The sequence below is a fragment of the Enterobacter sp. CC120223-11 genome (assembly GCF_900215375.1).
GTDB lineage: Bacteria > Pseudomonadota > Gammaproteobacteria > Enterobacterales > Enterobacteriaceae > Scandinavium.
The window spans coordinates 1-112691 of record NZ_OBEF01000016.1 but is presented as its reverse complement, the minus strand read 5'-3'; the positions used below and the strand labels follow the sequence as shown (position 1 = coordinate 112691).

At 55.1% G+C, this 112691-nt stretch carries 112 protein-coding genes, 3 tRNA genes and 2 rRNA genes (1 of these 117 running past the window's edge); 54 read left to right on the top strand and 63 right to left on the bottom strand.

All coding sequences use genetic code 11. The features are described from left to right. Positions 1-175 carry the 3' portion of a DnaA initiator-associating protein DiaA gene (gene diaA / locus CRO87_RS17620; RefSeq protein WP_097164232.1) on the top strand. Its footprint begins 416 nt before the window's first position, so only the last 175 of its 591 coding nucleotides appear in the window; its start codon lies off the left edge, out of view; it ends in the stop codon at positions 173-175. Positions 176-184: 9 nt separating this feature from the next. Further along, positions 185-760: a division/outer membrane stress-associated lipid-binding lipoprotein gene (gene dolP / locus CRO87_RS17615; RefSeq protein ID WP_097164231.1), complete on the top strand. Its 576-nt coding sequence runs from the start codon at positions 185-187 to the stop codon at positions 758-760. A 31-nt stretch (positions 761-791) separates the two neighbouring features. Here the strand turns inward: dolP and CRO87_RS17610 are convergent, their stop codons facing one another. The 3 genes from CRO87_RS17610 to CRO87_RS17600 are packed head-to-tail and all read right to left on the bottom strand — an operon-like array spanning position 792 to position 2951. Continuing rightward, entirely contained in the window at positions 792-1832 is a 1041-nt protein-coding gene (locus tag CRO87_RS17610) for a permease (RefSeq protein WP_097164230.1), read from the bottom strand. A gap of 40 nt (positions 1833-1872) precedes the next feature. Then, complete coding sequence (locus CRO87_RS17605; protein ID WP_097164229.1) at positions 1873-2520, bottom strand: NAD(P)H-binding protein; 648 nt, start codon at positions 2518-2520, stop codon at positions 1873-1875. 2 nt (positions 2521-2522) lie between these two features. Then, positions 2523-2951: a YhbP family protein gene (locus tag CRO87_RS17600; protein ID WP_097164228.1), complete on the bottom strand. Its 429-nt coding sequence runs from the start codon at positions 2949-2951 to the stop codon at positions 2523-2525. Positions 2952-3003: 52 nt separating this feature from the next. Between CRO87_RS17600 and CRO87_RS17595 the strand changes: the two genes are divergently transcribed. Then, the gene (locus CRO87_RS17595; RefSeq protein WP_097164227.1) at positions 3004-3288 is read left to right on the top strand and encodes a GIY-YIG nuclease family protein; all 285 of its coding nucleotides are present in this window, start codon (positions 3004-3006) and stop codon (positions 3286-3288) included. Here CRO87_RS17595 and CRO87_RS17590 read toward each other — a convergent pair. Together CRO87_RS17590 and CRO87_RS17585 are read right to left on the bottom strand one after the other, a co-directional pair. Further along, positions 3275-3778 carry a GNAT family N-acetyltransferase gene (locus CRO87_RS17590; RefSeq protein WP_097164226.1) on the bottom strand — a complete coding sequence of 168 codons (504 nt, stop codon included), beginning with the start codon at positions 3776-3778 and terminating at the stop codon, positions 3275-3277. The genes CRO87_RS17595 and CRO87_RS17590 overlap by 14 nt on opposite strands. Next, a complete protein-coding gene (locus tag CRO87_RS17585; RefSeq protein WP_097164225.1) occupies positions 3772-4296 on the bottom strand; it encodes an SCP2 domain-containing protein in 525 nt (174 codons plus the stop codon). The genes CRO87_RS17590 and CRO87_RS17585 overlap by 7 nt, the downstream gene beginning before the upstream one ends. Positions 4297-4513: 217 nt before the next feature. On the opposite strand from CRO87_RS17585, the gene CRO87_RS17580 reads away from it, so the two are divergent. The 3 genes from CRO87_RS17580 to CRO87_RS17570 all read left to right on the top strand — a co-directional run bounded on the left by CRO87_RS17580 (position 4514) and on the right by CRO87_RS17570 (position 7546). Next, complete coding sequence (locus CRO87_RS17580; protein WP_097164224.1) at positions 4514-5509, top strand: peptidase U32 family protein; 996 nt, start codon at positions 4514-4516, stop codon at positions 5507-5509. Positions 5510-5517: 8 nt separating this feature from the next. Continuing rightward, positions 5518-6396, top strand: a complete 879-nt coding sequence (locus CRO87_RS17575) for a U32 family peptidase (protein WP_097164223.1) — start codon at positions 5518-5520, stop codon at positions 6394-6396. A gap of 142 nt (positions 6397-6538) precedes the next feature. Next, entirely contained in the window at positions 6539-7546 is a 1008-nt protein-coding gene (locus CRO87_RS17570) for a luciferase-like monooxygenase (RefSeq protein ID WP_097164222.1), read from the top strand. 105 nt (positions 7547-7651) lie between these two features. Here CRO87_RS17570 and mtr read toward each other — a convergent pair whose 3' ends face one another. From mtr to CRO87_RS17515, 12 genes are all read right to left on the bottom strand, one after another. Then, positions 7652-8896, bottom strand: a complete 1245-nt coding sequence (mtr, locus tag CRO87_RS17565) for a tryptophan permease (protein WP_097164221.1) — start codon at positions 8894-8896, stop codon at positions 7652-7654. 152 nt (positions 8897-9048) lie between these two features. Further along, positions 9049-10983: a DEAD/DEAH family ATP-dependent RNA helicase gene (locus CRO87_RS17560; protein WP_141398711.1), complete on the bottom strand. Its 1935-nt coding sequence runs from the start codon at positions 10981-10983 to the stop codon at positions 9049-9051. Continuing rightward, positions 10976-11053 carry a protein YrbN gene (gene yrbN, locus CRO87_RS22375; protein WP_099458804.1) on the bottom strand — a complete coding sequence of 26 codons (78 nt, stop codon included), beginning with the start codon at positions 11051-11053 and terminating at the stop codon, positions 10976-10978. Before yrbN ends, CRO87_RS17560 begins: the two co-directional genes overlap by 8 nt. A 106-nt stretch (positions 11054-11159) precedes the next feature. Continuing rightward, the gene (gene nlpI, locus CRO87_RS17555) at positions 11160-12044 is read right to left on the bottom strand and encodes a lipoprotein NlpI (protein WP_097164219.1); all 885 of its coding nucleotides are present in this window, start codon (positions 12042-12044) and stop codon (positions 11160-11162) included. 107 nt (positions 12045-12151) lie between these two features. Then, entirely contained in the window at positions 12152-14287 is a 2136-nt protein-coding gene (gene pnp / locus CRO87_RS17550; RefSeq protein ID WP_097164218.1) for a polyribonucleotide nucleotidyltransferase, read from the bottom strand. A 246-nt stretch (positions 14288-14533) separates the two neighbouring features. Further along, a complete protein-coding gene (rpsO, locus tag CRO87_RS17545) occupies positions 14534-14803 on the bottom strand; it encodes a 30S ribosomal protein S15 (RefSeq protein WP_097164217.1) in 270 nt (89 codons plus the stop codon). Between the two features lie 146 nt (positions 14804-14949). Further along, positions 14950-15894 (bottom strand): tRNA pseudouridine(55) synthase TruB, encoded by a 945-nt coding sequence (truB, locus tag CRO87_RS17540; RefSeq protein WP_097164216.1) that lies wholly within the window; start codon positions 15892-15894, stop codon positions 14950-14952. Beyond that, the gene (rbfA, locus tag CRO87_RS17535; RefSeq protein ID WP_097164215.1) at positions 15894-16295 is read right to left on the bottom strand and encodes a 30S ribosome-binding factor RbfA; all 402 of its coding nucleotides are present in this window, start codon (positions 16293-16295) and stop codon (positions 15894-15896) included. Before rbfA ends, truB begins: the two co-directional genes overlap by 1 nt. Positions 16296-16398: 103 nt before the next feature. Beyond that, positions 16399-19077 (bottom strand): translation initiation factor IF-2, encoded by a 2679-nt coding sequence (infB, locus tag CRO87_RS17530; protein ID WP_097164214.1) that lies wholly within the window; start codon positions 19075-19077, stop codon positions 16399-16401. A 24-nt stretch (positions 19078-19101) separates the two neighbouring features. Continuing rightward, positions 19102-20589, bottom strand: coding sequence for a transcription termination factor NusA (nusA, locus tag CRO87_RS17525; protein WP_097164213.1), 1488 nt, complete (start codon positions 20587-20589; stop codon positions 19102-19104). A 27-nt stretch (positions 20590-20616) separates the two neighbouring features. After that, positions 20617-21069, bottom strand: a complete 453-nt coding sequence (gene rimP, locus CRO87_RS17520; protein WP_141398710.1) for a ribosome maturation factor RimP — start codon at positions 21067-21069, stop codon at positions 20617-20619. A 196-nt stretch (positions 21070-21265) separates the two neighbouring features. Then, positions 21266-21342: transfer RNA gene (locus CRO87_RS17515), tRNA-Met, on the bottom strand. A gap of 333 nt (positions 21343-21675) precedes the next feature. Between CRO87_RS17515 and argG the strand changes: the two genes are divergently transcribed. The 4 genes from argG to CRO87_RS17495 all read left to right on the top strand — a co-directional run bounded on the left by argG (position 21676) and on the right by CRO87_RS17495 (position 25729). Continuing rightward, the gene (gene argG / locus CRO87_RS17510) at positions 21676-23022 is read left to right on the top strand and encodes an argininosuccinate synthase (RefSeq protein WP_097164211.1); all 1347 of its coding nucleotides are present in this window, start codon (positions 21676-21678) and stop codon (positions 23020-23022) included. Between the two features lie 192 nt (positions 23023-23214). Then, positions 23215-23844: a winged helix-turn-helix transcriptional regulator gene (locus tag CRO87_RS17505; RefSeq protein ID WP_097164210.1), complete on the top strand. Its 630-nt coding sequence runs from the start codon at positions 23215-23217 to the stop codon at positions 23842-23844. A 218-nt stretch (positions 23845-24062) separates the two neighbouring features. Beyond that, entirely contained in the window at positions 24063-25097 is a 1035-nt protein-coding gene (ompA, locus tag CRO87_RS17500) for a porin OmpA (protein ID WP_097164209.1), read from the top strand. Positions 25098-25177: 80 nt separating this feature from the next. Continuing rightward, on the top strand, positions 25178-25729 hold the full coding sequence (locus CRO87_RS17495; protein ID WP_097164208.1) for a YfaZ family outer membrane protein: 552 nt from the start codon (positions 25178-25180) through the stop codon (positions 25727-25729). A 52-nt stretch (positions 25730-25781) separates the two neighbouring features. On the opposite strand, the gene CRO87_RS17490 is transcribed toward CRO87_RS17495, so the two are convergent. The 7 genes from CRO87_RS17490 to rlmE form a co-directional block, all read right to left on the bottom strand. Continuing rightward, the gene (locus CRO87_RS17490; RefSeq protein WP_097164207.1) at positions 25782-26180 is read right to left on the bottom strand and encodes a hypothetical protein; all 399 of its coding nucleotides are present in this window, start codon (positions 26178-26180) and stop codon (positions 25782-25784) included. A gap of 161 nt (positions 26181-26341) precedes the next feature. Further along, a tRNA-Leu gene (locus tag CRO87_RS17485) sits at positions 26342-26428 on the bottom strand. Positions 26429-26436: 8 nt separating this feature from the next. Further along, entirely contained in the window at positions 26437-26766 is a 330-nt protein-coding gene (secG, locus tag CRO87_RS17480) for a preprotein translocase subunit SecG (RefSeq protein WP_097164206.1), read from the bottom strand. 228 nt (positions 26767-26994) lie between these two features. Next, entirely contained in the window at positions 26995-28332 is a 1338-nt protein-coding gene (glmM, locus tag CRO87_RS17475; protein WP_097164205.1) for a phosphoglucosamine mutase, read from the bottom strand. Then, positions 28325-29173, bottom strand: coding sequence for a dihydropteroate synthase (folP, locus tag CRO87_RS17470; RefSeq protein WP_097164204.1), 849 nt, complete (start codon positions 29171-29173; stop codon positions 28325-28327). The genes glmM and folP overlap by 8 nt, the downstream gene beginning before the upstream one ends. 100 nt (positions 29174-29273) lie before the next feature. Continuing rightward, positions 29274-31208 (bottom strand): ATP-dependent zinc metalloprotease FtsH, encoded by a 1935-nt coding sequence (gene ftsH / locus CRO87_RS17465; RefSeq protein WP_097164203.1) that lies wholly within the window; start codon positions 31206-31208, stop codon positions 29274-29276. Positions 31209-31322: 114 nt separating this feature from the next. Next, positions 31323-31952, bottom strand: a complete 630-nt coding sequence (gene rlmE, locus CRO87_RS17460; RefSeq protein WP_097164202.1) for a 23S rRNA (uridine(2552)-2'-O)-methyltransferase RlmE — start codon at positions 31950-31952, stop codon at positions 31323-31325. 125 nt (positions 31953-32077) lie between these two features. Between rlmE and yhbY the strand changes: the two genes are divergently transcribed. Beyond that, positions 32078-32371, top strand: coding sequence for a ribosome assembly RNA-binding protein YhbY (yhbY, locus tag CRO87_RS17450; protein ID WP_097164201.1), 294 nt, complete (start codon positions 32078-32080; stop codon positions 32369-32371). 140 nt (positions 32372-32511) lie between these two features. On the opposite strand, the gene greA is transcribed toward yhbY, so the two are convergent. After that, positions 32512-32988: a transcription elongation factor GreA gene (gene greA / locus CRO87_RS17445; RefSeq protein WP_097164200.1), complete on the bottom strand. Its 477-nt coding sequence runs from the start codon at positions 32986-32988 to the stop codon at positions 32512-32514. Positions 32989-33235: 247 nt separating this feature from the next. Here greA and dacB point away from each other — a divergent pair, with 247 nt between their 5' ends. Beyond that, positions 33236-34669, top strand: coding sequence for a serine-type D-Ala-D-Ala carboxypeptidase (dacB, locus tag CRO87_RS17440; RefSeq protein WP_097164199.1), 1434 nt, complete (start codon positions 33236-33238; stop codon positions 34667-34669). Between the two features lie 41 nt (positions 34670-34710). Here dacB and cgtA read toward each other — a convergent pair whose 3' ends face one another. The 4 genes from cgtA to rplU form a co-directional block, all read right to left on the bottom strand. Next, entirely contained in the window at positions 34711-35883 is a 1173-nt protein-coding gene (gene cgtA / locus CRO87_RS17435) for an Obg family GTPase CgtA (protein ID WP_097164198.1), read from the bottom strand. A 15-nt stretch (positions 35884-35898) separates the two neighbouring features. Continuing rightward, positions 35899-36864 carry a DMT family transporter gene (locus tag CRO87_RS17430; RefSeq protein WP_097164197.1) on the bottom strand — a complete coding sequence of 322 codons (966 nt, stop codon included), beginning with the start codon at positions 36862-36864 and terminating at the stop codon, positions 35899-35901. A gap of 94 nt (positions 36865-36958) precedes the next feature. After that, on the bottom strand, positions 36959-37216 hold the full coding sequence (gene rpmA / locus CRO87_RS17425; protein ID WP_097164196.1) for a 50S ribosomal protein L27: 258 nt from the start codon (positions 37214-37216) through the stop codon (positions 36959-36961). A 19-nt stretch (positions 37217-37235) separates the two neighbouring features. Continuing rightward, positions 37236-37547: a 50S ribosomal protein L21 gene (gene rplU / locus CRO87_RS17420; RefSeq protein ID WP_000271401.1), complete on the bottom strand. Its 312-nt coding sequence runs from the start codon at positions 37545-37547 to the stop codon at positions 37236-37238. 257 nt (positions 37548-37804) lie between these two features. Between rplU and ispB the strand changes: the two genes are divergently transcribed. Next, complete coding sequence (ispB, locus tag CRO87_RS17415) at positions 37805-38776, top strand: octaprenyl diphosphate synthase (protein WP_097164195.1); 972 nt, start codon at positions 37805-37807, stop codon at positions 38774-38776. Between the two features lie 178 nt (positions 38777-38954). Further along, positions 38955-39224: a DNA-binding transcriptional regulator SfsB gene (gene sfsB / locus CRO87_RS17410; protein WP_097164194.1), complete on the top strand. Its 270-nt coding sequence runs from the start codon at positions 38955-38957 to the stop codon at positions 39222-39224. 57 nt (positions 39225-39281) lie between these two features. On the opposite strand, the gene murA is transcribed toward sfsB, so the two are convergent. The 7 genes from murA to mlaF all read right to left on the bottom strand — a co-directional run bounded on the left by murA (position 39282) and on the right by mlaF (position 44073). After that, a complete protein-coding gene (gene murA / locus CRO87_RS17405) occupies positions 39282-40541 on the bottom strand; it encodes a UDP-N-acetylglucosamine 1-carboxyvinyltransferase (protein WP_097164193.1) in 1260 nt (419 codons plus the stop codon). A 51-nt stretch (positions 40542-40592) separates the two neighbouring features. Continuing rightward, the gene (gene ibaG / locus CRO87_RS17400; protein WP_097164192.1) at positions 40593-40847 is read right to left on the bottom strand and encodes a BolA family iron metabolism protein IbaG; all 255 of its coding nucleotides are present in this window, start codon (positions 40845-40847) and stop codon (positions 40593-40595) included. 124 nt (positions 40848-40971) lie between these two features. Beyond that, positions 40972-41262: a lipid asymmetry maintenance protein MlaB gene (gene mlaB, locus CRO87_RS17395; protein ID WP_097164191.1), complete on the bottom strand. Its 291-nt coding sequence runs from the start codon at positions 41260-41262 to the stop codon at positions 40972-40974. Beyond that, complete coding sequence (gene mlaC / locus CRO87_RS17390; protein WP_097164190.1) at positions 41262-41897, bottom strand: phospholipid-binding protein MlaC; 636 nt, start codon at positions 41895-41897, stop codon at positions 41262-41264. Before mlaC ends, mlaB begins: the two co-directional genes overlap by 1 nt. A gap of 17 nt (positions 41898-41914) precedes the next feature. After that, positions 41915-42466 carry an outer membrane lipid asymmetry maintenance protein MlaD gene (gene mlaD, locus CRO87_RS17385; RefSeq protein WP_097164189.1) on the bottom strand — a complete coding sequence of 184 codons (552 nt, stop codon included), beginning with the start codon at positions 42464-42466 and terminating at the stop codon, positions 41915-41917. Between the two features lie 4 nt (positions 42467-42470). Beyond that, positions 42471-43253, bottom strand: a complete 783-nt coding sequence (mlaE, locus tag CRO87_RS17380; protein ID WP_097164188.1) for a lipid asymmetry maintenance ABC transporter permease subunit MlaE — start codon at positions 43251-43253, stop codon at positions 42471-42473. A 7-nt stretch (positions 43254-43260) separates the two neighbouring features. Then, positions 43261-44073 carry a phospholipid ABC transporter ATP-binding protein MlaF gene (gene mlaF / locus CRO87_RS17375; protein ID WP_097164187.1) on the bottom strand — a complete coding sequence of 271 codons (813 nt, stop codon included), beginning with the start codon at positions 44071-44073 and terminating at the stop codon, positions 43261-43263. A gap of 208 nt (positions 44074-44281) precedes the next feature. On the opposite strand from mlaF, the gene CRO87_RS17370 reads away from it, so the two are divergent. The 11 genes from CRO87_RS17370 to npr are packed head-to-tail and all read left to right on the top strand — an operon-like array spanning position 44282 to position 52172. Then, a complete protein-coding gene (locus CRO87_RS17370; RefSeq protein ID WP_097164186.1) occupies positions 44282-45259 on the top strand; it encodes a calcium/sodium antiporter in 978 nt (325 codons plus the stop codon). A gap of 14 nt (positions 45260-45273) precedes the next feature. Then, positions 45274-46260: an arabinose-5-phosphate isomerase KdsD gene (gene kdsD / locus CRO87_RS17365; RefSeq protein WP_097164185.1), complete on the top strand. Its 987-nt coding sequence runs from the start codon at positions 45274-45276 to the stop codon at positions 46258-46260. 14 nt (positions 46261-46274) lie between these two features. Then, positions 46275-46841: a 3-deoxy-manno-octulosonate-8-phosphatase KdsC gene (kdsC, locus tag CRO87_RS17360; RefSeq protein WP_097164184.1), complete on the top strand. Its 567-nt coding sequence runs from the start codon at positions 46275-46277 to the stop codon at positions 46839-46841. Then, the gene (lptC, locus tag CRO87_RS17355) at positions 46838-47401 is read left to right on the top strand and encodes an LPS export ABC transporter periplasmic protein LptC (protein WP_097164183.1); all 564 of its coding nucleotides are present in this window, start codon (positions 46838-46840) and stop codon (positions 47399-47401) included. Before kdsC ends, lptC begins: the two co-directional genes overlap by 4 nt. Continuing rightward, positions 47382-47942 (top strand): lipopolysaccharide ABC transporter substrate-binding protein LptA, encoded by a 561-nt coding sequence (gene lptA, locus CRO87_RS17350; RefSeq protein ID WP_097164182.1) that lies wholly within the window; start codon positions 47382-47384, stop codon positions 47940-47942. The genes lptC and lptA overlap by 20 nt, the downstream gene beginning before the upstream one ends. A gap of 6 nt (positions 47943-47948) precedes the next feature. Further along, positions 47949-48674 (top strand): LPS export ABC transporter ATP-binding protein, encoded by a 726-nt coding sequence (lptB, locus tag CRO87_RS17345; RefSeq protein WP_097164181.1) that lies wholly within the window; start codon positions 47949-47951, stop codon positions 48672-48674. Positions 48675-48722: 48 nt separating this feature from the next. After that, positions 48723-50156 carry an RNA polymerase factor sigma-54 gene (gene rpoN, locus CRO87_RS17340; protein WP_097164180.1) on the top strand — a complete coding sequence of 478 codons (1434 nt, stop codon included), beginning with the start codon at positions 48723-48725 and terminating at the stop codon, positions 50154-50156. 22 nt (positions 50157-50178) lie between these two features. Next, entirely contained in the window at positions 50179-50466 is a 288-nt protein-coding gene (hpf, locus tag CRO87_RS17335; RefSeq protein WP_097164179.1) for a ribosome hibernation promoting factor, read from the top strand. Between the two features lie 57 nt (positions 50467-50523). After that, positions 50524-51015, top strand: coding sequence for a PTS IIA-like nitrogen regulatory protein PtsN (ptsN, locus tag CRO87_RS17330; protein WP_097164178.1), 492 nt, complete (start codon positions 50524-50526; stop codon positions 51013-51015). A gap of 33 nt (positions 51016-51048) precedes the next feature. Then, positions 51049-51903, top strand: a complete 855-nt coding sequence (gene rapZ, locus CRO87_RS17325; RefSeq protein ID WP_097164177.1) for an RNase adapter RapZ — start codon at positions 51049-51051, stop codon at positions 51901-51903. Then, a complete protein-coding gene (npr, locus tag CRO87_RS17320; RefSeq protein ID WP_097164176.1) occupies positions 51900-52172 on the top strand; it encodes a PTS phosphocarrier protein NPr in 273 nt (90 codons plus the stop codon). Before rapZ ends, npr begins: the two co-directional genes overlap by 4 nt. Positions 52173-52204: 32 nt before the next feature. Here the strand turns inward: npr and miaE are convergent, their stop codons facing one another. After that, positions 52205-52966: a tRNA isopentenyl-2-thiomethyl-A-37 hydroxylase MiaE gene (miaE, locus tag CRO87_RS17315; protein ID WP_097164175.1), complete on the bottom strand. Its 762-nt coding sequence runs from the start codon at positions 52964-52966 to the stop codon at positions 52205-52207. A 61-nt stretch (positions 52967-53027) separates the two neighbouring features. Continuing rightward, a complete protein-coding gene (gene rraB, locus CRO87_RS17310; RefSeq protein ID WP_097164174.1) occupies positions 53028-53453 on the bottom strand; it encodes a ribonuclease E inhibitor RraB in 426 nt (141 codons plus the stop codon). A 162-nt stretch (positions 53454-53615) separates the two neighbouring features. On the opposite strand from rraB, the gene argF reads away from it, so the two are divergent. Continuing rightward, on the top strand, positions 53616-54620 hold the full coding sequence (gene argF, locus CRO87_RS17305) for an ornithine carbamoyltransferase (RefSeq protein ID WP_097164173.1): 1005 nt from the start codon (positions 53616-53618) through the stop codon (positions 54618-54620). A gap of 44 nt (positions 54621-54664) precedes the next feature. Here the strand turns inward: argF and CRO87_RS17300 are convergent, their stop codons facing one another. Then, positions 54665-57058 (bottom strand): beta-N-acetylhexosaminidase, encoded by a 2394-nt coding sequence (locus CRO87_RS17300; protein WP_097164172.1) that lies wholly within the window; start codon positions 57056-57058, stop codon positions 54665-54667. A 171-nt stretch (positions 57059-57229) separates the two neighbouring features. Continuing rightward, positions 57230-58159, bottom strand: a complete 930-nt coding sequence (locus CRO87_RS17295; protein WP_097164171.1) for a TIGR01212 family radical SAM protein — start codon at positions 58157-58159, stop codon at positions 57230-57232. A 670-nt stretch (positions 58160-58829) separates the two neighbouring features. Between CRO87_RS17295 and gltB the strand changes: the two genes are divergently transcribed. Next, positions 58830-63290 carry a glutamate synthase large subunit gene (gltB, locus tag CRO87_RS17290; protein WP_097164170.1) on the top strand — a complete coding sequence of 1487 codons (4461 nt, stop codon included), beginning with the start codon at positions 58830-58832 and terminating at the stop codon, positions 63288-63290. Positions 63291-63299: 9 nt separating this feature from the next. Then, the gene (gltD, locus tag CRO87_RS17285) at positions 63300-64718 is read left to right on the top strand and encodes a glutamate synthase subunit GltD (protein ID WP_097164169.1); all 1419 of its coding nucleotides are present in this window, start codon (positions 63300-63302) and stop codon (positions 64716-64718) included. Positions 64719-64830: 112 nt separating this feature from the next. Here the strand turns inward: gltD and sspB are convergent, their stop codons facing one another. The 5 genes from sspB to zapE form a co-directional block, all read right to left on the bottom strand. Further along, positions 64831-65325, bottom strand: coding sequence for a ClpXP protease specificity-enhancing factor (gene sspB, locus CRO87_RS17280; protein WP_097164168.1), 495 nt, complete (start codon positions 65323-65325; stop codon positions 64831-64833). 4 nt (positions 65326-65329) lie between these two features. Then, positions 65330-65968 carry a stringent starvation protein SspA gene (gene sspA, locus CRO87_RS17275; protein WP_097164167.1) on the bottom strand — a complete coding sequence of 213 codons (639 nt, stop codon included), beginning with the start codon at positions 65966-65968 and terminating at the stop codon, positions 65330-65332. A 312-nt stretch (positions 65969-66280) separates the two neighbouring features. Further along, positions 66281-66673: a 30S ribosomal protein S9 gene (gene rpsI / locus CRO87_RS17265; protein WP_000829815.1), complete on the bottom strand. Its 393-nt coding sequence runs from the start codon at positions 66671-66673 to the stop codon at positions 66281-66283. A 15-nt stretch (positions 66674-66688) separates the two neighbouring features. Continuing rightward, entirely contained in the window at positions 66689-67117 is a 429-nt protein-coding gene (gene rplM, locus CRO87_RS17260; protein WP_097164166.1) for a 50S ribosomal protein L13, read from the bottom strand. Between the two features lie 219 nt (positions 67118-67336). After that, positions 67337-68464, bottom strand: a complete 1128-nt coding sequence (zapE, locus tag CRO87_RS17255) for a cell division protein ZapE (RefSeq protein ID WP_097164165.1) — start codon at positions 68462-68464, stop codon at positions 67337-67339. A 189-nt stretch (positions 68465-68653) separates the two neighbouring features. Between zapE and zapG the strand changes: the two genes are divergently transcribed. The 3 genes from zapG to degS all read left to right on the top strand — a co-directional run bounded on the left by zapG (position 68654) and on the right by degS (position 71739). Then, positions 68654-69052, top strand: coding sequence for a Z-ring associated protein ZapG (zapG, locus tag CRO87_RS17250; RefSeq protein ID WP_097164164.1), 399 nt, complete (start codon positions 68654-68656; stop codon positions 69050-69052). A gap of 164 nt (positions 69053-69216) precedes the next feature. Next, positions 69217-70590, top strand: coding sequence for a serine endoprotease DegQ (gene degQ / locus CRO87_RS17245; RefSeq protein WP_097164163.1), 1374 nt, complete (start codon positions 69217-69219; stop codon positions 70588-70590). A 90-nt stretch (positions 70591-70680) separates the two neighbouring features. Continuing rightward, complete coding sequence (gene degS / locus CRO87_RS17240; protein ID WP_097164162.1) at positions 70681-71739, top strand: outer membrane-stress sensor serine endopeptidase DegS; 1059 nt, start codon at positions 70681-70683, stop codon at positions 71737-71739. Between the two features lie 57 nt (positions 71740-71796). Here the strand turns inward: degS and mdh are convergent, their stop codons facing one another. After that, positions 71797-72735 carry a malate dehydrogenase gene (gene mdh / locus CRO87_RS17235; protein ID WP_097164161.1) on the bottom strand — a complete coding sequence of 313 codons (939 nt, stop codon included), beginning with the start codon at positions 72733-72735 and terminating at the stop codon, positions 71797-71799. A gap of 413 nt (positions 72736-73148) precedes the next feature. On the opposite strand from mdh, the gene argR reads away from it, so the two are divergent. The 3 genes from argR to yhcN (CRO87_RS17220) all read left to right on the top strand — a co-directional run bounded on the left by argR (position 73149) and on the right by yhcN (CRO87_RS17220) (position 74638). After that, positions 73149-73619, top strand: a complete 471-nt coding sequence (gene argR, locus CRO87_RS17230) for a transcriptional regulator ArgR (RefSeq protein ID WP_097164160.1) — start codon at positions 73149-73151, stop codon at positions 73617-73619. Positions 73620-73998: 379 nt separating this feature from the next. Beyond that, the gene (yhcN, locus tag CRO87_RS17225) at positions 73999-74262 is read left to right on the top strand and encodes a peroxide/acid stress response protein YhcN (RefSeq protein ID WP_097164159.1); all 264 of its coding nucleotides are present in this window, start codon (positions 73999-74001) and stop codon (positions 74260-74262) included. Between the two features lie 109 nt (positions 74263-74371). Next, on the top strand, positions 74372-74638 hold the full coding sequence (gene yhcN / locus CRO87_RS17220) for a peroxide/acid stress response protein YhcN (protein WP_097164158.1): 267 nt from the start codon (positions 74372-74374) through the stop codon (positions 74636-74638). A 49-nt stretch (positions 74639-74687) separates the two neighbouring features. On the opposite strand, the gene CRO87_RS17215 is transcribed toward yhcN (CRO87_RS17220), so the two are convergent. The 5 genes from CRO87_RS17215 to aaeX form a co-directional block, all read right to left on the bottom strand. Then, positions 74688-74963, bottom strand: coding sequence for a hypothetical protein (locus CRO87_RS17215; protein ID WP_097164157.1), 276 nt, complete (start codon positions 74961-74963; stop codon positions 74688-74690). Between the two features lie 51 nt (positions 74964-75014). Beyond that, positions 75015-76469 carry an NAD-dependent succinate-semialdehyde dehydrogenase gene (locus tag CRO87_RS17210; RefSeq protein WP_097164156.1) on the bottom strand — a complete coding sequence of 485 codons (1455 nt, stop codon included), beginning with the start codon at positions 76467-76469 and terminating at the stop codon, positions 75015-75017. Positions 76470-76566: 97 nt separating this feature from the next. Further along, positions 76567-78534: a p-hydroxybenzoic acid efflux pump subunit AaeB gene (aaeB, locus tag CRO87_RS17205; RefSeq protein WP_097164155.1), complete on the bottom strand. Its 1968-nt coding sequence runs from the start codon at positions 78532-78534 to the stop codon at positions 76567-76569. Between the two features lie 5 nt (positions 78535-78539). Next, positions 78540-79472 (bottom strand): p-hydroxybenzoic acid efflux pump subunit AaeA, encoded by a 933-nt coding sequence (gene aaeA, locus CRO87_RS17200; protein ID WP_097164154.1) that lies wholly within the window; start codon positions 79470-79472, stop codon positions 78540-78542. A gap of 7 nt (positions 79473-79479) precedes the next feature. Beyond that, positions 79480-79683 carry a p-hydroxybenzoic acid efflux pump operon protein AaeX gene (gene aaeX, locus CRO87_RS17195; RefSeq protein WP_097164153.1) on the bottom strand — a complete coding sequence of 68 codons (204 nt, stop codon included), beginning with the start codon at positions 79681-79683 and terminating at the stop codon, positions 79480-79482. 131 nt (positions 79684-79814) lie between these two features. Between aaeX and aaeR the strand changes: the two genes are divergently transcribed. Continuing rightward, complete coding sequence (aaeR, locus tag CRO87_RS17190) at positions 79815-80741, top strand: HTH-type transcriptional activator AaeR (protein WP_097164152.1); 927 nt, start codon at positions 79815-79817, stop codon at positions 80739-80741. Here aaeR and fucR read toward each other — a convergent pair. The 9 genes from fucR to csrD form a co-directional block, all read right to left on the bottom strand. Next, positions 80738-81457, bottom strand: coding sequence for an L-fucose operon activator (gene fucR / locus CRO87_RS17185; protein WP_097164151.1), 720 nt, complete (start codon positions 81455-81457; stop codon positions 80738-80740). The two genes, aaeR and fucR, sit on opposite strands and share 4 nt — an antisense overlap. Positions 81458-81545: 88 nt before the next feature. Then, positions 81546-82991, bottom strand: a complete 1446-nt coding sequence (gene tldD, locus CRO87_RS17180; RefSeq protein ID WP_097164150.1) for a metalloprotease TldD — start codon at positions 82989-82991, stop codon at positions 81546-81548. 86 nt (positions 82992-83077) lie between these two features. After that, the gene (gene yhdP / locus CRO87_RS17175) at positions 83078-86875 is read right to left on the bottom strand and encodes an AsmA2 domain-containing protein YhdP (protein WP_097164149.1); all 3798 of its coding nucleotides are present in this window, start codon (positions 86873-86875) and stop codon (positions 83078-83080) included. A gap of 27 nt (positions 86876-86902) precedes the next feature. After that, positions 86903-88372: a ribonuclease G gene (gene rng, locus CRO87_RS17170; protein ID WP_097164148.1), complete on the bottom strand. Its 1470-nt coding sequence runs from the start codon at positions 88370-88372 to the stop codon at positions 86903-86905. Continuing rightward, a complete protein-coding gene (locus CRO87_RS17165; RefSeq protein WP_097164147.1) occupies positions 88362-88955 on the bottom strand; it encodes a nucleoside triphosphate pyrophosphatase in 594 nt (197 codons plus the stop codon). The genes rng and CRO87_RS17165 overlap by 11 nt, the downstream gene beginning before the upstream one ends. Positions 88956-88962: 7 nt before the next feature. Beyond that, positions 88963-89451: a rod shape-determining protein MreD gene (gene mreD, locus CRO87_RS17160; protein WP_097164146.1), complete on the bottom strand. Its 489-nt coding sequence runs from the start codon at positions 89449-89451 to the stop codon at positions 88963-88965. Further along, the gene (mreC, locus tag CRO87_RS17155; protein WP_097164145.1) at positions 89451-90464 is read right to left on the bottom strand and encodes a rod shape-determining protein MreC; all 1014 of its coding nucleotides are present in this window, start codon (positions 90462-90464) and stop codon (positions 89451-89453) included. The genes mreD and mreC overlap by 1 nt, the downstream gene beginning before the upstream one ends. Before the next feature lie 68 nt (positions 90465-90532). Then, positions 90533-91576, bottom strand: a complete 1044-nt coding sequence (mreB, locus tag CRO87_RS17150) for a rod shape-determining protein MreB (protein ID WP_000913396.1) — start codon at positions 91574-91576, stop codon at positions 90533-90535. A gap of 295 nt (positions 91577-91871) precedes the next feature. Beyond that, entirely contained in the window at positions 91872-93812 is a 1941-nt protein-coding gene (csrD, locus tag CRO87_RS17145; RefSeq protein ID WP_097164144.1) for an RNase E specificity factor CsrD, read from the bottom strand. A 221-nt stretch (positions 93813-94033) separates the two neighbouring features. Here csrD and CRO87_RS17140 point away from each other — a divergent pair, with 221 nt between their 5' ends. The 19 genes from CRO87_RS17140 (at position 94034) to CRO87_RS17050 (ending at position 112057) form a co-directional block, all read left to right on the top strand. Then, entirely contained in the window at positions 94034-95008 is a 975-nt protein-coding gene (locus tag CRO87_RS17140) for an MDR family oxidoreductase (RefSeq protein WP_097164143.1), read from the top strand. 78 nt (positions 95009-95086) lie between these two features. Continuing rightward, positions 95087-96088, top strand: coding sequence for a protein-methionine-sulfoxide reductase catalytic subunit MsrP (gene msrP, locus CRO87_RS17135; protein ID WP_097164142.1), 1002 nt, complete (start codon positions 95087-95089; stop codon positions 96086-96088). Further along, positions 96089-96688, top strand: coding sequence for a protein-methionine-sulfoxide reductase heme-binding subunit MsrQ (msrQ, locus tag CRO87_RS17130; protein WP_097164141.1), 600 nt, complete (start codon positions 96089-96091; stop codon positions 96686-96688). It abuts the gene before it with no gap. Between the two features lie 235 nt (positions 96689-96923). Next, positions 96924-97376 carry a type II 3-dehydroquinate dehydratase gene (gene aroQ, locus CRO87_RS17125; RefSeq protein WP_097164140.1) on the top strand — a complete coding sequence of 151 codons (453 nt, stop codon included), beginning with the start codon at positions 96924-96926 and terminating at the stop codon, positions 97374-97376. Positions 97377-97398: 22 nt separating this feature from the next. Then, the gene (gene accB, locus CRO87_RS17120) at positions 97399-97863 is read left to right on the top strand and encodes an acetyl-CoA carboxylase biotin carboxyl carrier protein (protein ID WP_097164139.1); all 465 of its coding nucleotides are present in this window, start codon (positions 97399-97401) and stop codon (positions 97861-97863) included. 10 nt (positions 97864-97873) lie between these two features. Beyond that, positions 97874-99223: an acetyl-CoA carboxylase biotin carboxylase subunit gene (gene accC, locus CRO87_RS17115; RefSeq protein ID WP_097164138.1), complete on the top strand. Its 1350-nt coding sequence runs from the start codon at positions 97874-97876 to the stop codon at positions 99221-99223. A 108-nt stretch (positions 99224-99331) separates the two neighbouring features. After that, complete coding sequence (locus CRO87_RS17110; protein WP_097164137.1) at positions 99332-99574, top strand: YhdT family protein; 243 nt, start codon at positions 99332-99334, stop codon at positions 99572-99574. Beyond that, positions 99564-101015 carry a sodium/pantothenate symporter gene (gene panF, locus CRO87_RS17105; RefSeq protein WP_097164136.1) on the top strand — a complete coding sequence of 484 codons (1452 nt, stop codon included), beginning with the start codon at positions 99564-99566 and terminating at the stop codon, positions 101013-101015. The genes CRO87_RS17110 and panF overlap by 11 nt, the downstream gene beginning before the upstream one ends. 10 nt (positions 101016-101025) lie before the next feature. Continuing rightward, positions 101026-101907: a 50S ribosomal protein L11 methyltransferase gene (gene prmA, locus CRO87_RS17100; protein ID WP_097164135.1), complete on the top strand. Its 882-nt coding sequence runs from the start codon at positions 101026-101028 to the stop codon at positions 101905-101907. Between the two features lie 134 nt (positions 101908-102041). Continuing rightward, a complete protein-coding gene (locus tag CRO87_RS17095) occupies positions 102042-102782 on the top strand; it encodes a carbonic anhydrase (protein WP_097164134.1) in 741 nt (246 codons plus the stop codon). Positions 102783-103111: 329 nt separating this feature from the next. After that, positions 103112-104077, top strand: a complete 966-nt coding sequence (gene dusB, locus CRO87_RS17090) for a tRNA dihydrouridine synthase DusB (protein ID WP_097164133.1) — start codon at positions 103112-103114, stop codon at positions 104075-104077. 23 nt (positions 104078-104100) lie between these two features. Then, positions 104101-104397, top strand: coding sequence for a DNA-binding transcriptional regulator Fis (gene fis / locus CRO87_RS17085; RefSeq protein ID WP_000462905.1), 297 nt, complete (start codon positions 104101-104103; stop codon positions 104395-104397). Between the two features lie 147 nt (positions 104398-104544). Beyond that, positions 104545-104709: a DUF2556 family protein gene (locus tag CRO87_RS17080; protein WP_097164132.1), complete on the top strand. Its 165-nt coding sequence runs from the start codon at positions 104545-104547 to the stop codon at positions 104707-104709. Positions 104710-104834: 125 nt separating this feature from the next. Continuing rightward, positions 104835-106910 carry a bifunctional diguanylate cyclase/phosphodiesterase gene (locus CRO87_RS17075; protein WP_097164131.1) on the top strand — a complete coding sequence of 692 codons (2076 nt, stop codon included), beginning with the start codon at positions 104835-104837 and terminating at the stop codon, positions 106908-106910. 294 nt (positions 106911-107204) lie between these two features. Further along, on the top strand, positions 107205-107426 hold the full coding sequence (locus CRO87_RS17070) for a lipoprotein (protein ID WP_040073814.1): 222 nt from the start codon (positions 107205-107207) through the stop codon (positions 107424-107426). A gap of 475 nt (positions 107427-107901) precedes the next feature. Continuing rightward, positions 107902-108927, top strand: coding sequence for an amino acid ABC transporter substrate-binding protein (locus tag CRO87_RS17065; RefSeq protein ID WP_097164130.1), 1026 nt, complete (start codon positions 107902-107904; stop codon positions 108925-108927). A gap of 69 nt (positions 108928-108996) precedes the next feature. After that, the gene (locus tag CRO87_RS17060; RefSeq protein ID WP_097164129.1) at positions 108997-110178 is read left to right on the top strand and encodes an amino acid ABC transporter permease; all 1182 of its coding nucleotides are present in this window, start codon (positions 108997-108999) and stop codon (positions 110176-110178) included. Positions 110179-110187: 9 nt separating this feature from the next. After that, positions 110188-111291 carry an amino acid ABC transporter permease gene (locus tag CRO87_RS17055; protein ID WP_097164128.1) on the top strand — a complete coding sequence of 368 codons (1104 nt, stop codon included), beginning with the start codon at positions 110188-110190 and terminating at the stop codon, positions 111289-111291. A gap of 7 nt (positions 111292-111298) precedes the next feature. Next, the gene (locus CRO87_RS17050) at positions 111299-112057 is read left to right on the top strand and encodes an amino acid ABC transporter ATP-binding protein (RefSeq protein ID WP_097164127.1); all 759 of its coding nucleotides are present in this window, start codon (positions 111299-111301) and stop codon (positions 112055-112057) included. A gap of 306 nt (positions 112058-112363) precedes the next feature. On the opposite strand, the gene rrf (CRO87_RS17045) is transcribed toward CRO87_RS17050, so the two are convergent. The 3 genes from rrf (CRO87_RS17045) to rrf (CRO87_RS17035) form a co-directional block, all read right to left on the bottom strand. Beyond that, positions 112364-112479, bottom strand: a 5S ribosomal RNA gene (gene rrf, locus CRO87_RS17045). 36 nt (positions 112480-112515) lie between these two features. Further along, a tRNA-Thr gene (locus CRO87_RS17040) sits at positions 112516-112591 on the bottom strand. Between the two features lie 14 nt (positions 112592-112605). Next, positions 112606-112691, bottom strand: a 5S ribosomal RNA gene (gene rrf / locus CRO87_RS17035); the annotation flags it as partial.

The window sequence follows — 112691 nt, the reverse complement described above, 5'->3', positions numbered from 1 at the left end:
AGTGGCGCTCACCGGCTACGACGGTGGGGAGCTGGCAGGCCTGCTCGGCCCGCAGGATGTGGAAATCCGCATTCCTTCACACCGTGGCGCACGCATCCAGGAGATGCACATGCTGACGGTAAACTGTTTATGCGATCTGATTGATAACACCCTTTTCCCACACCAGGACGATTAAGGAGTACTCATGAAGGCATTTTCGCCCCTCGCGGTCCTTATTTCCGCGCTGCTGCTTCAGGGATGCGTGGCTGCGGCAGTGGTTGGCACCGCCGCGGTCGGTACGAAAGCGGCCACCGATCCCCGCACCGTGGGCACCCAGGTGGATGACAGCACCCTCGAACTACGCGTGAACAGCGCCCTGAACAAAGATGAACAGCTGAAGAAAGAAGCGCGCGTCAACGTGATGGCATGGCAGGGCAAAGTTCTGCTGACCGGCCAGGCTCCTTCAACCGATCTCGCGGCTCAGGCCAAGCAGATTGCGATGGGCGTCGAAGGCACGAGCGAAGTGTTTAACGAAATCCGTCAGGGCCAGCCGATTGGGCTCGGGACCGCCTCTTCGGATACCTGGATTACCACCAAAGTTCGCTCTCAGCTGCTGGGCAGCGATCAGGTGAAATCTTCCGCCGTGAAGGTGACGACGGAAAACGGAGAAGTGTTTCTGATGGGCAGCCTGACCGAGCGCGAAGGGAAAGCCGCGGCGGATATCGCCAGCCGCGTCAGCGGAGTGAAGCACGTCACCACCGCCTTTACCATCCTCAAATAATAACGAAGCCCGGCAATTGCCGGGCTTTTTGTTACAGCAGCGCAATCCCACCCGTTATTACACCACTGAATGCCACCAGGCCTGCCGCGAGCCAAAGCGCTTTGGCCGGAAACGCTTTACGCAACATGATAAGAGACGGCAGGCTGAGCGCTGGCAGGGTGATGAGTAACGCAAGCCCGGGTGCCGTGCCCATTCCGGCGAGCATCATGGTCTGGACGATGGGAATCTCTGCCGCCGTCGGAATGACGAACAGACAGCCGGCCACCGCCATCGCGATAACCCAGAACAAAGTGTTACCCACTGCGCCGTCAGCGTGCGGGAACAGCCATACGCGCGCAGCACCGAGCACCAGCACGGCCAGGATATAAACCGGGATCGTATTCCAGAACAGCGTCCACAGCGCTTTTCCCCAGCGCATCAAAAACGGCGTGGCGTCAGCTTCTGGCGACATTTCAGGTAACACAGACTCCGCAACGGTGGGCTCTTTTACCCATCTCTGCACCAGCGTGGCGACAACCAGCACCGTAGCTAAACCAGCAACCAGACGGATTAGGGTAAACTGCCAGCCCAGCACAAAGCCCATAAATACCAGCGTGGCCGGGTTGAGCAGCGGATTGCCCAGCCAGAATGCCAGCGCACCGCCCATCGACACTTGCTGACGACGCATTCCCGCGGCAACCGGGGCCGCACAGCAGGTACACATCATGCCAGGCAATGAAAACAGCGTGCCCAGCAGCGTGCCGCGAAAGCGCGGCTGGCCTAACGTTCGCAGCAGCCAGTCGCGTGGAATAAGCACCTGAATCAGCGAGCCAAGCAGTACGCCCAGCACGGCAGCCTTCCACACGGCGAGAAAATAGACCATGGCGTAATCCAGCGCGGCTCGCCACGGATTTTCCGCCGCCTGCGCGAGAATGGATTTACCGATGCTGTGAGTGTCGGCGGCGGTGAAGGCTTTGCCGTAATAGGGCTGCCATTTCACGTACCAAAGACCGATGATAACGATGAGGAAAAACAGGACCGGCTTCCACCACGCGAAGGGGGATGCCGCCTGAGAGGAAGACTGACCAGCCATACCTGACTCCGGAAAAGGAAAATTATTGTGGGGCGGAATATTACGCCTGACCTGCCGCTATTTCACGTAATTTTGCTGAGGTTATAACGTTGACGCCGGGTTTGGCGGGAGCCATCGCCTCATTCAACATTGCCCGCGCAACGTCGCGCGCCTCAATGGATTTCCAGTTTCCAGGCAACAGTGAGAAGACAGGAGCCAGCAGGGATTCGTTCAGACGGCGCTTGTCGCGATCGCCCACCAGCATAGAGGGACGCGCAATCGTCAGCAGCGGCCAGTTCTGGGCGATCAGCGCCTCTTCCATTTCGCCTTTTACGCGATTGTAGAGAAAAGGTGAGTGAGCATTCGCTCCGATCGCGCTGACCACCAGCATGTGCTGTGCGCCAAGACGTTGCCCTGTCAGCGCCGTGTCCACCACCAGCGTGTAGTCGGCATGAATAAAAGCCTCTTTGCTGCCCGCTTCGCGGCGCGTGGTGCCGAGACAGCAAAATACAATATCAACCGGCGCCTCCACCTGAGCCAGCGCATCGGTCAGCTGCGGGTCGTGGGGGTTTATCACATCAACAAACTTATCGGGTAAGGGACGCCGCGTTGCTGCGGTGATGCGGGTGATGCGCGGCTCCTGCACCATCATTCTAAGTAAGTGCCCACCAACCAATCCTGTCGCGCCCGTGATCAGTACATTTGCCATCGCTATGCCTGCCGTAACCAGTGGAATTTTTTGCCGAAACCCAGAGTATTGTCGGTGAACTTCAGTTCATCAATGCGGATTTCCCAGACCGGGGCGGGCATCATTCGGGCAATGGGGAAGCGGCGGAGATAGCGTTCGCGGGCGGCATTGCTTTCCTCGCCTTCCAGAAGACGAATTTCGCCGCGAAACTGCACGCCGCGGATTAGCGCCACGCTTTTAGGCTGGCCGTTGACGGTCCCGGCAACGGCGGCGCGGGGGCCACTCATTTGCGCATGGCGGGTAGTTTCTTCACTGAGCAGGTAGAAGGCGACGGCTTCACGGTCGTAGAGATAAAAGGCGCTGGCGGCCCACAGCTCGCCCTCCTTTGCCACGCTCCAACTGACAACGTGCTGTTTTTCCAGCCATCGGCTGATGGTTGCCAGTGACTCCATTTTTGCTCTCCCGCGTGCTATGGTGCGCTCACCTTAACACAGGAGCCAAAACGTGTGCTGGTTTGTCTATTTGATTCGCAGTGCGGATAACCGACTCTATACGGGCATCACGACCGACGTTGAACGCCGCTTTGCGGAGCATCAGTCGGGCAAAGGCGCGAAGGCGCTGCGGGGAAAGGGTGAGCTTCGGCTGGCCTTTGCCCGGGAAGTGGGCGATCGCTCTCTGGCACTGCGTGTGGAATATCAGATTAAGCAGCTGACGAAGCGCCAGAAAGAGCGCCTCGTCCTCGAGGATGAGCTGTTTGAGGCGCTGCTTTCAGAGCTTAAAAACGATTGAAGTGGTCGCAGTATTCAACCAGGCCGTGCACGCCGTTCAGCGCATCGTCGGCCAAAGGGCGCACCTGGAATGCGGCTTCGGTACCCGGCCAGCGGCAGCGTAAATCAAAGCGCGCCGCCGGTTCAAAGCCGAGTTTACCGTACAGCGCCGGGTCGCCCAGCGTCACAACGGCGGCATAGCCAAACTCGTTGAGCGAATCGAGCCCTTCGAACACCAGCTGACGACCAATGCCCTGCCCCTGGTACTCCTTCGCCACAGCCAGCGGTGCCATGCCAACCCACTGGAGTTCTTCACCTTCAACGCTGACCGGGCTGAAGGCCACGTAGCCCACAACCTGACCTTGGTCATCCGTGGCCACCAGGCCCAGCGTAATCAGGCCATCTTCCCTCAGGGAATGCACCAGATCCGCTTCACCGTCGCCTTCAAATTCACGGCGCAGCAGGGCATCAATCCCCGGCGCGTCGATCCCAATTTCCACTCGAATCAGCATGGCTCACCTACCGATGTGTGTCTGGTTTGTGGCGGATTCTGTAATCCTGCCTCAACAAAGTCCGCCAGTTGCATCAGCATGATACGCAGCGCCTTCGGCATCTGCTCAAGCTCAATGGCGTCCATCAGGTTTTTGACGTGCAGCCCAAGCTCCGTGTCGCCTTCAATAACCAGGCGGCGCTGGAAAAAGAGCGTGTCCGGATCCTGCTTACGGGCCGCAATCATCAGCAAATCGCTGGCGTCGGCGCTGAAGCTCACGTCGGCCTCTGCGCTGTGGCTGACGACCAGGCGATCGTTCTCAACGGAGGTGAACCAGCGCAGGCCAATGTCGCGCACGTCAATGCTCAACCAGCGGCCTTCCAGAAAATCCAGTTCGCCATCCGCCAGCGCCTGGCGGAACTGCCAGCTTAGCACCTGTTCCAGGACCTGACGCTTTAACGCGAACGGTGTGACTTTTACCGGAACGCTCATCAGAGTCGGGCCCATCTGTACCAGGCGTGAACGCAGTTTATCCAACACGTGCTTACTCCCTCAATGCAATAGTCCGTTTATTTTGCCACATCCGCCAGACAACATAGCGGCGTAAATCAACAATTCTGTCAGCGGCATAACGCATTATTGGAACCCTCAATGCGCTTTTAACTGCCTCAAATCAAATATTGTCGACGAGGGGTTAACTAAAATCCCCGTTCGTTAACAATCGCGGCCCCGTGTGCCGCTGCTTTCAGGAAACATTATGGAGCTGCTCTGTCCTGCCGGAAACCTCCCGGCGCTTAAGGCGGCCATCGAAAACGGTGCCGATGCGGTGTATATCGGCCTGAAAGATGACACCAACGCCCGCCATTTTGCCGGTCTGAACTTTACCGAAAAAAAACTGCAGGAAGCAGTCAACTTTGTGCATCAGCACCGTCGCAAGCTGCACATTGCGATTAATACCTTCGCCCATCCGGACGGTTACGCCCGCTGGCAGCGCGCGGTGGATATGGCCGCGCAGCTCGGTGCCGATGCGCTGATCCTCGCCGATATCGCGATGCTCGAGTACGCCGCCGAGCGCTATCCGCACATTGAACGTCACGTCTCCGTTCAGGCTTCTGCCACCAATGAAGAAGCCGTTCGCTTCTACCATCGCAACTTTGACGTCGCTCGCGTTGTGCTGCCGCGCGTACTTTCTATTCATCAGGTTAAGCAACTCGCGCGTACCACGCCAGTTCCGCTGGAAGTTTTTGCCTTCGGCAGCCTGTGCATTATGGCTGAAGGGCGCTGCTATCTCTCCTCCTATTTAACGGGGGAGTCGCCGAATACCGTGGGCGCTTGCTCCCCGGCGAAGTATGTTCGCTGGCAGCAAACGCCTCAGGGGCTGGAGTCCCGCCTGAATGACGTACTGATTGACCGCTATCAGGATGGCGAGAACGCAGGCTATCCGACGCTGTGCAAAGGCCGCTACCTGGTGGACGGCGAGCGCTATCACGCACTGGAAGAACCCACCAGCCTGAATACCCTGGAGCTGCTGCCGGACCTGCTCGCCGCCAATATCGCTTCGGTGAAAATTGAAGGCCGCCAGCGCAGCCCGGCGTACGTCAGCCAGGTGGCGAAAGTGTGGCGTCAGGCCATCGACCGCTGCATGGCGGATCCGCAAAACTTCGTGCCGCAGTCAGCCTGGATGGAGACGCTCGGCGCGATGTCCGAAGGCACTCAGACCACGCTTGGCGCCTACCACCGCAAGTGGCAGTAAGGAAGACGATGAAATATTCATTAGGGCCCGTGCTTTACTACTGGTCAAAAGAGACGCTGGAAGATTTTTACCAGCAGGCAGCGCAGAGCAGCGCCGACACGATCTACCTCGGCGAAGCCGTATGCAGCAAGCGCCGCGCCACCAAAGTGGGCGACTGGCTGGAGATGGCGAAATCGCTGGCGGACAGCGGCAAGCAGGTCGTGATTTCAACGCTGGCGCTGGTGCAGGCTTCGTCCGAACTCAACGAATTGAAACGCTATGTCGATAACGGTGATTTCCTGCTGGAAGCAAGCGATCTCGGCGTGGTGAATCTGTGCGCTGAGCGCAAGCTGCCGTTCGTCGCCGGACACGCGCTGAACTGCTACAACGCGGTGACGCTGCGTCTGCTGCAAAAGCAAGGCATGATGCGCTGGTGCATGCCGGTGGAGCTCTCCCGCGACTGGCTGGTGAATCTGCTTCAGCAGTGTGAAGCGTTAGGTATTCGCGATAAGTTCGAAGTGGAAGTGCTGAGCTACGGCCATCTGCCGCTCGCCTATTCTGCCCGCTGCTTCACCGCGCGTTCAGAAGACAAGCCGAAGGACGAGTGTGAAACCTGCTGCATCAAATACCCGAACGGGCGCGACATGCTTTCGCAGGAGGATCAGCAGGTGTTCGTGCTCAACGGCATTCAGACCATGAGCGGCTATGTTTATAACCTCGGTAATGAGCTGAAGTCGATGCAGGGCCTGGTGGATATGGTGCGTCTCTCACCGCTGGGGACGGACACGTTCGCGATGATCGACGCCTTCCGTGCCAATGAAAACGGTGCCGCGCCGCTGTCGCTCGCCGCACACAGCGACTGTAACGGCTACTGGAAACGCCTGGCCGGGCTGGAATTACAGGCCTAAAAATAGCTCACTTTGTTAACAGCAGTTATCAGTTTGTCATGCAGTATGAAAGATGCAGCTTTTCTGGCTGGCGCGGTTATCCTGCGCCAGGCTGGAAGAAGACCTTCAATCTGATGACCATGCTGTAGCAAAGTGAGCCGTTATGACTGACAAAAAAATTGCGTTTTCGGTGCTCGATCTGGCGCCGATCCCTCAGGGTTTTTCCGCGAAAGAAGCCTTTTCCCATTCGCTCGATCTTGCCCGCCTCGCTGAGAAGCGTGGCTATCATCGCTACTGGCTGGCCGAACACCACAATATGACCGGCATCGCCAGCGCCGCGACGTCCGTGCTGATTGGCTATCTGGCCGCTAACACCACGACGCTGCACCTGGGCTCCGGCGGTGTGATGCTGCCGAACCACTCCCCACTGGTGATTGCCGAACAGTTCGGCACGCTGAATACGCTCTATCCTGGCCGCATCGATTTGGGGTTAGGCCGCGCGCCCGGCAGCGATCAGCCGACCATGCGTGCCCTTCGTCGCCATATGGGCGGTGATGTCGATAACTTCCCGCGCGATGTGGCGGAACTGGTGGACTGGTTTGATGCCCGCGATCCGCACCCGCAGGTGCGCCCGGTACCGGGCTATGGTGAAAAAATTCCTGTCTGGCTGTTAGGTTCGAGCCTCTACAGCGCGCAGCTTGCCGCCCAGCTTGGCCTGCCGTTTGCGTTCGCCTCGCACTTCGCGCCCGATATGCTGTTCCAGGCGCTACACCTGTACCGCACGCAGTTCAAGCCTTCTGAGCGTCTGGCAAAACCTTATGCGATGGTGTGCATCAATATCATCGCCGCCGACAGCAATCGCGATGCGGAATTCCTGTTCACCTCAATGCAGCAGGCGTTCACCAATTTACGCCGCGGTGAAACCTCGCAGCTGCCGCCGCCGATTCAGAACATGGACCACTTCTGGTCACCGTCTGAAAAATATGGCGTCGATAAAGCGTTAGGCATGTCACTGGTGGGCGATAAAGCGAAGGTGCGTCATGGGCTGGAGTCTGTACTGCGTGAAACGCAGGCGGACGAAATCATGGTTAACGGGCAGATTTTCGACCATCAGGCGCGTTTGCATTCGTTTGATTTGGCGATGCAGGTGAAAGAGGAGCTGTTGGGATAATTTCATTTCCCCTCTCCCTAACCCTCTCCCACAGGGAGAGGGAACTGGATGTGCCTGATTTTCTCCCTCTCCCTTGGGAGAGGGAGAGGGGGATAAGGCCTGCCGCTATTGGTAAACCGGCAGCAAATTAAAGCTCGACAGGAAATGCACCAGCGCGTTGCCGATACCAAACACCAGGATCAGCGCAATCATCGGTTTGCCACCCCAGACCCGGAACAGCGGGCTGCCAAAGCGCTTGCGGGATTTACGCGCCAGCAGCGCCGGAACGATTGCCGCCCAGATGGTTGCCGCCAGGCCTGCATAACCAATCGCGTACAGGAACCCGTTCGGATACAGCAGGCCGCCAATCACCGGGGGAGCGAAGGTCAGCAGCGCCGTTTTGAAGCGCCCCATCCCGGAATCATCAAACTTGAACAGATCGGCCAGGTAGTCGAACAGGCCAAGGGTCACGCCGAGGAAAGAACTCGCCACCGCGAAGTTTGAGAATACGACGAGCAGCAGATCCAGACTGCGGCTGTTCAGCACGCCGCTCAGCGCCTGTACCAGCACATCAATATTGCCGCCCTTCTGCGCGATGCCGATAAATTCAGGGCGTGGAATATTGCCCATCGTCCCCAGCAGCCAGACAACGTACAGCCCCAGCGCCAGCAGCGTGCCGTAACTCAGGCATTTCACAATCGTCTGCGGATCTTTGCCGTAATACTTCATCAGGCTCGGTACGTTGCCATGATAGCCGAAGGAGGCCAGGCAGAACGGCAGCGTCATTAGCAGGTAAGGCAAATAGGAGGTGTTCTGCTGCGCAACGTTAAACAGCGTGGGCGCTTCCACATGCCCCAGCAGGCTGCCAAACGTCAGGAAGAAAGTGATCACCTTCGCGCCAAGCACGATAGCCGTCATGCGGCTGACCGCTTTGGTGCTGAGCCACACGACAAAGGCCACCAGTAAAGCAAAGCCAAAACCGGCCAGGCGCGGCGGGACATTCAGGGACATTTCGCTGAACGTGTGATGCAGAATCGACCCGCTCGCCGAGATATAGGCGTAGGTCAGAATGTAGAGCACAAAGGCGATCGACAGGCCGTTAATCAGGTTCCAGCGTTTGCCGAGCAGATCTTTGGTGATGGTGTCGAAGCTCGAACCAATGCGGTAGTTAAGGTTAGCCTCAAGGATCATCAGCCCAGAATGCAGCATGCAGAACCAGGTGAACACCAGCGCCGCCAGCGACCAGAAGAACCACGCCCCTGACATGACCACAGGCAAAGAAAACATGCCCGCGCCAATAATGGTGCCGCCGATGATCACTACGCCGCCAATTAATGACGGTCGGGTGGCTGTGGTGGTTAGTGTCGCCATGACGCCTGCTCTCCAGAAAAATCGATGTAATCAGTTAACGCGAAGCACTGTACCAGTACACGAGTACGATTGAAATAAAAAAAGCCCCGATAGCGAATACCGGGGCTGTATCGTTTAGTTTACGGCGCTAAACGTAGTTTTTTATCGGGCAATTAGGCTTCGGTCGGACGACGACGCACTGGCGCATCATCACGACGTGGGCCACGACCGCCTTCGCGACGCTCACCGCTGAAACGGCCTGCACCGCCTTCACGACGTTCACCGCTGAAGCGACGACCTTCACCGCGACCGCCTTCACGACGCTCACCGCCGAAACCACGACCGCCGCCGTTACCGCCACGACGCTCGCCACCGCTGTGCGGCTGTGCATCGCCCAGCAGCTGCATGTTCATCGGCTTGTTCAGAATGCGGGTACGCGTGAAGTGCTGCAGTACTTCGCCCGGCATGCCTTTCGGCAGTTCGATAGTAGAGTGAGTACCGAACAGCTTGATGTTACCGATGTAACGGCTGCTGATGTCGCCTTCGTTGGCAATAGCACCAACAATGTGACGCACTTCAACACCATCATCGCGACCCACTTCAATGCGGTACAGCTGCATATCACCAACGTCACGACGTTCGCGACGTGGACGATCTTCACCACCACGCTCAGGACGGTCGCCACGCGGGCCACGGTCATTACGGTCATTGCGGTCGCCACGACGTTCGAAACGATCGTCACGCTCGCGGAATTCACGCTTAGGACGCATTGGCGCATCTGGTGGAACGATCAGGGTACGTTCGCCCTGAGCCATTTTCAGCAGTGCTGCGGCCAGAGTTTCCATATCCAGTTCGCCTTCCATACCTTCCGGCTGCATTTTGGTCAGCAGGTTGCGGTACTGATCCAGATCGCTGCTTTCCAGCTGCTGCTGTACTTTTGCCGCGAATTTTTCCAGACGACGTTTGCCCAGCAGTTCTGCGTTTGGCAGTTCGACTTCTGGAATGGTCAGCTTCATCAGACGCTCGATGTTGCGCAGCAGACGACGCTCACGGTTCTCAACGAACAGCAGCGCGCGGCCAGCACGACCCGCACGACCGGTACGACCGATACGGTGAACGTAAGACTCGGTATCCATTGGGATATCGTAGTTAACGACCAGGCTGATACGCTCAACGTCCAGGCCACGGGCCGCAACGTCGGTCGCGATCAGGATATCCAGACGACCGTCTTTCAGGCGATCCAGAGTCTGCTCACGCAGGGACTGGTTCATGTCACCGTTCAGCGCGGCGCTGTTGTAACCGCTGCGCTCCAGCGCTTCAGCCACTTCCAGGGTCGCGTTTTTGGTACGAACGAAGATGATCGCCGCATCAAAATCTTCTGCTTCCAGGAAACGCACCAGCGCTTCGTTCTTACGCATGCCCCAGACGGTCCAGTAGCTCTGGCTGATGTCAGGACGGGTGGTGACGCTGGACTGAATGCGCACTTCCTGCGGCTCTTTCATAAAGCGACGGGTGATGCGACGGATAGCTTCCGGCATGGTTGCGGAGAACAGCGCGGTCTGATGACCGTCAGGGATCTCCGCCATAATGGTTTCTACGTCTTCGATGAAGCCCATGCGCAGCATTTCGTCAGCTTCATCCAGTACCAGACCGCTCAGCTTAGAGAGATCCAGGGTGCCGCGTTTCAGGTGATCCAGCAGACGACCCGGAGTACCGACGACGATCTGTGGCCCCTGACGCAGGGCGCGTAACTGCACGTCATAACGCTGGCCGCCGTAAAGGGCAACCACGTTTACGCCGCGCATATGTTTGGAGAAATCGGTCATGGCTTCTGCAACCTGTACCGCCAGTTCGCGGGTCGGTGCCAGCACCAGAATCTGTGGTGCTTTCAGCTCAGGATCGAGATTGTTCAGCAGCGGAAGAGAGAACGCTGCGGTTTTTCCGCTACCGGTCTGGGCCATACCCAGAACGTCACGGCCATTCAGCAAATGTGGAATACACTCTGCCTGGATTGGTGATGGTTTTTCGTAGCCCAGGTCGTTCAGAGCGGTAAGAATGGAGGCGTTCAGCCCCAGATCAGAAAAAGTAGTTTCGATGATATCAGTCATGTAGTACATGTGCCTCATTGATGGCGGCCAGTCTACGTAACTCATCGTGAAATTGATCTGCAATTTTCATTGAAAAGTGTGAACCGGCTCAAATTTGGTGAATTAACGAACAATAAAGCCCTCACCCGTGAAGATGATGGCAATCAAAAAAGATTATGGGCTGAGTTGTTCGTCAGCTATTGCTGGTCCGATTCTGCCAGGTCGTCTTGCTCCTGGCCCAAGAGCGCTAATTCCAACAATGCGTATCGGTGCTCAACAAAGTTATGAACGTTGTTAGCAACCGCCAGTTTGAACAGTGCCGCAGCGCTGTCCTTGTCCCCCAGACTTAGGTAGTACTTACCTAAATAGAAGTTTGTTTCACTGAGATGCTCAGCGAGCGAGGTGTTATCCGTTGCGTCTGCCTTCAGTCTGTCCATCAGCGTTGCTTCGCTAATGTTACCGAGGTAGAACTCGACAATGTTCCATCCCCATTGCTCTTTGTCCGATTTTTCATAGCGCTGCTTGAGTGCTACGACAGCCTGCTTCTCATCGAGCTTCTGCTCAACGATGTAAAGCCACAGACTACGGAAAGGATCATTGGGATCGTCTTGATAAAACGCCAGCAGATCATCTTGCGCTAACTTAGCGCGGCCGCCGTAATACAGCGCGATGCCACGATTTAAGTATGCGTAATTGTAAGTTGGATCAAGCTCAAGTACAGAATCAAACGCTTCATAGGCAGCATCAAAATTGCCTGCCTGCGTTAAATAAATGCCTAAGTAATTGAATACTTCAGGCATATCGGGTCTGATGGCTAACGCTTGCGAAAAATCGTTACGCGCTAATGCCCTCAAACCGAGACTATCATACAACACTCCGCGCTCATATAAAAGCTGTGCGCGTTCATCATCGGTTAAAGCCCGACTGGCAAGAATCTGTTCCATACGGGCCAGAATCACTTCCTGCTGTAAAGTCGGTTGCAGTGGTACCGCCAGGACCTCACTCTTACGCCATGCAGAGTTGCTGCATCCTGCCAGCGTGAGTGCTGTCGCAACGAGACACCAGCGCAAAAAAGGCTTCATTTCCCACTCCCGAAGACAACAATTGGATGAACGTCCTGTTCCCCGGTGCTCAACAAGCGTCCTGCCCGGGATACGCCCTCCGCAATTGCGGAGGGCTAACAGCAACCTTACTCGCCCTGTTCCGCTGCCGGAGCTTCCGGCGCGGCCGCAGGCTGAGTCTGCTCAGTCGCTTCTTTGATGCTCAGACGTACGCGGCCCTGGCGATCAACTTCCAGAACTTTTACCGGCACTTCCTGGCCCATCTGCAGATAGTCGGTCACTTTCTCAACGCGCTTATCGGCGATCTGAGAAATATGAACCAGACCTTCTTTACCGCCACCGATAGCCACGAATGCACCGAAGTCGACGATACGGGTGACTTTACCGTTGTAGATACGGCCCACTTCGATTTCAGCGGTGATCTCTTCGATACGACGAATTGCGTATGCTGCTTTGTCGCCGTCGGTTGCTGCGATCTTCACGGTACCGTCATCTTCGATTTCGATGGTGGTGCCGGTTTCTTCGGTCAGCGCACGGATAACAGAACCGCCTTTACCGATCACGTCTTTGATCTTGTCCGGGCTGATCTTGATGGTGTGAATGCGCGGTGCGAATTCGGAGATATCGCCACGCGGTGCGTTGATTGCCTGTTCCATCACGCCCAGGATGTGCAGACGCGCACCTTTAGCCTGGTTCAGAGCAACCTGCATGATCTCCTTGGTGATACCTTCAATCTTGATATCCATCTGCAGCGCAGAGATACCTTCGCGGGAACCCGCTACTTTGAAGTCCATATCGCCCAGGTGATCTTCATCGCCGAGGATGTCAGACAGAACGACGAAGTTGTCGCCTTCTTTCACCAGGCCCATCGCGATACCTGCAACTGCAGATTTCACCGGTACGCCTGCATCCATCAGTGCCAGGGAAGCACCACAGACGGAAGCCATAGAAGAAGAACCGTTAGATTCGGTGATTTCAGAAACCACACGTACGGTGTACGGGAATTCGTCAGTTGTTGGCATCACTGCCAGCACGCCGCGCTTCGCCAGACGACCGTGACCAATTTCACGACGCTTCGGTGAGCCAACCATACCGGTTTCGCCCACGGAATACGGAGGGAAGTTGTAGTGGAACAGGAAGCTGTCAGTGCGCTCGCCCATCAGTTCGTCGATGTTCTGTGCGTCGCGTGCAGTACCCAGAGTTGCTGTTACCAGCGCCTGAGTTTCGCCACGGGTGAACAGCGCGGAGCCGTGAGTACGTGGCAGTACGCCAGTGCGCACGTCCAGACCACGGATCATGTCTTTTTCACGACCATCGATACGCGGTTCGCCAGCCAGGACGCGGCTACGAACGGCATTTTTCTCGATGTCATGCAGGATGTCGCTCAGCTCGTTTGCGTCCAGCGCTTCGTCTTCTGCAACCAGAGTCGCGATCACTTCAGATTTGATAGCATCAACCTGAGCGTAACGCTCTTGCTTGTCGGTGATGCGGTAAGCATCGCTCAGACGCGCTTTAGCCAGTTCGGAAACGCGTGCGTTCAGCGCTTCGTTCACGGCTTCTGGCTGCCAATCCCAACGTGGTTTACCGGCTTCTTTCACCAGGTCGTTGATCTGCTGGATAACAATCTGCTGCTGCTCGTGACCGAACACGACAGCGCCCAGCATCACGTCTTCGCTCAGCAGTTCTGCTTCGGATTCAACCATCAGCACAGCGGCTTCGGTACCGGCAACAACCAGATCCAGTTTGCTGGTTTTCAGCTCTTCCTGAGTCGGGTTCAGCACGTACTGGTCATTGATGTAGCCAACACGAGCGGCGCCAATTGGGCCGTTGAATGGCAGACCGGACAAGGACAGCGCAGCGGATGCACCAATCATTGCCACGATATCAGGGTTAACCTGTGGGTTTACGGACACAACGGTCGCGATAACCTGGACTTCGTTGATGAAGCCTTCCGGGAACAGCGGGCGAACCGGGCGGTCAATCAGACGCGCGATCAGGGTTTCGCCTTCGCTTGGACGGCCTTCACGACGGAAGAAGCCACCTGGGATTTTACCGGCAGCGTAAGTACGCTCCTGGTAGTTAACGGTCAGCGGGAAGAAGTCCTGGCCTGGTTTGGTTTTTTTCTGGCCGACAACGGTCACGAATACCGCGGTGTCATCCATGCTAACCATAACGGCAGCCGTCGCCTGACGAGCCATCATGCCGGTTTCCAGAGTGACCGTGTGCTGGCCGTACTGGAATTTACGAACGATCGGATTCAGCAAAATAATTATCCTTTCAATATGATGAGGGCACATCGACAGATGTACCGCTCAGAGAACCGATCCTCTAGCATCCTCGCGACTAATGACAGGCCTAACACAGGGTAACCCTCTCATTAGCCGCGCGAAACTCTGCATGAAGATCATTTATCGCAGCAATACAAACAATACATGACTTTCAGCCTGATTGCTGCCCATCTGGTTGAAAAAAGGGGCCATAAAGGCCCCTCTTTCTGAAACTCGCCAGAATTAGCGACGCAGACCCAGACGCTCGATCAGCGCGGTGTAGCGTGCTACATCTTTACGTTTCAGGTAGTCGAGCAGTTTACGACGCTGGGAAACCATGCGCAGCAGACCACGACGGCTGTGGTGATCTTTTTTGTGCTCAGAGAAGTGACCCTGCAGGTGGTTGATCTGAGCAGTCAGCAGTGCAACCTGAACTTCAGTACAACCGCTGTCGTTAGAACCACGACCAAACTCGGAAACGATTTTTGCTTTAGCTTCAACGCTTAGAGACATTTTAAACTCCAGAATAAAATAGGAAAAAGGGTGCCGATCTCTAATTCAGCGACCCCAGGATTAACGCGCTCACGCAGGCAAGCCTTTGTTCAGGCGTTAAGCGGCAATATTCTACCCGCAGCGACATGTTATCGCAAGATGGGCGACTATTCCGAGTACTCAACCACCAGGCGACGTGGCGCCACGCGGCCTTCATCATCAATTTCGCCCATGCCGATAAATTTGCCTTCATCGCCTTCCGTGACGCGTACCAGGCCGCTTACCTGCACATTTGCAGAGCGAACCGGGTTGCCGTTTTTGAAAAAGACGGACGAAGTCAGCGGCAGGTTGACCACCGGGAAGTCCGCAGCCGGACTGTCCATTGGCATCAACAGCGGATCCAACAGCTGCGCCGCAGGAATATCCTGCGCTTCCGCCTGAGCAACGAGCGATTGCAGATGCTCCAGCGTGACCATGCGCTCAACCGGGTAGCGGCTGACCGCCAGACGACGCAGCATGATCACATGCGCGCCGCAGCCCAGTTTCTCACCCAGATCGTCAACAATAGTGCGGATATAGGTGCCTTTCGAGCAGTGAATTTCCAGCTCCAGCTCATCGCCTTCGTGGCGAATGAACAGCAGCTCATAAACCGTAATCGGACGCGCTTCGCGGGGTACTTCAATGCCCTGACGAGCATATTCGTAGAGCTTCTTACCCTGATATTTCAGCGCCGAATACATCGACGGCACCTGCAGGGTGTCGCCGCGGAAGCTTTCCAGCGCCGCCGCCAGCTCAGTGGCGCTAAACGTCAACGGACGCTCTTCCACTACCTGCCCGTCAGCATCCGAGGTATCGGTACGCTGCCCAAGCTTCGCAATCACGCGATAACGCTTATCGGAGTCCAGCAGGTACTGGGAAAACTTAGTGGCTTCGCCAAGGCAGACTGGCAGCATGCCTGTCGCCAGAGGGTCCAGCGCGCCGGTGTGCCCCGCGCGGTTGGCGTTATAGAGACGCTTGACCTTCTGCAACACATCATTGCTGGATGCGCCCTGTGGTTTATCCAGCAGGAGTACACCATGAATGTCGCGGCCACGACGACGAGGACGACTCATCAGTCCTCCTTGTTGTCGTCCGGGTTCACACGACGCTCATCGTCATGACGCACCACGTTAGTCACCAGGTTAGACATGCGCATCCCTTCGACCAGCGAGTTATCGTAGAAGAAGGTCAGCTCAGGCACGATACGCAGACGCATCGCTTTGCCGAGCAGCGTGCGGATAAAGCCCGATGCGTCCTGCAAAGCACGAATGCCTGCTTTCACCGCGGCTTCATCTTTGTCATTCAGGAAAGTCACGAACACTTTGGCATAGGCCAGGTCACGAGAGACTTCCACACCGGACACGGTGGTCATCAGGCCCAGACGTGGGTCCTTGATTTCGCGCTGCAGGATGATCGCAATTTCTTTTTGCAACTCCTGAGATACGCGCTGCGGGCGACCAAATTCTTTCGCCATAATAAATTCTCCAGACAAAAAAGGGGCTATCAGCCCCTTTTGAATTTCATGCCGGGTGGCGCTTCGCTTACCCGGCCTACAATCTGCACGACTCTACGGCAGATTAATCGATGCTGCGTTGGATCTCGATGATCTCGAACACTTCGATCATATCGCCAACGCGAACGTCGTTGTAGTTCTTCACGCCGATACCACACTCCATGCCGTTACGGACTTCGTTGGCATCATCTTTGAAGCGACGCAGGGATTCCAGCTCGCCTTCATAGATAACCACGTTGTCGCGCAGGACGCGGATTGGGTTGTGACGTTTGACCACGCCTTCGGTAACCATACAACCTGCGATAGCACCAAATTTCGGCGATTTGAACACGTCACGCACTTCAGCCAGACCGATGATCTGCTGTTTCAGCTCTGGCGACAGCATGCCACTCATCGCTGCTTTCACTTCGTCAATCAGGTTATAGATGACGGAGTAGTAGCGTAGATCCAGGCTTTCAGATTCGATCACGCGGCGTGCAGAGGCATCCGCACGAACGTTGAAGCCGACCAGAATCGCGTTGGATGCTGCAGCAAGCGTGGCGTCGGTTTCGGTGATACCACCCACGCCGGAACCGATGATCTTCACCTTCACTTCGTCGGTGGAGAGTTTCAGCAGTGAATCGGAAATCGCTTCGACAGAACCCTGTACGTCGGCCTTCAGAACGACGTTCACTTCGTGAACTTCGCCATCGGTCATGTTGGCAAACATGTTTTCCAGCTTGGACTTCTGCTGGCGAGCCAGTTTAACTTCACGGAATTTACCCTGACGATACAGAGCAACTTCACGGGCTTTCTTCTCGTCACGAACAACGGTCACTTCGTCACCGGCAGCCGGTACGCCTGACAGGCCGAGGATCTCAACTGGAATGGACGGGCCTGCTTCCAGCACTTCCTGACCCAGTTCGTTACGCATCGCACGAACGCGACCGTACTCGAAGCCACACAGCACGATATCACCTTTGTGCAGAGTACCTTCGCGAACCAGAACGGTTGCAACCGGACCACGACCTTTATCCAGGAAGGATTCGATAACTGCACCGCTCGCCATACCGTTACGCACGGCTTTCAGCTCCAGAACTTCAGCCTGCAGCAGGATTGCGTCGAGCAGATCGTCAATACCGGTACCTGCTTTCGCAGACACGTGAACGAACTGGCTCTCGCCGCCCCACTCTTCCGGCATGATGCCGTACTGGGAGAGTTCCTGCTTCACGCGGTCCGGATCGGCTTCCATCTTATCGATTTTGTTGACTGCAACGACTACCGGTACGTTCGCCGCTTTCGCGTGCTGAATAGCTTCGATAGTTTGTGGCATCACGCCATCGTCGGCAGCAACAACAAGGATAACGATATCCGTCGCCTGAGCACCACGAGCACGCATGGAGGTAAACGCGGCGTGGCCCGGGGTATCGAGGAAGGTGATCATCCCTTTGGCGTGCTCAACGTGGTAAGCACCGATATGCTGGGTAATGCCGCCTGCTTCGCCTGAGGCCACTTTCGTTGAACGAATGTAGTCGAGGAGAGACGTTTTACCGTGGTCAACGTGACCCATGATGGTCACAACCGGTGCACGCGGTTCAGCCGCAGCGCCGGTATCACGGTCGCTCATTACCGCTTCTTCCAGCTCGTTTTCACGACGCAGGATAACTTTGTGGCCCATCTCTTCGGCAACCAGCTGTGCGGTTTCCTGGTCGATGACCTGGTTGATAGTGGCCATTGCGCCCAGCTTCATCATCGCTTTGATGACCTGAGAGCCTTTGACCGCCATCTTGTTAGCCAGATCGCCAACGGTGATGGTTTCGCCAATCACAACGTCACGGTTAACGGCCTGAGCTGGCTTCTGGAAGCCCTGCTGCAGCGTGGAACCTTTACGTTTGCCGCCTTTACCACCGCGAACGGAAGCGCGAGCTTCTTCACGATCGGCTTTGGATTCAGCATGTTTGTTGGCTTTCTTCGCCGGGCGCGCGGCTTTGGTGTTACGACCACGGCCACGACCCGCTTCACTTTCACGGTCGTTTTCGTCTTCAGCCTGGCGCGCGTGCTGAGAAGTGGTGACATGATAGTCACTGGTGTCTTCGGTCGGTTCAGCGTTAGTCACGCCGTTCTTCTCGTTTTCTTCAGCCATGCGGCGGGCTTCTTCCGCTACGCGGCGCGCATCTTCTTCAAGCTTGCGACGCGCTTCTTCTTCCGCTTTACGCTTAATCTCTGCTGATTCAGCGTCACGGCGGGCTTTCTCAGCCTGGGCGGTTTTAGTCATATCGTCTGTATTGCTCACTTTGTCTTTTTCCGCAACGTCACGTTTCGCTTTTTCAGCGGATTCACGCTTAGCTTGTTCTGCGGCCTCACGGTCAGCTTTTGCCTGTGCCTCACGTTTGGCTGCTTCTTCAGCCTCACGACGGGCCTGTTCTTCCGCTTCACGCTTCGCTTCTTCTTCCGCCAGACGCTCAGCTTCCTGCGGATCACGTTTTACAAAGGTACGCGTTTTACGGACTTCAATCTGCACCGATTTGCTTTTGCCGCCGGTACCCTGAACGCTCAGGGTACTGCGGGTTTTACGCTGCAGCGTCAGCTTGTCAGGCGTTGAGCCGTGTTCACGGTTCAGGTGCGCCAACAAGGTTTGTTTTTCTTGCGCGGTCACAGAATCATCAGCGCTCTTCGGGATACCTGCATCAGCAAATTGCTGTACCAGGCGGTCCACGGAAGTCTGAATTTCTGCGGCCAGCGTTTTTACGGTTACATCTGTCATGCTGTTCCTTCCTGCTACAGTTTATTACGCTTCGTCGCCGAACCAGCAAATATTACGTGCGGCCATGATGAGTTCACCGGCTTTTTCGTCGGTTAACCCTTCGATGTCAGCCAGGTCATCAATGCCCTGATCGGCGAGATCTTCCAGCGTACAAACACCGCGGGCAGCCAGCTTGAACGCCATTGTGCGATCCAGACCTTCAAGGTTCAGCAGATCGTCAGCCGGTTTGTTGTCACCGAGGCTTTCTTCCTGTGCCAGCGCCAGCGTGGTCAGTGCGTTTTTCGCACGTTCACGAAGTGCTTCAACGGTCGGTTCGTCCAGGCCGTCGATTTCCAGCAGTTCTTTCATTGGCACGTAGGCCAGTTCTTCCAGGCTTGAGAAGCCTTCTTCTACCAGTACGGTGGCGAAATCTTCATCAATATCGAGATATTTGGTGAAGGTATCGATCGCCGCGTGGGCTTCTGCCTGATGCTTCTCCTGCAGATCGTCAACGGTCATGACGTTGAGATCCCAGCCGCTCAGCTGAGAAGCCAGACGCACGTTCTGGCCGTTACGGCCGATAGCCTGCGCCAGGTTGCCCGCTTCAACCGCGATGTCCATGGTGTGCTTGTCTTCGTCAACGACGATAGAGGCCACATCAGCCGGAGCCATTGCGTTGATAACGAACTGCGCCGGGTTGTCGTCCCACAGCACGATATCGATACGTTCGCCGCCAAGCTCAGTTGAAACAGCCTGAACGCGCGCACCGCGCATACCAACGCAAGCACCGACCGGGTCAATGCGCTTGTCGTTAGTTTTCACCGCGATTTTCGCACGGGAGCCCGGATCGCGAGCCGCCGCTTTGATCTCGATAACTTCTTCACCGATTTCTGGCACTTCGATGCGGAACAGTTCAACCAGCATTTCTGGCTTAGAACGGGTCACGAACAGCTGCGCACCACGTGCTTCAGGACGCACGGAATAGAGTACGCCACGAATACGGTCGCCCGGACGGAAGTTTTCACGCGGCAGCATGTCTTCACGCAGGATCACGGCTTCAGCATTGTTGCCCAGATCCAGAGAGATGTTGTCGCGGTTCACTTTCTTCACCACGCCGGTGATGATTTCACCTTCGTGTTCACGGAACTGATCGACAACCATCGCGCGTTCCGCTTCGCGGACTTTTTGCACGATAACCTGCTTCGCCGTCTGAGTCGTGATACGGTCGAAGGTCACAGATTCAATCTGGTCTTCAACATATTCACCGACGTTAAAGCTTTCGTCTTCGAAGCGCGCCGCTTCGAGGGTGATCTCTTTCGTTGGCTGAGTCACTTCTTCAACGATGACCCAACGACGGAAGGTATCGAAATCACCGCTTTTGCGATCGATCTCAACGCGAACGTCAATCTCTTGCTCGTATTTTTTCTTTGTAGCCGTTGCCAGTGCACTTTCCAGCGCTTCGAAAATCTTCTCGCGCGGCAGCGACTTTTCGTTGGAAACGGCTTCAACAACAGCCAAAATTTCTTTGTTCATCGGGGCCTTTCACCTCAATCCAGACTGTTAAAAGTGGGGAACCAGGTTCGCCTTCTGGATGTTACTCAGCGCGAACACTTCATCTTTGCCTTCGACTGTAACAGTGATCATCTCACCGTCTACCGCTTTGATAATGCCCTGCCATTTACGGCGGTTCTGCACCGCCATACGCAGGACCACGGCAACCTCTTCACCGAGGAATCGCGTGTAATGTTCAGCGGTGAACATAGGACGGTCGAGCCCTGGTGAGGAAACTTCCAGGTTGTAAGCGACGGTAATGGGGTCTTCGACATCCATGACGGCACTGACCTGGTGGCTCACATCAGCACAATCATCAACATTGATGCCATCTTCACTATCAATATAGATGCGCAGCGTAGATGTGCGACCGCGAACGAATTCGATGCCGACCAGCTCGAAGCCCAGTGCCTCAACCGGCGCCGTAAGCATCTCTGTTAATTTCTGTTCTAATGTGGACAAGCCCACCCCCAAGACATAAAAAAAGGGCATAAAGCCCAGTTATTCTTTAGTCAGATAACAAAAAACCCCGATAAATCGGGGCTTTAGATAACTGAACCCTATAACCGCAAATGCGGTTTAGAAACCTTTCCATGAGAATTTTTTCAAATCCAGCGACGATTTCGAAGAAATGATTTGAAAAAACTCAAAGGGAAAGTGGTTGCGGGGGCCGGATTTGAACCGACGACCTTCGGGTTATGAGCCCGACGAGCTACCAGGCTGCTCCACCCCGCGCCTGAAACGTGGCATATTTTACTCATTCGAAGTAAAAAACGCAAATACTGCTGGGATTTGGTACCGAGGACGGAACGTAAAATCGGCCTGAATTATATTGAAAATTCACCCGTTATGTCAACTGATTCGGCCTGATAATTGGTGGGGTGCCGAAAACCTGATGTTATGCATAATGTTATGGCGGCCATGAGGGATTTTTTCTGATAAAACTCAGGAATCACTTCCGGTTCCGTGCAAAAGATGATTAAATGAAAACTCACTTATTTTGCATAAACATGCAGTAAGCGCGACAGCACTTACCTCACTACAGTCTGGCAAGCAGGGTTTTACTTTATGACGACGATTCTCAAGCATCTTCCATCTGGTCAACGTATTGGTATCGCTTTCTCCGGTGGTCTGGACACCAGCGCCGCGCTGCTGTGGATGCGAAAAAAAGGCGCGGTCCCTTACGCCTATACCGCGAACCTCGGTCAGCCAGATGAAGAGGACTACGATGCTATCCCTCGCCGTGCAATGGAATATGGCGCTGAAAATGCACGTCTTATCGACTGCCGTAAGCAGCTGGTTGCCGAAGGGATTGCCGCCATTCAGTGCGGTGCCTTCCACAACACCACTGGCGGGCTGACCTATTTCAATACCACGCCGCTGGGCCGCGCGGTCACGGGTACCATGCTCGTCGCCGCGATGAAAGAAGACGGCGTGAACATCTGGGGCGACGGCAGCACCTACAAAGGCAACGACATCGAACGTTTCTATCGCTATGGCCTGCTGACCAACGCCGAACTGAAAATTTACAAACCCTGGCTCGACACCGATTTCATCGATGAGCTCGGCGGCCGTCAGGAAATGTCTGAGTTTATGATTGCCTGCGGCTTCGACTACAAAATGTCCGTCGAAAAAGCCTACTCCACCGACTCCAATATGCTCGGTGCCACGCATGAGGCAAAAGACCTGGAATTCCTGAACTCCAGCGTCAAAATCGTTAACCCGATTATGGGCGTGAAGTTCTGGGATGAGAGCGTGAAGATCCCAGCGGAAGAAGTCACCGTCCGTTTCGAACAGGGTCACCCGGTTGCGCTGAATGGCAAAACCTTCAGCGACGATGTGGAAATGATGCTTGAAGCCAATCGCATTGGCGGACGCCATGGGCTCGGTATGAGCGATCAGATTGAAAACCGTATCATCGAAGCCAAGAGCCGCGGCATCTATGAAGCCCCGGGCATGGCGCTGCTGCACATTGCCTACGAGCGTCTGCTGACAGGGATTCATAACGAAGACACCATCGAGCAGTATCATGCGCACGGTCGCCAGTTGGGTCGTCTGCTCTATCAGGGCCGCTGGTTCGATTCTCAGGCGCTGATGCTGCGTGACGGTCTGCAGCGTTGGGTGGCAAGTCAGATCACAGGTGAGGTCACGCTGGAGCTGCGTCGCGGCAATGACTATTCAATCCTGAACACCGTTTCCGACAACCTGACCTATAAAGCGGAACGTCTGACCATGGAAAAAGGCGAATCCGTCTTCTCGCCGGACGATCGTATTGGCCAGTTGACCATGCGCAATCTCGACATCACCGACACCCGTGAAAAGCTGTTTGGTTATGCGAAAACGGGCCTGCTGTCTGCGTCTTCCGGCAATGGCCTGCCGCAGGTCGAAAATCTGGAAAGCCTGACGAAGAAATAATGCTCTCCTGTATATAAAGGCCGGTGTTCCGGCCTTTATTATTTTTAAGCGTAATAATGCTTGCCAGCACATCACAATTTTTGCCCCTGACTAACATTTAAGTCTATTTTACCTGTCCGTATCCTCGCTTGTGCATTACCATGACTTGTATAATTTTGACGGAAGAAATCATCATTTCTCATGAGGATCTCTATGCACATCTCGCCTCCCATTCGTCCTCAGCAGGCCATTAATCGACTGCTGGATGCCCTTGAACCCAGGGCCACTCCGGTCAATGCGATTGCCAGAAAAAAGCTGAACTGGAATTATAAAGGCAAGCAGCAAGTGTGGCTGTTCCGGGAGGGTGAAGTATCAATGCTTCGTGCTTCCGATGGCTTACTGATGATCACGGTGTATGAAGGGCACGTATTTGGTATTGCTGAAATTCTCCAGCCGATGCGTGGCCATCTCTTGCGCGTAGAAACTGAATCCGTGCTCCTGCGTATTGATGCAGAAGAATCGCTTGCCATCATCAGAGAGAAGAATCTCTGGGAAGAGGCCACTTCGCTTCTGGCGTATCACACCGCTTATCTGGCCTATCGTGACGCACTGGTCCTGCAGCAGCGCACTTACGCCGTTATTCGCAACCATCTTATGGAAATGATTCTGCTGCCAGAAGAAATGCGAATGCGTGTTTCCATTCTCGATTATATTCAGGACAGAACGCACCTCTCACGCAGCAGCGTTCTCAACGTCCTCTCCGCCCTGAAGAAAGGAAAATACATCCAGTTTATTCGTGGCGGGTATTTACAGCATATCGAATCCCTTCCTGAAAAATTCTGAACCGCATCGAAACTCTCTGTTTTAAATCAAGCACAGAGAGTTTTTACATTTCAACACACCAGAAAACAACCAGACAATAATCCGTCTAAAACCCCCGCATTATTTAAATTTAAACGCCTTTGAATTAACCGAAAATAAAAATCATCGATATCGTAGCCGCCTGCTCTATTTTCCGAACTCATTGAGTTTCAGACTTAAATACAGGATTAAGGCTCAACATGAAAAAGACGCTTGTTGCTCTGATGGTTTTAAACGCATGTGCAGTGTCCACCGCATTCGCTGCGGGTGACGCGGGTACCTGGTACGGCGGCGCGAAATTTGGCTGGTCCCATTATGCAGACGTCAGCGGTAATAAAGGTTTCAATGAAAGCCTGGCCCCGTCCAATGACTTCAACGTCGATCACGACAACGTTGGCGGTGGCGTATTTGGCGGCTACCAGATTAATAACTGGCTGGCAGTTGAAGGCGGTTACGACTACCTCGGCAATATGCAGTACAACGGCAACCACGGTGTAAACGGCGCGAAAATGAAAAGCCAGGGCCTGCAGCTCTCGCTGAAAACCAGCTACGGGCTGACCGATAACTGGGACCTGTACGGTCGTTTCGGCGCAATGGGTTATCGGGCGGAAACCGACGTTGCCGGTCATAGCAACTTTGAAACGGGCGTGCGTCCGGTCGTGGCAGCAGGTACCGAATATGCCTTCACCAAAAACTGGGCTGGTCGCCTGGAATACCAGTGGGTCAGCAACGTTGGCAACTCGAATCAGATCGGTCTGAGCTCTGATGTTCACTCCGTGACCGCCGGTATTGTTTACCGCTTTGGTCAGCATGATGATGTGGCCCCCGTTGTCGCAGCCCCTGCCGCCGCTCCGGAAGTGAAAACCTTCAACCTGAAATCTGACGTGATGTTCGGCTACGATTCCGCCACGCTGACTGACGAAGGCAAAGCCGCGATCAACCAGCTGTATAACTCCCCGGAGATGCAGTCGGCGAAGAACAATTCCACTACGGTTATCGGCTACAGCGACCGTACCGGCCAGGCAGAATACAACCAGCAGCTTTCTGCGCAGCGTGCTCAGGCAGTTGCAGATCAGCTGATTGCTGACGGTATGCCAGCGGCTAACATCCAAACAGAAGGCCGCGGCGCGACTGAATCAGTCACCGGCTCCACCTGTGACAACCAGACCGGCAATGCGCTGATTAGCTGCCTGTCTCCTGACCGCCGCGTAGTCGTTCAAATCTCCGGTCAGTAAGCCTTACTCGCGATAGCAAACACTTGTTTCATTTGCCCGATCACATGCATCGGGCTTTTTTATATTTGAAGGATCATCCCATGCATATGTTCAGATTAAAAACCGCGCTGCTGCTTGTGGCGCTTGGCACCGCCGCCACGGCGAATGCCGCAGTAAACCTCCATGCCGAAGCAGGCGAAAAATTCACCAATCTCTCTGCCAGTTTCGGCGCAAACGATCCGGGCCTCACGTTCAACGGTAACTGGGGACACAGCGACGATGATGGCGACGTTGCAGGGCTTGGAATGGGGTTTAACCTGCCGCTCGGGCCAGTGTTGTTTACCGTTGGCGGTAAGGCGCTGTACCTGAATCCAAAAGACGGCGACGAGGGTTATGCCGTCGCTGTTGGCGGCGGGGCGCAGGTTCCACTGGGCGATTTCGTCACCGTATTCGGAGATTACTATTACTCGCCGGATTCTCTCTCCAGCGGCGTTGAAGATTACAAGGAAGCCAATGCGGGTGTGCGTCTGCACGTTATCAAATCAATGAATATCGAGGCGGGATATCGCTATATCGATATGGAGGGCAAGAACGGTCATCGTGATAACACGCTCGCTGACGGGGCCTATGCAGGCTTCAACTTTACCTTCTGACCCCCTTATGGATTGCCGGGGGCCCGGCAATCTTTCTTACATCAGGCGTGATTCACGCCGCCACGTTCACAGGTTTCAGCATCTCATTGATCGCCTTCAGCCCTGCCACGTTCCCCTCTTTATGGTAAGTCTCATTCATCGCTGAGATCTGCTCAAGCTTCGACAAAGCCACATATACGCGATGAGCATCGCTGTGGGTATCAAATATTTCTGAAGGTTGCACATCCTCACCCAAATCCGATTTCAATGAAAACTGGAGTTTGCTGAGCCTCTGGGCATTATCTTTATAACAACTCGTCACGTCACGATTGTTTGCCGCTGCGCTATTTTGCTCATGAACAACAGGCACCGACATTTCCTGTATTTCATTGGCGGTATTTAAAGAAGATGAATGACTGCAAGCGGTCAGCATAAATATGCCCGCCAGCAGCACGGTTTTAGAGAGAGTCATGGCGTCTTCGTTCCTGCATGATGATGTGAAAATAGACGAAGCCGACTTTATCGGTTAATGGTGAGGGCCAACAGGAGAGATTTGTTTATTAAAAAACAGGCGAAAATGAGAAAGGACAAAAACAAAAAAAGACGTCTTTCGACGTCTCTTTTCTGGAATATTGGTACCGAGGATGGGACTCGAACCCACAAGCCCGTTAGGGCACTACCACCTCAAGGTAGCGTGTCTACCAATTCCACCACCTCGGTACAGAACCTTAGTGCGGGATATCGCTGCTCGGCTGGGCCGGTGCTGCTGGCTGAGTCTGCTCCGATTTAGGGGCAGTCAGGTTATCCCACTCGCTTCCTTTATTGGTTTTGTTGGTATTCAGGTTACCGAGTACCAGACTGATAATGAAGAACAGCGTCGCCAGAACTGCGGTCATTCGGGTCATGAAATTACCAGAACCACCAGAACCAAACAACGTAGCGGATGCGCCTGCTCCGAAGGAGGCTCCCATATCAGCGCCTTTACCTTGCTGCAGCATGATCAGACCAACGAGGCCAATCGCAACAAGAAGGAAAACGACCAAAAGAGCTTCGTACATAATCAACCTGTTCCTTGCGGTATTACCGCATACCAATTGCTTCAACCAATAAAGCGGGACTTTTTAATGTTTCCCACTGAAGCGGGTGTGAATACTAACCAAAGCGAATGGGCTTCGCAAGGGCAATTTCGTCGCATTGTATCAAGTGCGGAAAAAAACAGCAAAATGCAAAATTCCGCGCAGCAAAAAGGCAGCAAAAGCCGCCTTTTTAAGCAGTTAACGCAAAACTTAAACGGCCTTCACTGCGTCAGCGATACGGTTAGCAAAGGCGTTAACCTGTGCATCATCTTCGCCTTCGACCATCACGCGAATCAGCGGCTCGGTGCCCGATTTACGCAACAACACGCGCCCGCGGCTGCCCAGTGCGGCTTCAACTTCAGCCGTCACGCTTTTCACGGTTTCATTTTCCAGCGGGTTTTCGCTGCCGTCGGTGTAGCGAACATTCACCAACACCTGAGGGAACATCTTCATTCCGCTGCACAGATCCTGCAACGTCATATGATTGCGCGCCATCGCCGCCACGACCTGCAGCGCAGCAACAATGCCGTCACCGGTAGTGGTTTTGTCCAGCAGGATCACGTGACCCGAGTTTTCAGCCCCAATACGCCAGCCTTTTTCCTGCATCGCTTCCAGCACGTAACGGTCGCCGACTTTGGCACGGGTAAATGGAATCCCCAACTGTTTGAGCGCGACTTCGAGGCCCATGTTGCTCATCAGCGTGCCGACAGCACCACCGCGCAGCTGGCCCTGACGCAGGCCTTCACGAGCGATGATGTAGAGGATCTGATCGCCATCCACCTTGTTACCTTCGTGATCAACCATGATCACGCGGTCACCGTCACCGTCAAAGGCGATACCCATATGCGCCTTCTCTGCCAGCACACGAGCCTGGAGCGCACGCACGTCGGTCGCGCCGACTTCTTCGTTAATGTTCAAACCGTTTGGTTCGCAGCCGATGGTGATGACCTTCGCACCCAGTTCACGGAAGACGTTTGGCGCAATGTGATAGGTCGCCCCGTTGGCGCAATCCACCACAATTTTCAGTTCGTTAAGGTTCAGCTCGTTCGGGAACGTCGCCTTACAAAACTCAATGTAGCGGCCCGCGGCATCGACAATGCGGCTGGCTTTGCCGAGTTCTGCAGAATCCACACAGGTGATCTCTTTTTCCAGTTCGGCTTCAATGGCTTCTTCTACGGCATCCGGCAGCTTCGTGCCGTCGATGGAGAAAAATTTAATGCCGTTGTCATAGAACGGGTTATGGGAAGCGGAGATCACAATCCCCGCTTCAGCACGAAAGGTACGCGTGAGGTAGGCCACGGCAGGCGTCGGCATTGGGCCGGTAAAGGATGCAGACAAGCCCGCAGCCGCCAGACCGGCTTCCAGAGCGGATTCCAGCATATAGCCAGAGATACGGGTGTCTTTGCCGATAATCACTTTACGTGAACCGTGGCGAGCCAACACTTTACCCGCAGCAAAGCCTAGCTTGAGCACGAAGTCAGGAGTAATTGGCGCATCACCTACGCGACCACGGATGCCGTCGGTGCCAAAATATTTACGATTACTCATAGCGTTTGTTTTCCTTTGCTGAAAGGGTGGCTTCCACCACCCGCATCGCTTCAACGGTCTCTTTCACGTCATGAACGCGAATAATGTGCGCACCCTGCATCGCCGCAATCACTGCACAAGCCAGGCTCCCACTCAGACGCTCCGAGGGGCCGACATTCAGTAACTGTCCAATCATCGTTTTGCGCGACATGCCAACCAGCAGCGGCAGATCAAAATGGTGAAGTTCGGATAAACGAGCAAGCAGCGCGTAATTGTGGGAGAGATTTTTACCGAAACCGAACCCCGGGTCGAGTAACAATTTTTCTTTTGTGATACCTGCAGCTTCGCAGCGCGCAATCTGTTCAACAAAGAAGCGATTAACATCGGCAAAGACGTCGTCATATTTTGGCGCTTCCTGCATAGTGCGCGGTTCACCCTGCATGTGCATCAGGCACACCGGCAGGCCGGTTTCGGCAGCCGCTTCCAGCGCACCAGGCTCCGTCAGCGAGCGGATATCGTTGATGATATGCGCGCCAACACGTGCAGACTCGCGGATCACCTCTGGTTTGGAGGTATCGACCGAAATCCAGACCTCAAAGCGCTGAGCAACTGCCTCAATCACTGGGATCACCCGGGACAGTTCTTCATCAACGCTCACTTCCGCGGCGCCTGGACGGGTGGATTCTCCCCCGACATCAATGATAGTCGCCCCGGCATTAATCATCAGATTGGCATGCTTAACCGCCTCAATCAGCGTGTTATGGGTGCCACCATCCGAAAAAGAGTCGGGTGTAACGTTGAGGATACCCATCACGTGAGGATAAGCGAGGTCGAGATGAGTGCCCTGGGCGAAAAGTTTCATGACAGATCCCTGGTAAGTACTGGCGAAATAAGAATAAAAAAACCCCGGAGCGATCGCCCCAGGGTTTTCAGCTAAAGCAGCGTCATCAACAATGGATAACTTATTTGTCGCCCAGCTGCTCTGACATGGTGTTACCCGGGTTTGGCGTGCGCGGCTCATCTACCGGGCGCGGCGCTTTCGGGGTGCCATTGCTGTCAGAGTTATTGGACGCGCCTGGATCTTCCCAGCCAGCTGGCGGGCGAACATCGCGGCGAGCCATCAGGTCATCAATCTGCGGCGCATCGATGGTCTCATACTTCATGAGCGCATCTTTCATCGAGTGCAGGATGTCCATGTTGTCATTCAGGATCTGACGCGCACGAGCGTAGTTACGTTCGATAAGCGCTTTCACTTCCTGATCGATGATACGAGCCGTTTCATCAGACATATGTTTGGCTTTCGCTACGGAACGACCGAGGAACACTTCGCCATCTTCCTCTGCATAGAGCAGCGGACCGAGTTTGTCGGAGAAGCCCCACTGGGTCACCATGTTACGTGCCAGGTTAGTCGCGACTTTAATGTCGTTGGACGCACCGGTAGAAACATGCTCTACGCCATAGATGATCTCTTCCGCCAGACGACCACCGTACAGCGTGGAGATTTGGCTTTCCAGCTTCTGACGGCTGGCGCTGATTGCGTCGCCTTCAGGCAGGAAGAAGGTCACACCCAGCGCACGACCGCGCGGAATGATTGTCACTTTGTGCACCGGATCGTGTTCCGGAACCAAACGGCCGATAATCGCATGGCCTGCTTCGTGGTAAGCCGTGGACTCTTTCTGCGCTTCCGTCATCACCATGGAGCGACGTTCCGCACCCATCATGATTTTGTCTTTCGCTTTCTCGAACTCGACCATCGAAACGACACGCTTGTTACCGCGAGCGGCAAACAGAGCGGCTTCGTTGACAAGGTTCGCAAGATCCGCACCGGAGAAGCCTGGCGTACCACGCGCAATAATTGCCGCATCGATATCCGGAGCCAGAGGCACGCGACGCATGTGAACTTTCAGGATCTGTTCACGTCCGCGAACGTCCGGCAGACCTACCACAACCTGACGGTCGAAGCGGCCCGGGCGCAGCAGCGCAGGGTCAAGTACGTCCGGACGGTTTGTTGCGGCGATAACGATAATACCTTCGTTACCTTCGAAGCCATCCATCTCAACCAGCATCTGGTTCAGAGTCTGCTCACGTTCATCGTGACCACCGCCCAGGCCTGCGCCACGCTGGCGGCCTACGGCGTCGATTTCATCGATGAAGATAATGCAAGGTGCTGCTTTCTTGGCCTGCTCGAACATGTCGCGCACACGAGATGCACCAACACCGACGAACATTTCAACGAAGTCAGAACCGGAAATGGTGAAGAAAGGCACTTTCGCTTCGCCAGCGATAGCCTTCGCGAGCAGGGTTTTACCGGTCCCCGGAGGACCGACCATCAGCACGCCTTTTGGAATTTTACCGCCCAGTTTCTGGAAGCGGCTTGGCTCACGCAGATATTCCACCAGTTCGCCCACTTCCTCTTTCGCTTCGTCGCAACCTGCAACGTCGGCAAAAGTGGTTTTGATCTGGTCTTCCGTCAGCATGCGCGCTTTGCTTTTACCGAACGACATGGCACCTTTGCCACCGCCGCCCTGCATCTGGCGCATGAAGAAGATCCAGACACCAATCAGCAGAAGCATTGGGAACCAGGAAATGAAGATAGAAGCCAGCAGGCTTGGTTCTTCAGGCGGTTCGCCCACTACTTTCACGTTTTTGGTCAGCAGGTTATCAAGCAGCTTAGGATCGTTAACCGGAATATAAGTCGTGTAACGGTTACTATCTTTCTTGGTAACGTTGATCTCACGTCCGTTGATACGCGCTTCGCGAACCTGGTCCTGATTGACCTCTTGCAGGAAGGTAGAGTAATCCACCTTACGGCCATTTGACTCGCTGGGCCCAAAGCTCTGGAACACTGACATCAGCACAACTGCGATGACCAGCCAGAGTATTAGGTTTTTCGCCATGTCACTCAAGGGATTAACCTCTTATTACAACTGTGTTAATAACAGCGTCAGGTTACTATACATCCGACACATTTCAAACCGCTGCCGCACCGGCATGGGCCTAAAAGCGTCGGGTTATGGTTTTCGCCCGGTCGCTACAATGTACACTTCACGCGAACGGGCGCGGGAAGAGTCCGGCTTACGAACTTTCACTTTCGTAAACAGGGAGCGAATTTCCTTAAGGTACTCCTCGAAACCTTCGCCCTGAAACACCTTCACTAAAAAACTGCCGCCTGGAGCCAGAACATCCCGACTCATCTCAAGCGCCAGCTCCACCAGATACATGGCACGGGGAATATCCACCGCTGGTGTTCCGCACATGTTTGGAGCCATATCGGACATGACAACCTGGACTTTACTGTCACCTACACGATCAAGTAACGCTTTCAGCACTAATTCATCACGAAAATCGCCCTGAAGGAAGTCCACACCAACAATTGGATCCATCGGTAAAAGATCGCAAGCGATGATGCGGCCGTTGCCGCCGATCTGTGTCACTGCGTACTGTGACCATCCGCCGGGCGCAGCACCGAGATCGACCACCGTCATTCCCGGTTTAAAAAGTTTGTCACTTTGCTGTATTTCATCAAGTTTAAACCAGGCGCGGGAACGTAACCCCTTTTTCTGCGCCTGCTGAACATATTTGTCGCTAAAGTGTTCCTGGAGCCAGCGGCTGGAGCTGGCAGAACGCTTTTTACCTGTCATTTAACATTCCCGTCGGGGCAGACCATCGTACACGGCTGCGTAAATTTTAACGGCCGATTTGGCGATAGTTGAGAGATGGCGGTAGAATGAACCGTTTTCAATCCCAACGTAAGCAAAAATATACGATGAATCTGAGTACTAAACAAAAACAGCACCTGAAAGGTCTGGCACATCCGCTCAAGCCGGTAGTTATGCTTGGCAACAATGGTTTGACCGAAGGGGTACTGGCCGAGATTGAACAAGCGTTAGGCCACCACGAGTTGATCAAGGTGAAAATCGCCTCGGAAGATCGCGAGACCAAAAATCTGATCGTGGAAGCTATCGTTCGCGAAACCGGCGCCTGTAATGTACAGGTCATCGGTAAAACGCTGGTTCTGTATCGCCCAACAGCAGAGCGCAAAATCTCGCTGCCACGTTAAGAGTAACCTGAATTGAACACATTTGATGTGTAAAACGAGGGGTTTCCGCGGGCAGGTGAGCAAAATGCCACGCTCTTAACGTTGTTAAAAGGCCGCTATGCGGCCTTTTTCTTATCTTTACATTTTGTAAACAAAGGAGCTTACAGGTAATCGACCTTGACGATTTCGTATTCTACTTCGCCACCAGGCGTCTGAATCGTCACCACGTCGTCCTGCTCTTTGCCGATAAGTCCACGGGCAATCGGTGAGTTCACAGAGATAAGATTCTGCTTAAAATCAGCCTCATCATCACCCACGATACGCCAGCTCGTCTCTTCGTCGTTATCCAGGTTCAGCACCTGTACAGTCGCTCCGAAAATCACACGCCCGGCGTTCGGCATTTTGGTGATATCGATAACTTGAGCGTTAGACAGCTTCGCTTCAATATCCTTGATTCGGCCTTCGCAGAAGCCCTGCTGCTCGCGGGCGGCGTGATATTCAGCGTTCTCTTTCAGATCGCCATGCTCACGGGCTTCGGCAATCGATGCGATGATTTCAGGGCGACGAACGGATTTCAGGAATTCCAGCTCTTCGCGCAGTTTTTCAGCACCACGTAAGGTCATCGGAATAGCTTGCATGAGTTATACCTCTTCATCATTCTTTCAGGCGCAGCCTGCGCTGCAGCCCTGCATGTCCTTCTGCGGCTCATCAGGGAGCCAGAAGTTAAGCAAAAAGAAAACTGACCCGGAACGAAAATTCCAGGCCAGCGGCAATTTTTCTGTTTGATGGCTATTTTACCCCGAAGTTCACTACGGGTCATCGTTTACTTTACAGGGCTTTGCGCCGTAGTATGACGGCTTGTTTCCAGGTTGTTAGCGCGAGATTATGCGATTTTCCAGATTTATCATCGGATTGACCACCAGTTTAGCCTTTAGCGTTCAGGCCGCTAACGTCGAGGAGTATGTCACCCAGCTCCCGGCGGGCGCGAACCTGGCCCTTATGGTTCAGAAGATCGGTGCCAAAGCGCCTGATATTGATTATCACAGCCAACAAATGGCGTTACCGGCCAGTACGCAAAAGGTGATCACTGCCCTGGCGGCGCTGCTGCAACTGGGGCCGGATTTCCGTTTCACGACAACCCTGGAAAGCAAAGGCAGCGTCGATAACGGCATCCTGAAAGGCGACCTTGTGGCGCGATTTGGCGGCGATCCGACGCTAAAACGCCAGGATATTCGCAATATGGTAGCCGTCCTGAAAAAATCAGGCGTGCAGCAAATTGATGGCAACGTGTTGATCGACACCTCCGTTTTTGCCAGTCACGACAAAGCGCCCGGCTGGCCGTGGAACGATCTTACCCAGTGCTTCAGCGCACCTCCGGCTGCCGCGATAGTCGATCGTAACTGCTTCTCCGTTTCACTCTACAGCGCGCAAAAACCCGGCGATCTGGCCTTTATCCGCGTCGCCTCTTACTACCCGGTAACCATGTTCAGCCAGGTCCGAACGCTGCAGCGCGGTTCAGGTGAAGCGCAATATTGTGAACTGGACGTCGTACCTGGCGACCTCAATCGCTACACGCTAACCGGCTGCCTGCCGCAGCGTGCCGAGCCGCTGCCGCTGGCCTTTGCCATTCAGGATGGCGCCAGCTATGCAGGCGCGATACTGAAAGATGAACTTAAACAGGCAGGCATTACCTACAGCGGCACGCTGCTGCGCCAGACGCTGGTCAACGAGCCGGGCACGGTGATCGCCAGTAAGCAATCAGCGCCGCTGCACGATCTGCTGAGGATCATGCTGAAAAAATCGGACAACATGATCGCCGACACCGTTTTCCGCACCATCGGGCATGCCCGTTTCGGCGTGCCGGGTACGTGGCGTGCGGGATCCGATGCCGTCCGCCAGATCCTCCGCCAGCAAGCAGGTGTGGATTTAGGCAACACGATTATCGCTGATGGCTCCGGCCTCTCGCGCCATAACCTGATTGCCCCAGCCACCATGATGCAGGTGTTGCAGTACATCGCCCAGCACGATACGGAGCTGAACTTCATCTCCATGCTGCCTCTGGCAGGCGTTGATGGCTCTCTGCAATACCGTGCGGGGCTGCATCAGGCTGGCGTAGATAAGAAAGTATCGGCGAAGACAGGTTCGTTGCAGGGCGTCTATAACCTCGCAGGCTTTATTACGACAGCCAGCGGACAGCGCATGGCCTTCGTACAATATCTTTCAGGCTATGCTGTGGAACCTGCCGATCAGCGCAACCGCCGCATTCCGTTGGTGCGTTTTGAAAGTCGGTTGTACAAAGATATCTATCAGAATAACTAAGCAAAAAGGCTCCCATTGGGAGCCTTTTCTTTACAGCGAACTTAGTGCTTGTAGATGAACTCGACGCCTTCTTCGTCGTCTTCATCCCAGTCATCGTCCCACTCTTCGTCGTCTTCCGCTTCAGCTTCTTCAAGCTGCTGGCGATGGTAGTCATCCCACATGAATTCGACTTTCTCAGGCTGCTTCTCTTCTTCCGCTTTCGCGACCGGGTTTTCGATGATGAAGGTCATCACATCCCAGCAAAGATCTTTCACGCCCTGCTGGCTGGCGGCGGAGATCAGGTAGAATTTATCTTCCCATCCCAGCGCTTCAGCGATAGCTTTGGCTTTCTCTTCGGCCTCTGCTTTGTCCATCAGGTCGATTTTATTGAACACCAGCCAGCGCGGTTTTTCTGCCAGTTTTTCACTGTACTTTTCCAGTTCGCCGATGATGATGCGGGCGTTTTCAACCGGATCGGAACCGTCGATTGGATCGATGTCGATCAGGTGCAGCAGTACGCGGCAGCGCTCAAGGTGCTTCAGGAAGCGAATGCCGAGGCCTGCGCCTTCTGCAGCGCCTTCAATCAGGCCAGGGATGTCGGCCACAACAAAGCTCTTTTCGTTGTCCATACGCACAACGCCAAGGCTTGGCACCAGCGTGGTAAACGGATAGTCAGCCACTTTTGGCTTCGCCGCAGAGACGGCACGAATAAAGGTGGATTTACCGGCGTTCGGCATCCCCAGCATTCCGACGTCGGCCAACAGCATCAGCTCCAGCTGAATGTCACGCTTATCGCCCGGCGTACCCATTGTTTTTTGACGCGGAGAACGGTTAACGGAAGATTTAAAACGGCTGTTACCCAAGCCGTGCCAGCCGCCTTTGCCCACCATCAGACGCTGACCGTGTTTGGTCATATCGCCCATGGTTTCACCGGTGCCCTGATCGATAACGCGCGTCCCGACCGGTACCTTCACGGTCACATCTTTACCACGCTTACCAGTACAGTCACGGCTCTGGCCGTTCTGACCACGTTCGGCGCGGAAAGATTTTTCGAAGCGATAATCGATGAGGGTATTCAGGTTCTCATCGGCTTCCAGCCATACGTCACCGCCGTCACCGCCGTCGCCGCCGTCCGGGCCACCGCGTGGAATATATTTTTCACGGCGGAAGCTGACGCAGCCATTGCCGCCATCACCTGCCACAACCAGGATTGTTGCTTCATCAACAAACTTCATTTTACTCTCCGTAAATCATTCGCCTGAGCGGGGGAGCGGTACAACCGCTTCACGCTGACGCCACCGTCCCCATAGACGATGACCAATGGCGGAATACATCGCGCCCGCAACCACGACAAACGCACCGAGATAACCTAAAAGGTTCAACATCGGTCTGGCGAAGAAATCGGGCCAGGCCATTGATAATAAATCTGAAAATAACAGCGTGAACAGGGGAGTCAGCGTGATTAACGCGCTCACCTGTGCCGCCTGCCAGCGCGCCATGGCCTCAGCCAGCGCACCGTAACCCACCAGGGTGTTCAGCCCGCAGAAAACCAGACAGGCCAGCTGCCAGTCGCTCAACTGGGTAATAACTCCCGGCTTCGCCAACGGCAGCAGTGCTATCGTACATAAAGTGTACAGCAAAAACAGAATCTGCTGTGAAGCCAGTCGCCGCAATAACACCTTTTGTGCGACGCCGTAGCTCACCCAGACCGTTGCCGCCCCGACGCCAAAAATGACGCCCCAGGTGTAATCGGTCAGGCGGGTAAAGATCTCCGTCAGGCTGGTGTTGAAAAACATCACCAGACCGCAGAGCAGCATTATCGCGCCAATCACCTGGGTGCCGCGCATCTTCTCTTTCAGAATAAAGACGCTGGCAACCATCATGCCGACCGGCGACAGCTGGCCTATCACCTGTGAAGCGGTAGGGCTTAAATACTGAAGCGACGAGCTGAACAGAATAAAGTTACCGAACAGGCCTCCGGTGGCGATAGCCAACAGCACCAGCCAGCGAGGCTTACGGAAAAGTTGCAGCGGTGGGAGTTTACCTCTGATGGCGAGAATCGACCCCAGGCCAATGCTTGCCATCAAGAAACGGTAAAACACCACGGTAGGAGGCTCCATCACCTCCAGCACCTGCTTCATGGCGATAGGCAACGCCCCCCAACACATCGCTGTGGTGAGCGCCAACACAATACCAATGCCCGCCTGCTGCTTCATGCCCAATTAGCCCTGTTCGAAATTTTCCGGACTCTCAATGTAAAAAGCCCCGCAACACGTTGCGGGGCTTTCATCCGTTACCGGACCGAAAAACTTACTCAGCAACGATGCTGATGAATTTACGGTTGTTCGGACCTTTAACTTCGAATTTCACTTTACCGTCTGCTTTCGCAAACAGAGTGTGGTCACGGCCACAACCAACGTTGTTGCCAGCGTGGAATTTAGTACCACGTTGACGAACGATGATGCTGCCTGCCAGTACAGTTTCGCCACCGAAACGTTTTACACCCAGACGTTTAGCTTCTGAGTCGCGACCGTTACGAGTTGAGCCGCCAGCCTTTTTATGTGCCATTTAAATCTCTCCTCAGGTCTTAGGCGCTGATGCCAGTAATTTTCACATCAGTGAACCACTGACGATGGCCCTGCTGCTTACGGTAGTGTTTACGACGACGAAACTTAACGATTTTAACTTTCTCGCCACGACCGTGAGCAACAACTTCAGCTTTGATTACGCCGCCATCAACGAAAGGAACGCCGATTTTGACTTCTTCACCGTTTGCGATCATCAGAACTTCAGCGAACTCAACAGTTTCGCCAGTTGCGATGTCCAGCTTTTCCAGGCGAACGGTCTGACCTTCGCTTACTCGGTGTTGTTTACCACCACTTTGGAAAACCGCGTACATATAAAACTCCGCTTCCGCGCACATCCTCGTGTGATTCAGAGTGCGCTATAAATATTCACAATAGGGCGCGAATATTACGCAAAACGTGAGCCTTTGACAAGTACCATCATCAATCAATGCAGAAAAAAAACACAACGCACACGGTGACGTTTATCTGCGTCGTTTTTTCAGTACAATCAGGTCTACAATTCTAACCCAGACTCTTCGTTATCCCTTATGGATAAGCGGTAAACAGGACATTAAGCCCGGCTTTTGCGATGAATTTAGAAAAAATCAATGAGTTAACCGCGCAAGATATGGCGGGTGTCAATGCGGCAATCCTTGAGCAACTCAACTCTGACGTCCAGCTGATCAATCAGTTAGGGTATTACATCGTCAGCGGAGGGGGAAAACGCATTCGTCCCATGATCGCGGTGCTGGCTGCACGTGCGGTTGGTTATGAAGGAAACGCTCACGTCTCTATAGCGGCGCTTATCGAATTTATTCACACGGCGACTCTGTTGCACGACGATGTCGTGGACGAGTCCGACATGCGTCGTGGCAAAGCCACTGCCAACGCCGCGTTTGGCAATGCGGCCAGCGTGCTGGTCGGGGATTTTATTTACACCCGCGCCTTCCAGATGATGACAAGCCTGGGCTCACTGCGCATTCTTGAGGTGATGTCTGAGGCGGTCAACGTTATTGCCGAAGGCGAAGTGCTGCAGTTGATGAACGTCAACGATCCGAACATCACTGAAGAAAACTACATGCGCGTGATTTACAGCAAAACCGCGCGCCTGTTCGAAGCAGCAGCCCAGTGTTCCGGCATGCTGGCGGGTTGTTCGCAAGAGCAGGAAAAAGGCCTGCAGGATTACGGGCGCTATCTTGGCACCGCATTCCAGCTGATTGACGACCTTCTTGATTACAGCGCTGATGGCGAAACGCTCGGCAAAAACGTTGGCGATGATTTGAATGAAGGCAAACCAACGCTGCCTTTGCTTCACGCAATGCGCAACGGTAGCCCGGAGCAGGCGGCAATGATTCGTCAGGCAATCGAAGAAGGCAATGGCCGACACTTACTTGAACCCGTCCTGGATGCCATGGCCGCCTGTGGGTCACTGGAGTGGACGCGTCAGCGTGCTGAAGAAGAGGCCGATAAAGCCATTCAGTCTCTCCATTCTCTGCCTGATACCCCATGGCGTGAAGCGCTCATTGCCCTCGCCCATATTGCTGTCCAACGCGATCGCTAATCTCTTCCCGCGCTCTGCGCGGGAGAGTTTCTATCCCCTTCCCTCATGCATTCCACCGTCTTTATTTATTCCGAATATCGCTTCCGCTTACTTGAACTTTTTAGAACTTAACGACTTTCGGCGGTATAGTGGATAACCCACAAAACCGATGTGGGTTGTTTATCAACAGGGAGAAAGTATGGATAAATTTATCGACTGGCATCCTGCAGATATCATTGCCGGACTGCGTAAAAAAGGGACCTCACTGGCGGCCGAATCGCGAAAAAGCGGACTGAGTTCTTCGACACTCGCCAACGCCCTCACCCGCTCATGGCCGAAAGGCGAAATGATCATTGCTGCCGCATTAGGCACTGAACCATGGATTATCTGGCCGTCGCGCTATCATGATCCGCTGACACATGAATTTATCGACCGCACTCAGCAGAGAAGACCACCGAAAGAGAAGTAAAACCGAGGAGCATCCCCGCGTCGCATTGACGGGGGGATGCCTGAGCAGAAAGCGAAATTACTCGCCTTTGATACGTTCGATACTCGCGCCAAGACCACGCAGTTTGTCTTCAATACGCTCGTAGCCGCGATCGATGTGGTAGATACGCTCCACCACAGTCGTCCCTTCAGCAATACAACCTGCCAGCACCAGGCTTGCAGAAGCACGCAGATCCGTCGCCATGACCTGAGCGCCAGAAAGTTTCTCTACGCCGTGGCAAATCGCGGTGTTGCTTTCGATTTCCGCGCGGGCGCCCATACGAATCAGTTCAGGCAAGTGCATGAAACGGTTCTCGAAGATCGTTTCAGTGACGACACCGGTTCCTTCCGCCACCATGTTCAGCAGAGTGAACTGAGCCTGCATGTCCGTCGGGAAACCCGGGTGCGGTGCAGTACGCACATTCACCGCTTTTGGACGGTTGCCGTGCATATCGAGGCTTACCCAGTCTTCACCCACCTCAATGTCTGCCCCGGCGTCACGCAGCTTGGCCAGTACGGCATCCAGCGTATCGGGTTGCGCGTTACGACAAACGATTTTGCCGCCAGAGATGGCTGCGGCCACCAGGAAGGTGCCGGTTTCAATACGGTCTGGCAGCACGCTGTAGACGCCGCCACCGAGGCGCTCAACGCCTTCAATCGTGATGCGATCGCTGCCCTGGCCGGTGATTTTTGCCCCCAGCGTGTTCAGGAAATTGGCGGTATCGACAATTTCTGGCTCACGCGCGGCATTCTCAATAATGGTGGTCCCTGCAGCCAGCGTCGCCGCACTCATGATGGTGACAGTGGCGCCTACGCTCACTTTATCCATCACGATATGGGCGCCTTTCAGACGACCATCGACTGACGCTTTCACGTAGCCTTCTTCCAGTTTGATTTTCGCACCCAGTTGCTCAAGGCCGGTGATATGCAGATCGACCGGGCGTGCGCCGATAGCGCAGCCGCCCGGCAGAGAAACCTGACCCTGCCCAAAACGTGCCACCAGCGGGCCAAGCGCCCAGATAGATGCACGCATGGTTTTCACCAGCTCGTACGGCGCGCAGAAGACGTTTACGTCGCTGGCATCGATCCAGACGGAGCCATTGCGATGCACTTTGGTTCCTAACTGGCTCAGCAGCTTCATGGTGGTGTCGATGTCTTTCAGCATCGGCACGTTCTGAATTTCGACCGGCTCTTCAGCCAGCAGTGCAGCGAAAAGGATCGGCAGTGCCGCATTTTTGGCACCGGAGATGCTCACCTCGCCCTGGAGACGCGTTGGCCCCTGAACACGAAATTTATCCATTCGTTGAATCTCTTTTAAATTTTATCTCTGCAACAGGCGGCGGCCCGTTACTTAAAAACCGTTGAGTTTGCGATCGCGTGCCCACTCTTGCGGGGTAAACGCCTTGATCGACAGGGCATGAATGCGGTTATCAGCAATGTATTCCATCAGCGGAGCATAGACGGCCTGCTGCTTCTTCACCCGGCTCATCCCGTCAAACTGTTCGCCCACGGCAATAACCTGAAAGTGACTGCCATCGCCAGAGACGTGGACTTCCTGAAGGGAGAGTGCGTTCATCAGCACGGTCTGAATTTCATGATTTTCCATGGGGTAATTTCATCTGATAGAGAAAACAGCCCAACATCTTAGTGGAAAGTGGCGCGGTCTTAAACAGGCAAAAAGCCCCGACGCACAAAACGTTGAGGCTTTTGAGAATAATGCATTGAATCGATTAAGGGATCAGGTCGGCCGGAAGATTATAAAGCTGCACCAGGGTGTTCATCTTTTCACTTTTCCCTATGATGCTCACGGCACCGCCCCGCTGGCGAATCAGCGCCACCAGATGCATCAGCAGCGCGACACCTGCGGTATCCACGCGGGTGATGTCACTCAGGTCGATCGTATTAACGCCCTGAGTCACCTCTTCGCGTATCTCCCACAGGGAGGTCAGATAATCCTGATCCAGCTCCCCATGAAGCGACAGTCGGCCGTTATCACGCGTCCAGCGCAGTGCATCGGCCATTATTTTTTCTGTTCCAGCGTAATCGGCTGTTTCGAAATAGACTGCAGCTGTGCGGTCAGGCCATCGATCCCTTTGGTACGCAGCAGATCGCTCCACTCATTTTGCTTGGTGGTGATCATGCTGATGCCTTCGGCGATCATGTCATACGCCTGCCAGTTACCGGTCTGGGTGTTTTTACGCCACTGGAAATCAAGGCGCACCGGCGGACGGCCGTTAGGATCGACGATGGTTACGCGGATTGGCAGAATGGTCGCGTCGCCCAGCGGCTGCTCTGGCGCAATCTGGTAAGTCTGCCCGTGGTACATCGCCAGCGCCTGGCCATAAGCCTGTTTCAGGTATTCACGGAACGCCGCGAAGTAGGCTTCACGCTGTGCCGGAGTGGCATCGCGATAGTATCGGCCCAGTACCAGCGCACCGGCATACTTCACCTGCACGTACGGCAGCAGTTCCTGGTCAACAATCTGACGCAAATAATCCGGATTCGAACGAATTTTCGGCTGCTCATTTTTGAGGCGATCGAAGGTCTTCTGCGCAGCTTCGTTCATCAGGCTGTAAGGGTTCGTCTGGTCGGCGGCGTGAACGGCCGTCAGCGGGGCAATCACCAGCATGGCAACCATAAGTAAGCGTTTAAACATGGTTCATTCTCCTGAGATTAGTGCGTCGATGCAGCTGGCGCGGTGGCGTCAGTATGGTCCGCCGCCGGGCTTTGCGCATCGTCAGAATTCTTATTGTCATTGCCTTTACTGTTGTAAAGGAACTGGCCAATCAGGTCTTCAAGCACCATTGCGGATTTCGTATCCTGAATCGTGCTCCCTTCTTTCAGCATGGCTGTGCCCATTTCCGGATCGTCAAAACCGACGTTAAGCGCGAGGTATTGCTCACCCAGCAGGCCGGAAGTGCGGATCGCCAGCGAACTGGTGTCCGGGATCTGGTTGTACTGCTCTTCAATATCCAGCGTCACACGCGGAAGGTAGGTTTTCGGATCGAGAGAGATGTCCGCCACGCGACCAATCACCACCCCGCCGATGCGCACCGGTGAGCGCGCTTTCAGGCCGCCGATGTTATCGAAGGTGGCATAGACCTGATAGGTCGGCGTCGTTTTAAATGAGGTGACGTCTGCCGCTTTTAGGCAAACAAAGAGCGCGGCCAGAAATGCCACCAGCAAGAACACGCCTACCCAGATTTCACTTTTTTTCGATTGCATGAACTCAATTCCCAAACATCAGTGCAGTCAGCACAAAATCCAGCCCCAGTACCGCCAGCGACGAATGCACCACGGTGCGGGTCGTCGCGCGGCTGATCCCTGCGGAAGTGGGGATAGCATCGTAACCATTGAACAACGCAATCCACGTCACCGTAATGGCAAAGACTGCGCTTTTAATGACGCAGTTCACCAGGTCCATTCGCCAGTCGACGGCGTTTTGCATCGCTGACCAGAAGAAACCTGCGTCGATACCTTTCCAGCTCACGCCGACCAGCGAGCCACCCCAGATGCCGACGGCGACAAAAATAATGGTCAGCAGAGGCAATGAAATGACGCCAGCCCAGAAGCGCGGCGCAATGACGCGGCGAAGCGGATCGACCGCCATCATTTCCATGCTCGACAGCTGCTCCGTCGCGCGCATCAGGCCAATTTCAGCGGTCAGCGCAGAGCCAGCACGGCCAGCGAACAGAAGCGCTGCCACAACCGGTCCCAGTTCACGCAGCAGCGATAAAGCGACCAGCATGCCGAGGCTGGTTTCTGCGCTGTAGGTGGTCAGAACAAGATAGCCTTGCAGCCCAAGCACCATGCCAATAAACACGCCCGACACCAGGATGATAAGCATCGACAGAACGCCAACGTTATAAAGCTGGCGCATGAGTAGAGGTGCCTGTTTACGGAACTCCGGTTTGCCGACGACCGCATTGAATAACATTAACCCGGCGCGGCCAAAGGTCGAGAGCGTCTTAATCCCCCGATGCCCGAGCGCAGCCAGTGCATTTAACAGCATGAGTAACTTAACTCCCTGTTCCGAGTAGATCTTGATGGTAGTCCCCTGCCGGGTAGCGGAATGGCACCGGGCCATCGGCGATGCCATCAAGGAACTGGCGCACGCGCGGATCGCTGTTTTCCTGTAGCGACTGCGCACTGCCGTGAGCAACAATTTTTCTGTCCGCCACAATGTAAGCGTAATCGGCGATGCTCAGCACTTCAGGCACATCGTGGGACACCACAACGCAGGTCACGCCCAGCGCACTGTTCAGCTCAGAAATCAGCTTCACCAGCACACCCATAGTGATCGGGTCCTGCCCTACGAAAGGCTCATCAAACATGATGAGATCGGGCTCCAGCGCAATGGCGCGGGCCAGGGCGGCACGGCGCGCCATCCCGCCGGAAAGTTCAGAAGGCATCAGTTTAGCAGCCCCGCGTAAACCCACCGCCTCCAGCTTCATCATGACGGTGCTTTTCAGCAACGGGGCGGGTAAACGGGTGTGCTCGCGCAGCGGATAGGCCACGTTGTCGAAAACGTTCATGTCAGTAAACAGCGCGCCAGACTGAAACAGCATGCTCATGCGCTTACGCACCGCGTACAAACGCGAGCGCGACATGGCGGGCACATTTTCGCCGTCAAAAAGGATTTCGCCGCTGTCAGGCGGAATTTGACCGCCGATCAATCGCAGCAGCGTGGTCTTGCCGATCCCTGACGGTCCCATGATGGCTGTGATTTTACCGCGAGGTACCGACAGCGAGATGTTGTCAAAGATACATCGGGTTCCACGCGTAAAGCTGACCCCGCGCACATCGACTAAATTATCCAGTGTCTGGTTCATAGGTTGTCCCTGGAAAACCTCTAGAGGTTAAGCATGGCGTGTTATCACGCTATTAACCCATCATTTTTACAGAATCTTACCTGTCACGGTTAGCGAAAGCAGGCATTTGTTTTACTTTTTCAACGCATAAAGTCAAAATTAAGAAATCGTCTGTGCCCTGCAATCGGAGCAAAGCGGCTGGCGATTATACCTGAAGAAAGGACTTTAGATGCTTTTAGCGACGGCTCTGTTAATAATTGGTTTACTTCTGGTGGTCTACAGTGCCGATCGTCTGGTTTTTGCCGCATCGATTCTTTGCCGCAGTATGAATATTCCGCCACTGATTATAGGGATGACTATCGTCAGTGTCGGCACGTCACTTCCGGAGATTATCGTGTCCGTCACCGCCTCGGTTCATGGACAAATCGATCTCGCCATCGGCACCGCGATTGGCTCCAACATCGTCAACATTTTGCTGATCCTCGGACTGGGCGCGCTGCTGCACTCATTTACTGTCCATTCCGATATCCTGCGTCGGGAATTGCCGCTAATGTTAGTCGTGAGCCTGCTGGCAGGCTTTGTTCTGTATGATGGTCAGCTAACCCGGCCGAATGGCGTCTTTTTGTTCGCACTCGCCGTGCTGTGGCTGCTGTATATTGTTAAGATTGCGCGCCTCGCGGAGCGTCAGGGTAACGACAGCCTGACGCGCGATCAGCTGGCGGAACTGCCCCGTGATGGTACGCTGCCGGTCGCCTGTTTGTGGCTCGGCGTGGCGCTCATTATTATGCCGATGGCAACGCGTATGGTTGTGGATAACGCCACTGTGCTGGCGAACTACTTCGCCATGAGCGAACTGACCATTGGTTTGACGGTAATTGCGATTGGCACCAGCCTGCCAGAGCTTGCCACCGCCATCGCGGGCGCACGGAAAGGCGAAGACGATATCGCCATTGGCAATATCATCGGGTCCAACATTTTCAACATTGCCATCGTGATGGGGGTTCCGGCGCTGATTGCGCCTGGCCCATTCAATCCACTGGCATTCAGCCGTGATTACGGCGTGATGGTGTTAGTCAGCGTGATTTTCGCCCTGCTCTGCTGGAGCCGAAAACCGCAAATAGGCAGAGGCGCAGGGGCATTGCTGATCGGGTGCTTTCTTGTTTGGCTGGCGTTCCTTTGGTGGGGCACGCCATTTTTCACAGAGTGAATCGGGATAACATTATGTCGCAAATAGATTTGCAGCCGGATTTTGACTTTCAGCAGGCAGGCCTTGAGGTGCTGGAAATTGAACGTGAAGGTCTGGCCCAGCTCGATCAGTACATCAATCAGGATTTCATCCTCGCCTGTGAGAAAATCGCTTACTGCGGCGGAAAAGTCGTGGTGATGGGCATGGGAAAATCCGGGCACATTGGCCGGAAGATGGCCGCAACATTTGCCAGTACCGGCACACCGTCGTTCTTTGTTCACCCTGGTGAAGCCGCCCACGGCGACCTCGGTATGGTTTCACCGCAGGATGTCGTGATCGCGCTCTCTAACTCTGGCGAATCCAACGAAGTTCTGGCGCTGATCCCGGTCCTCAAACGTCTTCAGGTGCCGCTCATCTGTGTGACCAGCCGTCCGGAAAGCAGTATGGCGAAAGCCGCGGATATTCATCTGTGCGTCAGCGTGCCAAAAGAAGCCTGCCCGCTTGGCCTGGCGCCAACCTCCAGCACCACCGCGGCGCTGGTGATGGGAGATGCACTCGCCGTCGCCCTGCTAAAAGCGCGCGGATTCACCGCAGAAGATTTCGCACTCTCGCATCCAGGCGGAGCGCTGGGCCGCAAACTGCTGCTGCGCGTAAATGATATCATGCACACCGGCGATGAAATTCCGCACATCAGTCCGGATGCGACTCTGCGCGACGCGCTGCTTGAAATCACCCGCAAAAACCTCGGCATGACGGTTATCTGCGACGATGAAATGAAAATCGAAGGCATATTTACTGACGGCGACCTGCGTCGGGTGTTCGATATGGGCGTCGATGTCCGCAATCTCAGCATCGCCGAGGTCATGACCCGCGGTGGCGTGCGTGTTCGTCCGGGTATTTTGGCCGTAGACGCGCTGAACCTGATGCAGTCCCGCCATATCACCTGCGTTATGGTTGCCGATGGCGACCATCTGCTGGGTGTGATACATATGCATGATCTGCTGCGCGCAGGCGTAGTGTAAGTAAGGAAAAAACAATGAGTAATGCTGGCGCGTCGGTGACGACCTGCTATGGACCGGTTAGCTCGCGAGTCATGGAGAAGGCGGAAAATATTCGCCTGTTGATCCTCGATGTCGACGGCGTGTTGTCTGACGGACTGATTTACATGGGCAACAACGGCGAAGAATTGAAGGCCTTCAACGTACGCGATGGCTACGGCATTCGCTGCGCGCTGACGTCAGGTATAGAAGTTGCAATCATCACCGGACGAAAAGCTAAACTGGTAGAAGACCGCTGCAAAACGCTTGGGATCACCCATCTGTGGCAAGGACAGTCCGATAAGCTTATCGCGTACCGCGAGCTTCTGGATACGCTGTCCCTGCGTCCGGACGAGGTGGCTTACGTCGGCGACGATCTCATCGACTGGCCAGTCATGGCCGATGTTGGCCTGAGCGTCGCCGTCGCGGATGCGCATCCACTGCTTCCGCCGCGTGCAGATTACGTCACGCGCATTGCCGGAGGCCGTGGTGCCGTCCGTGAAGTGTGTGATTTGTTGCTGCTGGCTCAGGGCAAACTGGATGAAGCCAAAGGGCAATCAATATGAGTAAAACCAGACGTTGGGTTATCATCCTGCTATCACTGCTGGCGCTGGTGCTGATTGGTTTCAATCTGGTCGACAAAGACGAGACGGCCCCGAAGGTCGTTAACAACAACGAGCCGATGTACAAAAGTGAACATACTGATACCGTGGTTTACAGCCCGGAAGGTGCACTTAACTATCGGTTAATTGCCGAGCACGTCGAATATTTTTCTGACCAGGCAATCTCCTGGTTCACCCGACCCGTGCTGACCACATTCGATGTCAATAAAGTCCCGACATGGTCCATTAAGGCCGATAAAGCCAAACTGACGAATGATCGTATGCTGTATCTTTATGGACACGTTGAGATTAACGCGCTGACGGATGACTCACAGCTTCGCAAAGTCACGACAGACAACGCCATCGTGAATTTGGTTACCCAGGATGTAAGCTCCGACGATCTGGTGACTTTGTACGGTACAACATTTAATTCCAGCGGCCTCAAAATGCGCGGCAATTTACGCAGCAAAAACGCCGAGCTGATTGAAAAGGTGAGAACCTCTTATGAAATTCAGAAAAAATAAATTCAGCTTTAAGTTTGCCCTTGCCAGCGCTTTGCTGGCCGCCAGCCTGCCTGCGCTGGCCTTGACGGGCGATACCGATCAGCCGATTCACATTGAATCCGATCAGCAGTCTCTGGACATGCAGGGCAACGTCGCCACCTTCACCGGCAACGTCGTTGTCACCCAGGGCACCATCAAAATCAACGCCGATAAAGTCGTCGTGACTCGCCCTGCTGGCGAGAAAGGGAAAGAGACGATGGACGGCTACGGCAATCCAGCGACCTTCTATCAGATGCAGGACAACGGGAAACCAGTGAAAGGTCATGCGTCGAAAATGCATTACGAAGTCGCCAATGACCTTGTAGTGCTGACCGGCAAAGCCTATCTGGAGCAGCTGGACAGCAACATTACTGGCGACAAGATAACCTATCTGGTGAAAGAGCAAAAAATGCAGGCGTTTAGCGAAAAGGGCAAGCGCGTGACGACGGTTCTGGTGCCTTCGCAGCTGCAGGATAAAAGCGGCAACGCCCCTGCGCCAGCTCAGCCTAAGAAGAGTAACTAAGACGTTATGGCTACTTTAACTGCAAAGAATCTGGCGAAAGCCTATAAGGGACGTCGGGTTGTTGAAGACGTTAGCCTGACGGTGAATTCAGGCGAGATTGTTGGCCTGCTGGGCCCGAACGGTGCCGGTAAAACCACGACTTTCTACATGGTGGTGGGCATTGTTTCCCGTGACGCGGGCAATATTATTATTGATGACGAAGATATCAGCCTGCTGCCGCTGCACGCCCGCGCTCGTCGCGGTATTGGATATCTGCCGCAGGAAGCCTCCATTTTCCGTCGCCTGAGCGTGTTCGATAACCTGATGGCAGTCCTGCAAATTCGTGATGATTTGAGCAACGAGCAGCGCGTCGATCGTGCCAATGAGCTGATGGAAGAGTTTCACATCGAACATCTGCGCGACAGCCTCGGTCAGGCGCTGTCAGGCGGTGAACGCCGCCGCGTGGAGATCGCCCGTGCGCTTGCGGCAAATCCTAAATTTATTCTGCTCGATGAACCCTTTGCGGGCGTAGACCCCATTTCGGTCATCGACATTAAACGCATTATCGAACACCTGCGTGATAGCGGCCTCGGCGTGCTCATCACCGACCATAACGTGCGTGAAACGTTAGCGGTCTGTGAGCGTGCTTATATCGTGAGCCAGGGGCATCTGATTGCCCACGGCACGCCGGAAGAAATCCTGCAAGACGAGCATGTTAAGCGTGTGTATCTTGGGGAAGACTTCAGACTCTGATAGGGTAGTGAGTACAGATATTTCTGGCAGGAGAAATTTGCCCTGATTATGAAGCAAGGTTTGCAATTAAGGCTCAGCCAACAGCTCGCCATGACGCCGCAACTGCAACAGGCCATTCGTCTGTTGCAGCTTTCAACGCTTGAGCTGCAACAGGAACTCCAGCAAGCGCTGGAGAGTAATCCCCTGCTTGAGCAAACCGATCTTCACGAGGAAATCGACTCACAGGAAGAAGCGGACAACGAAGCTTTTGATACCGTCGATGCGCTCGAACAAAAAGAGATGCCCGACGAACTGCCGCTCGATGCCAGCTGGGATGAGATTTACACCGCGGGTACACCATCCGGCACGGGTACGGATTATCAGGACGACGAGCTGCCGGTTTATCAGGGCGAAACGACGCAGTCGCTGCAGGATTACCTGATGTGGCAGGTCGGCCTGACGCCGTTTTCCGATACCGATCGCGCCATTGCCACCTCGATCGTGGACGCGGTTGATGAGACAGGCTATCTCACCACTTCCGTCGAAGAGATCCTCGAAAGCATTGGCAACGAAGATCTCGATCTTGACGAGGTTGAGGCCGTTCTGAAACGGATCCAGCGCTTCGATCCGATCGGCGTGGCGGCAAAAGATCTGCGCGACTGCCTGCTGATCCAGCTTTCTCAGTTCGCCAAAGACACACCGTGGCTGACCGAGGCCAAAACGATTATCAGCGATCATCTCGATCTGCTGGCAAATCACGATTTCCGTACGCTGATGCGCGTCACTCGCCTGAAGGAAGACGTGCTGAAAGAAGCCGTGACGCTGATCCAGTCTCTGGACCCGCGCCCGGGTCAGTCAATTCAGACCGGTGAGCCTGAGTATGTGATCCCGGATGTGCTGGTGCGCAAAGTCAGCAACCGCTGGGTGGTGGAACTGAACTCAGACAGCATCCCGCGTCTGCAAATCAACCAGCACTACGCCGGAATGTGCAACACGACGCGTAACGACGCCGACAGCCAGTTTATTCGTAGCAACCTGCAGGAAGCCAAATGGCTGATTAAAAGCCTGGAGAGCCGCAATGACACGCTGCTGCGGGTCAGCCGCTGCATCGTTGAACAGCAGCAGGCCTTCTTTGAGCAGGGCGAAGAATTTATGAAACCGATGGTGCTGGCGGATATCGCTCAGGCCGTCGAGATGCATGAATCAACCATCTCGCGTGTTACCACGCAGAAGTATCTTCACAGCCCACGGGGCATTTTTGAGCTTAAGTATTTCTTCTCCAGCCATGTGAATACCGAAGGCGGTGGCGAAGCCTCGTCGACGGCGATTCGCGCCCTGGTGAAGAAGTTAATTGCCGCGGAAAATCCCGCGAAACCACTGAGTGACAGTAAGCTAACCACCATGCTGTCCGAACAGGGTATCATGGTGGCACGCCGCACCGTTGCAAAGTACCGAGAGTCTTTATCCATTCCGCCGTCGAACCAGCGTAAACAGCTGGTCTGACACAACCGATAAGGAAGACACTATGCAGCTCAATATCACAGGACACAATGTCGAAATCACTGACGCACTGCGCGAGTTTGTGAACACCAAATTCGCCAAGCTCGAACAGTTTTTCGAACGGATCAATCAGGTCTATATTGTGTTAAAAGTGGAAAAGGTGACTCATATCTCGGATGCCACCCTGCATGTTAACGGGGGCGAAATTCATGCCAGTGCGGAAGGGCAGGATATGTATGCCGCAATAGATGGTCTTATCGATAAGCTGGCAAGACAGCTAACCAAGCATAAAGACAAACTAAAACAACACTAATCGTCCGGGCGTACGCCTGACCCGGCGTTTCGGGCCAGGCGGCACGCAGGTGAATTTATGATGAACAACGATTCCGCTCTGCAACTGAGCAATGTCCTTAACCAGGAATGTACCCGCAGTGGCGTTCACTGCCAGAGTAAAAAACGCGCGCTGGAAATCATCAGCGAGCTGGCGGCAAAACAGCTAAGCCTGCCGCCGCAGGTCGTGTTTGAAGCTATCCTGACCCGTGAAAAAATGGGCAGTACCGGCATCGGTAACGGCATTGCCATTCCGCACGGTAAGCTCGAAGAAGATACGCTGCGCGCCGTCGGTGTGTTTGTAAAGCTCGAAACGCCGATTGCCTTTGACGCGATTGATAATCAGCCGGTTGATCTGCTGTTCGCGCTGTTAGTGCCCGCCGATCAGACCAAAACGCATTTGCATACTCTGTCGCTGGTCGCCAAACGTCTGGCAGACAAAACCATCTGCCGCCGCCTGCGCAGCGCGCAAAGTGACCAGGAACTGTATGAGATCATCACCGGGGAAGAGAGCGGCGATGAAGAAGCCTGAGAGTAACCCGGTTGTCGTAAGGAGAAACAACTGATGGTACTGATGATCGTCAGCGGTCGCTCGGGCTCAGGGAAATCTGTGGCTCTGCGTGCCCTGGAAGATATGGGCTTTTACTGCGTGGATAACCTGCCGGTTGTGCTGCTGCCGGAGCTCGCCAAGAGCCTCGCGGATCGGCAAATATCGGCGGCGGTCAGCATTGATGTGCGAAATATGCCGGAGTCCCCGGAGATTTTCGAACAGGCAATGGAAAACCTGCCCGACAACTTCTCTCCGCAGTTGCTGTTCCTTGATGCCGACCGTAACACGCTGATTCGTCGCTACAGCGACACTCGCCGTCTGCATCCGCTTTCCAGTAAAAATCTCTCCCTGGAAAGCGCCATCGATCAGGAAAGCGATCTGCTGGAGCCGCTGCGCTCGCGGGCGGATCTGATCGTCGACACCTCTGAAATGTCCGTGCATGAACTGGCGGAAATGTTGCGCACGCGCCTGCTGGGTAAACGTGAACGCGAGCTGACGATGGTGTTTGAATCCTTCGGATTTAAGCACGGGATCCCGATCGACGCCGATTACGTCTTTGACGTACGTTTCCTGCCAAACCCGCACTGGGACCCGAAGCTGCGCCCGATGACCGGCCTCGATAAACCCGTGGCAGCGTTCCTCGACAGGCACACAGAAGTACACAATTTTATCTACCAGACGCGCAGCTATCTTGAGCTATGGTTACCTATGCTGGAAACCAACAATCGCAGCTACCTGACGGTCGCGATTGGCTGCACCGGCGGTAAACATCGTTCGGTATACATTGCCGAACAGCTGGCTGACTACTTCCGCTCACGCGGTAAGAACGTTCAGTCTCGTCACCGGACGCTGGAAAAACGTAAAACATGAGCGTAAAGCACACCGTTGAGATTACCAATAAGCTGGGCATGCACGCCCGCCCGGCGATGAAGCTGTTCGAACTGGTTCAGACTTTCGATGCGGAAGTGCTTTTGCGCAATGACGAAGGCACGGAAGCCGAGGCAAGTAGCGTTATCGCACTGCTGATGCTGGACTCAGCCAAAGGCCGACAGATTGAGATTGAAGCCAGCGGCCCGCAGGAAGAAGAAGCCCTGGCGGCGGTGATTGCGCTGTTTAATGCCGGGTTCGACGAGGACTGAATCAGCCCCTCCTCACCTCACACTCAATCCCCTCAAGGCATTGGCACCCCGCTGTGGAAGCGAAACTCCGCATCCGGGGTCGAAATCAGTGCAGCCTCCACTTCACCAAAGAAGCGCACCCTTGGCGTGATATCTGTGTCGGAAACCTGCTGAGCGAGCGCCAAATAATCCTGATAGTGCCGCGCTTCGGAGCGCAGCAGCGACAGGTAAAACTTCTGCAAAGGCTCGTCCAGATACGGCGCCAGCGCGGCAAATCGCTCGCAGGAGCGCGCCTCAATATATGCCCCACAAATCAGCTTATCGATAAGCGTCAGCGGTTCGTGCGTGCGAACTTCTTTAAGCATCCCTTTGGCATAGCGGCTTGCAGTGATTTTCACATACGGGATCTCACGCATCAGCATGATCTCCCGCACCTGCCAGAAGTGATGCAGCTCCTCTTTAATCAGCAATACCATGCTGTCGATAAGCTGGCGGCCCCAGGGATCGTCGGTCTGCGGCATCGCGCTTTTGCCAATCTGCTTTTGCAGGGCGACAAAATCCGGCTCCGGGCCACCGCGAAAGGCAAAGGCTTCATACGGCTGTAGCCACGCCAGCAGCGCATCGGCCCCGGCTTTATCAGCGACGTATTTACGCACCAGCAGCATCGCGGTTTGCGCAGCTTTCAGCTCGCAAATCAGATGATCCGTCAGCAGCAGGGGCAGATGTTCGGGGGAACGGGCTTTGTCGATCCACGCCTGTGGCGTCGGGCACTGGAGGAAGGTTAAAACGGGTGCGAGGAGTTGCGGGTAATCCATTTGTCTTGCGCGGTCTCTCAGAAAAGCGTGCGGCAGCGAAAGCCACCGCACCGATCATCACTTAGTGGCGAACGCCGTCGTCGTCTTCATCAACGTAATCTTCGTCATCGCCCTCTTCGCCTTCACCGTTCGGATCTTCGAAGTAGGTGCCCCAGCCGTCGTACTCCACGCCGAACTTCTCGGCCAGGTTCATCAGCTGTTCAACCTGTGCGTCGATAAGTTCCGGGTTCAGCGCACATTCGCTCAGGGCGTCGCAGCAGATGACCACCTCGCCGCCCTCTTCGACTTCCAGCTCTTCCGGCTCGGTCACTTCGTAACCCAGCTTGAAGACCTCTACCGCCACTTTTTCCAGCGTGTCGAAATCGTCCGCAGAGAAATGGTGCTCGATGGTGTAGAGCGCGTCCGGATCGCTGCCATCATCCAGTAACTCTTCAATAATCAGACGCGTCTCTTCACGCTGCTCTTCCAGGTGTTCCGGGTTTGCCATTGCTCGTTCCTCATCATGTCGGCAGATACTTCTATTTTCACACACCGCAGTCATTGCCTCCACCTTTCCGACAAAGATTTGTGAATCAGGGTTGCAAATGAATATTCATACATATAAATTGAATTTTAATTCAATAAGTGGCTTAAGCCATGAGAGGGAAAGATGTCTGCGTTATACCAGAAGCATTTTTTGAAATTACTCGACTTTACCCCTGCCCAACTGACTCATCTGCTCACGCTGTCGGCGCAGCTGAAGGCTGACAAAAAAAGCGGCAACGAAGTGCCAAAACTGACCGGCAAAAATATCGCGCTCATCTTCGAAAAAGACTCGACCCGCACCCGATGCTCTTTCGAAGTTGCCGCATTCGATCAGGGCGCACGCGTCACTTATCTCGGTCCAAGCGGCAGCCAGATTGGCCATAAAGAATCCATCAAGGATACCGCCCGCGTGCTGGGCCGCATGTATGACGGCATTCAGTATCGCGGCCACGGCCAGGAAATTGTCGAAACGCTGGCGCAGTTTGCGGGCGTGCCGGTGTGGAACGGTCTGACCAACGAGTTCCACCCGACGCAGTTGCTGGCCGATTTGCTCACCATGCAGGAACATCTGCCGGGAAAAGCCTTCAACGAGATGACGCTGGTCTATGCAGGCGATGCGCGTAACAACATGGGCAACTCTATGCTGGAAGCCGCTGCGCTGACGGGGCTGGATTTACGCCTGGTGGCACCAAAAAGCTGCTGGCCGGAAGCGAGCCTGGTGGCGGAATGCAAAGCGCTGGCGCAGAAAAACGGTGGCGACATTACGCTTACCGAAGATATCGCCGCGGGCGTAAAAGGCGCAGACTTTATCTACACCGACGTATGGGTATCCATGGGCGAAGACAAAGCGAAATGGGCCGAGCGTATCGCCCTGCTGCGTGACTATCAGGTGAATAAAAAGATGCTGGCGTTGACGGAAAATCCGCAGGTGAAGTTCCTGCACTGCCTGCCCGCATTCCATGACGATCAAACCACGCTCGGTAAGCAAATGGCTCAAGAGTATGGTCTGCACGGCGGGATGGAGGTGACGGACGAAGTGTTTGAATCCGCAGCCAGCATCGTGTTCGATCAGGCTGAAAACCGGATGCACACCATTAAAGCGGTGATGGTCGCGACGCTGGCGAAGTAATGCGTCCTGCCAGCCCCTCTCCCGACGGAAGAGGGGCATTTGTTTTACTCGATCCTTGTCGCCCGCAGCAGCGTCTCCAGCGGGTACACCGCCGCAATCACCACTTCATCCTGCGTTTTCGCCGCTTCATCGAGCTGCGACTGAATCGAAGCGTACTCTTTGTCATCCAGCGTGCCCTGACGTGCCACCAGATCGGTTAAGCGCAGCCCCAGCGCGGCCAGCTTGTCGACCTGAAGTGCCACCGGTTTCATGGTTGCCAGCTGATGGTTGCCATCGGTCAGCAGCAGCACGTCGGCGGTATTGTTCTGCCAGCGGGTAAAGACATGACGCAGCGCATCGGCGCTTTCGTTGTCCTCAGCATCGCTAATCAGGTTATCCGCCCACTCGTTCAAATGTCGCACGGTGTCGCTTTCCGCCGGAAGCGCATCCGCAAAGCGGTTCAGTGGCTCAAACTGATGGTAGTTTCCGGCCTGGAATTTCAGGTGCTGACGGGTGTAATACTGCGCGGGTTCTGTGGCCTGCGCGAGGATCTGCAACGGCAGCGTGCTGCCGCCGTTCGCCAGGCGGGTGAACTGCACCAACTGTTGCGTATGCTGCTTCAGACCAACGGAGACCGTCGACCAGCTGTCGATCGCCTGTAAACGCTGGTACATGTTGTCGGTGTCGTTCACATCCTTCGCCGACCAAAGGCGCTCGGCCACTACAAAGCCGCGCGGCCACAGGCGAATATCCAGCACCGGCGCGACAATATTTTCCGCCCACAGCGCCGCTTCACCGCCCAGCAGGTTCTTCTGCTGTTCAGCATCGGGAACAACTGGCTGAATACCGGCCGGAACATCGTCCAGCCGCTGGCCCGTCACCGGGTAGCGCACGTTGCCGACGAGGAAGTAACCACCGAGACGATCGTCGTGAATATTCACTACCGGGCGAGTTTCCCCCATCCAGGTATCGACGGTGAAGGTGACCTGATCCGGGCTCAGCCATTCGATGTCATCCACCGCACGGCGCGATTTGCCATTGAAATCAATAAACCCGCGCCATTCCTGATCGCCCTTCACCAGCGTAAAGGTGCCTTCAACCGGTTTCCCCTTCAGACGTGGCATGCTGAACGACCAGCTCTGGGCGCTATCGGCATCGCTGATTTTATCTATGCCGTTAAGCCCCTGCGGAACAGGTTCGTTGCGGTAGTGGTAGGCCGCACTTTGCGGCTGATCGAGATAGAAACCGGTGGAAAGAATGCCCTTGTAGCCGTTCTTCGCCACCTCACCCAGCGCGTCCTGACCCTGCCAGGACTGGATCAGAATGCTCTTTGGCAGGTCCGGGTGGTAAATCTCATCCCAGCCGACCATCTGTCGGTGGTGCTTCTCCAGAATCAGCTCCAGCTTGCGGTTGAAGTACGCCTGCAATGCGTGGCTGTCAGCCAGCTTGTTCTCCTGCATAAACTTCTGGATAGCCGGGTTATTTTTCCACTGCGTATCGTCCACCTCATCGCCGCCGATGTGCAGATACGCGTCCGGGAAGATGGCCGCCAGCTCGCCGATCATCGCGTCAGCGAAGGTGTATGTGGCCTCTTTGGTCGGATCGAGTACAGGCTTGAGCACGCCCCAGTGGCGCTCCATTTCATATGGCCCCGGCGCGCTCATCAGTTCCGGATAAGCCACCGCGATGGCTGACGCATGGCCTGGCATATCGATTTCCGGCACTACGCGAATCCCACGGTCTGCCGCGTAGCGCACAATATCTTTCATTTGTGCAGGCGTGTAGAACTTGTCGTCGCTGGCAAGCTGCTGCAATTTGGGGTACTTCGTCGAGGCAAAGCGCCAACCCTGGTCGTCGGTCAAATGCCAGTGGAGCACGTTCAGCTTCGCCGCCGCCATGCCGTCAATCTGGCGTTTGATGTCCTCGATGGGCAGGAAGTGCCGCGCAGAGTCGAGCAGCACGCCGCGCCACGGGAAGCGCGGGGAATCTTCAATGGTGACATACGGAATCGAGGTATTGTCCGGCCCGTTCTGAATCAGCTGGAGCAGCGTTTCGATGCCGTGCAACGCGCCAAAACGGGTGTTTGCGGTCAATTTCGCGCCAGTTTCATCCACGACCAGCTTGTAGCTTTCATCGCTGTCCAGACGCGGGAGCGCCGGAACCTTATTGGCAATCACGATATTGATAGTCGGCGTTTTCACCGACCCGGTTTGCGGGACCATCTCCCAGCCTGTCTGGCGCGAAATCCTGTCTCGCAGGCGGCTGACGGCATCGCCCAGATCATCACCGCTGAGGTTGATGGTGAGCTGATTATTGAGGATCAGCGCCCCCTGCGCTGCCGGGCGTTCGACCTGGGCAGGCCAGGGCATCAGGGGAAGATCGCCGGCAGGGGCAGCCAGCGTAAAGCCACTCAGTAACAGTCCGGTTGTCAGCAGGCTGTAACGCACAGTTTTAAGCATCAGGATTTCCTTTATGACGGGCCAAAAAAAGGCAAAACAATGAGTTACCACAAGGAGATTCTGAGGGTCAAGGCCGAGAGACGACCGGCATCACAACTTGCTGAGATTAAGGAAAATGCTATATGCGCGCGGGTCTGTTTTCGCTCCTCTTCGCCAGTGCTTAAAATCGGTTCAGGAGGAAGGTGAAACCCAGCCCCGCCCCAGCGCTGAGCCCTGAACGCCCTGCTCATTCAGATAACGATCCAGCTCCACCATTCCCGTCCAGCGGTTCTCACACCACAGCGGCGCGAGAAGCGTCGGGCGACGGGCGTTGGCCGAAATGCGGTGATAGACAATTTCTGGCGGCGTATGGCGGATCATCTCTCCGGCAATGCGCGTATAGTCGTCGAGTTCAATACCACTCAGCCGCCCGGCCTCCCAGGCTTTGGCCATAATGCTGCCGGTGACGATGTGCAGCGGATGAAGCTTGATGCCGTCCGTGCCGGTCTCCACCACTTTTTCCAGCGTTTGCAGGCATTCAGCCTGATCTTCTCCCGGCAGGCCGACAATCAAATGCGAACACACCTTCAGGCCTCGCTCCCGGGCAAGGCGCGTTGTTGCCTGATAGCAGGCAAAATCATGGCCACGATTGATGCGATGCAGAGTTTTATCCTGCGCGCTCTGCAAACCGAGCTCCAGCCACACTTCGTAGCCCTGCTCTTTATATTCGCTGAGCAAATCCAGCACAGCTTCCGGCACGCAGTCCGGGCGCGTGCCGACGCACAGGCCGACAATATTCGCCTGGCTGACCGCCTGCTGATACATCGACCGCAGCACCTGCACTTCGGCGAAGGTGCTGGTATAAGCCTGGAAATAGGCGAGGTAACGTTTTGCACGATTCACCAGATGCGCCTGGTGCGCCAGCTGGTCAGCTATGGATTTATGCTGCTGCGCCTCATCGGCAAATGAGGCTACATTGCAGAAAGTGCAGCCGCCGCGCCCGATGGTGCCATCGCGGTTCGGGCAGCTGAAACCGCCGTGCAGCGTGAGCTTATGGACCTTTTCGCCATAGCGACGTGAAAGATCCCCACCAAACATATTGACTAATTTCTGTAACTGCATAATCTGATAGACCGCGCCTTTCGAAGAGGTGCCAAGCCTGCCATTTTTAGTCTCTTTCGGCGATGACCTGGATCAAGCGCCCCGGAGACGTCACACCTATTGCATAACAAATCAACATAACTGCAATTTCATTCACCTTAAAGGTGATTACTTTTCCTTATGCCTTATCGCTGTTTTTCGCGATTGCGCTCACAGATAAAAAACAGTGTCATCATGGGCATTCACCACCCATGGCAGAATAATATTCTGATGTAAAAAAGCCTTTCAGCACAGATCGGCCATAATGCGGCTTCTGGATAGTGAGAGAGATCACATTCAGTTGCCGTTTCGCTCAGGGTAAATACAATGTAAAAATGCACAAATAACATTACATATCATAAAGTTAACCTGCCTATAGCACGTTTTTGTATAAATAAGATTGCCATTTGACCTGTGTGCGGATTCCCGATAACTTGAGGATCCGCTGGAAGCTTTCTCGATGAGCGGTCTGCTCATCATATTTATGCAGTAATTGAGATTCCCTCTGAAGCAAGTCCGCAATACTTGTTTACCGATGCGAAAGGATTTTAAGAGGGCGAATGTGTGGCCACTGGCCCCGCCGCCTTACTCTTTCTGCGCCTGCGCGCAACGGTCCGGAGTGTGTCCGTAGAGCCTGGGGAGGTTCACTGATATGTTGTACGATAAATCCCTTGAGAGGGATAACTGTGGTTTCGGCCTGATCGCCCACATAGAAGGCGAACCTAGCCACAAGGTAGTGCGTACCGCGATACACGCACTGGCCCGCATGCAGCACCGTGGTGCGATCCTTGCCGATGGTAAAACCGGCGACGGTTGCGGCCTGCTGCTGCAAAAACCGGATCGCTTCTTCCGCCTTGTGGCCGAAGAGCACGGCTGGCGCTTAGCCAAAAACTACGCCGTCGGGATGCTGTTCCTGAATAAAGACGCTGAACTGGCTGCCGCTTCGCGTCGCGTCGTTGAAGAAGAACTTCAGCGTGAAACCCTGTCGATTGTCGGCTGGCGCGATGTGCCAACCAACGAAGGGGTACTCGGTGAAATCGCCCTCTCCTCGCTGCCGCGTATTGAGCAAATTTTTGTTAATGCCCCGGCTGGCTGGCGTCCGCGCGATATGGAACGCCGTCTGTTCATCGCCCGCCGCCGCATTGAAAAGCGTCTTCAGGAAGACAAAGATTTCTACGTCTGCAGCCTGTCGAACTTGATCAATATTTATAAAGGTCTGTGTATGCCGGCGGATCTGCCGCGCTTCTACCTGGACCTCGCGGACCTGCGTCTGGAATCGGCCATTTGCCTGTTCCACCAGCGTTTCTCCACCAACACCGTGCCGCGCTGGCCGCTGGCGCAGCCGTTCCGCTACCTGGCGCACAACGGCGAAATCAACACCATCACCGGTAACCGCCAGTGGGCACGCGCGCGTACCTACAAATTCCAGACCCCGCTGATCCCCGATTTGCACGATGCCGCGCCGTTCGTTAACGAAACAGGTTCCGACTCAAGCTCGATGGATAACATGCTCGAACTGCTGCTGGCAGGCGGGATGGACATCGTGCGCGCCATGCGTCTGCTGGTGCCGCCGGCATGGCAGAACAACCCGGACATGGACACTGACCTGCGCGCGTTCTTCGACTTCAACTCCATGCATATGGAGCCGTGGGACGGCCCGGCGGGCATTGTTATGTCCGACGGACGCTACGCCGCCTGTAACCTTGACCGTAACGGTCTGCGCCCGGCGCGCTACGTCATCACCAAAGATAAGCTCATCACCTGCGCTTCCGAAGTCGGGATCTGGGATTACCAGCCAGACGAAGTGGTTGAAAAAGGCCGCGTTGGGCCTGGCGAACTGATGGTGATCGATACCCGTGCGGGCCGCATTCTGCATTCCGCAGAAACGGATCACGATCTGAAAATCCGCCACCCGTACAAAGAGTGGATGGAGAAAAACGTGCGCCGCCTGGTGCCGTTTGAAGATCTGCCTGACGAAGAAGTGGGCAGCCGCGAAATGGACGACGACGCGCTGGCAAGCTTCCAGAAACAGTTTAATTACAGCGCAGAAGAGCTGGACTCTGTCATCCGCGTGCTCGGCGAAAACGGCCAGGAAGCAGTAGGCTCAATGGGGGATGACACCCCGTTTGCCGTGCTCTCCAGCCAGCCGCGCATCATTTACGACTACTTCCGCCAGCAGTTTGCGCAGGTGACTAACCCGCCAATCGACCCGCTGCGTGAAGCACACGTAATGTCGCTTGCCACCAGCATTGGTCGTGAGATGAATGTCTTCTGCGAAGCAGAAGGCCAGGCGCACCGTCTGAGCTTTAAGTCGCCGATCCTGCTCTACTCCGATTTCAAACAGCTGACGACGATTCAGGAAGAGCACTACCGCGCCGACACGCTGGATATCACCTTTGATGTGAACGAAGCGAGCCTCGAAGAAACCGTTAACGCGCTGTGCGACAAGGCCGAGCAAATGGTGCGTAACGGCACCGTGCTGCTGGTGCTCTCTGACCGCAACATCGCGAAAAACCGCCTGCCAGTACCTGCGCCAATGGCGGTAGGTGCCATCCAGACGCGCCTGGTTGATAAGAGCCTGCGCTGCGATGCCAACATCATCGTTGAAACCGCCAGCGCCCGCGATCCGCATCACTTTGCAGTGCTGCTGGGCTTCGGTGCCACGGCAATCTACCCGTACCTCGCCTATGAAACCCTGGCGAAACTGGTCGATACCAAAGCCATCGAAAAAGATTACCGCCATGTGATGCTGAACTACCGCAACGGCATCAACAAAGGCCTGTACAAAATCATGTCCAAAATGGGCATCTCGACCATCGCCTCTTACCGCTGCTCGAAGCTGTTTGAAGCGGTGGGCCTGCATGACAGCGTGGCAAATCTCTGCTTCCAGGGCGTAATCAGCCGTATCGGCGGCGCAGGCTTTGAGGACTTCCAGCAGGATCTGCTGAACCTCTCCAAACGCGCCTGGCTGGCCCGTAAGCCGCTCGATCAGGGCGGATTACTGAAGTACGTTCACGGCGGCGAATATCACGCCTACAACCCGGACGTGGTGCGCACGCTGCAGCAGGCCGTTCAGAGCGGCGAATACAGCGATTATCAGCAGTATGCTGAGCTGGTCAACAATCGTCCTGCGGCAACGCTGCGCGATCTGCTGGCCATCAATCCTGGCAGCGAAGCCGTCAGCATCAATGACGTTGAACCGGCAACCGAGCTGTTTAAACGCTTTGACACCGCGGCAATGTCCATCGGCGCACTGAGCCCGGAAGCCCACGAAGCGCTGGCGGAAGCCATGAACAGCATCGGCGGCAACTCGAACTCAGGCGAAGGCGGCGAAGACCCGGCGCGTTACGGCACCAATAAAGTCTCACGCATCAAACAGGTTGCTTCTGGCCGCTTTGGCGTGACGCCAGCGTACCTGGTTAACGCCGACGTGATTCAGATTAAAGTCGCTCAGGGTGCAAAACCGGGCGAAGGCGGCCAGCTGCCGGGCGATAAAGTTACGCCGTACATCGCGAAACTGCGTTACTCCGTACCGGGCGTGACGCTGATTTCCCCTCCGCCGCACCACGATATTTACTCTATCGAGGATCTGGCGCAGCTGATTTTCGACCTGAAGCAGGTTAATCCGAAGGCGATGATCTCCGTGAAGCTGGTTTCTGAACCGGGCGTCGGCACCATCGCTACCGGTGTAGCCAAAGCCTATGCGGACCTGATCACCATCGCAGGCTATGACGGCGGTACAGGCGCAAGCCCACTTTCCTCCGTGAAATACGCGGGCTGCCCGTGGGAACTTGGCCTGGTGGAAACCCAGCAGGCGCTGGTTGCCAACGGCCTGCGCCACAAAATCCGTCTCCAGGTGGATGGCGGCCTGAAAACCGGCCTCGACATCATCAAAGCGGCGATTCTGGGCGCAGAAAGCTTCGGCTTCGGTACCGGCCCGATGGTCGCGCTGGGCTGTAAATACCTGCGTATCTGCCACCTGAACAACTGCGCAACCGGCGTAGCAACTCAGGACGACAAGCTGCGTAAAAACCACTATCACGGTCTGCCGTTCAAAGTGACTAACTACTTTGAATTTATTGCCCGCGAAACCCGCGAGCTGATGGCGCAGCTGGGCGTGAAGCGTCTGGTGGATCTGATTGGCCGTACCGACCTGCTGAAAGAGCTGGACGGTTTCACCGCCAAACAGCAGAAGCTGAGTCTTTCGAAACTGCTGGAAACCGCTGAGCCTCATCCAGGCAAGGCGCTGTACTGCACCGAGAACAACCCGCCGTTCGACAACGGCGTGCTGAACGCACAGCTGCTGCAGCAGGCAAAATCCTATGTGGACGACAAGCAGAGCAAAACGTTCTGGTTTGATATTCGCAACACCGATCGCTCCGTAGGCGCATCGCTGTCGGGCTATATCGCTCAGACGCATGGCGATCAGGGCTTGGCCTCCGACCCGATTAAGGCACACTTCAGCGGCACCGCAGGTCAGAGCTTCGGCGTGTGGAACGCAGGCGGCGTGGAGCTCTTCCTGACCGGCGATGCCAACGACTACGTCGGCAAGGGCATGGCAGGCGGTCTGCTGGCGATTCGTCCTCCGGTTGGCTCCGCCTTCCGCAGTCACGAAGCGAGCATTATCGGCAACACCTGCCTGTATGGCGCAACCGGCGGTCGTCTGTACGCCGCGGGCCGTGCGGGCGAACGTTTCGGCGTGCGTAACTCCGGTGCCATCACCGTGGTAGAAGGCATTGGCGACAACGGCTGTGAATACATGACTGGCGGTATCGTCTGCGTGATCGGCAAAACTGGCGTCAACTTCGGCGCGGGCATGACCGGTGGCTTCGCTTACGTGCTGGATGAAGACGGTGACTTCCGCAAACGCGTGAACCCGGAACTGGTGGAAGTGCTGGACGTAGACTCTCTGGCTATCCACGAAGAGCATCTGCGCGGCCTTATCACTGAACACGTTCAGCTGACGGGCTCCTCGCGCGGCGAAGAGATCCTGGCGAACTGGCCAGCGTTCTCCGCGAAATTCGCTCTGGTTAAACCGAAGTCCAGCGATGTCAAAGCACTGTTGGGTCACCGTAGTCGTAGCGCAGCTGAGCTGCGCGTGCAGGCGCAGTAAGGAATACAGATGAGTCAGAATGTTTACCAGTTTATCGACTTACAGCGTGTGGACCCACCAAAGAAGCCGCTGAAGATCCGTAAAATTGAATTTGTTGAGATCTACGAAACCTTCTCCGAAGGCCAGGCCAAGGCGCAGGCAGACCGCTGCCTGTCCTGCGGTAACCCTTACTGCGAGTGGAAGTGTCCGGTACACAACTACATCCCGAACTGGCTGAAGCTCGCCAACGAGGGGCGTATTTTTGAGGCGGCAGAACTGTCGCATCAGACCAACACGCTGCCGGAAGTCTGCGGGCGCGTTTGCCCGCAGGATCGCCTGTGTGAAGGTTCCTGTACGCTGAACGACGAGTTTGGTGCGGTGACCATCGGCAACATCGAACGCTACATCAACGATAAAGCGTTCGAAATGGGCTGGCGTCCGGATCTCACCGGCGTGAAGCAAACCGGTAAAACCGTCGCCATCATCGGTGCGGGCCCGGCGGGCCTCGCCTGTGCAGATGTGCTGACCCGCAGCGGCGTGAAGGCTGTGGTCTTCGACCGCCATCCAGAAATTGGTGGCCTGCTCACCTTCGGGATCCCGGCCTTCAAGCTGGAAAAAGAGGTCATGACCCGCCGCCGTGAAATCTTCACCGGCATGGGCATTGAGTTCAAACTGAATACCGAAGTGGGCCGTGATGTGCAGCTGGACGACCTGCTGAAAGATTACGATGCCGTCTTCCTCGGCGTCGGCACCTATCAGTCAATGCGCGGTGGGCTGGAAAATGAAGAAGCAGATGGCGTGTTTGATGCGCTGCCGTTCCTGATTGCCAACACCAAGCAGATCATGGGCTACGGTGATTCTGCCGACGAGCCGTATGTGAACATGGAAGGCAAGCGCGTGGTAGTCCTGGGCGGTGGCGATACCGCAATGGACTGTGTGCGTACTTCCGTTCGTCAGGGCGCAACGCACGTTACCTGTGCTTATCGTCGTGATGAAGAGAACATGCCAGGCTCACGTCGCGAAGTGAAAAACGCGCGTGAAGAAGGCGTAGAGTTCCAGTTCAACGTACAGCCGCTGGGCGTGGAAGTGAACGCCAACGGTAAAGTGAGCGGCGTGAAGATGGCGCGCACCGAAATGGGTGCCCCGGATGCCAAAGGCCGCCGTCGGGCCGAAATTGTTGCCGGTTCCGAACACGTGGTGCCTGCCGATGCCGTTGTGATGGCGTTTGGTTTCCGTCCTCACAGCATGGAGTGGCTGGCGAAGCACAGCGTCGAGCTGGACTCTCAGGGTCGCATCATTGCGCCGGAAGGCAGCGACAACGCGTTCCAGACCAGCAACCCAAAAATCTTCGCGGGTGGCGATATCGTGCGCGGTTCTGATCTGGTAGTAACGGCCATTGCCGAAGGTCGTAAAGCCGCAGACGGGATCATGAATTACCTGGAAGTGTAATCCACTTAGATACCCGGCCTGAAAGAATAAAAGCCCGGCTTGCTGATGCAGTCGGGCTTTTTTACGTCTTCAGGGTACAAATAAAAACAGGCCCGAATGGGCCTGTTGAGAGTTACTTCACTACGCGAAGCGCAGGGCGACCACCGCGCGGCGGCGGCGTATCGTCAGGATCGTTGTCGTCATCGCTGTCAGGCTTGTCGCCATCGATAACGGACATCACGGTTTCGTTCTCCGCACCCGTATCCGCATCGTCGTTGACGTGCACGCCGTCTTCATCGTACGCGGCTTCCGGTTCAAACATCGTGCCAGCGCCGTTTTCACGGGCATAGATAGCCAGCACGGCGGCCAGCGGGACTTCAACCTGACGCGGCACGCCGCCGAAGCGAGCGTTAAAGCTCACGCCGTCGTTCGCCAGCTCCAGATTCCCCACCGCGCGCGGTGCGATATTCAGGACGATTTGCCCGTCACGCGCGTATTCCATCGGCACCCGCACGCCCGGTAACGTCACGTCGACCACCAGATGAGGCGTCAGCTGGTTATCCAGCAGCCATTCATAGAATGCCCGCAGTAGATAAGGACGACGTGGTGTCAGCTGTGACACATCCATTCAATTAGCCCCGACCGAGACGCATTTCACGCTCGGGTTCAGTTAAGGAAGCGAGGAAGGAATCACGTTCAAACACGCGAGTCATGTACGCTTTCATCTCTTTAGAACCGGCACCAACCAGCTCAATGCCCATAACCGGCAGGCGCCATAACAGCGGAGCCAGATAGCAGTCGACCAGGCTGAATTCATCGCTCAGGAAGTACGGCTTCTGTGTGAAGACCGGCGCAATCGCCAGCAGCTCTTCACGCAGTTGCTTACGAGCCGTTTCCGCCTGTGCGGCAGTACCGTTCATCACGGTATTCATCAGCGTATACCAGTCTTTCTCGATGCGGTGCATGTAAAGACGGCTTTCACCCCGCGCAACCGGGTACACCGGCATCAGCGGTGGATGCGGGAAACGCTCATCCAGGTATTCCATAATGATGCGAGATTCCCACAGGGTCAGCTCGCGATCCACCAGTGTCGGTACGCTTTGATTCGGGTTGAGGTCAATCAGATCCTGAGGTGGATTGTCTTTCTCCACGTGCTCAATCTCAAAGCTGACACCCTTTTCGGCCAGCACAATGCGGACCTGATGGCTATAGATGTCAGTAGGACCAGAAAACAGCGTCATTACCGAACGTTTGTTGGCAGCGACAGCCATGAAAACCTCCAGGTATATTCAGAATTTTTTACTGCTACCCGCCACGACATGTGACCGGCCAGTGATAAAGCCCCGTAAGCGTCGAACGACATTCCTGTTCGAAACAAACAAAAAATGAACAATCGCCTGCATTTGGGCAGAAAATTGGATGATAGTTTACCAGATTTTGATGGCTTTGTGGTGAGGGGATTCTGGAAATGCTGAAAAAGGGCGAAAAGAGAGTCAGGGATTGTGGATAACGCCTGTTTTATCCATAAAAAAACCCGCCGAAGCGGGTTTTTTCGCCAATTGTTCTGCGTGAGCAGAAACCAATTAACGTTTGGAGAACTGAGGACGACGACGTGCTTTACGCAGACCGACTTTCTTACGTTCAACCTGACGAGCATCACGAGTAACGAAGCCAGCTTTACGCAGTTCGCCACGCAGGGACTCATCGTACTCCATCAGAGCGCGGGTGATACCGTGACGGATCGCACCAGCCTGACCAGAGATACCACCACCTTTAACGGTGATGTACAGATCCAGTTTCTCAACCATGTCGACCAGTTCAAGCGGCTGACGAACTACCATGCGGGCAGTTTCACGACCGAAGTACTGTTCCAGAGAACGTTGGTTGATAACGATTTTGCCGTTGCCCGGTTTGATAAACACGCGAGCTGCGGAACTTTTGCGGCGACCAGTGCCGTAGTATTGATTTTCAGCCATTGCCTATAATCCCGATTAGATGTCAAGAACTTGCGGTTGCTGTGCCGCGTGGTTGTGCTCGTTACCCGCGTAAACTTTCAGTTTACGGAACATTGCACGACCCAGCGGGCCTTTTGGCAGCATGCCTTTAACCGCGATTTCAATCACACGCTCAGGACGGCGGGCAATCATCTCTTCAAAGGTCGCTTGTTTGATACCACCGATGTGGCCGGTGTGGTGGTAATACACTTTGTCTTCACGCTTGTTGCCGGTTACAGCAACTTTTTCTGCGTTCAGAACGATGATGTAATCACCAGTATCTACGTGCGGAGTGTATTCCGCTTTGTGCTTACCGCGCAGGCGACGAGCCAGTTCGGAAGCCAGACGGCCCAGAGTTTTACCGGTCGCGTCAACAACATACCAGTCGCGCTGTACGGTTTCTGGTTTAGCTGTAAAAGTTTTCATTAAAAGCTTACCCAAATAAATAAGTTACACGTTGGTGAACACCCAAACGTTTAAAAGTTGAGGCTCACACGACAAAGTCCGGCAAACCTACCCCTTCGAATAGCCTATGCCAGCACATAGAAAGTTTTGGGAAAAAAACCTTCTCGTAACGTGGGGTCGCAAGATTATAGAGAAGTCACGGTCAAAGATCGACCCCTAAATGTGATTTGCCGAGGGTTTTTAACCGGCCAGATGTTCGCGCTTCAGATACTCTTCGCTTTGCATCTCCTGCAGGCGCGAAAGACAGCGCTGGAACTCAAATTTCAGCCGCTCTCCCTGATAAATTTCGTGCAGCGGCACGGCGGCGCTAACCACCAGTTTGACATGGCGCTCATAAAACTCATCCACCAGCGCAATAAAGCGTCGGGCTTCACTTTCCATTAACGACGTCATCACCGGCACATCAAACAGCATCACCGTGTGGAACAAGCGAGACAGCGCAATGTAATCGTGCTGGCTGCGGGCATCCACGCAGAGCGTAGTAAAGGAAACGGCCAGCGTCTGGTTCTCTGCGCCAAGCGTCGGCAAGAGGCGATGATTAATTTCCAGTTCCGGTGCCGCACCACGACGGGTGCCCGCCAGCGCCAGCCAGAGTTTATCCATCTGCTGACGCGTGTCGTTATTGAGCGGCGACAGCCACAGATGTGCCTGGGTCAGCGTCCGCAGGCGGTAATCAATCCCTGCGTCGACGTTCATGATATCGCAGTGCGCCTTGATGGCATCAATCGCCGGCAGGAAACGCGGGCGCTGTAGCCCGTTACGATACAGTTCATCAGGCGGGATGTTGGACGTCGCTACCAGCGTGATGCCTCGGGCAAACAGGGCTTTCATCAGGCCACCGAGCAGCATGGCATCGGTAATATCGGAGACAAAAAACTCGTCGAAGCACAGCACGTCGGTTTCAGACTTAAAGCGATCGGCGACGATTTCCAGCGGGTCGCTCTGCCCCTGTAATGCCGTCAGCTCTTCGTGTACGCGCAGCATAAAGCGGTGGAAGTGCAGGCGCTGTTTACGCTCTCCCGGCAGGCTTTGATAGAACATGTCCATCAGCCAGGTTTTCCCGCGCCCCACGCCGCCCCACATATATAAGCCGCGCACCGGCGTACTCGCCGTGGGTTCGCGTTTGCCCAGCAGCTTGCCAAATTTCGCCCTGAGGCCCGTGCTGGCGGGGGATGCCGCCGGAAGTGCGGTCAGTTCCTGATAAATGGCATCAAGGCGAGATACGGCCTCGCGCTGAACGTCATCGGGTTGATGGCTGCCCGCTTCAAGGGCCTGAAGATATCGCGATGTGGGGGTCATGCTTTGCATAAGTTATTGTTATTTCCTGAAAAGCAACGTGCAGCAGTTCACGGTTGTCGAAAAAAAGGCCGTTCTACAGTACGCGATGACACGCCAGGATTCCACTTCTAAGGGAATAGCGGTTATAGTGGCGTTATCGGGCGCAGGCGAGCAGCCTTATTGCCACCCTACGGAACCACAAAACAACGGGAGAAGTTCATGACCTGGGAATATGCGCTAATTGGTTTAGTTGTCGGTCTTATCATTGGCGCCGTCGCTATGCGATTTGGTAACCGGAAGTTACGTCAACAGCAGGCCCTGCAGTACGAACTGGAAAAGAACAAAGCAGAGCTGGACGAGTATCGTGAAGAACTGGTCAGCCACTTTGCCCGCAGCGCCGAGCTGCTCGACAATATGGCCCACGATTATCGCCAGCTGTATCAGCATATGGCGAAAAGCTCCAGCAGCCTCCTGCCGGAAATGAGCGCGGAAGAAAACCCGTTCCGTAACCGTCTGGCAGAGTCCGAAGCGGGCAACGATCAGGCGCCGGTTCAGATGCCACGCGACTATTCTGATGGCGCATCCGGCCTGCTGCGCAGCGCTGCAAAACGCGACTAACACCTCTTTATTTACGGGCGCAGCCCTTGCGCCCGTCACATCCCGCTCAACCCAGCTATTATTTGATCATCTACCTCATTGTTAGACACTCGAAAATTCAATAACATCGAGCGGTTTATGGGCGCTTTTTTCTCACATTCCTCAGGTCATGAGAGCCAGCATCAATGAAGAAACAAACCTTATTATTAAGTGCGTTAGCGTTAAGCGTTGGGTTATCTCTTGGCATAGCGAGGCCGGTATCTGCTTCTCTGCCTGCTGTCGTGCCCGGCCAGGGCCAGTTGCCAAGCCTGGCGCCAATGCTGGAGAAAGTGCTGCCTGCCGTGGTGAGCGTACAGGTGGAAGGCACCGCTGCGCCCGCAAGCCGTGGACAAGTGCCCGAAGAATTAAAGAAATATTTAGGCGAAGATGCCCCAAATGAGCAGCCTCAGCCGTTTGAAGGACTCGGCTCGGGCGTGATCATTGATGCAGCGAAAGGGTACGTGCTCACTAACAATCACGTCGTCAGCCAGGCGCAGAAAATCAGCGTGCAGCTAAACGATGGCCGTGAATTCGATGCCAAACTCGTCGGTAGCGACGATCAGAGTGACATCGCCCTGCTTCAGATTCAGAAACCTGAGCGCCTGACGCAAATCGCCGTCGCCGATTCCGACAAGTTGCGCGTCGGAGATTTTGCCGTGGCGGTGGGGAATCCGTTTGGCCTTGGTCAAACCGCTACGTCGGGCATTATCTCTGCACTGGGCCGCAGCGGCCTGAATCTCGAGGGGCTGGAAAACTTTATTCAGACAGATGCCTCGATAAACCGGGGCAACTCCGGCGGCGCGCTGCTTAACCTCAATGGCGAGCTGATTGGGATAAACACCGCGATTCTCGCGCCAAGCGGCGGCAGCATCGGTATCGGTTTTGCTATTCCAGGCAACATGGCAATGACGCTCGCCAAACAGCTGATTCAGTTTGGCGAAATCAAGCGCGGGCTGCTGGGCATCAAAGGCATGGAAATGAATGCTGATATCGCCAAAGCGTTTAAGCTCGATATCCAGCGCGGAGCCTTTGTCAGCGAGGTATTGCCGAACTCAGGTTCTGCGAAGGCGGGCGTGAAATCGGGCGATATAATCGTGAGCCTGAACGACAAACCCCTTAGCAGCTTTGCCGAACTGCGCTCACGTATCGCGACCACGGAGCCGGGCACCAAAGTGAAGCTTGGCCTGCTGCGTGATGGTAAACCGCTAACCGTCGAAGTCACTCTGGATAAGAGCACCTCTTCAACGGCAAGTGCAGAGCTCATTACGCCTGCGTTGCAGGGCGCTTCCCTGAGCGACGGACAGATGAAAGACGGCACCAAAGGTATTGTGCTGGACGAGGTAGAGAAAGGCAGCGCCGCGGCACAGGTTGGCCTGCATAAAGATGACGTTATCATCGGCATTAACCGCCAGCGGGTGCAGTCAATCGCCGAGATGCGCAAGGAGCTGGAGACAAAGCCTGCGATTATCGCGCTGAACGTCATGCGCGGAAATGAGAGCATCTATCTGCTGTTGCGCTAAAACAGCCTTCACGGCGGACATCGCCTGCGTGTGATGTCCGCTTAACTCGTGCTATGCTGCCCCGGTTCCCTTACCTGTGATAATCGCATCATGCTTGTAAAGCTCATACGTTCAGTCGCAATCGGATGTATCGTCGGTGGCATTTTGTTGGCCGCCATGCCGTCATTGCGTCAGCTTAACCCCCTTTCATCCACGGTCTATGACAGCGCGGACGAATCGCCGGTCAGCTACAATGCCGCCGTGAAACGGGCAGCGCCAGCTGTCGTTAACATTTATAACCGCGCGCTAAACAATACCAGCCATAACGTACTCACACTCGGCTCCGGCGTGATCATGGACGACCGTGGGTACATTATTACTAACAAGCATGTCATTAACGATGCCGATCAAATCATCGTCGCCCTACAGGACGGACGCGTTTTCGAAGCGCTGATTGTCGGCTCCGATAGCCTCACCGATCTCGCCGTACTGAAAATCAACGCGAACGGCGGGTTACCGGTCATCCCCATCAACCGCAAACGCGTACCGCACATTGGTGATGTGGTGCTGGCCATCGGAAACCCGTACAACCTCGGGCAGACCATCACCCAGGGCATTATCAGCGCTACGGGGCGTATCGGCCTGAACCCGTCCGGCCGCCAGAATTTCCTGCAAACGGATGCCTCCATTAACCACGGCAACTCCGGCGGGGCGCTGGTCAACTCACTCGGCGAGTTGATGGGGATTAACACCCTCTCCTTCGACAAAAGCAACGATGGTGAAACGCCCGAAGGAATTGGTTTTGCGATTCCGTTCCAGCTGGCGGCCAAAATCATGGACAAGCTGATCCGCGATGGCCGGGTGATTCGCGGCTACATCGGTATCAGTGGTCGTGAAATTGCGCCTCTGCATACTCAGGGTGGAGCGATGGATCAGATACAGGGCATCGTGGTAAATGAAGTGGCCTCAGGTGGCCCGGCCGCTGAGGCAGGCATTCAGGTCAATGACGTGATTGTTTCCGTGAATGAGAAACCCGCCGTCTCCGCGCTGGAAACAATGGATCAGGTCGCCGAAATTCGTCCGGGTTCGGTCATCCCGGTGGTTGTCATGCGTGACGATAAAAAACTCACCCTGAACGTCACCATTCAGGAATACCCCGCCACCAACTGATGCAAATAAAAAAACCGGAGCTTAAAAGGCTCCGGTTTTTCGTTTCAGGCAACGAGCTTATTTGTTAACAAACTCTTCGCCCAGCACAATATCTTTCTTCAGCGTATCCAGCATGCCTTCCATTGCGTGCTGCTCGAACGCGCTCAGCTTGCCTATGGACTGACGCTCTTCTACGCCATTTTTGCCCAGCAGCAGCGGCTGCGAGAAGAAGCGAGCATGTTCGCCATCACCTTCAACGTAGGCACATTCCACCACGCCTTTTTCGCCCTGCAATGCGCGAACCAGCGACAGGCCAAAACGCGCCGCTGCCTGGCCCATAGAAAGGGTTGCAGACCCGCCACCCGCTTTGGCTTCCACCACTTCGGTACCGGCATTCTGAATGCGTTTGGTCAGTTCAGCGACTTCCTGCTCAGAGAAGCTTACGCCAGGGATCTGCGACAGCAACGGCAGGATTGTCACACCAGAGTGACCGCCGATAACCGGCACTTCAATCTCTGTTGGCTGCTTGCCTTTCAGTTCCGCCACGAAGGTATTGGAGCGGATGATGTCGAGCGTGGTCACGCCAAACAGCTTGTTTTTGTCGTATACGCCGGCTTTTTTCAACACTTCAGCGGCAATGGCCACCGTGGTATTCACCGGGTTGGTGATGATACCGATACAGGCTTTCGGACAGGTTTTTGCAACTTGCTGCACCAGATTCTTAACGATGCCCGCGTTAACGTTAAACAGATCGGAGCGATCCATGCCGGGTTTACGCGCAACACCTGCGGAGATCAGCACCACATCAGCACCAACGAGTGCCGGGGTTGCGTCTTCACCGGAGAAACCTTTGATTTTCACAGCGGTTGGGATATGGCTGAGATCGACTGCCACGCCCGGGGTAACCGGCGCGATATCATACAGGGAGAGTTCTGAGCCTGAAGGCAGTTGGGTCTTAAGTAGTAGGGCAAGCGCCTGGCCAATACCGCCAGCTGCGCCGAGGACTGCGACTTTCATCCTAAACTCCTTATTATGGTTAGTTTCATCTACCGTAACTCCGTGGCGGCAACCTTAATTCACAAGGTAAACAATGACAATAAGCGAGATTGAAGAATGCGGAGCTACCCACAGCATAACGGTGCCATTGCTCACTTTACCGCCTGTGACTGACCCCGCGACGGCGTAACCGGTCGACTGTTGGTTACAATACACCCAGCCAGATGGGCAAAACAACCGCATTTTGATAACAATTGATTTACTTTTGCCGTTATTTTCGACTCGTGACGAAAGCATGTTTCTTGATAACGATTTTTGATAAAATCCTTCCCTTTCATAACATTATTTCAGCCTAATTCACGGCAGATCATTTGCATAAAAATTCATCCATATGCATAATAATGTTGTATTTACCGCCATGATACGGGTGACTTATGCGAAGTTCGGCTAAGCAAGAAGAATTAGTCAAAGCGTTTAAAGCATTGCTAAAAGAAGAAAAGTTCAGTTCTCAGGGTGAGATCGTTCAGGCATTACAGGAAGAGGGCTTTGAAAATATCAATCAGTCCAAAGTCTCCCGTATGCTGACGAAGTTTGGCGCGGTGCGCACCCGCAACGCCAAAATGGAGATGGTCTACTGTCTGCCTGCGGAACTCGGCGTACCGACCACCTCCAGCCCACTGAAGAACCTGGTGCTGGATATTGACTACAACGATGCGGTGGTGGTCATCCACACAAGCCCAGGGGCAGCTCAGCTGATTGCCCGCCTGCTCGACTCTTTAGGCAAAGCCGAGGGCATTCTTGGCAGCATCGCGGGGGATGACACCATCTTCACCACGCCTGCACGTGGTTTTACCGTGAAAGAACTCTACGAAGCCATTCTGGTGCTGTTCGAACAAGAGTTGTAACTTCCCTTCTCTCCGGCATCAGACCGGAGAGCGCCTTATCTCCCCCACGCACACCCAAACGCTACATAAAACCCCCTTTCCTTTAACATTAAGTGCGTTTGACTGCCTGAATGTAATCATCCAGTGAATGTTGTTAGTAAAATCGCACAAATTATCAAATTCATCTATCCATATGATTTTCTTAGCTATAAATCACCTAATCTGTCGTCTGATGACATTTTTAATGCTTTTCCGTTATAAAAACGAGGCTTCTTGACACTTAATTACACGCGCAACCATTAGTCTGGTATTAATTTTTTCGGTGATTAGTGTATACTTGATTTTGTGATGAGGGTCACGAAACAAAGACCCTGATAAAAAATTCGACGAGGTGAAAATTATGAAAATCAAAACCACTGTAAGCGCACTGACTATTCTTTCTGTCCTCTCTTTCGGCGCTTTCGCTGCAGATTCTATTAACGCGGACCAAGCCGCGAATCGCGAAGCTATCGGTACCGTTTCTGTCGGTGCAGTCGGTTCTTCCCCAATGGACATGCACGACATGCTGAATCAGAAAGCACAGGAACAGGGTGCCTCTTCTTACCGCGTGATTGAAGCACGTAGCGGTGACCACTGGCACGCGACAGCTGAGCTGTACAAATAAGATTTATTGATAGTCGGTAACAAAGAGAATTTAACGTCGCGGCACCAGGCATAAAAATGGCAGTTCAAACCTTCTCGCCGCTAAGTCAAAGAATTGAGGAGTAAAGATTATGAAAAGCACAATGATTATCGCAACACTGGGTCTGGCATCCGTTCTTTCCTTCAGCGCAGGTGCGGCTGTTCATCAGGTTAACGCAGAGCAGGCTCAGGGCATGCAATCCATGGGTACCGTGTCTGTGTCTCAGGTTGGTAGCGCCCCAATGGATATGCGTCATGAACTGGCGGCAAAAGCTGAAAAAGAAGGTGCTTCTTCCTACCGCATCATTGAAGCACGTAGCGGCGACACCTGGCACGCCACGGCTGAGCTGTACAAATAAACCCTCGTCGTCTTATCTGACGACTTGCCCCCGCCTGTCGGGGGCTTTTTTATGCCTGACGTACATTAAAACGCAGCATTCCTTCCAGTTCCTCTTCCGCTTCATCAAACAGAAGAATAAGCGCGCCATAGCGCCGACGCTGTTTATCATCCAGGTGCACAAACTCGATCTCCAGCGGCAGCGGTAGCTGGCTGGCGATTACCACTTGCCAAAGAGAATCCAGATCGTGAATCGGCGTACCGCTGAGCGCAAAGGTGCGGGTAAACTCACGATAGAAATCCGCCTGGGTACCTATTTCATCAAAATCAAAACTATAGGTTTTCATTCACACCCCGCTTACGCCAGAACGGGCGGCTGAAGCCGCCCGATATGCTGTCTACAATCCCCCGAGGTGCAGGGTTTTGACTTCCAGAAACTCCTCAAGTCCCAGCACAGAGCCTTCGCGTCCCAGGCCAGACTCTTTCACACCGCCGAACGGGCCGAGCTCTGTGGATACGGCGCACTCGTTAATCCCAATCATGCCACTCTCCAGCACCTGTGAAACCCGGAAAACGCGTTGCAGGTTTTGAGTGTAGAAATAGGCGGCCAGGCCGAAAGGCGTATTGTTGGCGCGCTGAATCACTTCGTCTTCGCTACTGAAGCGGAAACAGGCAGCCACAGGGCCGAAGGTTTCTTCCTGAGCGAGCAGCATTTCATCGCTGCATTCGCCGAGTACCGTCGGCTGCCAGAAGTTGCCGCCGAGCGCATGTGGTTTCCCGCCTGCCAGCGCTTTCGCACCCTTCGCGACGGCATCTTCCACGTGTTCACGCACTTTCTTCACCGCCGAAGGCTCAATCAGCGGCCCGATGACCACGCCCTCCTCCATACCGTTCCCGACTTTCAGCGCTTTAACGGCATCTGAGAGCTTGCGGGTGAAGTCGTCATAGACTTTTTCATGAATATAGAAGCGGTTAACGCTGACGCACACCTGCCCGGCGTTGCGGAATTTATTGGCAATCGCGCCTTTCACTGCCGCCTCAATGTCCGCGTCCTCAAACACGATATACGGCGCATTCCCGCCGAGTTCCATCGAGACTTTTTTCATGGTTTCCGCAGCATTGCGGACCAGCGTTTTCCCAACCGCGGTGGAACCAGTGAAGGAGATTTTGCGCACCTCGTGGCTCGCCATGATCGCGTCGCTGATTTCCTGGGTACTGCCCGCCACGGCGTTCAGAACGCCATCCGGTACGCCCGCTTTCTTCGCCAGTTGAAGCAGTGCAAAGGCGCTGAGAGGGGTGTTGTTAGCCGGTTTGATGACGCCGGTACAGCCTGCCGCCAGCGCCGGGCCGAGCTTGCGGGTCAGCATCGCCATCGGGAAGTTCCACGGCGTAATCGCCGCGACAACGCCGATGGGTTCTCGGGTGGCGAGGATTCGCGATCCCGGCTTGGCGGGAGGAATGATTTCGCCGTTGGCGCGTTTACCCTGCTCAGCAAACCACTGAATGAAGCTTGCCGCATACTCCACTTCGCCTTCGGCCTCTTTCAGCGGCTTGCCCTGCTCGGTGGTCATCAGTCTGCCAAGCCAGGCTTTGTTTTCAATGATGAGTTGGTACCAGCGGTAAAGAATTTCGGCACGTTCTTTGGCGGTCTTTGCCCGCCAGAGCGGGAAGGCTTTGCTCGCAGCGGCAATGGCCGCTTCGGTTTCGCGTTTCCCGGCCTTCGCCACTTTGGCAATCGTCTCACCCGTCGCCGGGTTTACCACATCGAATGTCGAATCGAGCGTTTTCCATTCGCCATTGACCAGAAAGCCAGTCTGAAAGAGTTCGTTATCCTGGAGCGCCTGCATTGTCATGTTTCCTCCGACAGTGTTGTCCTGTGATAACAGTTAAGTATAGCCATAAAAAAACCGACGCTTTTGGCGTCGGTTACGTTGATACAGATAGCGGGGGTCAATTCACCGTCAGGGCCTGCTGATATTTTCTCAGCATCCCGCTGAGCCGTTTCACCGGCTCGGTCACCTGAAGCGGAGCCTGCCAGATAACCAATTTTTCCTGATAGACATCCAGCTCCTCCAGCAAGCGTCCAAAGTAGCGACGGCGCTTGTCATCGCTGCTGGCGGAAATCAGCTTGTCTGCCGTGCGGCGCAGCTGGCGGTGGAAAGCCGAGAGATCATCGTTCACCGGCACAGGCGCATCACGCAGGCGCTGGTGGGCAATGATCAGCGTCAGCGCCAGACGGAATTTGGCGATATCGCCGGGGAATTTGTTCAGCAGTAAAAACAGCTGCTGATACAGCGCGGGCAGATGGTTCTCTTTCCGCCGAGCCGTGTTGGTCGTCAGGGAAGAAACCGCCGCGGACACGAACTGATTGAGCAGCACGCGACCGGTACGAGCCTGCGAGTTATCGCGCACCAACAAAATCACCATCAGCGCGAGGAAACAGCCCACCAGCTGGCCGAGGGCGCTGTCGAGGAACTGGCTGAAGTGGAAGGTCATCGGGTTGTCCAGCACCAGGATGTTGATGGTAGACGCCAGCGCACCGAGCGATCCGAGCCGCCTTTTTTGCACCTCAATGCCGAGAAAGAAGGCCAGCACGGCAAGACTCAGGCAAAGCAACAACATGCTTTGCTGGGTCGAAGGAATGACCACGAGGAAATAGAATGCCCCAATCGGCAGAGCGGCGATTGTGCCGTAGAGAAAATCGATGGCGACCATGCGCGGATTTGGCAGACGCATCGCCAGCGAGGTCACGACGGCAATCATCACCATCGCGCCGCTGCCGGACGTCCAGCCGGTCCACAGCCAGAACAGCGTGCCGAGCGCGCAGGATAAAGTGGTTCGCCAGAAGTTGATCATCGCATGATGACGTTCGGCGGACTCCACTTTCACCACCACTTCGCCCTGCAAAATCTCTTCTTCGCGGGCGCTGATTTTCGTATTCCCCGCCACGCCACGTTTGAGCAGCAGATAACGGGAAGTCGTGCCAAGCCAGGTGTAGAGCGTGATCGGCGTGTCATGCTGGCCGGTCCACGCCAGAATTCGCCGCATGCGTTTGAGCTGCTTCTGGACGTCCTGCACGGTTTCAACAGGCTCATCGAACATTTCACGCCATTCGGGCGTAATGAATTCCGGGCGAGTGTTCTGAATCAGATAGGTTTCGCAGGCCTGAGTAATAAGCGTTAAGGAGAGTGTATTCAGCGCCTTCAGGCGACGGTTGGCGCGGGCCCAGCGGGAGGACTCCATATTCAGGTTGCCGCGCATCCCTTCCAGCGCCTGGGTGCGACGAACCAGCGCGCTCCAGGCATTGTCGACCACTTCGCTGTCACCGTGACGAATGCATAGCTGCATCAACTGATACTGCGCCACCAGCAGCGCATCGAGTTCACGATCGATTTCCTGTTTGATTGACCGCGGAGAAAACAGCAGATCGGCGACGATCGCACTGACAATCCCGATCACGATCTCACTGCAACGCTCCACCGCAAACTGAGGTGAAAGCAACGGCTCATTCTGAATCGTGATCACAATGATCAGCGCCGTATAGCCCGCAAGGCCCCACGCGTAGGAGTTCTCCACTTTGATAAGTGAGGAGATCCAGGTACAAAAACCGGCCCACAGGCAGCACACCAGCACCATCAGCAACGGGGCGCGGATCAGGACGATAATAATGGTCAGCGCCGCAATACAGCCGATGAACGTCCCGCAGATACGCAGCATACCGCGATAGCGAATGGCCCCGGAATAGGGTTCGCCACCGGCGGCAAACGCCGGACCCGCGGCGACAATCGCTGCGGTAAGCACCGCCCAGCGCGGGGTTTCAAGCTCGAAGTGAAAACCGACAAACAGTGCCAGCACGATCGCGCAGACCAGTTTGATGGCAAAGCGCAGGTGCTGATCGGCTATAGAGAAAATGCCCATGATGATTAACCGAACTCACGCAGGCGCATACCCAACTTCTGCAGGAAGGTCGCTTTCTGCGTGTCCCTGTCTTTCGCGCCAGTGATGATAACCGTCGCAGTGGTGCCCGCAGGCCACAGGTTCCCCTGCTGCTCATCAAGATGAATGCGCACCGGCACGCGCTGCGCCAGGCGGACCCACTCCAGGTTGGAGTCAATGGTCGCCATGCCTTTGGCATCGCTGCTGCTGCTGGCGTTGGTGACACCTGCGGCGACGCTGTCGACGGTGCCTTTAATCACTTTGCTGCTGCCAAGCGGGGTGATTTCCGCACGGTAGCCCGGGCGCACGCCTTCCAGCTTGGTCTCTTCCATGTAGGCAACGACATAGAAGCTCTCTTTTTTCACCAGCGCGACGGCGGTTGAACCGCGGGTGATAAATTCACCGCTGTAGACGTTAAGGTTTGTCACCCAGCCATCCGCCGGGGCGCGAATCACGGTACGTTCAAGATCGAGACTCGCCAGATCGCGCGTTGCCTGAGCTTTCGCTAACTGATGTTCGACGGTCTGCAAAATGTTGTTGGCCTGGTCTATCTCTTCACGGGACATCGCCATCGTGCCGAGCTGATTACGGCGGCCGGCCTCACGGCGTTTTTCTGTCGCCAGCGCCTGATAATAGGCCACGTCGGCATTCGCCTCTTCGAGGGCTTTCTGATAGCGCGGCTGGTCGATAGTGAACAACACCTGATTTTTAGTGACCAGTTGGTTATCCTTGACCTTCACATCGGTGATAAGCCCGGCCACGTCAGGGGCAATGGCCACGACGTCAGCGCTGAAGCGTGCATCACGCGTCCACGGCGATTCGGTGTAATACACCCAAGCGCGGAAGATGGCAATGAAGGCGAACAGGACCAGAATCAGGGTGATGGCGGTTCGGGTTATTTTTCTTGTTAGTGTTTTCACAACGACCTCAAACGAACAAGCGCGATATCAGGTAGAACAAACAGCAATAAAGCGCAGTATTAAAAAGCGCAGGATGCCAGACGAAGTCATAGATCCCGGTAGGGACCAGCACCCGACGCAGCAGCCAGAAAATGGCCAGCGACAGTAGCAGCTCGACGAAGATCGGTGGGAAGGAAAGACCGAAAATCACGATGACGGGAAACAGACTCATGTTGACCTTGAATAAGAGAGTGCAGGTGAGAGCAGTGATGCTTTAATTATTCAGCTAACAGTATATTAACGTAACTGTTATAGCGTGATCTATATTATGTGATCTAAATCACTTTTAAGTCAGAGTGAACAATGGAACGATTAAAACGTATGTCGGTGTTCGCCAAAGTCGTGGAACTGGGTTCCTTTACGGCCGCGGCAAGGCAGCTCGAAATGAGCGTCTCATCGATAAGCCAGACCGTCTCAAAACTGGAAGATGAACTGCAGGTCAAGCTGCTGAACCGCAGCACCCGCAGCATCGGTCTGACAGAGGCCGGTAAAATTTACTATCAGGGCTGTCGGCGAATGCTGTTTGAAGCCCAGGACGTTCACGAACAGCTTTATGCCTTTAACAACACGCCCATCGGTACGCTGCGGGTGGGCTGTTCTTCAACTATGGCACAAAATGTCCTCGCCAGGATCACTTCGGAGATGCTCAAAGAGTATCCGGAACTCTCGGTCAACCTGGTCACCGGTATCCCCGCCCCCGACCTGATCGCCGATGGTCTGGATCTGGTGATCCGCGTCGGTGCCTTGCAGGATTCCGGGCTGTTTTCACGCCGTCTGGGCTCTATGCCGATGGTGCTTTGCGCGGCTAAAAGCTACCTGCAGCAGGCAGGAACGCCAGAGAAACCCGCCGATCTCGCCAGCCATTCGTGGCTCGAGTACAGCATTCGTCCGCACAATGAGTTTGAGCTGATTGCCCCGGAAGGACTATCAACCAAGCTAATCCCGCAGGGACGATTCGTCACCAACGATCCGATGACGCTGAACCGCTGGCTGACCGCCGGGGCCGGAATTGCCTTCGTGCCGCTGATGTGGGTGATCAACGAGATCAACCGCGGCGAACTGGAGATCCTGCTGCCGCGCTATCAGTCCGATCCGCGCCCGGTCTACGCGGTGTATACCGAGAAAGACAAGCTGCCGCTGAAGGTGCAGGTCTGCATCAACTACCTGACTGACTATTTCGTGGAAGTTTCGCGGCAGTTCCAGGGCATCAACGGCCGGGGAAAAAACTAAGGCAGCTGTTCGGGCTGCACATCTGATATCAGATGGGTGACGTCGCTGAGCGGGCCGATGCGCACTTCGCTCGAACGGTTAAACTTGCTCTTGTCCATTAGCAGCAAAGACTGCGACGCCCGCTTCAGCAGCAGTGACTTGTAGCTGGCGTTGTGCCCGCCCGGATCCCACATCACGCCATGACGATCGACGCCCTCGCAGGAAAAAATAAACAGATCGATGTCGAGCGTTTTCAGCTGAGTAACCAGCGACGGATTAACGTAATAGCCAAACTGGCGTTGTAATTCGCCGCCAGAGCTGACTAGGCGAATGTGCTCACGCTTACCAAGCTCTGTGCACACAGGATGGCTGTTGGTGAACACCGTTAGCGGCATATCGGGCAGCTGGCGGGCCAGGAACCAGCAGGTCGAACTGGCGTCCAGGGCTATCGTCATCCCGGCCTCAATCCACGCCAGCGCATGGCGGGCGATGTCTGACTTGTGGGCATAATGGCTTTTCAGCCTGGCGTAGAATGGCGCTTCGCTATCTCTTGATGGGTGATGAATGACGCGTGCGCGCCCGTGACTGCGCTGAATCTTACCCTGCTGCTGTAGGTCGCTAAGATCGCGGCGCACCGTTTCTTTACTGACGCTGAGCACGGCAGCCAGCTCGTCTGTGGTGAGGCTTTGGGATTGTTCCAGAAGCGTTACGATGTGCTGATGGCGAGCGACCTTCATCCGCGGTCTCCGTCAAAAATACACAGGCCCGGAGGTTCCAGGCCTGGCTGTCGGCCGGATAAGCGGCAGCGCCATCCGGCAAGTGATGTTAGGCCGTACCACCCACGGTCAGGTTATCGACCTTCAGCGTCGGCTGGCCAACGCCAACCGGCAGGCTTTGCCCTTCTTTCCCGCACACGCCCACGCCGTTATCCAGCTTCAGATCGTTGCCGACCATCGAGATCTGCTGCATCGCTTCGATACCTGAACCAATCAGCGTTGCGCCCTTCACCGCTTTGGTGACTTTGCCTTTCTCAATCAGATAGGCCTCTGAGGTCGAGAAGACAAACTTGCCGGAGGTGATATCCACCTGGCCGCCACCAAAGTTTGGCGCGTAGATGCCGTAGTCGACGGATTCGATAATTTCCTGCGGCGTCGATTTCCCGGCGAGCATATAGGTGTTGGTCATACGCGGCATCGGCAGGTGCGCGTAGGATTCGCGGCGGCCGTTACCCGTTGGCTTCACGCCCATCAGACGCGCGTTGAGCTTGTCCTGCATGTAGCCCTTCAGCACGCCATTTTCGATCAGCACGTTGTACTGGCCCGGGGTGCCTTCATCGTCGATAGAGACCGAACCACGGCGATCGACCATGGTGCCGTCATCCACCACAGTGCAAAGTTCAGAGGCTACCAGCTCGCCCATCTGGCCGCTGAAGACCGAGGTGCCGCGACGGTTGAAATCGCCTTCCAGACCGTGACCGACCGCTTCGTGGAGCAGCACGCCAGGCCAGCCCGCACCTAACACCACTGGCATTGTGCCCGCCGGGGCTGCCACGGCGTTGAGGTTGATCATCGCCATACGCACGGCTTCTCTCGCCCACGCGTCTGCACGCACTTCGCCGTCCACGTCTTCAAGGAAATAGTCATAGCCGAAACGCCCGCCGCCGCCGCTGGAGCCGCGCTCGCGTTTGCCGTCCTCTTCCACCAGCACGCTGACGGAAAGACGCACCAGCGGACGAACGTCCGCCGCAAGCGTGCCGTCTGTCGCCGCAACCAGAATCAGTTCATACACGCCGGTCAGGCTGGCGGAGACTTCCTGCACGCGCTTGTCGGCCGCACGCGCGGCTTTATCGACACGGCGCAGAATATCGAGCTTCTCTTCCCGGCTCATGCTCTGCAGCGGATCGAGGCTGGTGTAAAGCGGTGAATGGGCTTTTTCGCCGAGGGTATGCACTTTGCCATCGCCGCTTTCACGCACGATGGTACGGGCGGCCTGCGCGCTTTGCTCCAGCGCCAGCAGGCTAATCTGATCGGCATAGGCAAAACCGGTTTTCTCGCCGCTGACGGCACGCACGCCGACGCCCTGATCGATATTGTACGACCCGTCTTTAATGATGCTGTCTTCTAACACCCAGGATTCGTGATAGCTCGACTGGAAATAGAGATCGCCGTAGTCGAGGCGGCGCTCGGCGAGTTGGCCAAGTATGGCAAACAGGTCCTGATGGTTCAGGCCGTTCGCCGACAGCAGATGTTCACTTACCAGGTTCAGACTCATCGTTTTGCTACTCATTGGTGGCCGCGAAGCTCGCGGATAATCAGTTGTCTCTATTGAGAGTGAGGTAAATTGTAACGTCCGTCAAATCATTGCTTTTTATCGCCGCGCGCCTGGCGCAGCACTTCATTGATTTGCGGCTGATCGATAGGCCCGGTGATGTGGTAACGCAGAATCGATACTTTGCTCCACAGCGGCCCCAGCACTTTGCTGGCCGCAAACACAGCGGCACCGATTATCGGGTTCACGGCAAACGCCGTCGCCACGCCGACGGTGGCAGAGATTTCCGGCGCGACCACCGCTTCCATGTCCAGTTCGCGACGCACCAGGTTCACGGAACCCTTCATGGCGATATCCGCTTCAAGGCCATCCACCAGCGTGTCGTCGGTGTGCAGCGTGCCGTCTTTAATCCACGCGGTGCTGCGAATGGAGTCAAACCAGAAGCCTTCGCTGAAGGTATCGCTGAAGTCAAAACGCAGCTTGCGCAGCAGCGAGTCGACGCTCAGCAGGCGCAGCAGCTGGCCGGCATGGCCGGTACTGATGTCGGTAAATTCGCCTTTGCCCAGATGCGCCTTCAGGATCCCATTCAAAGAGGACACATCCGGCGTCCAGGGCTCGTCGCGCCAGTGCAGGTCATAATCAATATCGAATGAAGAATCGCGGATAGGCGTGGCGACGCCAAAATAGCCGAGCGCCGCATCTACTTTGCTGCCGCGAAGTTTCCCTTTCAGCGATGTGCGCTCGCTGCCCGGCGCATTGACCCATTCGCCGTTCATCGTCAGACGGGCAAAGCCCGTATCCAGCAGCCCGTTAGAGAGCGACAGCGTGTTGCCTTTCACTGCAAAATCACCGTCAATACGCCCGTATTTTTGCCCCCACAGCCAGCACTCTGCGCAGCGGAGCTGCACGTCAGGCCAGTTCTGGAAATCGACCCGATCTTTTTCATAGAGGTTGCTGCCCACGGCTTCGCCGGTGGTGGTGGTTGCCGATGGGTTGTAATAGAGATAACGAATGTTCGCCAGCCACGGCGCATTATTGCGTAGCGCAAGCGTCGCGTTAATTTCACGCCCCTGTGCCTCCACGCTGGTGCCTGACGAAGTGGGCTGCGAAATAATGCTGATGTTGTTCCAGCGCTGGCCTGCCATGGTTAACGCCGGGGTTCGCAGCGTCACGCGTTCCGGGAAGACGGCTGCGCCGCCCACGCTGTCTGCGGCACCCTGACGGAACAGGGCCAGCCACTGCGCACCGTCCATCGGTGGCAGGTTCAATTCTACACCCGCCGTATCCGGCAGCGGCGGCACGCTGCGGCTGTCTGAAGCCCAGATAGCCCGATCGAGCGTCAGTTTTTTGTTCAGCAGCCAGCGGCTGTTGAGGTGATCTTTCGCGCCTACATTACCCGTCAGATCGAAATGATTCAGGTCGCCTGCCGCCGTCAGCTTCACCGGCAGCGGCTCCCCGGCCTTTTTATCAACCGGCGCAGGTAAGCGACTGCTTACATTCTTCAGGTCGCCGGTGATATCAACCTTGTAGTTTGTTGTGCCTTTGTAAGGCAGCTCGATGCCAACTTTCCCCTGCCACGGCACGCTACCGCTGATGGCATCGTTGATCTGCTTTGGCAGCATTCCCGTGCGGGTGGGCTGCCAGTTGGCGTCCATATTCACCGCTACCTGATAAGCCTTTGGCCCTTCCGTGGTGGTGAAATTGACGTTCAGCGGCTGATTAAACCAGTTGGCGGTCAGCGGCCCGCTTTTCAGATCGCCATTCTCAAAGCTAAAGCTGCCGTTTAAATTTTTCAGCGTGCTGTCGAGCGGTTTGATAAACAGGCTGTTGTTGTTCAGGCGCACGTCGCCTTTGGCCAGCACCTGCTTGCCGTTGAGCGGAATATCAAGATGTAAGCGAGCATTCACATCGCCATCAAGCTGGAGCTCTTCGAGCGTCGCGCCCAGAGAATCTTTCAACGGCGACTCGTCGAAGTACGGCCCGACGGCCTTGCCCGGCCCGGCAATTTGCGAGTCGATGATCAGCTTTTCTTTCGAGTAGTCCGGAATCGCCGCATTCAGGTTATGCGCCGTCACGCCACCCAGTGCCACCTTATCGGCCTGCATAAACAGCCCGTCATTGAGGAAGTTGAGATCAATATTCAGGTTGGTAAGGGCAGGCCAGTCTGGCTGGAAGGCAAAGGTCGCATTGTGCAGCGGCACCCAGACCTGGAACTGGCCTTCGTTATGCTTGTACGGGAACAGATGCGGGTTACCGCCGTAAACCAGCGTCGCGTTATCCGCCTGGCCGCCTTTGATCGCCGAGCTGAGATAATCGACCAGCTCTTTGCCCATCAGGTTTTCCGGGAAGTAGCGCCAGGCCTGACCACCGTCGTTGGTGCTGATACCGGCCAGAATACCGAGCCACGGAACGTCATTGGCGGGCTGCAGCCAGCGGAAGCCGCCGTTGGCATGGACGCCGGTCGCCTGAACGTCGATGTCACGCCCGTCGAGCATGAAGCCCTTCTCATTCTTCACCCAGGAAAGATTCGCCGTGCCTTTTGCTATCTCAAGCGGCGCACGAAACACCGTCTCATAAGGCATTTTGGCGTTTTCCATGCTGACGTTGAGCGAACCGTTTTCAACGCTGCCTTCTGCACGGCCGGAAAAGTGTTCTGCGCCCGGCAACAGCTGCCACTGCTTCCATGCGAGGTTGCTCCAGGCCGCCTGGAAACGGGTTTTCTCCGTGGCCTGCAGGGGAATATCCAGCGCCAGCTGGTCAATCTGCCCGGCAGGCTGAGTTGTCTCCCAGATTTCACCGAGCGACGGCGAGAGCTTCTCCGCGATAGGCAACAGGCCCGCCAGCCCGCTAAGTTCAAGGTTGCTGGCGCGGATGCGAAGTTCATCACTGCGCACGTTGTCTTTCCCGCCGACGTCCTGACCGGGGATCCACGCCAGCGCCAGCGCGCCCTGCGGCCAGCGCTTGTCGTCAATCGCAATACGCGTGTCAGGAATGTTGAACGCCCAGCCGGAGTCTGCCCGGCTGATGTGCGCCATCAGATTATCAACAGACAGGTTATGAGGCTGCTTGTCCCCTTGCCAGCTTGCGCCGCCCTTCTTCAGCCAGACGTCGCCACTGGCGATATCGCCTTTGTTGAGTTCGATCCAGCCTTCAAGACTGAAGCGGGCCGAGGTCAGCGCGATGTTGTCCTCCATCCAGCGCCCCAGCCACGGCTTGACGTCGATGTCATCCGCCTGCACCCACAGTCGCCCTTCATTGAGCAGGCCGTTTTCATCACGCAGGTCCATGCGCACTTTCATGACGCCATGCTGCCCGGTGAGGCTGGAAAGGCTCAGTTCCCCTTCGGCGCGGTGACGGTTTTTGCCGTTCAGCCAGGTCAGCTGCGGGATAGCGAGTTCGGCGCGCTGGCCGGAGAGCGTCAGAAAACTAAGATGGCTGTCGCGAAGGGTGAACTGATCGAACTGGCGCAGAAACAGATCGCCGATGCGGTCAGTTTTCAGCTGGCCGCTGCTGTCGTTGTGTTGCAGAGGGGTGTTGGTGCGAATTTGCAGCTGCCAGAAGGTCAGCTCGCGAAACTGCCAGCGGAAATGCAGCAGGCTTTGCCAGATGTCCAGCGCAAGCGTGACGCGCTTGACCGACAGCTGCCCATCGTTTTTCATGCCCGCTTTGATGTCGCGAACTTCAAGCGTTGGACCGTAGTTTTCCCAGCTGGCTTTGATCTGCGAGGCGTCGACAGGATGCCCGGTCGACTCGGCGATTTTCTCCAGCAGCTGTGGACGCCATTTGTCCAGCTGCGGCAAAACGAGACGCAGGCCACTGACCAGTAGCGCGACGATAACAATCAATGTTGCCACCGTGATCAGCAGGATTCCAGGCAAACGCCTCACGCATCTCTCCTTGTTGCAGCCAGCAAACTACATCATTACCACGTCGAATTGCTCCTGATTGTAGAGCGGTTCAATCTGAACTTTAACCTGTTTGCCGACGAAGATTTCGACTTCCGCCAGCGCGTGGGACTCTTCCCCTTTCAGGGTTTCGGCAACAGAGGCTGAAGCATAGACCAGGAAACGGTCGGAGTCATAGGCGTGATGCACTCGCACGATTTCTCGCATGATTTCGTAGCACACCGTTTCGACCGTCTTTACCGTGCCGCGCCCATGGCAGGTCGGGCATTCGTGGCAGAGCACGTGCTCTACGCTTTCACGCGTGCGCTTGCGGGTCATTTCCACCAACCCAAGCTGCGAGAAGCCGTTAATGCTGGTCTTCACGCGGTCTTTGCTCAGCGCCTGCTCCAGCGAGTGCAGCACGCGACGACGGTGGTCTTCATTACTCATGTCGATAAAATCGATGATAATGATGCCGCCGAGATTGCGCAGGCGCAGCTGGCGGGCAATCGCCTGAGTCGCTTCGATGTTGGTATTGAAAATGGTGTCGTCGAGATTGCGGTGGCCCACAAAGGCACCGGTATTGATGTCGACGGTGGTCATCGCTTCGGTTTGATCGATAACCAGGTAGCCGCCGGACTTCAGTTCGACCTTACGCTCCAGCGCGCGCTGGATTTCGTTTTCGACATCAAAGAGATCAAAGATAGGCTGGCGACCGCTGTAATGCTCGAGCTTGCTGGTCATCTCCGGCATGTACTCGGCGGTGAATTCCATCAGCGCTTCGAAGGTCAGGCGGGAGTCCACGCGAATTTTATCGAGATGCGCGTCGGCAAAGTCGCGCAGCACGCGCTGGGCCAGCGCCAGTTCGCCGTACATCTGGTAGCGAGTCTGTGGGCGCTTTTTACGCTCCATGACTTTGGTCCAGACACGCTTCAGGTAGGCGGCATCTGAGGCTAAATCATCTTCACACACGCCTTCGGCGGCGGTACGGATGATAAACCCGCCCTGCTCATCGCAATACGCCGACACCACGTTTTTCAGGCGCTCACGCTCGGCTTCACTTTCAATTCGTTGGGAAACGCCCACGTGCGAAGCACCAGGCATGAACACGAGGTAGCGCGACGGCAAAGTAATGTCTGTGGTTAAACGCGCGCCTTTGGTGCCGAGGGGATCTTTCACCACCTGGACCATCAGATCCTGGCCCTGACGCACCAGTTCTGAAATATCGCGGACGGTGAACTGTTTCTGCTCTTCCCCGGCCACGCACTCCGTGTGGGGCATGATGTCTGATGCGTGAAGAAACGCGGCCTTATCCAGACCAATATCTACAAATGCCGCCTGCATCCCTGGGAGTACACGACTGACACGACCTTTGTAGATATTGCCTACGATTCCGCGTCGCGCTTCACGCTCTATATGAATTTCCTGAAGAATACCGCCATCAATGTACGCCACCCGGGTTTCCGAGGGCGTTACGTTCACTAATAATTCAGCCGTCATGTTTATCCCTTTTCTCACGCAGTGAGTTAAAATTGCTCAGCAACTCATACGTTTCCACCAGCGGTAAGCCGACTACGGCGTGATAGCTGCCATTGATCTTCCTGACAAAACAGCCACCCAGCCCCTGAATACCGTATGCACCTGCTTTATCCATTGGCTCGCCGCTGGCGACGTAGCCCTGGATATCTTCGTCTGATAAGACTCTGAACGTCACTTCGGTGGTCACCAGGCAGTCGATCGTCTGATGGCTATCGGCCAACGCGACCGCGGTCATCACCTGATGCGTTTGCCCCGAAAGCTGTTTCAGCATTGCTGCGGCATGCTCCGTACTTTGCGGTTTCTCCAGCACTTCACCGTTCAGTACCACAATGGTATCGGCACCGAGCACCGGTAAGTCCAGTGCGGCAAGCGCAACGCCTGCCTGGGCCTTCTCGCGCGCCAGGCGGGCCACATAATGCTGCGCGCCTTCGTGCGGCTGACGCTGCTCCTCAATGCCCGGCACCAGCCGTTCAAAGCTCACACCCAACTGAGTTAACAGCTCCTGACGACGCGGGGAGCCGGAAGCAAGATAAAGCATTGTCATAGAAACCTTATTGTACCGCGAATTGCTGACGTACTTTGCGCATCAGCAGGAACAGCCAGGGCCAGAGTACACCGTTAACGACGCTACTCCAGAACACTTCCGGTCGGAAAGAGACGTTGATCACTAAAAACTCTGCCCAGAAAACAACGATATCCACCGCCAGCGACAGCAGCATCACCACCAGCGCCTGTTGCCAGAGCGCCAGGTTGCGGAACAGCTGATATTTCAGCGCCACCAGGTAGGCGATAATGCTGAGGGACAATGCGCGAACGCCAAGCGTGGAGCCGCTTATCAGATCCAGTATGGCACCCATAATGAAACCTGTACCGACATTCACCCGATGCGGCAGGGCGAGGATCCAGTAAAGCAGAATCAGCAGGACCCAGTTCGGCCGGTAAACCAGCAGGCTATCCGGCCAGGGCATGACCTGTAATAAAAGGGCTATCAGAAACGAGAGCCAGATAACCCAACGTCCCTGACTTCGATAACTGGCCACTACTGCCCTCCTGACGAAGGCGCTGGTGTGGCAACCGCAGGAGCAGGCTGGGTGATCCCCGTAGCCGGAGGTGGCACGGGTGCCGGTGGCCCCATCGAGTCAGCGGCAGGCAGCACCTGAGGCATCATCTGCATCAGACGCTCATTCGCAACGCGGTGCACTTCTTCCGGCGTCATCGGGTTCGCGCCGTTACGATCGGCACCCCATAACAGCAGCAGATAGCGCAGGCGCTGAAGCCCGGCAGTAGGACGTGCCTGAATCACCGTATACGCGCGCTGCGTATCCAGTTTGACGGAAGAGACAACGGCAACCGGATAACCTTCAGGGAAACGACCGCCCAGCCCGGAGGTGACCAGTACATCGCCCACGCGAATATCCGTGTTCGCTGGCAAATGTTCCAGCTGCAGATCGTCGGTACAGCCGTTACCGGCCGCAATAACGCGAATATCGTTACGCAGCACCTGAATCGGTAATGCATGGGTGGCATCACAAATTAGCAGCACACGGCTGGTGAGTTTGGCCACGGCAACGACCTGGCCTACAACGCCTTTGTCACTGATGACCGGTTGACCTTCGTAGACGCCATTGACGGTGCCTTTGTCGATCACCACCTGATCGCTGTAAGGATCGTTAACGGTGGAAATAACCTGAGTCACCATCTTCTGCTCATCCTGACGCAGCGGTGAACCCAACAGCTCGCGCAGACGAGCGTTTTCCTGCTTGTACTGACCCAACATCAGCAAATCGCTGTTTTTTAACAGCAGCTCCTGACGCAGGGCGCGGTTTTCCAGCTCAAGCTGATCGCGGGAAGCCAGAGTTTGTGAAATACCATCGAGTAATTCACGAGGACCGTTGGAAACGAAATAGAAAGGGCTGACGGCGGTATCCATGTACGTCCGGATCTGGCTGAACGTACCGAGGCGGCTGTCGGCAATGATGATGCCAAGCGCCACCAGCACCGCCAGAATAAGGCGAATCTGTAGCGACGGGCCACGGCTAAAAATGGGCTTCATAGGCTATGCGTATTCTCGCGTCAGTGAAATCAAGGGCAGCAAATCGCTGCCCCCGGACTTCTGGCTGACTACTCTTCGCTGAACAAGTCGCCGCCGTGCATGTCGATCATTTCCAGCGCCTTGCCGCCGCCACGGGCAACACAGGTCAGTGGATCTTCTGCAACTACGACAGGAATTCCTGTCTCTTCCATTAACAGGCGGTCGAGGTTACGCAGCAGCGCACCACCACCGGTCAGAACCATACCGCGCTCGGAAATGTCGGATGCCAGCTCCGGCGGGCACTGTTCCAGGGCAACCATCACCGCGCTCACGATACCGGTCAGCGGTTCCTGCAGCGCTTCGAGGATTTCGTTGGAGTTCAGGGTGAAGCCGCGCGGCACACCTTCTGCCAGGTTACGGCCGCGCACTTCGATTTCACGCACTTCGTCGCCCGGGTAAGCGGAACCGATTTCATGCTTGATGCGCTCTGCGGTGGCTTCACCAATCAGTGAGCCGTAGTTACGACGCACGTAATTAATGATGGCTTCGTCGAAACGGTCGCCGCCGATACGCACGGAAGAGGAGTACACCACGCCGTTCAGGGAGATAACCGCAACTTCAGTGGTACCACCACCGATATCGACAACCATTGAACCGGTCGCTTCGGAGACAGGCAGGCCTGCACCGATTGCCGCCGCCATTGGCTCTTCAATCAGGAACACTTCACGGGCGCCAGCGCCCTGTGCGGATTCACGGATTGCACGACGTTCAACCTGAGTTGCACCAACCGGCACACACACCAGAACACGCGGGCTCGGGCGCATAAAGCTGTTGCTGTGAACCTGTTTGATGAAGTGCTGCAGCATTTTTTCGGTCACGAAGAAGTCAGCGATAACGCCGTCTTTCATTGGACGAATAGCCGCGATGTTGCCTGGCGTACGACCGAGCATCTGCTTAGCGTCATGACCGACGGCAGCCACACTTTTCGGTGAACCGGCACGATCCTGGCGAATGGCGACAACGGAAGGCTCATTCAGTACGATGCCTTGTCCTTTTACGTAAATCAGGGTATTCGCGGTACCCAGGTCAATGGACAGGTCATTGGAAAACATGCCACGAAATTTTTTCAACATACTAAGGGATAATCCTGAAAGCTGGGGCGGAAACAAAATCCGCTTACTTTACCAACCACACGCAGCAGCGACAAGGCGCAAAAATCATCTGCAACGGTGAAAATTAGTGCAGTTCGTTTCCTTTGTTACAATTTCGACCTGACGCCGTCAGGACCGCAGCACTCCTCGCCTGCATTGCAACCTGTCAAAGGACGATCACTGGCTTGTGTTCTGTATCACCTGTCAGCGGGCGCTTAAGCCTGCCCGCAAAGAAACAGCGCGCGTTATTCTACGTGAAAACACGGCAAACGGCAGATCAAACAGAGTATCTTTGCGAATATTTTTTTACGCTAGTGTCAAGTGGTTGTGACGAAGCAAAAAAATCGCCCTGTCCACCCAGCACACCGCACTCTCGTAAAACTTGCCACTCGCTACGGCTGCGCAGCCCGGTCGCAAAGACCTGCGTCGGAGTGCCCTTGCAGGCTTCGACGAGACTTTGTACCAGCAGCTGGTTTTCACTGCGTTTCTCTATATTACGGACCAGCCCCGGATGCAGCTTCACCAGCTCCACCGAAAGCTCTTTGATCCAGCTGGTGCTGACCAGCGTCAAACCTGCCTGAATCACTACCACTCTCGCCCCTAACGCATTAATTAATCGCATCACGGGCTGTAAGCGGCTGATATGTTGACAGACATCCGCCTCTGCAAGTTCAAAAATAATCCGATTTCGCTGCGATTTTTCACTTTGCATCAGCGTATCGCGCAGCCAGCGCTGGAATCGGGGGCGAATCAGCGACTCAACCGTGACCTGCAATGCCAGATTCTCTTCAGGCCAGAACGACAGGAATGGCAGCAAACGGGTGATTTGCAGACGGTCGTACTCTTCTGCCAGGCCGAATTCCAGCACTATCGGCATGTACTCCTCGGCGCTCACCTCTTCTTTACCGTCGTAGATACGGCACATTAGCTCCCGGTGATGGACACGTCCGTCATAATGTATGGCCGGTTTTTGGTAGAAACGTGGGCCGCCGCGGCTCAGCATCTGCTCTATCAGCGTCCGCCAGCGAACGTTGCCTCGCCCTTTCTCCGGGAGAGAATCGTCATACACCGCCCAGCTATTACTGCCCTGAAGCACGGCATTACGCACGGCGGCATCGGCATGCTCCATGACCTGATCCGTCGACTGCCCGCTGCGCCAGGTACAGATGCCGATGTGCATCATGTCATCCTTATCGAGAATCTTCGTCGACGGCAGAGCGTCCAGCGCCTTTAACAGCTGCCCGGCGATACTGTCGGCTTCTTTCAGGGTCCGGTGCGGCAACAATACGGCAAAATCACTGCGATAGTAGCGCGCCAGCAGTGCGCCTGGGTAGCGCAGCATGAAGGTCGACAGCATATTGATAATCATAAAGAAATGTTCTTCTGCCGCCTCGCGCCCCCACTGGTCACGCACGATATTAAATTCAGGCAAGCGAATCAGCATCACGATACCGTGCGCCCCGACTTTCTCCTGATCGTCGAGCATCGTCGCCAATTGATTATCGAAGAACATACGGTTACTGAGCCCCGTTTTGGTGTCCTGGGCTGCGTAAGAACGGATCAGGGTATCCATACGGCTACGCTGTTCAGAGGCAAACTGAATTTCAGACAGCAGCGTGTCGAGCGCGCTGCTGGTCCTCGCGGGCCATTCGTGCACCGAGCCGCGCACCTGATGCCCACGCTCTCCGTTCAGGATGCGGGTGGATCGCAGCTCCAGCAGCTCCTGCCCCGCCAGCTGATTGCGCAGCCAGCGAACGGAAAAGAAGACGATCAGCACCATAAAGGCAATGGCAATTGTCAGTGGCGCGGTGGTCAGCAGGGAATGAAAATAGTTCACCATCGGGTCCTGGTAGACGAGGTGAATCGTCATCCCCGGGTGCTTAACGGATTCCACGCTCATCTCGCGATAGCGGTAGCTGCTGCCGACCGGGCGATAGCTACTCTGACGAACATGGCTGAAGGTCGCTTTATCGTTGACGATAAAATCAACTCGCACGATATCTACCGGCACCAGAATCTCATCCAGCTGGCTGTCGAGTTGATTAAAAGGGGTGTTAACCAGGCGGGAATCGATGACCGTTGCCACGGCACGGGCACGGTAATCCACTTTGTACTGAATACCGTTATAGAAGCTCAGCGAGCAGCCAATGAGGGTGACGAAAATGGTCAGGCCCGTCAGTAGCGTCACAAAAGCTGAAAATTTCGTCGTTAATCGCATCCCTGTATTAACTCCGTTGATGAAAACCAGCCCGGTGTTGACCGGACGCCCACGGTGGCCCACAAACTTAGTAAGCACTAACTAGCACGCCGAAAGGAGCATGCATACTACCAGAGTTGGTGAATCTGGCAATTTATTGCGGTAAATCGAATACCTGTTTCAGTTAGCGAGTATAGTCATCGGACATTTTTTTCCAATCATTGAGCCACTGAGGAGTCATTATGCAGGCGTTAATCTTAGAACAGCACGACGGTAAAACGCTCGCCTCGGTACAGAATATCGAGGAAAACCAGCTGCCGCAGGGGGATGTCACGGTCGATATCCAGTGGTCGAGCCTCAATTATAAAGACGCCCTCGCCATCACCGGGACAGGCAAGATTATCCGCAATTTTCCAATGGTGCCGGGGATAGATTTCGCGGGCACTGTGCACAGCAGTGAAGACCCACGCTTCCACGCAGGCCAGCAGGTGCTGCTGACCGGCTGGGGCGTGGGTGAAAACCACTGGGGCGGGCTGTCTCAGCAGGCACGTGTAAAAGGCGACTGGCTGGTCGCTCAGCCTGAAGGGATGGACGCACGCCAGGCGATGATCGTCGGCACCGCAGGCTTCACCGCCATGCTGTGCGTGATGGCGCTGGAAGATGCCGGTGTTCGCCCACAGGATGGCGAAATTGTTGTAACCGGCGCCAGCGGCGGCGTGGGCAGTGCCGCCATCGCGCTGCTGCATAAGCTGGGCTATCAGGTCGTTGCCGTTTCCGGGCGCGAGAGTACGCATGACTATCTGCGCAGCCTCGGTGCCAGCCGCATTCTGGGACGCGACGAGTTTGCAGAAACGCGCCCGCTGGAAAAACAGCTGTGGGCGGGAGCGGTGGATACCGTGGGCGATAAGGTTCTGGCGAAAGTGCTGGCGCAGATGAACTACGGCGGCTGCGTGGCAGCCTGCGGCCTGGCAGGCGGCTTTGCGCTGCCAACTACCGTGATGCCATTTATCCTGCGTAACGTTCGTTTGCAGGGCGTCGACTCAGTGATGACGCCAGCGGCGCGTCGCGCGGAAGCCTGGAAACGCCTGGTACAGGATCTCCCTTCCTCCTTCTATAGCCAAAGCGCCACCGAGATTACTCTTGAGCAGGCACCCGAATTTGCTCAGAAAATCATGAACAACCAGATCCAGGGTCGCACCCTGGTAAAAGTGGCTTAATCTTCAAATTTTCGTGACATATTCGCGTTAATCCTCCCCCTCCGTCATGCTTAGGAAAAAGGCATGACGGAGGCAGGAATGAAGTCGAAGAAACTAACGGAAGCAGACGTCACGGCAGAATCCGTGTTTATGCTCCAGCGCCGCCAGGTGCTGAAAATGTTGGGCATAAGCACCGCGGCGCTGACCCTTGCCCCGGCGGCACAGGCCGATTTACTCAGCTGGTTTAAAGGTAACGACAGGCCGCCCGCCCCATCCGGCAAACCGCTGGACTTCTCAAAGCCCGCAGAATGGCAAAACTCGCTGACCCTCACGCCGGAAGATAAGGTCACGCGTTACAACAACTATTATGAGTTTGGCCTCGATAAAGCCGATCCGGCGGCCAACGCCGGGAGCCTGAAAACCGATCCCTGGACGCTGACCATCGATGGCGAAGTGGCCAAGCCGCTGACGCTCGATCATGACGATCTCACGAAACGCTTCCCGCTCGAACAGCGAATCTACCGCATGCGCTGCGTGGAGGCGTGGTCGATGGTGGTGCCGTGGATAGGCTTTCCGCTGCATAAGCTATTGGCGCTGGTCGAGCCCACCAGCAACGCGAAATACGTCGCCTTCAAAACGATTTTCTCCCCAGAACAGATGCCCGGCCAGAAGGACCGCTTTATCGGCGGAGGCCTGGCCTATCCTTATGTAGAAGGCCTGCGTCTGGATGAAGCAATGCACCCGCTGACGCTTCTCACCACCGGCGTTTACGGCAAAGCTCTGCCGCCGCAAAACGGCGCGCCAATTCGCCTGACCGTGCCGTGGAAATACGGCTTCAAAGGCATTAAATCCATCGTCAGCATCAAGCTCACCCGCGAACGCCCGCCCTGCACCTGGAACCTGGCGGCACCGGATGAGTATGGGTTCTTTGCCAACGTAAACCCTCACGTCGATCATCCACGCTGGTCCCAGGCGACCGAACGCTTTATTGGCTCCGGCGGCGTGCTGGACGTTAAGCGCCAGCCAACGCTGCTCTTTAACGGCTATGCCGATCAGGTTGCCTCGCTCTATCGTGGCCTCGATTTACGGGAGAATTTCTGAGTGCGATTAACAGCAAAACAGATAACCGGGCTGAAGGTTGTTTTACATCTGGCGGCATTTTTGCCGCTGGTCTGGCTATTCTGGGCAGGCTCCCAGGGCTATTTCAGCGCCGACCCCGCCAAGGATATTCAGCACTTTACCGGTCGGATGGCTCTGAAATTATTGCTGGCCACCTTGCTGGTTTCCCCGCTGGCGCGCTACGCTAAACAACCTTTATTGATACGCACCCGCCGCCTGTTAGGGGTATGGTGCTTTGCCTGGGCGACGCTGCACCTCACCAGCTATGCACTGCTGGAGCTCGGCATTAACAATCTGGGCCTGTTAGGTCAGGAAGTAGTGAGCCGCCCCTATTTGACGCTGGGCCTGGTGAGCTGGCTGATATTACTGGCGCTGGCGGCAACGTCTTTTCAGAAAGCGCAGCGAAAGCTGGGGCCACGCTGGCAGAAATTGCACAACTTCGTCTATCTGGTGGCGATCCTCGCCCCGATTCACTATCTGTGGTCGGTGAAGATCCTCTCCCCGCAGCCGATCCTGTATGCTGTTGCGGCTTTGGCGCTTTTAGCATGGCGTTATAAGAAGTTCCGCCAATGGTGGCGTTAATTCACGATTATGTGCAGTTTCCCGCAGAACGTCCGCACCACAGCAGGCTTTTTCGCAATTGAGGTTGATAATCTTCCCTGATAAGACCAGTATTTAGCTGCCAAATGCTACGAAATCGTTATAATGTGCGACTTTGGTTTTCCTGACAGGGGTTTTTGGCCTCTGAAAAGGTGACAAGCGCGTATCGAAGGTATATTTTGTTTTTTACCGGAGAATTGCAGGAGATAGCAGCACAATGGCCGACAAGTTACGCATTTTGCTTTTAAACGGACCGAACCTTAACATGCTCGGCACCCGTGAGCCGGAGAAGTACGGCACCCTGACGTTGGCGGAGATTGTTAACCGTCTGACCACAGAGGCCAACACTCTGAATGTGGCTTTAGACCATCTGCAATCTAACGCGGAGTTCGCGATTATCGACCGTATTCATCAGGCTAAAGACAACATTGACTATATCCTGATCAATCCGGCCGCATTCACGCACACCAGCGTGGCGATTCGCGATGCGCTGTTGGCGGTCAGCATCCCGTTTATCGAGATTCACCTGAGCAACGTGCACGCTCGCGAGCCGTTCCGCCATCACTCATATCTCTCTGATATCGCTGCCGGCGTCATCTGCGGATTAGGCGCTGACGGCTATTCATACGCTTTACAGACGGCGGTTAAACGCCTGTCACAATCACACTAAACAAAGAGTACGGAACCCACTCATGGATATTCGTAAGATTAAAAAACTGATCGAGCTGGTTGAAGAATCAGGCATCTCCGAACTGGAAATTTCTGAAGGCGAAGAGTCTGTACGCATCAGCCGTGCAGCGCCAGCAGGCAGCTTCCCGGTTATGCAGCAGGCTTACGCGGCACCAATGATGCAGCCACAGGTTGCGCCAGCGGCAGCAGCACCGGCAGCGGCTGAAGCACCAGCGGCCAAAGCGGAAATCAGTGGTCACATCGTACGCTCCCCAATGGTTGGTACCTTCTACCGCACCCCAAGCCCGGACGCTAAAGCGTTCATCGAAGTGGGCCAGAAGGTCAACGTGGGCGACACCCTTTGCATCGTTGAAGCAATGAAAATGATGAACCAGATCGAAGCCGACAAAGCGGGCACCGTGAAGGCTATTCTGATCGAAAGTGGTCAACCGGTAGAATTTGACGAGCCGCTGGTCGTCATCGAGTAACGAGGCGAACATGCTGGATAAAATTGTCATCGCTAACCGTGGCGAGATTGCACTGCGTATCCTTCGTGCCTGTAAAGAGCTGGGCATCAAGACCGTCGCCGTGCACTCCACCGCGGATCGCGACTTAAAACACGTACTGCTGGCGGATGAGACGGTCTGTATCGGCCCGGCTCCGTCCGTAAAAAGCTACCTGAACATCCCGGCTATCATCAGCGCTGCTGAAATCACCGGCGCGGTGGCCATCCACCCGGGTTACGGCTTCCTGTCCGAAAACGCCAACTTTGCTGAGCAGGTTGAACGTTCCGGCTTTATCTTCATCGGCCCGAAAGCCGACACCATTCGCCTGATGGGCGACAAAGTGTCTGCGATCACCGCCATGAAGAAAGCAGGCGTCCCGACCGTACCAGGCTCTGACGGCCCGCTGGGCGAAGACATGGACGCTAACCGCGCCCACGCCAAGCGCATCGGCTACCCGGTAATCATCAAAGCCTCTGGCGGCGGCGGCGGTCGCGGTATGCGCGTTGTGCGCAGCGACGCTGAGCTGGCTCAGTCCATCTCCATGACCAAAGCTGAAGCGAAAGCCGCTTTCAGCAACGATATGGTTTATATGGAGAAATACCTGGAAAACCCTCGCCACATCGAGATCCAGGTACTGGCTGACGGTCAGGGTAACGCTATCTATCTGGCAGAACGTGACTGCTCCATGCAGCGCCGTCACCAGAAAGTTGTCGAAGAAGCGCCAGCGCCGGGCATTACCCCGGAACTGCGTCGCTACATCGGCGAACGTTGCGCCAAAGCCTGTGTGGATATCGGCTACCGCGGGGCAGGTACTTTCGAGTTCCTGTTCGAAAACGGCGAGTTCTATTTCATCGAAATGAACACCCGTATCCAGGTTGAGCATCCGGTTACCGAGATGATCACCGGCGTGGATCTGATCAAAGAGCAGCTGCGTATCGCTGCCGGTCAGCCGCTGTCTATCAAGCAAGAAGAAGTGCAGGTTCGCGGCCATGCGGTGGAATGCCGTATCAACGCCGAAGACCCGAACACCTTCCTGCCAAGCCCGGGCAAAATCACTCGTTTCCACGCGCCAGGCGGTTTCGGCGTGCGTTGGGAATCTCATATCTACGCGGGCTACACCGTGCCGCCGTACTATGACTCAATGATTGGCAAGCTCATTTGCTACGGGGAAACCCGTGACGTGGCGATCTCCCGCATGAAGAACGCCCTGCAGGAGCTGATCATCGACGGCATCAAAACCAACGTTGATCTGCAGATGCGCATTATGAGCGACGAGAACTTCCAGCATGGTGGGACCAACATCCACTATCTGGAGAAAAAACTCGGTATGTACGAGAAGTAATTCTCCGCATCGCACAAAAGGCCGGATCTTCCGGCCTTTTTTCTTTTTCTCTCCCCAATCCTGCCCCTTAAGGTACAATCCCCGCTTTCTGTTGACCCCGGGAGCCTTATGGACGCGCGTTTTGTTCAGGCCCACAAAGAAGCCCGCTGGGCGTTGTGGCTCACTCTCCTCTATCTTGCTGCATGGTTGGCAAGTGCTTACATACCAAATTCGATGCTGGGCTTTACCGGCCTGCCGCACTGGTTTGAAATGGCCTGTTTGCTCTCCCCGCTGATCTTTATTCTGCTGTGCTGGGCGATGGTGAAATTTATCTATCGCGATATTCCGCTGGAGGATGACGATGCAAGCTGAGGTGATCCTGCCGCTTATTGCCTACCTGTTGGTGGTGTTTGGCCTCTCCGTCTACGCAATGCGTAAACGCACAACCGGCACGTTCCTCAACGAGTATTTCCTCGGCAGCCGCTCGATGGGCGGGTTTGTACTGGCCATGACGTTGACCGCCACCTACATCAGCGCCAGTTCGTTTATCGGCGGTCCGGGTGCGGCCTACAAATACGGGCTGGGCTGGGTGCTGCTGGCAATGATTCAGCTGCCCGCCGTGTGGCTGTCACTTGGCGTGCTGGGGAAAAAGTTCGCTATTCTTGCCCGTCGCTACAATGCGGTGACGCTGAACGATATGCTGTTTGCCCGCTATCAGAGCCGCCTGTTGGTATGGCTGGCAAGCCTCAGCCTGCTGGTTGCTTTTATCGGCGCCATGACCGTGCAGTTCATCGGCGGCGCGCGCTTGCTGGAAACCGCCGCAGGCATTCCCTACGAAACCGGTTTATTGATTTTCGGGATCAGCATTGCGCTCTACACTGCTTTTGGTGGCTTCCGCGCGAGCGTGCTGAACGACGCCATGCAGGGCCTGGTGATGCTGATCGGTACGATTGTGCTGCTCGTCGGTATTGTGCATGCCGCAGGTGGACTCGGCCATGCCGTGCAAACGCTGGAGCAGATCGACCCGAAACTCGTTTCGCCGCAGGGAGCCGACGATATTCTGTCGCCGACCTTTATGACCTCTTTCTGGGTGCTGGTCTGCTTTGGCGTCATCGGCCTGCCGCACACCGCGGTACGCTGCATCTCTTATAAAGACAGTAAGGCCGTCCATCGCGGCATTATTATTGGCACCATTGTGGTCGCTATTCTGATGCTCGGCATGCATCTGGCCGGCGCACTGGGGCGCGCGGTGATCCCGGACCTCAGCGTCCCCGATTTAGTGATCCCAACCCTGATGGTCAAAGTGCTGCCGCCGTTTGCCGCCGGGATCTTCCTCGCCGCACCGATGGCCGCCATCATGTCGACGATCAACGCGCAGTTATTGCAGAGTTCCGCTACGATCATCAAAGATCTGTACCTGAACCTGCACCCGGAACAGGTGGATAACGAAAAACGCCTGAAGCGAATGTCGGCACTGATAACCCTCATTCTTGGCGCGTTATTGCTGCTGGCCGCGTGGCGTCCGCCGGAGATGATCATCTGGCTGAACCTGCTGGCCTTCGGCGGGCTGGAAGCGGTGTTCCTGTGGCCACTGGTGCTGGGGCTTTACTGGGAGCGGGCCAATGCCGCAGGCGCCCTGAGCGCGATGATTGTGGGCGGCGTGTTGTATGCCGTGCTCGCTACCCTGAAAATTCAGTACCTGGGCTTTCACCCGATCGTGCCTTCGTTACTGCTAAGTTTGCTGGCGTTTGTCGTGGGGAACCGTTTCGGTCAGCCCGTGCCACAAACCGCCGTCGTTTCTACTGATAAATAAAGAGTTTGCCATGCCTTGGATCCAACTGAAACTGAACACCACCGGCGCGAATGCCGAGGAACTGAGCGACGCGCTGATGGAAGCGGGCTCCGTCTCCATCACCTTCCAGGACACGCATGACACGCCCGTGTTTGAACCGCTGCCGGGCGAAACGCGTCTGTGGGGCGATACCGACGTCATTGGCCTGTTCGATGCCGAAACCGACATGAAAGAAGTGGTCGCCATCCTCGAACATCACCCGCTGCTGGGTGCAGGCTTTATTCATAAGATTGAACAGATCGAAGACAAAGACTGGGAACGCGAATGGATGGATAACTTCCACCCGATGCAGTTCGGCAAACGTCTGTGGATTTGCCCGAGCTGGCGCGATGTGCCGGACGAAAACGCGGTCAACGTGATGCTTGATCCAGGCCTGGCGTTCGGGACCGGCACCCATCCGACGACATCGCTGTGCCTGCAATGGCTGGATGGACTCGATCTGGATGGTAAAACCGTGATCGACTTTGGCTGCGGCTCCGGGATCCTCGCCATTGCAGCGCTGAAACTTGGCGCGGCGAAAGCGATCGGGATCGATATCGATCCGCAGGCCATTCAGGCGAGCCGCGACAACGCGGAGCGCAACGGCGTGTCCGATCGTCTGGAACTCTATTTGCCGCAGGACCAGCCAGAGGCCATGAAAGCCGACGTGGTGGTCGCCAACATCCTGGCAGGCCCTTTACGTGAACTGGCCCCATTGATCAGCGTGCTGCCCGTTGAAGGCGGCCTGCTGGGGCTTTCCGGTATTCTCGCCAGCCAGGCTGAAAGCGTCTGCGAAGCCTACGCATCACTGTTCACTCTCGACCCGGTCGTCGAGAAAGAAGAGTGGTGCCGGATTACCGGACGCAAAAACTGATAAACCTCTCGCGCGGTCGTCCGGCCGCGCGAGAATCTTCTGACTACTTCCCCTCACCCGCCTCCGGTATAATAACCATGTAATTCATTCACTTATAAAATAATTACATTCCATTAATTCACCGGACGAATACCATGAAACATTTTACAGGCAAGGCTGCTCTGCTGGCTTTCACTCTGCTTCCGCTCGCTGCATTCGCATCTCACTGGAGTTATGACGGCAGTGAATCACCGGAACACTGGAGCCAGCTGAGCGATGAATACAAAACCTGCCAGCAGGGCATGAACCAGTCACCGATCAACATCGACGCCACCCTCAACGCCCATCTGCATCCTTTAGACTTTCACTACGGTAAAGGCCCTGATGTGGTGCTGAACAACGGGCACACCATCCAGGCTACGGTCGATCCAAAAACCGCTGACAGCATCACCCTCGATGGTCAGAACTTCGTGCTGCAACAGTTCCACTTCCACGCCCCGTCTGAAAACACGATCCATGGCAAGCATGCCGCGATGGAGATGCATCTGGTGCATAAAAACGCAGCGGGTGAAATTGCCGTTGTTGCCGTCATGTTTGACGTGGGCGCAGCCAGCCCTGAACTGGACAAGCTGTGGAGCGTGATGCCGTCGAAAGCAGAGAACGAGGCAAAGCTGAAATCATCTCTTGATATCAACAAACTGATTCCGGAAGACAGAACTTACTGGCGCTTTAGCGGTTCGTTAACCACGCCTCCGTGCTCAGAGGGCGTGACCTGGCTGGTCATGAAGCACCCGCTGACCCTGTCAGCGTCACAGCTGGAGAAATTTACCCACACAATGCATCATGATAACAACCGCCCGGTTCAGCCAACGCACGGTCGCGTTGTGGTTGAATAAGTGCCCAAAAGGCGTTTTTCACACTGTGCTGAAATGAGATCCAGCCCGCAATAATCAACATAATCTGCTGATTAATTCAGCAGGTTATCGCTTTTCTGCTTCGTTTACGACCATAAAAAACCAGAAGTTACGCAAAATTTCATCTGAATATAAATTCTACGATTCAGCATAAGACAATGTTTTAATTGATAATAAAATTCCAGGCCCGGTACCGACTGGCGATTCCTTGATCTGCGACAGAGGATTGCTCAAAGTTTGGCCTTTCATCTCATGCAAAAAATGCGTAATATACGCCGCCTTGCAGTCACAGTATGGTCATTTCTTAACTCATGCGCATCGGACACCACCAGCTCAGAAATCGCCTGATCGCAGCCCCAATGGCAGGTATAACCGACCGGCCGTTCAGGACGCTGTGCTACGAGATGGGAGCAGGTTTAACCGTTTCCGAGATGATGTCCTCCAACCCGCAGGTGTGGGAGAGCGACAAGTCCCGTTTACGGATGGTGCACATTGATGAGCCAGGTATTCGCACCGTGCAAATTGCCGGAAGCGTGCCTGAAGAGATGGCAGACGCCGCGCGTATCAACGTGGAAAGTGGTGCCCAGATTATTGATATCAATATGGGTTGCCCGGCCAAAAAAGTGAATCGCAAGCTTGCGGGTTCAGCCCTTCTGCAATACCCCGACCAGGTGAAGTCAATCCTGACGGCGGTTGTCAGCGCAGTGGACGTTCCTGTTACGTTGAAGATTCGCACGGGTTGGTCGCCGGAACACCGTAACTGTGTAGAGATTGCCCAACTGGCCGAAGATTGTGGCATTCAGGCCCTGACCATTCATGGACGCACTCGCGCCTGTTTGTTCAACGGCGAAGCTGAATACGACAGCATTCGGGCAGTTAAGCAGAAAGTTTCCATTCCGATTATCGCGAATGGTGACATTACTGACCCGCTTAAAGCCAGAGCTGTGCTCGACTATACGGGAGCTGATGCTCTGATGATAGGACGTGCCGCTCAGGGAAGACCTTGGATCTTTCGGGAAATCCAGCATTATCTGGACACTGGGGAGCTGCTTGCCCCGCTGCCACTGGCAGAGGTTAAGCGCTTGCTTTGTTCGCATATTCGGGAATTGCATGACTTTTACGGTCAGGCAAAAGGGTACCGAATTGCGCGTAAACACGTATCCTGGTATCTCCAGGAGCACGCTCCAAATGACCAGTTTCGGCGCACATTCAACGCCATAGAGGATGCCAGCGATCAGCTGGAGGCGTTGGAGGCATACTTCGAAAATCTTGCGTAATGAAATAAAGAGCTGACAGAACTATGTTCGAACAACGCGTAAATTCTGACGTACTGACCGTTTCCACCGTTAACTCTCAGGACCAGGTAACTCAAAAGCCCCTGCGTGACTCGGTTAAACAGGCACTGAAGAACTATTTTGCTCAATTGAACGGTCAGGATGTAAACGACCTGTATGAGCTGGTACTGGCTGAAGTAGAACAGCCCCTGTTGGACATGGTGATGCAATACACCCGTGGTAACCAGACCCGCGCTGCCCTGATGATGGGCATCAACCGCGGTACTCTGCGTAAGAAACTGAAAAAATACGGCATGAACTAAGTTTCGTTTATGACGGTAAAAAGGCGCTCTTCGGCATGGGGAAGCGCCTTTTTTATTGGCTAAAATCGCTGACTTTTCTTCTCTTTTCCCTGCGCCCTTTTCGTGTATATTGCCTGCCATCTTCTCACTCATTTTCCAGGTACGGTTATGCTGCGTAAGTACGGATGGCTGGTTGTCTTCGCTTTGTTTATGTTCTTGTTCGAGGGGGTGCTCATGCAGTGGATTGAGCTTCTTTCGACCGAGAGCCTTAAATGCCGCAATATGAACTCTGTCAACCCCCTGAAGCTGGTGAATTGCGCCGACCTGAATTAATGATTTGTCGACAACGTCGGCGAACGTGGAAGAATTCCACTCTAAAAACAGGGATTTAAATCCCTTTTAGTCACCTCCTGCCGATGGTAATGTCACAGCCTCCCCGTGAACGAGCTGACGACACCATGCAGGCTAGCCATTACGACCCCATTCTGGTCGCGATCTCCTTTGTCATTGCTATTCTTGCCGCCTGGACTGCCCTCAGCATGGCAGGACGGGTGTCAACCAGCCGGGGGAAAGCCGCCTGGATTTGGCTGAGCGGCGGTGGTGTCGCTATGGGTATCGGCGTCTGGGCGATGCACTTCATTGGTATGCTGGCGATGGACAGCGCAATGCGCATTCACTATAGCCCGGGCTTAACCACGCTTTCGATGGCTATCGCCATAGCATCTTCCCTTTTTGCTCTCTGGCTGGTCAGCGTCGACCACCTTCGTTTACGCCGCCTGCTACCGGGTGCGCTGGTGATGGGCATCGGTGTCGTTGCCATGCACTACACCGGTATGGCGGCGATGGAGGTAACCTCGCCGATTGTCTGGGATTATCGCTGGGTTTCCCTGTCTGTGGTCATCGCGCTTCTGGCCTCGTTCGCAGCACTCTGGCTCACCTTCCGCTTGCGCCACGAAGCCGCCCTGGTCGCGCTGATGCGCTTCGGTGCCGCCGTGCTGATGGGCATTGCCATCGCTGGTATGCACTACACCGGCATGATGGCCGCGCAGTTTCCCGCGCAAATGCCAATGAGCCATGATGGGATGGACGGTAACTGGCTGGCCGTGCTGGTCAGCGTGGTCACGCTCTTCATCTTAGGGATCACACTGCTTATCTCGATGCTCGACGCCCGCCTCCAGGCACGAACCTCACTGCTCGCCTCATCGCTTGCTGAGGCGAATAAAGAGCTGGCCCAGCTGGCGCTTCAGGACACGCTCACTCGTCTGCCAAATCGGGTGCTGTTTGAAGATCGCCTGAACCAGGCCATCAGCAAAGCCGACCGGGAAGGAAGCTCTTTTGCGCTGATGTTTATGGACCTCGATGGTTTCAAGGCTGTGAACGATGCGTTTGGCCATGACGTTGGCGATAAGCTTCTGGTGGCGGTGACCGAACGTCTTCAACAGCCGCTGAGTGGCCAGTTCACCCTGGCACGTATCGGCGGAGATGAATTTGTTTTGCTGGCAGAAATCACCGCACCCGATGATGCGGCCCGCCTCGCCAGTGCCCTGGTTTACGTCATCGACTCACCTTTCATCATTGCCCCCTGTGAGCTCGTGGTCACCCTCAGTATCGGCATTGCACTCTATCCGCACGACGGGCAGAACGACCGCGAGCTGATGTTTAACGCCGATGCGGCGATGTATCACACCAAGCACACTGGCCGGAACGGTTACCACTTCTTCCAGCCTTCCATGAATACCTTTGCCCAGCAGCAGCTCCAGCTGATGAACGATCTCTGGCTGGCCGCCGAGCGCCAGGAGCTGCGTCTGCACTATCAGCCCAAATGTCTGGCCACGACGGGTTCCATTACAGGTTTTGAAGCGCTACTGCGCTGGGAGCATCCTACAAAAGGTCTGCTTGCCCCCGACGTCTTCCTGCCACTCGCCGAAAAAACTGGAATCATTATTCCGATGGGCAACTGGGTAATTAATGAGGCCTGTCGGCAGCTCAGCGAGTGGCGCGCTCAGGGCCAACTGAACTGGTCGATCGCGGTGAATCTTTCCGCTCTGCAGTTTGAACAAACGACGCTGATCGACACAGTGATGTCCTGCCTGGCGCACCACCGCATTCCGCCTGAACTCTTGATCCTTGAAGTGACAGAAACCACGGCGATGCACAATCCGGAACAAAGCGTAGAAGTGCTGACGCGCCTGACGGAGTTGGGTGTGAAGGCCTCGATTGACGATTTCGGTACCGGCTATTCCAGCCTGCTGTACCTCAAGCGCCTGCCCGCCTGTGAGCTAAAGATCGATCGGGCATTTGTGAAAGAGTTGAGAGGCGAAGGTGAGGATGCAACCATTGTCTCCGCCATTGTCGCCCTGGCCCGCACGTTAAATCTGCGCGTCGTTGCCGAAGGTGTTGAGACCCAGGAGCAGCGTGATTTTTTGACTCAGCTTGGCTGTAACACGCTACAGGGATATCTCTTAGGGAAGCCCGTTGCCGCCGAAACGATAACCACCAGCAATCTCAAGCAAGCTGAAGGGGTGTTTTCTTAAGCCTATCCCAGAGCCATTCAACGGTATGAAATAATTCATAAGATAAGGGGCGCGTCATGTGCCTTTTTATTATTTAACACATTTATTGAGCGCTCGTTTGCTTTAACTTCAGCGTTTTATTCTGCATATTTTCTACATAATTAGCGCGTTATTCGTCAAAACCTCCACGATGTTTACAGAACACATAAATGGAGATAATTTGCCGCTCCGGGCCATTGTGCCGCAGTGATAAAATTACCCTCATTCCGCAAGGTTTCAGTCACAGAACCGCTGCGGCTAATCAGAGGTAATATCATGAAAAGATTCATTTCAGTTGCATTGCTGACCGCTCTACTCGCAGGCTGCGCACACGATTCACCTTGCGTGCCGGTTTATGACGATCAGGGGCGGCTGGTTCATACCAATACCTGCATGAAAGGCACCACGCAGGATAACTGGGAAACCGCTGGCGCTATTGCCGGTGGCGCAGCCGCGCTTGCTGGCCTGACTCTGGGCATCGTCGCCCTGACTAAATAAGACGTCTAAAGCGCGGGTTTCCCGCGCTTTTGCTTTCTCGTGGTGCACAATTTTCACCCTACGTAAAAAATCCGCCTCATTGCCGATCTTCAGTAAAATCATTTCGTGTTTTCTCTCACAGGCTAATCGTTAAAAATCATTAATTACCCATTTTCTCGTGAGCAATTTCACATCTTATTACCATTCATTATCAGACCAATATTAACCGCCGAAATCATTTCTTTATTTGCGCTCAATCCTGAAACTTTTTCGCTCTGTTTTGTGGCACAGGTTTCAATTTTGCACCATCTCAGGGCGCTTATTTTTTTCTTTCCTGTCTACACTCACTCTATTGCTTCCCCGCGACCCAAAATCAGGCGGTTGCAATTCTGGCATTCCCTTTGCTTTACAGGAAATGGCCATGGCCACAGACAGGTTTCGACGTTCTCCCGGACGTCTACATATAACGATAAATTTTCGCCACACAGGATGCTTTATGAAAAAGATGATGATCGCCAGCCTCACCGCGGCGGGCGTACTGTTTGCACTCTCAAATCAGGCACATGCAGGCACCACCTTCGATGCCGTTAAAAAGAAAGGCTTTGTGCAGTGTGGGATCAGTGACGGTTTGCCGGGCTTTTCCTATGCGGATGCCGACGGCAAATTTACCGGTATTGACGTGGACGTCTGCCGTGGCGTGGCCGCAGCGGTATTTGGTGATGACACTAAGGTGAAATATACCCCGCTCACCGCCAAAGAACGTTTCACCGCATTGCAGTCTGGCGAAGTGGATTTGTTATCCCGTAATACCACCTGGACCTCCTCCCGTGACGCAGGTATGGGCCTCTCCTTCACCGGCGTCACCTATTATGACGGCATCGGCTTCCTGACCCACAATAAAGCCGGGCTGAAAAGTGCGAAAGAGCTGGATGGCGCAACCGTCTGTATTCAGGCCGGTACCGATACCGAGCTGAACGTCGCGGACTACTTCAAATCCAACAACATGAAATACACGCCGGTCACCTTCGACCGTTCCGATGAATCCGCGAAAGCGCTGGAGTCTGGTCGCTGCGATACGCTGGCTTCTGACCAGTCCCAGCTGTATGCCCTGCGCATCAAGCTGAGCAAACCAGGCGAGTGGATCGTTCTGCCGGAAGTCATCTCGAAGGAGCCGCTGGGCCCGGTTGTACGTCGTGGGGATGATGAGTGGTTCTCTGTCGTGCGCTGGACGCTGTTCGCTATGCTGAACGCCGAAGAGATGGGCATCACCTCGAAGAACGTCGACGAGAAGTTCGCCAATCCAGCCACCCCGGACATGTCGCACCTGCTGGGTAAAGAGGGTGACTTCGGTAAGGACCTGAAGCTTGATAACAAGTGGGCTTACAACATCGTTAAGCAGGTCGGTAACTACGCTGAAGTCTTTGACCGCAACGTCGGAAAGGACAGCGCGCTGAAGATTAAGCGTGGTCAGAACAACCTGTGGAACAACGGCGGTATTCAGTACGCGCCACCGGTTCGCTAAGTTTTACGCTGTGACGGGCATCGCGGCCTGCGATGCCCAACCTGAAGTTCTGGTCATTGAGGTTTTCCTATGTCCCAACGCCGCCTGACCGTAAAAGGATCGCTCTCCTTTTCCAACCCCACGGTTCGTGCCTGGCTGTTTCAAATCCTTGCAGTCGTGGTCGTCATCACTATTGCCATTTATTTGATACACAACACCATTACTAACCTGGACAACCGTGGTATTACCTCCGGCTTCGCTTTTCTCGACCGAAGCGCGGGTTTTGGCATTGTTCAACACTTAATTGATTACCAACAGGGCGACACCTATGGCCGGGTTTTCCTGGTCGGCTTGCTTAATACGCTGTTGGTTTCTGCTTTATGTATCGTCTTTGCCTCCTTCCTCGGCTTCTTCCTCGGGCTGGCGAGACTGTCTGATAACTGGCTGTTACGTAAGCTGTCGACGGTGTACATCGAGACGTTTCGAAACATCCCGCCGCTGCTGCAAATTTTCTTCTGGTACTTCGCAGTGTTACGCAATTTACCAGGCCCTCGTCAGGCCGTTAGCGCTTTCGACCTGGCGTTTCTCAGCAACCGCGGGCTTTACATACCTGCTCCTCAATGGGGAGAGGGTTTGCTGGCGTTCTTTGCCGCGATAGCGATTGCAGTACTGATTTCGATCGGCTTATTTCGCTATAACAGGACCCATCAGATAAAAACCGGGCAGCTTCGCAGGACGTGGCCGACCGCGCTGGGGCTCATTGTTGCCCTGCCGCTGCTGGCTCACTGGATCTTTGGCGCGGCGCTACATTGGGATGTTCCGGTACTGCGCGGGTTTAACTTCCGCGGCGGCATGGCACTTATTCCGGAACTGGCAGCCCTGACGCTGGCGCTTTCGGTGTATACCTCCGCGTTTATTGCCGAGATTATTCGCTCCGGCATTCAGGCTGTACCTTATGGGCAGCATGAAGCGGCACGCTCCCTCGGCCTGCCGAACCCGGTGACGCTTCGCCAGGTCATTATTCCGCAGGCGCTGCGCGTGGTGATCCCACCCCTGACCAGCCAGTACCTGAACATTGTCAAAAACTCCTCACTGGCCGCGGCCATCGGCTATCCCGATATGGTGTCGCTGTTTGCCGGTACGGTGCTGAATCAGACCGGTCAGGCCATCGAAACTATCGCGATAACCATGTCGGTTTACCTCATTATCAGCCTGAGCATTTCGCTGCTGATGAACATCTATAACCGCCGTATGGCACTGATTGAGCGCTAAGGAGCGATGATGACAAAGGCACTTCTGTCTCACTCCCCGCGCCCGGCGGGAGCAAAGCAGAGCCAGGCCCTGACCTGGGTACGCAAGAATTTGTTCTCCAGCTGGTCAAACAGCCTGCTGACCATTTTCTCACTGTGGCTCATGTGGGAGCTGATCCCTCCTTTGCTGAACTGGGCATTTCTGCAGGCAAACTGGGTGGGAACCACCCGCGCGGACTGTACCAAAGCGGGTGCATGTTGGGTGTTTATCCATCAACGCTTCGGGCAGTTTATGTATGGCCTCTATCCGCACGATCAGCGCTGGCGTATTAACGCTGCGCTGATTATTGGCCTGCTGTCGATTGTTCCAATGTTCTGGAACGCAATGCCGCGCCGTGGACGGTACATTGCCTGTTGGGCCATTCTTTACCCCATCGTCGTCTGGTTCCTGATGTATGGCGGATTCTTTGGCCTCGAACGCGTGGAAACCCGCCAGTGGGGTGGCTTAACGCTGACGCTGATTATCGCTTCCGTTGGCATCGCAGGCGCATTACCGCTCGGCATTCTGCTGGCGCTTGGTCGTCGTTCAACCATGCCCGTCGTGAGGATCCTGTCGGTTATCTTCATTGAGTTCTGGCGCGGCGTGCCGCTTATCACCGTGCTGTTTATGTCCTCGGTGATGCTGCCGCTGTTTATGTCGGAAGGGACCAGCATCGATAAGCTGATTCGTGCGCTGGTCGGGGTGGTGCTGTTCCAGTCGGCGTACGTTGCTGAAGTGGTGCGTGGTGGATTGCAGGCGCTGCCGAAAGGACAGTACGAAGCGGCGGACTCGCTGGCGCTGGGATATTGGAAAACCCAGGCGCTGGTCATTCTGCCCCAGGCCCTGAAGCTTGTGATCCCGGGCCTGGTGAACACCATCATCGCACTTTTCAAAGATACCAGCCTGGTGATCATCATCGGTCTGTTCGATCTTTTCAGCAGCGTACAGCAGGCTACCGTCGACCCGGCATGGCTTGGGATGTCGACCGAAGGCTATGTTTTTGCCGCACTGATCTATTGGATCTTTTGTTTCAGCATGTCGCGCTACAGCCAGCATCTGGAGAAGCGCTTTAACACCGGGCGTACACCGCACTGAGGACACTATGAGTCAAACATTACTACAGCCGGCGGACGCGATGATCACGCTGGAAAACGTCAATAAATGGTACGGGCAGTTTCACGTTCTGAAGGACATCAATCTGAACGTCAGGCAGGGGGAACGCATTGTGCTGTGCGGCCCTTCCGGCTCGGGAAAATCAACAACGATCCGCTGTATCAACCACCTGGAAGAGCATCAGCAGGGGCGTATTGTGGTGGATGGTATCGAGCTGAACGAAGACATCCGCAATATCGAACGCGTGCGGCAGGAGGTCGGGATGGTGTTCCAGCACTTCAATCTCTTCCCGCATCTGACCGTTTTGCAAAACTGCACGCTGGCACCGATTTGGGTCCGCAAGATGCCTAAGAAGGAGGCCGAAGCGCTGGCAATGCACTATCTTGAACGCGTGCGCATCGCCGAGCATGCACATAAATTCCCGGGGCAGATTTCCGGCGGGCAGCAGCAGCGCGTGGCAATTGCTCGCTCTCTGTGTATGAAGCCGAAAATTATGCTGTTTGACGAACCGACATCGGCACTGGATCCAGAAATGGTTAAAGAAGTGCTGGATACGATGATAGGCCTGGCACAGTCAGGGATGACCATGCTCTGCGTAACGCATGAAATGGGCTTTGCCAGAACCGTCGCAGACAGAGTCATCTTCATGGATCGTGGCGAGATCGTTGAACAGGCTCCGCCGGATCAGTTCTTTGCGAATCCAAAATCTGAGCGCACGAGAGCATTTCTTTCGCAGGTCATCCACTAATCCTTCTGTCCTTTGCCCGGTGGTACTTTGCTTACCGGGCCTACGCCTGGCGTTACATTTGAATTCCGGAATGCAGCAAAGCAAAAAGCCCAGTCTTATGACTGGGCTTTTTGCTTATTTGATGTCTGGCAGTTCCCTACAATACTCGTATCATCCTGATACTCGCCCCTGTGGGGCCGCCGCAGGCGGCGTTCAAAAGTGTTCCCGACACTTTTGTCGCATGCCCATGCTCGTGCAGTAAATTTCCGGATACCCAATAAACAAAAAACCCCAGCCATCAGGCTGAGGTTTTCTGTTTTATTTGATGTCTGGCAGTTCCCTACTCTCGCATGGGGAGACCCCACACTACCATCGGCGCTACGGCGTTTCACTTCTGAGTTCGGCATGGGGTCAGGTGGGACCACCGCGCTACTGCCGCCAGACAAATTCTTTTATCTGCCGAACTCGACCGTTATAACTGGTGCTGATACCCAGAGTCGAACTGGGGACCTCACCCTTACCAAGGGTGCGCTCTACCAACTGAGCCATATCAGCACACTAAATTTGATGCCTGGCAGTTCCCTACTCTCGCATGGGGAGACCCCACACTACCATCGGCGCTACGGCGTTTCACTTCTGAGTTCGGCATGGGGTC

What these genes read in the sequence shown, in the direction of transcription:
- dolP (WP_097164231.1), top strand. Translation starts at nt 185, where the DNA reads ATGAAGGCATTTTCGCCCCTCGCGGTCCTTATTTCCGCGCTGCTGCTT.
- CRO87_RS17610 (WP_097164230.1), bottom strand. Translation starts at nt 1,832, where the DNA reads ATGGCTGGTCAGTCTTCCTCTCAGGCGGCATCCCCCTTCGCGTGGTGG.
- CRO87_RS17605 (WP_097164229.1), bottom strand. Translation starts at nt 2,520, where the DNA reads ATGGCAAATGTACTGATCACGGGCGCGACAGGATTGGTTGGTGGGCAC.
- CRO87_RS17600 (WP_097164228.1), bottom strand. Translation starts at nt 2,951, where the DNA reads ATGGAGTCACTGGCAACCATCAGCCGATGGCTGGAAAAACAGCACGTT.
- CRO87_RS17590 (WP_097164226.1), bottom strand. Translation starts at nt 3,778, where the DNA reads ATGCTGATTCGAGTGGAAATTGGGATCGACGCGCCGGGGATTGATGCC.
- CRO87_RS17580 (WP_097164224.1), top strand. Translation starts at nt 4,514, where the DNA reads ATGGAGCTGCTCTGTCCTGCCGGAAACCTCCCGGCGCTTAAGGCGGCC.
- CRO87_RS17575 (WP_097164223.1), top strand. Translation starts at nt 5,518, where the DNA reads ATGAAATATTCATTAGGGCCCGTGCTTTACTACTGGTCAAAAGAGACG.
- CRO87_RS17570 (WP_097164222.1), top strand. Translation starts at nt 6,539, where the DNA reads ATGACTGACAAAAAAATTGCGTTTTCGGTGCTCGATCTGGCGCCGATC.
- mtr (WP_097164221.1), bottom strand. Translation starts at nt 8,896, where the DNA reads ATGGCGACACTAACCACCACAGCCACCCGACCGTCATTAATTGGCGGC.
- CRO87_RS17560 (WP_141398711.1), bottom strand. Translation starts at nt 10,983, where the DNA reads ATGACTGATATCATCGAAACTACTTTTTCTGATCTGGGGCTGAACGCC.
- yrbN (WP_099458804.1), bottom strand. Translation starts at nt 11,053, where the DNA reads ATGAAAATTGCAGATCAATTTCACGATGAGTTACGTAGACTGGCCGCC.
- nlpI (WP_097164219.1), bottom strand. Translation starts at nt 12,044, where the DNA reads ATGAAGCCTTTTTTGCGCTGGTGTCTCGTTGCGACAGCACTCACGCTG.
- rpsO (WP_097164217.1), bottom strand. Translation starts at nt 14,803, where the DNA reads ATGTCTCTAAGCGTTGAAGCTAAAGCAAAAATCGTTTCCGAGTTTGGT.
- truB (WP_097164216.1), bottom strand. Translation starts at nt 15,894, where the DNA reads ATGAGTCGTCCTCGTCGTCGTGGCCGCGACATTCATGGTGTACTCCTG.
- rbfA (WP_097164215.1), bottom strand. Translation starts at nt 16,295, where the DNA reads ATGGCGAAAGAATTTGGTCGCCCGCAGCGCGTATCTCAGGAGTTGCAA.
- infB (WP_097164214.1), bottom strand. Translation starts at nt 19,077, where the DNA reads ATGACAGATGTAACCGTAAAAACGCTGGCCGCAGAAATTCAGACTTCC.
- nusA (WP_097164213.1), bottom strand. Translation starts at nt 20,589, where the DNA reads ATGAACAAAGAAATTTTGGCTGTTGTTGAAGCCGTTTCCAACGAAAAG.
- argG (WP_097164211.1), top strand. Translation starts at nt 21,676, where the DNA reads ATGACGACGATTCTCAAGCATCTTCCATCTGGTCAACGTATTGGTATC.
- CRO87_RS17505 (WP_097164210.1), top strand. Translation starts at nt 23,215, where the DNA reads ATGCACATCTCGCCTCCCATTCGTCCTCAGCAGGCCATTAATCGACTG.
- ompA (WP_097164209.1), top strand. Translation starts at nt 24,063, where the DNA reads ATGAAAAAGACGCTTGTTGCTCTGATGGTTTTAAACGCATGTGCAGTG.
- CRO87_RS17495 (WP_097164208.1), top strand. Translation starts at nt 25,178, where the DNA reads ATGCATATGTTCAGATTAAAAACCGCGCTGCTGCTTGTGGCGCTTGGC.
- CRO87_RS17490 (WP_097164207.1), bottom strand. Translation starts at nt 26,180, where the DNA reads ATGACTCTCTCTAAAACCGTGCTGCTGGCGGGCATATTTATGCTGACC.
- secG (WP_097164206.1), bottom strand. Translation starts at nt 26,766, where the DNA reads ATGTACGAAGCTCTTTTGGTCGTTTTCCTTCTTGTTGCGATTGGCCTC.
- glmM (WP_097164205.1), bottom strand. Translation starts at nt 28,332, where the DNA reads ATGAGTAATCGTAAATATTTTGGCACCGACGGCATCCGTGGTCGCGTA.
- folP (WP_097164204.1), bottom strand. Translation starts at nt 29,173, where the DNA reads ATGAAACTTTTCGCCCAGGGCACTCATCTCGACCTCGCTTATCCTCAC.
- ftsH (WP_097164203.1), bottom strand. Translation starts at nt 31,208, where the DNA reads ATGGCGAAAAACCTAATACTCTGGCTGGTCATCGCAGTTGTGCTGATG.
- rlmE (WP_097164202.1), bottom strand. Translation starts at nt 31,952, where the DNA reads ATGACAGGTAAAAAGCGTTCTGCCAGCTCCAGCCGCTGGCTCCAGGAA.
- yhbY (WP_097164201.1), top strand. Translation starts at nt 32,078, where the DNA reads ATGAATCTGAGTACTAAACAAAAACAGCACCTGAAAGGTCTGGCACAT.
- greA (WP_097164200.1), bottom strand. Translation starts at nt 32,988, where the DNA reads ATGCAAGCTATTCCGATGACCTTACGTGGTGCTGAAAAACTGCGCGAA.
- dacB (WP_097164199.1), top strand. Translation starts at nt 33,236, where the DNA reads ATGCGATTTTCCAGATTTATCATCGGATTGACCACCAGTTTAGCCTTT.
- cgtA (WP_097164198.1), bottom strand. Translation starts at nt 35,883, where the DNA reads ATGAAGTTTGTTGATGAAGCAACAATCCTGGTTGTGGCAGGTGATGGC.
- CRO87_RS17430 (WP_097164197.1), bottom strand. Translation starts at nt 36,864, where the DNA reads ATGAAGCAGCAGGCGGGCATTGGTATTGTGTTGGCGCTCACCACAGCG.
- rpmA (WP_097164196.1), bottom strand. Translation starts at nt 37,216, where the DNA reads ATGGCACATAAAAAGGCTGGCGGCTCAACTCGTAACGGTCGCGACTCA.
- rplU (WP_000271401.1), bottom strand. Translation starts at nt 37,547, where the DNA reads ATGTACGCGGTTTTCCAAAGTGGTGGTAAACAACACCGAGTAAGCGAA.
- ispB (WP_097164195.1), top strand. Translation starts at nt 37,805, where the DNA reads ATGAATTTAGAAAAAATCAATGAGTTAACCGCGCAAGATATGGCGGGT.
- sfsB (WP_097164194.1), top strand. Translation starts at nt 38,955, where the DNA reads ATGGATAAATTTATCGACTGGCATCCTGCAGATATCATTGCCGGACTG.
- murA (WP_097164193.1), bottom strand. Translation starts at nt 40,541, where the DNA reads ATGGATAAATTTCGTGTTCAGGGGCCAACGCGTCTCCAGGGCGAGGTG.
- ibaG (WP_097164192.1), bottom strand. Translation starts at nt 40,847, where the DNA reads ATGGAAAATCATGAAATTCAGACCGTGCTGATGAACGCACTCTCCCTT.
- mlaB (WP_097164191.1), bottom strand. Translation starts at nt 41,262, where the DNA reads ATGGCCGATGCACTGCGCTGGACGCGTGATAACGGCCGACTGTCGCTT.
- mlaC (WP_097164190.1), bottom strand. Translation starts at nt 41,897, where the DNA reads ATGTTTAAACGCTTACTTATGGTTGCCATGCTGGTGATTGCCCCGCTG.
- mlaD (WP_097164189.1), bottom strand. Translation starts at nt 42,466, where the DNA reads ATGCAATCGAAAAAAAGTGAAATCTGGGTAGGCGTGTTCTTGCTGGTG.
- mlaE (WP_097164188.1), bottom strand. Translation starts at nt 43,253, where the DNA reads ATGCTGTTAAATGCACTGGCTGCGCTCGGGCATCGGGGGATTAAGACG.
- mlaF (WP_097164187.1), bottom strand. Translation starts at nt 44,073, where the DNA reads ATGAACCAGACACTGGATAATTTAGTCGATGTGCGCGGGGTCAGCTTT.
- CRO87_RS17370 (WP_097164186.1), top strand. Translation starts at nt 44,282, where the DNA reads ATGCTTTTAGCGACGGCTCTGTTAATAATTGGTTTACTTCTGGTGGTC.
- kdsD (WP_097164185.1), top strand. Translation starts at nt 45,274, where the DNA reads ATGTCGCAAATAGATTTGCAGCCGGATTTTGACTTTCAGCAGGCAGGC.
- kdsC (WP_097164184.1), top strand. Translation starts at nt 46,275, where the DNA reads ATGAGTAATGCTGGCGCGTCGGTGACGACCTGCTATGGACCGGTTAGC.
- lptC (WP_097164183.1), top strand. Translation starts at nt 46,838, where the DNA reads ATGAGTAAAACCAGACGTTGGGTTATCATCCTGCTATCACTGCTGGCG.
- lptA (WP_097164182.1), top strand. Translation starts at nt 47,382, where the DNA reads ATGAAATTCAGAAAAAATAAATTCAGCTTTAAGTTTGCCCTTGCCAGC.
- lptB (WP_097164181.1), top strand. Translation starts at nt 47,949, where the DNA reads ATGGCTACTTTAACTGCAAAGAATCTGGCGAAAGCCTATAAGGGACGT.
- rpoN (WP_097164180.1), top strand. Translation starts at nt 48,723, where the DNA reads ATGAAGCAAGGTTTGCAATTAAGGCTCAGCCAACAGCTCGCCATGACG.
- hpf (WP_097164179.1), top strand. Translation starts at nt 50,179, where the DNA reads ATGCAGCTCAATATCACAGGACACAATGTCGAAATCACTGACGCACTG.
- ptsN (WP_097164178.1), top strand. Translation starts at nt 50,524, where the DNA reads ATGATGAACAACGATTCCGCTCTGCAACTGAGCAATGTCCTTAACCAG.
- rapZ (WP_097164177.1), top strand. Translation starts at nt 51,049, where the DNA reads ATGGTACTGATGATCGTCAGCGGTCGCTCGGGCTCAGGGAAATCTGTG.
- npr (WP_097164176.1), top strand. Translation starts at nt 51,900, where the DNA reads ATGAGCGTAAAGCACACCGTTGAGATTACCAATAAGCTGGGCATGCAC.
- miaE (WP_097164175.1), bottom strand. Translation starts at nt 52,966, where the DNA reads ATGGATTACCCGCAACTCCTCGCACCCGTTTTAACCTTCCTCCAGTGC.
- rraB (WP_097164174.1), bottom strand. Translation starts at nt 53,453, where the DNA reads ATGGCAAACCCGGAACACCTGGAAGAGCAGCGTGAAGAGACGCGTCTG.
- argF (WP_097164173.1), top strand. Translation starts at nt 53,616, where the DNA reads ATGTCTGCGTTATACCAGAAGCATTTTTTGAAATTACTCGACTTTACC.
- CRO87_RS17300 (WP_097164172.1), bottom strand. Translation starts at nt 57,058, where the DNA reads ATGCTTAAAACTGTGCGTTACAGCCTGCTGACAACCGGACTGTTACTG.
- CRO87_RS17295 (WP_097164171.1), bottom strand. Translation starts at nt 58,159, where the DNA reads ATGCAGTTACAGAAATTAGTCAATATGTTTGGTGGGGATCTTTCACGT.
- gltB (WP_097164170.1), top strand. Translation starts at nt 58,830, where the DNA reads ATGTTGTACGATAAATCCCTTGAGAGGGATAACTGTGGTTTCGGCCTG.
- gltD (WP_097164169.1), top strand. Translation starts at nt 63,300, where the DNA reads ATGAGTCAGAATGTTTACCAGTTTATCGACTTACAGCGTGTGGACCCA.
- sspB (WP_097164168.1), bottom strand. Translation starts at nt 65,325, where the DNA reads ATGGATGTGTCACAGCTGACACCACGTCGTCCTTATCTACTGCGGGCA.
- sspA (WP_097164167.1), bottom strand. Translation starts at nt 65,968, where the DNA reads ATGGCTGTCGCTGCCAACAAACGTTCGGTAATGACGCTGTTTTCTGGT.
- rpsI (WP_000829815.1), bottom strand. Translation starts at nt 66,673, where the DNA reads ATGGCTGAAAATCAATACTACGGCACTGGTCGCCGCAAAAGTTCCGCA.
- rplM (WP_097164166.1), bottom strand. Translation starts at nt 67,117, where the DNA reads ATGAAAACTTTTACAGCTAAACCAGAAACCGTACAGCGCGACTGGTAT.
- zapE (WP_097164165.1), bottom strand. Translation starts at nt 68,464, where the DNA reads ATGCAAAGCATGACCCCCACATCGCGATATCTTCAGGCCCTTGAAGCG.
- zapG (WP_097164164.1), top strand. Translation starts at nt 68,654, where the DNA reads ATGACCTGGGAATATGCGCTAATTGGTTTAGTTGTCGGTCTTATCATT.
- degQ (WP_097164163.1), top strand. Translation starts at nt 69,217, where the DNA reads ATGAAGAAACAAACCTTATTATTAAGTGCGTTAGCGTTAAGCGTTGGG.
- degS (WP_097164162.1), top strand. Translation starts at nt 70,681, where the DNA reads ATGCTTGTAAAGCTCATACGTTCAGTCGCAATCGGATGTATCGTCGGT.
- mdh (WP_097164161.1), bottom strand. Translation starts at nt 72,735, where the DNA reads ATGAAAGTCGCAGTCCTCGGCGCAGCTGGCGGTATTGGCCAGGCGCTT.
- argR (WP_097164160.1), top strand. Translation starts at nt 73,149, where the DNA reads ATGCGAAGTTCGGCTAAGCAAGAAGAATTAGTCAAAGCGTTTAAAGCA.
- yhcN (WP_097164159.1), top strand. Translation starts at nt 73,999, where the DNA reads ATGAAAATCAAAACCACTGTAAGCGCACTGACTATTCTTTCTGTCCTC.
- yhcN (WP_097164158.1), top strand. Translation starts at nt 74,372, where the DNA reads ATGAAAAGCACAATGATTATCGCAACACTGGGTCTGGCATCCGTTCTT.
- CRO87_RS17215 (WP_097164157.1), bottom strand. Translation starts at nt 74,963, where the DNA reads ATGAAAACCTATAGTTTTGATTTTGATGAAATAGGTACCCAGGCGGAT.
- CRO87_RS17210 (WP_097164156.1), bottom strand. Translation starts at nt 76,469, where the DNA reads ATGACAATGCAGGCGCTCCAGGATAACGAACTCTTTCAGACTGGCTTT.
- aaeB (WP_097164155.1), bottom strand. Translation starts at nt 78,534, where the DNA reads ATGGGCATTTTCTCTATAGCCGATCAGCACCTGCGCTTTGCCATCAAA.
- aaeX (WP_097164153.1), bottom strand. Translation starts at nt 79,683, where the DNA reads ATGAGTCTGTTTCCCGTCATCGTGATTTTCGGTCTTTCCTTCCCACCG.
- aaeR (WP_097164152.1), top strand. Translation starts at nt 79,815, where the DNA reads ATGGAACGATTAAAACGTATGTCGGTGTTCGCCAAAGTCGTGGAACTG.
- fucR (WP_097164151.1), bottom strand. Translation starts at nt 81,457, where the DNA reads ATGAAGGTCGCTCGCCATCAGCACATCGTAACGCTTCTGGAACAATCC.
- tldD (WP_097164150.1), bottom strand. Translation starts at nt 82,991, where the DNA reads ATGAGTCTGAACCTGGTAAGTGAACATCTGCTGTCGGCGAACGGCCTG.
- rng (WP_097164148.1), bottom strand. Translation starts at nt 88,372, where the DNA reads ATGACGGCTGAATTATTAGTGAACGTAACGCCCTCGGAAACCCGGGTG.
- CRO87_RS17165 (WP_097164147.1), bottom strand. Translation starts at nt 88,955, where the DNA reads ATGACAATGCTTTATCTTGCTTCCGGCTCCCCGCGTCGTCAGGAGCTG.
- mreC (WP_097164145.1), bottom strand. Translation starts at nt 90,464, where the DNA reads ATGAAGCCCATTTTTAGCCGTGGCCCGTCGCTACAGATTCGCCTTATT.
- mreB (WP_000913396.1), bottom strand. Translation starts at nt 91,576, where the DNA reads ATGTTGAAAAAATTTCGTGGCATGTTTTCCAATGACCTGTCCATTGAC.
- csrD (WP_097164144.1), bottom strand. Translation starts at nt 93,812, where the DNA reads ATGCGATTAACGACGAAATTTTCAGCTTTTGTGACGCTACTGACGGGC.
- CRO87_RS17140 (WP_097164143.1), top strand. Translation starts at nt 94,034, where the DNA reads ATGCAGGCGTTAATCTTAGAACAGCACGACGGTAAAACGCTCGCCTCG.
- msrP (WP_097164142.1), top strand. Translation starts at nt 95,087, where the DNA reads ATGAAGTCGAAGAAACTAACGGAAGCAGACGTCACGGCAGAATCCGTG.
- aroQ (WP_097164140.1), top strand. Translation starts at nt 96,924, where the DNA reads ATGGCCGACAAGTTACGCATTTTGCTTTTAAACGGACCGAACCTTAAC.
- accB (WP_097164139.1), top strand. Translation starts at nt 97,399, where the DNA reads ATGGATATTCGTAAGATTAAAAAACTGATCGAGCTGGTTGAAGAATCA.
- accC (WP_097164138.1), top strand. Translation starts at nt 97,874, where the DNA reads ATGCTGGATAAAATTGTCATCGCTAACCGTGGCGAGATTGCACTGCGT.
- CRO87_RS17110 (WP_097164137.1), top strand. Translation starts at nt 99,332, where the DNA reads ATGGACGCGCGTTTTGTTCAGGCCCACAAAGAAGCCCGCTGGGCGTTG.
- panF (WP_097164136.1), top strand. Translation starts at nt 99,564, where the DNA reads ATGCAAGCTGAGGTGATCCTGCCGCTTATTGCCTACCTGTTGGTGGTG.
- prmA (WP_097164135.1), top strand. Translation starts at nt 101,026, where the DNA reads ATGCCTTGGATCCAACTGAAACTGAACACCACCGGCGCGAATGCCGAG.
- CRO87_RS17095 (WP_097164134.1), top strand. Translation starts at nt 102,042, where the DNA reads ATGAAACATTTTACAGGCAAGGCTGCTCTGCTGGCTTTCACTCTGCTT.
- dusB (WP_097164133.1), top strand. Translation starts at nt 103,112, where the DNA reads ATGCGCATCGGACACCACCAGCTCAGAAATCGCCTGATCGCAGCCCCA.
- fis (WP_000462905.1), top strand. Translation starts at nt 104,101, where the DNA reads ATGTTCGAACAACGCGTAAATTCTGACGTACTGACCGTTTCCACCGTT.
- CRO87_RS17080 (WP_097164132.1), top strand. Translation starts at nt 104,545, where the DNA reads ATGCTGCGTAAGTACGGATGGCTGGTTGTCTTCGCTTTGTTTATGTTC.
- CRO87_RS17075 (WP_097164131.1), top strand. Translation starts at nt 104,835, where the DNA reads ATGCAGGCTAGCCATTACGACCCCATTCTGGTCGCGATCTCCTTTGTC.
- CRO87_RS17070 (WP_040073814.1), top strand. Translation starts at nt 107,205, where the DNA reads ATGAAAAGATTCATTTCAGTTGCATTGCTGACCGCTCTACTCGCAGGC.
- CRO87_RS17065 (WP_097164130.1), top strand. Translation starts at nt 107,902, where the DNA reads ATGAAAAAGATGATGATCGCCAGCCTCACCGCGGCGGGCGTACTGTTT.
- CRO87_RS17060 (WP_097164129.1), top strand. Translation starts at nt 108,997, where the DNA reads ATGTCCCAACGCCGCCTGACCGTAAAAGGATCGCTCTCCTTTTCCAAC.
- CRO87_RS17055 (WP_097164128.1), top strand. Translation starts at nt 110,188, where the DNA reads ATGACAAAGGCACTTCTGTCTCACTCCCCGCGCCCGGCGGGAGCAAAG.
- CRO87_RS17050 (WP_097164127.1), top strand. Translation starts at nt 111,299, where the DNA reads ATGAGTCAAACATTACTACAGCCGGCGGACGCGATGATCACGCTGGAA.